General features: G+C 69.0%; 110 protein-coding genes and 2 pseudogenes (1 of these 112 only partly in view). 61 read left to right on the top strand and 51 right to left on the bottom strand.

Annotated features, from left to right (window positions below; all coding sequences use genetic code 11):
- The 14 genes from V8201_RS14710 to V8201_RS14645 all read left to right on the top strand — a co-directional run.
- Nucleotides 1-593, top strand: the 3' portion of a protein-coding gene (locus tag V8201_RS14710; RefSeq protein WP_336545741.1) for a 3-oxoacid CoA-transferase subunit B. The gene continues 55 nt to the left of window position 1, outside the view; the window shows 593 of its 648 coding nt (coding positions 56-648); its start codon lies off the left edge, out of view; the stop codon is at nucleotides 591-593.
- The gene (gene pcaH, locus V8201_RS14705) at nucleotides 590-1,303 is read left to right on the top strand and encodes a protocatechuate 3,4-dioxygenase subunit beta (protein WP_336545740.1); all 714 of its coding nucleotides are present in this window, start codon (nucleotides 590-592) and stop codon (nucleotides 1,301-1,303) included. Before V8201_RS14710 ends, pcaH begins: the two co-directional genes overlap by 4 nt.
- Nucleotides 1,296-1,988: a protocatechuate 3,4-dioxygenase subunit alpha gene (gene pcaG, locus V8201_RS14700; protein ID WP_336545739.1), complete on the top strand. Its 693-nt coding sequence runs from the start codon at nucleotides 1,296-1,298 to the stop codon at nucleotides 1,986-1,988. Before pcaH ends, pcaG begins: the two co-directional genes overlap by 8 nt.
- A complete protein-coding gene (locus V8201_RS14695) occupies nucleotides 1,985-3,124 on the top strand; it encodes a lyase family protein (protein ID WP_336545738.1) in 1,140 nt (379 codons plus the stop codon). Before pcaG ends, V8201_RS14695 begins: the two co-directional genes overlap by 4 nt.
- Nucleotide 3,125: 1 nt before the next feature.
- Complete coding sequence (gene pcaDC / locus V8201_RS14690) at nucleotides 3,126-4,310, top strand: bifunctional 3-oxoadipate enol-lactonase/4-carboxymuconolactone decarboxylase PcaDC (RefSeq protein WP_336545737.1); 1,185 nt, start codon at nucleotides 3,126-3,128, stop codon at nucleotides 4,308-4,310.
- Nucleotides 4,307-5,509, top strand: coding sequence for a 3-oxoadipyl-CoA thiolase (pcaF, locus tag V8201_RS14685; RefSeq protein ID WP_336545736.1), 1,203 nt, complete (start codon nucleotides 4,307-4,309; stop codon nucleotides 5,507-5,509). The genes pcaDC and pcaF overlap by 4 nt, the downstream gene beginning before the upstream one ends.
- A gap of 132 nt (nucleotides 5,510-5,641) precedes the next feature.
- On the top strand, nucleotides 5,642-6,112 hold the full coding sequence (locus V8201_RS14680) for a MarR family winged helix-turn-helix transcriptional regulator (RefSeq protein WP_051583734.1): 471 nt from the start codon (nucleotides 5,642-5,644) through the stop codon (nucleotides 6,110-6,112).
- A gap of 72 nt (nucleotides 6,113-6,184) precedes the next feature.
- Nucleotides 6,185-7,606: an aldehyde dehydrogenase gene (locus V8201_RS14675; protein ID WP_336545735.1), complete on the top strand. Its 1,422-nt coding sequence runs from the start codon at nucleotides 6,185-6,187 to the stop codon at nucleotides 7,604-7,606.
- A gap of 65 nt (nucleotides 7,607-7,671) precedes the next feature.
- Complete coding sequence (locus tag V8201_RS14670) at nucleotides 7,672-8,511, top strand: p-hydroxycinnamoyl CoA hydratase/lyase (RefSeq protein WP_336545734.1); 840 nt, start codon at nucleotides 7,672-7,674, stop codon at nucleotides 8,509-8,511.
- An 11-nt stretch (nucleotides 8,512-8,522) separates the two neighbouring features.
- Nucleotides 8,523-10,661, top strand: a complete 2,139-nt coding sequence (locus tag V8201_RS14665) for an acetate--CoA ligase family protein (protein ID WP_336545733.1) — start codon at nucleotides 8,523-8,525, stop codon at nucleotides 10,659-10,661.
- Nucleotides 10,662-10,732: 71 nt separating this feature from the next.
- Nucleotides 10,733-11,995, top strand: a complete 1,263-nt coding sequence (locus V8201_RS14660) for an MFS transporter (protein WP_336545759.1) — start codon at nucleotides 10,733-10,735, stop codon at nucleotides 11,993-11,995.
- Nucleotides 11,996-12,035: 40 nt separating this feature from the next.
- Entirely contained in the window at nucleotides 12,036-12,485 is a 450-nt protein-coding gene (locus V8201_RS14655; protein ID WP_037536937.1) for a MarR family winged helix-turn-helix transcriptional regulator, read from the top strand.
- Nucleotides 12,486-12,550: 65 nt separating this feature from the next.
- A complete protein-coding gene (locus tag V8201_RS14650) occupies nucleotides 12,551-13,624 on the top strand; it encodes an aromatic ring-hydroxylating dioxygenase subunit alpha (protein WP_336545732.1) in 1,074 nt (357 codons plus the stop codon).
- Nucleotides 13,625-13,720: 96 nt separating this feature from the next.
- On the top strand, nucleotides 13,721-13,918 hold the full coding sequence (locus V8201_RS14645; RefSeq protein ID WP_336545731.1) for a ComEA family DNA-binding protein: 198 nt from the start codon (nucleotides 13,721-13,723) through the stop codon (nucleotides 13,916-13,918).
- Here V8201_RS14645 and V8201_RS14640 read toward each other — a convergent pair.
- From V8201_RS14640 to V8201_RS14620, 5 genes are all read right to left on the bottom strand, one after another.
- Nucleotides 13,915-14,268 (bottom strand): response regulator, encoded by a 354-nt coding sequence (locus V8201_RS14640; protein ID WP_037536932.1) that lies wholly within the window; start codon nucleotides 14,266-14,268, stop codon nucleotides 13,915-13,917. The two genes, V8201_RS14645 and V8201_RS14640, sit on opposite strands and share 4 nt — an antisense overlap.
- Nucleotides 14,269-14,362: 94 nt before the next feature.
- Nucleotides 14,363-15,853, bottom strand: a complete 1,491-nt coding sequence (locus V8201_RS14635) for a PAS domain-containing protein (RefSeq protein ID WP_037536930.1) — start codon at nucleotides 15,851-15,853, stop codon at nucleotides 14,363-14,365.
- A 47-nt stretch (nucleotides 15,854-15,900) separates the two neighbouring features.
- Nucleotides 15,901-16,062, bottom strand: a complete 162-nt coding sequence (locus V8201_RS14630; RefSeq protein ID WP_200870479.1) for a hypothetical protein — start codon at nucleotides 16,060-16,062, stop codon at nucleotides 15,901-15,903.
- Between the two features lie 2 nt (nucleotides 16,063-16,064).
- Nucleotides 16,065-17,705, bottom strand: coding sequence for a histidine kinase famiy protein (locus V8201_RS14625; protein WP_336545730.1), 1,641 nt, complete (start codon nucleotides 17,703-17,705; stop codon nucleotides 16,065-16,067).
- 83 nt (nucleotides 17,706-17,788) lie between these two features.
- Nucleotides 17,789-20,362: a GAF domain-containing hybrid sensor histidine kinase/response regulator gene (locus V8201_RS14620; RefSeq protein ID WP_051583733.1), complete on the bottom strand. Its 2,574-nt coding sequence runs from the start codon at nucleotides 20,360-20,362 to the stop codon at nucleotides 17,789-17,791.
- Nucleotides 20,363-20,695: 333 nt separating this feature from the next.
- Between V8201_RS14620 and V8201_RS14615 the strand changes: the two genes are divergently transcribed.
- Genes V8201_RS14615 through V8201_RS14595 form a run of 5 tightly spaced genes read left to right on the top strand, consistent with a single transcriptional unit; the run spans nucleotide 20,696 to nucleotide 26,850 of the window.
- On the top strand, nucleotides 20,696-21,139 hold the full coding sequence (locus V8201_RS14615) for a DUF2721 domain-containing protein (protein WP_037537019.1): 444 nt from the start codon (nucleotides 20,696-20,698) through the stop codon (nucleotides 21,137-21,139).
- The gene (locus V8201_RS14610; protein WP_336545729.1) at nucleotides 21,136-21,696 is read left to right on the top strand and encodes a DUF4337 domain-containing protein; all 561 of its coding nucleotides are present in this window, start codon (nucleotides 21,136-21,138) and stop codon (nucleotides 21,694-21,696) included. The genes V8201_RS14615 and V8201_RS14610 overlap by 4 nt, the downstream gene beginning before the upstream one ends.
- Before the next feature lie 50 nt (nucleotides 21,697-21,746).
- Entirely contained in the window at nucleotides 21,747-25,754 is a 4,008-nt protein-coding gene (locus V8201_RS14605; RefSeq protein ID WP_336545728.1) for a Pls/PosA family non-ribosomal peptide synthetase, read from the top strand.
- Nucleotides 25,754-26,320 carry a 4'-phosphopantetheinyl transferase family protein gene (locus V8201_RS14600; RefSeq protein ID WP_336545727.1) on the top strand — a complete coding sequence of 189 codons (567 nt, stop codon included), beginning with the start codon at nucleotides 25,754-25,756 and terminating at the stop codon, nucleotides 26,318-26,320. The genes V8201_RS14605 and V8201_RS14600 overlap by 1 nt, the downstream gene beginning before the upstream one ends.
- Nucleotides 26,317-26,850, top strand: a complete 534-nt coding sequence (locus V8201_RS14595; protein ID WP_271300166.1) for a GNAT family N-acetyltransferase — start codon at nucleotides 26,317-26,319, stop codon at nucleotides 26,848-26,850. Before V8201_RS14600 ends, V8201_RS14595 begins: the two co-directional genes overlap by 4 nt.
- 6 nt (nucleotides 26,851-26,856) lie before the next feature.
- Here V8201_RS14595 and V8201_RS14590 read toward each other — a convergent pair whose 3' ends face one another.
- A complete protein-coding gene (locus V8201_RS14590) occupies nucleotides 26,857-27,588 on the bottom strand; it encodes a potassium channel family protein (RefSeq protein WP_051583732.1) in 732 nt (243 codons plus the stop codon).
- 150 nt (nucleotides 27,589-27,738) lie between these two features.
- Between V8201_RS14590 and V8201_RS14585 the strand changes: the two genes are divergently transcribed.
- Nucleotides 27,739-28,926 (top strand): helix-turn-helix domain-containing protein, encoded by a 1,188-nt coding sequence (locus tag V8201_RS14585; protein WP_037536922.1) that lies wholly within the window; start codon nucleotides 27,739-27,741, stop codon nucleotides 28,924-28,926.
- A gap of 42 nt (nucleotides 28,927-28,968) precedes the next feature.
- Here the strand turns inward: V8201_RS14585 and V8201_RS14580 are convergent, their stop codons facing one another.
- From V8201_RS14580 to V8201_RS14570, 3 genes and pseudogenes are all read right to left on the bottom strand, one after another.
- The gene (locus V8201_RS14580; RefSeq protein WP_037536919.1) at nucleotides 28,969-29,391 is read right to left on the bottom strand and encodes a flagellar biosynthesis protein FlgN; all 423 of its coding nucleotides are present in this window, start codon (nucleotides 29,389-29,391) and stop codon (nucleotides 28,969-28,971) included.
- Nucleotides 29,388-29,711, bottom strand: a complete 324-nt coding sequence (locus tag V8201_RS14575) for a rod-binding protein (protein ID WP_336545726.1) — start codon at nucleotides 29,709-29,711, stop codon at nucleotides 29,388-29,390. The genes V8201_RS14580 and V8201_RS14575 overlap by 4 nt, the downstream gene beginning before the upstream one ends.
- A gap of 8 nt (nucleotides 29,712-29,719) precedes the next feature.
- Nucleotides 29,720-30,580, bottom strand: a pseudogene (locus tag V8201_RS14570) (flagellar basal body P-ring protein FlgI); the annotation flags it as partial.
- Between V8201_RS14570 and V8201_RS14565 the strand changes: the two are divergent.
- Both V8201_RS14565 and V8201_RS14560 read left to right on the top strand, forming a co-directional pair.
- Nucleotides 30,563-31,195: pseudogene (locus V8201_RS14565) on the top strand (aldo/keto reductase); the annotation flags it as partial. The pseudogenes V8201_RS14570 and V8201_RS14565 sit on opposite strands and share 18 nt — an antisense overlap.
- 122 nt (nucleotides 31,196-31,317) lie before the next feature.
- Nucleotides 31,318-32,052, top strand: a complete 735-nt coding sequence (locus V8201_RS14560) for a Crp/Fnr family transcriptional regulator (RefSeq protein ID WP_336545725.1) — start codon at nucleotides 31,318-31,320, stop codon at nucleotides 32,050-32,052.
- A 3-nt stretch (nucleotides 32,053-32,055) separates the two neighbouring features.
- Here V8201_RS14560 and V8201_RS14555 read toward each other — a convergent pair whose 3' ends face one another.
- On the bottom strand, nucleotides 32,056-34,467 hold the full coding sequence (locus tag V8201_RS14555; RefSeq protein WP_373276487.1) for a TonB-dependent receptor: 2,412 nt from the start codon (nucleotides 34,465-34,467) through the stop codon (nucleotides 32,056-32,058).
- Between the two features lie 294 nt (nucleotides 34,468-34,761).
- Here V8201_RS14555 and V8201_RS14550 point away from each other — a divergent pair, with 294 nt between their 5' ends.
- The 11 genes from V8201_RS14550 to V8201_RS14500 all read left to right on the top strand — a co-directional run bounded on the left by V8201_RS14550 (nucleotide 34,762) and on the right by V8201_RS14500 (nucleotide 45,102).
- Entirely contained in the window at nucleotides 34,762-36,216 is a 1,455-nt protein-coding gene (locus V8201_RS14550) for a methyl-accepting chemotaxis protein (protein ID WP_336545723.1), read from the top strand.
- 238 nt (nucleotides 36,217-36,454) lie between these two features.
- On the top strand, nucleotides 36,455-37,888 hold the full coding sequence (locus V8201_RS14545; RefSeq protein ID WP_037536821.1) for a methyl-accepting chemotaxis protein: 1,434 nt from the start codon (nucleotides 36,455-36,457) through the stop codon (nucleotides 37,886-37,888).
- A 30-nt stretch (nucleotides 37,889-37,918) separates the two neighbouring features.
- Nucleotides 37,919-38,224: an STAS domain-containing protein gene (locus tag V8201_RS14540; protein ID WP_051583722.1), complete on the top strand. Its 306-nt coding sequence runs from the start codon at nucleotides 37,919-37,921 to the stop codon at nucleotides 38,222-38,224.
- Between the two features lie 11 nt (nucleotides 38,225-38,235).
- A complete protein-coding gene (locus V8201_RS14535) occupies nucleotides 38,236-40,365 on the top strand; it encodes a chemotaxis protein CheA (protein WP_336545722.1) in 2,130 nt (709 codons plus the stop codon).
- Entirely contained in the window at nucleotides 40,362-41,222 is an 861-nt protein-coding gene (locus tag V8201_RS14530) for a CheR family methyltransferase (protein WP_037536819.1), read from the top strand. Before V8201_RS14535 ends, V8201_RS14530 begins: the two co-directional genes overlap by 4 nt.
- Nucleotides 41,219-42,259: a protein-glutamate methylesterase/protein-glutamine glutaminase gene (locus V8201_RS14525; RefSeq protein WP_037536817.1), complete on the top strand. Its 1,041-nt coding sequence runs from the start codon at nucleotides 41,219-41,221 to the stop codon at nucleotides 42,257-42,259. The genes V8201_RS14530 and V8201_RS14525 overlap by 4 nt, the downstream gene beginning before the upstream one ends.
- Entirely contained in the window at nucleotides 42,256-42,813 is a 558-nt protein-coding gene (locus V8201_RS14520) for a chemotaxis protein CheD (protein WP_051583721.1), read from the top strand. Before V8201_RS14525 ends, V8201_RS14520 begins: the two co-directional genes overlap by 4 nt.
- 31 nt (nucleotides 42,814-42,844) lie before the next feature.
- Nucleotides 42,845-43,210, top strand: a complete 366-nt coding sequence (locus tag V8201_RS14515; RefSeq protein WP_037536814.1) for a response regulator — start codon at nucleotides 42,845-42,847, stop codon at nucleotides 43,208-43,210.
- 22 nt (nucleotides 43,211-43,232) lie between these two features.
- Entirely contained in the window at nucleotides 43,233-43,676 is a 444-nt protein-coding gene (locus tag V8201_RS14510) for a chemotaxis protein CheW (protein WP_037536812.1), read from the top strand.
- A 92-nt stretch (nucleotides 43,677-43,768) separates the two neighbouring features.
- A complete protein-coding gene (locus tag V8201_RS14505; RefSeq protein ID WP_336545721.1) occupies nucleotides 43,769-44,779 on the top strand; it encodes a chemotaxis protein CheB in 1,011 nt (336 codons plus the stop codon).
- On the top strand, nucleotides 44,776-45,102 hold the full coding sequence (locus tag V8201_RS14500; protein WP_037536809.1) for a hypothetical protein: 327 nt from the start codon (nucleotides 44,776-44,778) through the stop codon (nucleotides 45,100-45,102). Before V8201_RS14505 ends, V8201_RS14500 begins: the two co-directional genes overlap by 4 nt.
- Before the next feature lie 66 nt (nucleotides 45,103-45,168).
- On the opposite strand, the gene V8201_RS14495 is transcribed toward V8201_RS14500, so the two are convergent.
- Both V8201_RS14495 and V8201_RS14490 read right to left on the bottom strand, forming a co-directional pair.
- Nucleotides 45,169-45,549: a hypothetical protein gene (locus V8201_RS14495; protein ID WP_200870478.1), complete on the bottom strand. Its 381-nt coding sequence runs from the start codon at nucleotides 45,547-45,549 to the stop codon at nucleotides 45,169-45,171.
- 108 nt (nucleotides 45,550-45,657) lie between these two features.
- Nucleotides 45,658-46,326: an MBL fold metallo-hydrolase gene (locus tag V8201_RS14490; RefSeq protein ID WP_037536806.1), complete on the bottom strand. Its 669-nt coding sequence runs from the start codon at nucleotides 46,324-46,326 to the stop codon at nucleotides 45,658-45,660.
- A gap of 80 nt (nucleotides 46,327-46,406) precedes the next feature.
- On the opposite strand from V8201_RS14490, the gene pabB reads away from it, so the two are divergent.
- The 4 genes from pabB (at nucleotide 46,407) to msrA (ending at nucleotide 50,429) form a co-directional block, all read left to right on the top strand.
- Nucleotides 46,407-48,185 carry an aminodeoxychorismate synthase component I gene (pabB, locus tag V8201_RS14485; RefSeq protein WP_336545720.1) on the top strand — a complete coding sequence of 593 codons (1,779 nt, stop codon included), beginning with the start codon at nucleotides 46,407-46,409 and terminating at the stop codon, nucleotides 48,183-48,185.
- Nucleotides 48,186-48,219: 34 nt separating this feature from the next.
- Entirely contained in the window at nucleotides 48,220-49,419 is a 1,200-nt protein-coding gene (locus tag V8201_RS14480) for a pyridoxal phosphate-dependent aminotransferase (RefSeq protein ID WP_037536802.1), read from the top strand.
- Between the two features lie 155 nt (nucleotides 49,420-49,574).
- Entirely contained in the window at nucleotides 49,575-49,721 is a 147-nt protein-coding gene (locus tag V8201_RS14475) for a hypothetical protein (protein ID WP_200870477.1), read from the top strand.
- 54 nt (nucleotides 49,722-49,775) lie between these two features.
- Complete coding sequence (gene msrA, locus V8201_RS14470) at nucleotides 49,776-50,429, top strand: peptide-methionine (S)-S-oxide reductase MsrA (RefSeq protein WP_037536800.1); 654 nt, start codon at nucleotides 49,776-49,778, stop codon at nucleotides 50,427-50,429.
- Between the two features lie 340 nt (nucleotides 50,430-50,769).
- Here msrA and pdeM read toward each other — a convergent pair whose 3' ends face one another.
- The gene (pdeM, locus tag V8201_RS14465; protein ID WP_037536798.1) at nucleotides 50,770-51,432 is read right to left on the bottom strand and encodes a ligase-associated DNA damage response endonuclease PdeM; all 663 of its coding nucleotides are present in this window, start codon (nucleotides 51,430-51,432) and stop codon (nucleotides 50,770-50,772) included.
- A gap of 137 nt (nucleotides 51,433-51,569) precedes the next feature.
- Here pdeM and V8201_RS14460 point away from each other — a divergent pair, with 137 nt between their 5' ends.
- Complete coding sequence (locus V8201_RS14460; RefSeq protein WP_037536795.1) at nucleotides 51,570-53,504, top strand: potassium transporter Kup; 1,935 nt, start codon at nucleotides 51,570-51,572, stop codon at nucleotides 53,502-53,504.
- 163 nt (nucleotides 53,505-53,667) lie between these two features.
- On the opposite strand, the gene V8201_RS14455 is transcribed toward V8201_RS14460, so the two are convergent.
- Nucleotides 53,668-56,073, bottom strand: a complete 2,406-nt coding sequence (locus V8201_RS14455; protein WP_336545719.1) for a ligase-associated DNA damage response DEXH box helicase — start codon at nucleotides 56,071-56,073, stop codon at nucleotides 53,668-53,670.
- Between the two features lie 126 nt (nucleotides 56,074-56,199).
- Here V8201_RS14455 and V8201_RS14450 point away from each other — a divergent pair, with 126 nt between their 5' ends.
- On the top strand, nucleotides 56,200-57,198 hold the full coding sequence (locus tag V8201_RS14450; protein WP_336545718.1) for a ligase-associated DNA damage response exonuclease: 999 nt from the start codon (nucleotides 56,200-56,202) through the stop codon (nucleotides 57,196-57,198).
- Between the two features lie 31 nt (nucleotides 57,199-57,229).
- Here the strand turns inward: V8201_RS14450 and rpoN are convergent, their stop codons facing one another.
- The 5 genes from rpoN to V8201_RS14425 all read right to left on the bottom strand — a co-directional run bounded on the left by rpoN (nucleotide 57,230) and on the right by V8201_RS14425 (nucleotide 61,652).
- On the bottom strand, nucleotides 57,230-58,708 hold the full coding sequence (rpoN, locus tag V8201_RS14445) for an RNA polymerase factor sigma-54 (RefSeq protein WP_336545717.1): 1,479 nt from the start codon (nucleotides 58,706-58,708) through the stop codon (nucleotides 57,230-57,232).
- 160 nt (nucleotides 58,709-58,868) lie between these two features.
- Nucleotides 58,869-59,648 (bottom strand): LPS export ABC transporter ATP-binding protein, encoded by a 780-nt coding sequence (gene lptB, locus V8201_RS14440; RefSeq protein ID WP_271300831.1) that lies wholly within the window; start codon nucleotides 59,646-59,648, stop codon nucleotides 58,869-58,871.
- Between the two features lie 171 nt (nucleotides 59,649-59,819).
- Nucleotides 59,820-60,377 (bottom strand): LptA/OstA family protein, encoded by a 558-nt coding sequence (locus V8201_RS14435; RefSeq protein ID WP_037536790.1) that lies wholly within the window; start codon nucleotides 60,375-60,377, stop codon nucleotides 59,820-59,822.
- 6 nt (nucleotides 60,378-60,383) lie between these two features.
- Nucleotides 60,384-61,022: an LPS export ABC transporter periplasmic protein LptC gene (gene lptC / locus V8201_RS14430; protein ID WP_037536787.1), complete on the bottom strand. Its 639-nt coding sequence runs from the start codon at nucleotides 61,020-61,022 to the stop codon at nucleotides 60,384-60,386.
- 9 nt (nucleotides 61,023-61,031) lie between these two features.
- Nucleotides 61,032-61,652, bottom strand: a complete 621-nt coding sequence (locus tag V8201_RS14425) for a ribonuclease D (protein ID WP_336545716.1) — start codon at nucleotides 61,650-61,652, stop codon at nucleotides 61,032-61,034.
- 284 nt (nucleotides 61,653-61,936) lie between these two features.
- On the opposite strand from V8201_RS14425, the gene V8201_RS14420 reads away from it, so the two are divergent.
- Nucleotides 61,937-62,773, top strand: coding sequence for a cold-shock protein (locus tag V8201_RS14420; RefSeq protein ID WP_336545715.1), 837 nt, complete (start codon nucleotides 61,937-61,939; stop codon nucleotides 62,771-62,773).
- Nucleotides 62,774-62,895: 122 nt separating this feature from the next.
- Complete coding sequence (locus V8201_RS14415) at nucleotides 62,896-63,738, top strand: glutaminyl-peptide cyclotransferase (RefSeq protein ID WP_327195597.1); 843 nt, start codon at nucleotides 62,896-62,898, stop codon at nucleotides 63,736-63,738.
- A gap of 127 nt (nucleotides 63,739-63,865) precedes the next feature.
- On the opposite strand, the gene V8201_RS14410 is transcribed toward V8201_RS14415, so the two are convergent.
- The 3 genes from V8201_RS14410 to V8201_RS14400 all read right to left on the bottom strand — a co-directional run bounded on the left by V8201_RS14410 (nucleotide 63,866) and on the right by V8201_RS14400 (nucleotide 66,689).
- A complete protein-coding gene (locus tag V8201_RS14410; RefSeq protein ID WP_336545714.1) occupies nucleotides 63,866-65,461 on the bottom strand; it encodes a cisplatin damage response ATP-dependent DNA ligase in 1,596 nt (531 codons plus the stop codon).
- A 74-nt stretch (nucleotides 65,462-65,535) separates the two neighbouring features.
- The gene (locus V8201_RS14405) at nucleotides 65,536-66,027 is read right to left on the bottom strand and encodes a Dps family protein (protein WP_271300183.1); all 492 of its coding nucleotides are present in this window, start codon (nucleotides 66,025-66,027) and stop codon (nucleotides 65,536-65,538) included.
- A 95-nt stretch (nucleotides 66,028-66,122) separates the two neighbouring features.
- Nucleotides 66,123-66,689 (bottom strand): TMEM165/GDT1 family protein, encoded by a 567-nt coding sequence (locus tag V8201_RS14400; protein WP_336545713.1) that lies wholly within the window; start codon nucleotides 66,687-66,689, stop codon nucleotides 66,123-66,125.
- A 207-nt stretch (nucleotides 66,690-66,896) separates the two neighbouring features.
- Here V8201_RS14400 and rpmG point away from each other — a divergent pair, with 207 nt between their 5' ends.
- Nucleotides 66,897-67,064: a 50S ribosomal protein L33 gene (gene rpmG / locus V8201_RS14395; RefSeq protein ID WP_017977469.1), complete on the top strand. Its 168-nt coding sequence runs from the start codon at nucleotides 66,897-66,899 to the stop codon at nucleotides 67,062-67,064.
- Between the two features lie 413 nt (nucleotides 67,065-67,477).
- Here the strand turns inward: rpmG and V8201_RS14390 are convergent, their stop codons facing one another.
- A complete protein-coding gene (locus tag V8201_RS14390; RefSeq protein ID WP_336545712.1) occupies nucleotides 67,478-67,840 on the bottom strand; it encodes a response regulator in 363 nt (120 codons plus the stop codon).
- A 36-nt stretch (nucleotides 67,841-67,876) separates the two neighbouring features.
- Here V8201_RS14390 and V8201_RS14385 point away from each other — a divergent pair, with 36 nt between their 5' ends.
- The 4 genes from V8201_RS14385 to V8201_RS14370 all read left to right on the top strand — a co-directional run bounded on the left by V8201_RS14385 (nucleotide 67,877) and on the right by V8201_RS14370 (nucleotide 70,689).
- Complete coding sequence (locus tag V8201_RS14385; RefSeq protein ID WP_037534922.1) at nucleotides 67,877-68,152, top strand: DUF3572 domain-containing protein; 276 nt, start codon at nucleotides 67,877-67,879, stop codon at nucleotides 68,150-68,152.
- Nucleotides 68,149-68,775: a hypothetical protein gene (locus V8201_RS14380; RefSeq protein WP_037534923.1), complete on the top strand. Its 627-nt coding sequence runs from the start codon at nucleotides 68,149-68,151 to the stop codon at nucleotides 68,773-68,775. The genes V8201_RS14385 and V8201_RS14380 overlap by 4 nt, the downstream gene beginning before the upstream one ends.
- Nucleotides 68,776-69,024: 249 nt before the next feature.
- Nucleotides 69,025-69,489: a RidA family protein gene (locus V8201_RS14375; protein WP_336545711.1), complete on the top strand. Its 465-nt coding sequence runs from the start codon at nucleotides 69,025-69,027 to the stop codon at nucleotides 69,487-69,489.
- A gap of 63 nt (nucleotides 69,490-69,552) precedes the next feature.
- Nucleotides 69,553-70,689: a GNAT family N-acetyltransferase gene (locus V8201_RS14370; protein WP_336545710.1), complete on the top strand. Its 1,137-nt coding sequence runs from the start codon at nucleotides 69,553-69,555 to the stop codon at nucleotides 70,687-70,689.
- Here V8201_RS14370 and V8201_RS14365 read toward each other — a convergent pair.
- The 3 genes from V8201_RS14365 to V8201_RS14355 all read right to left on the bottom strand — a co-directional run bounded on the left by V8201_RS14365 (nucleotide 70,670) and on the right by V8201_RS14355 (nucleotide 75,434).
- Nucleotides 70,670-72,298, bottom strand: a complete 1,629-nt coding sequence (locus tag V8201_RS14365; protein WP_336545709.1) for a hypothetical protein — start codon at nucleotides 72,296-72,298, stop codon at nucleotides 70,670-70,672. The two genes, V8201_RS14370 and V8201_RS14365, sit on opposite strands and share 20 nt — an antisense overlap.
- Nucleotides 72,299-72,307: 9 nt before the next feature.
- Complete coding sequence (locus V8201_RS14360; protein ID WP_336545708.1) at nucleotides 72,308-74,071, bottom strand: hypothetical protein; 1,764 nt, start codon at nucleotides 74,069-74,071, stop codon at nucleotides 72,308-72,310.
- Between the two features lie 145 nt (nucleotides 74,072-74,216).
- Nucleotides 74,217-75,434 carry an argininosuccinate synthase gene (locus V8201_RS14355; RefSeq protein WP_037534927.1) on the bottom strand — a complete coding sequence of 406 codons (1,218 nt, stop codon included), beginning with the start codon at nucleotides 75,432-75,434 and terminating at the stop codon, nucleotides 74,217-74,219.
- Between the two features lie 133 nt (nucleotides 75,435-75,567).
- On the opposite strand from V8201_RS14355, the gene V8201_RS14350 reads away from it, so the two are divergent.
- Nucleotides 75,568-75,960: an EF-hand domain-containing protein gene (locus V8201_RS14350; protein ID WP_235199758.1), complete on the top strand. Its 393-nt coding sequence runs from the start codon at nucleotides 75,568-75,570 to the stop codon at nucleotides 75,958-75,960.
- 132 nt (nucleotides 75,961-76,092) lie between these two features.
- On the opposite strand, the gene V8201_RS14345 is transcribed toward V8201_RS14350, so the two are convergent.
- Nucleotides 76,093-76,260, bottom strand: coding sequence for a hypothetical protein (locus tag V8201_RS14345; protein WP_153810804.1), 168 nt, complete (start codon nucleotides 76,258-76,260; stop codon nucleotides 76,093-76,095).
- A gap of 174 nt (nucleotides 76,261-76,434) precedes the next feature.
- Complete coding sequence (locus tag V8201_RS14340; RefSeq protein ID WP_336545707.1) at nucleotides 76,435-76,935, bottom strand: GreA/GreB family elongation factor; 501 nt, start codon at nucleotides 76,933-76,935, stop codon at nucleotides 76,435-76,437.
- A gap of 98 nt (nucleotides 76,936-77,033) precedes the next feature.
- Between V8201_RS14340 and V8201_RS14335 the strand changes: the two genes are divergently transcribed.
- Nucleotides 77,034-77,201, top strand: a complete 168-nt coding sequence (locus V8201_RS14335; protein WP_200870430.1) for a hypothetical protein — start codon at nucleotides 77,034-77,036, stop codon at nucleotides 77,199-77,201.
- 12 nt (nucleotides 77,202-77,213) lie between these two features.
- Here the strand turns inward: V8201_RS14335 and V8201_RS14330 are convergent, their stop codons facing one another.
- Both V8201_RS14330 and V8201_RS14325 read right to left on the bottom strand, forming a co-directional pair.
- Complete coding sequence (locus V8201_RS14330; RefSeq protein ID WP_037534930.1) at nucleotides 77,214-78,503, bottom strand: MFS transporter; 1,290 nt, start codon at nucleotides 78,501-78,503, stop codon at nucleotides 77,214-77,216.
- A gap of 100 nt (nucleotides 78,504-78,603) precedes the next feature.
- Nucleotides 78,604-79,221 carry a flavin reductase family protein gene (locus tag V8201_RS14325; protein ID WP_336545706.1) on the bottom strand — a complete coding sequence of 206 codons (618 nt, stop codon included), beginning with the start codon at nucleotides 79,219-79,221 and terminating at the stop codon, nucleotides 78,604-78,606.
- A 26-nt stretch (nucleotides 79,222-79,247) separates the two neighbouring features.
- Here V8201_RS14325 and V8201_RS14320 point away from each other — a divergent pair, with 26 nt between their 5' ends.
- From V8201_RS14320 to V8201_RS14310, 3 genes are read left to right on the top strand one after another with little or no spacing between them, the layout of a single operon-like run.
- Nucleotides 79,248-79,955: a cytochrome b/b6 domain-containing protein gene (locus tag V8201_RS14320; protein WP_336545705.1), complete on the top strand. Its 708-nt coding sequence runs from the start codon at nucleotides 79,248-79,250 to the stop codon at nucleotides 79,953-79,955.
- Nucleotides 79,952-80,698: a molybdopterin-dependent oxidoreductase gene (locus V8201_RS14315; protein ID WP_336545704.1), complete on the top strand. Its 747-nt coding sequence runs from the start codon at nucleotides 79,952-79,954 to the stop codon at nucleotides 80,696-80,698. The genes V8201_RS14320 and V8201_RS14315 overlap by 4 nt, the downstream gene beginning before the upstream one ends.
- 18 nt (nucleotides 80,699-80,716) lie before the next feature.
- A complete protein-coding gene (locus V8201_RS14310; protein WP_336545703.1) occupies nucleotides 80,717-81,946 on the top strand; it encodes a class I SAM-dependent methyltransferase in 1,230 nt (409 codons plus the stop codon).
- A gap of 45 nt (nucleotides 81,947-81,991) precedes the next feature.
- On the opposite strand, the gene V8201_RS14305 is transcribed toward V8201_RS14310, so the two are convergent.
- Both V8201_RS14305 and V8201_RS14300 read right to left on the bottom strand, forming a co-directional pair.
- Entirely contained in the window at nucleotides 81,992-83,335 is a 1,344-nt protein-coding gene (locus V8201_RS14305; protein WP_336545702.1) for a HAMP domain-containing sensor histidine kinase, read from the bottom strand.
- Nucleotides 83,332-84,063 carry a response regulator gene (locus V8201_RS14300; protein ID WP_373276486.1) on the bottom strand — a complete coding sequence of 244 codons (732 nt, stop codon included), beginning with the start codon at nucleotides 84,061-84,063 and terminating at the stop codon, nucleotides 83,332-83,334. The genes V8201_RS14305 and V8201_RS14300 overlap by 4 nt, the downstream gene beginning before the upstream one ends.
- 126 nt (nucleotides 84,064-84,189) lie before the next feature.
- Here V8201_RS14300 and V8201_RS14295 point away from each other — a divergent pair, with 126 nt between their 5' ends.
- Entirely contained in the window at nucleotides 84,190-84,933 is a 744-nt protein-coding gene (locus V8201_RS14295; RefSeq protein ID WP_336545701.1) for an EF-hand domain-containing protein, read from the top strand.
- Nucleotides 84,934-85,337: 404 nt separating this feature from the next.
- Here the strand turns inward: V8201_RS14295 and V8201_RS14290 are convergent, their stop codons facing one another.
- Nucleotides 85,338-86,666, bottom strand: coding sequence for an MFS transporter (locus V8201_RS14290; protein WP_037534936.1), 1,329 nt, complete (start codon nucleotides 86,664-86,666; stop codon nucleotides 85,338-85,340).
- A 222-nt stretch (nucleotides 86,667-86,888) separates the two neighbouring features.
- Here V8201_RS14290 and cyoA point away from each other — a divergent pair, with 222 nt between their 5' ends.
- From cyoA to V8201_RS14265, 5 genes are read left to right on the top strand one after another with little or no spacing between them, the layout of a single operon-like run.
- Entirely contained in the window at nucleotides 86,889-88,031 is a 1,143-nt protein-coding gene (gene cyoA, locus V8201_RS14285; protein ID WP_271300833.1) for a ubiquinol oxidase subunit II, read from the top strand.
- Between the two features lie 7 nt (nucleotides 88,032-88,038).
- A complete protein-coding gene (cyoB, locus tag V8201_RS14280) occupies nucleotides 88,039-90,054 on the top strand; it encodes a cytochrome o ubiquinol oxidase subunit I (protein ID WP_037534937.1) in 2,016 nt (671 codons plus the stop codon).
- Nucleotides 90,055-90,059: 5 nt separating this feature from the next.
- Nucleotides 90,060-90,689 carry a cytochrome o ubiquinol oxidase subunit III gene (cyoC, locus tag V8201_RS14275; protein ID WP_336545700.1) on the top strand — a complete coding sequence of 210 codons (630 nt, stop codon included), beginning with the start codon at nucleotides 90,060-90,062 and terminating at the stop codon, nucleotides 90,687-90,689.
- Nucleotides 90,686-91,111 carry a cytochrome o ubiquinol oxidase subunit IV gene (cyoD, locus tag V8201_RS14270; protein WP_037534939.1) on the top strand — a complete coding sequence of 142 codons (426 nt, stop codon included), beginning with the start codon at nucleotides 90,686-90,688 and terminating at the stop codon, nucleotides 91,109-91,111. The genes cyoC and cyoD overlap by 4 nt, the downstream gene beginning before the upstream one ends.
- The gene (locus V8201_RS14265) at nucleotides 91,108-91,809 is read left to right on the top strand and encodes an SURF1 family protein (RefSeq protein ID WP_336545699.1); all 702 of its coding nucleotides are present in this window, start codon (nucleotides 91,108-91,110) and stop codon (nucleotides 91,807-91,809) included. Before cyoD ends, V8201_RS14265 begins: the two co-directional genes overlap by 4 nt.
- A gap of 126 nt (nucleotides 91,810-91,935) precedes the next feature.
- Here V8201_RS14265 and V8201_RS14260 read toward each other — a convergent pair whose 3' ends face one another.
- From V8201_RS14260 to V8201_RS14250, 3 genes are read right to left on the bottom strand one after another with little or no spacing between them, the layout of a single operon-like run.
- Nucleotides 91,936-92,112: a DUF4169 family protein gene (locus V8201_RS14260; RefSeq protein WP_336545698.1), complete on the bottom strand. Its 177-nt coding sequence runs from the start codon at nucleotides 92,110-92,112 to the stop codon at nucleotides 91,936-91,938.
- A gap of 40 nt (nucleotides 92,113-92,152) precedes the next feature.
- Nucleotides 92,153-92,692 carry a 3'-5' exonuclease gene (locus V8201_RS14255; RefSeq protein WP_336545697.1) on the bottom strand — a complete coding sequence of 180 codons (540 nt, stop codon included), beginning with the start codon at nucleotides 92,690-92,692 and terminating at the stop codon, nucleotides 92,153-92,155.
- 31 nt (nucleotides 92,693-92,723) lie between these two features.
- Complete coding sequence (locus tag V8201_RS14250; protein ID WP_336545696.1) at nucleotides 92,724-93,773, bottom strand: GNAT family N-acetyltransferase; 1,050 nt, start codon at nucleotides 93,771-93,773, stop codon at nucleotides 92,724-92,726.
- Between the two features lie 84 nt (nucleotides 93,774-93,857).
- Here V8201_RS14250 and V8201_RS14245 point away from each other — a divergent pair, with 84 nt between their 5' ends.
- Nucleotides 93,858-94,310, top strand: a complete 453-nt coding sequence (locus V8201_RS14245; RefSeq protein WP_037534943.1) for a DUF2721 domain-containing protein — start codon at nucleotides 93,858-93,860, stop codon at nucleotides 94,308-94,310.
- Complete coding sequence (locus tag V8201_RS14240) at nucleotides 94,307-94,723, top strand: DUF4345 domain-containing protein (protein ID WP_037534944.1); 417 nt, start codon at nucleotides 94,307-94,309, stop codon at nucleotides 94,721-94,723. Before V8201_RS14245 ends, V8201_RS14240 begins: the two co-directional genes overlap by 4 nt.
- A gap of 16 nt (nucleotides 94,724-94,739) precedes the next feature.
- Here V8201_RS14240 and V8201_RS14235 read toward each other — a convergent pair whose 3' ends face one another.
- From V8201_RS14235 to V8201_RS14215, 5 genes are all read right to left on the bottom strand, one after another.
- Entirely contained in the window at nucleotides 94,740-95,348 is a 609-nt protein-coding gene (locus V8201_RS14235; protein WP_336545695.1) for a fasciclin domain-containing protein, read from the bottom strand.
- Nucleotides 95,349-95,385: 37 nt separating this feature from the next.
- Nucleotides 95,386-96,288, bottom strand: coding sequence for a hydrogen peroxide-inducible genes activator (locus V8201_RS14230; protein ID WP_037534946.1), 903 nt, complete (start codon nucleotides 96,286-96,288; stop codon nucleotides 95,386-95,388).
- A gap of 172 nt (nucleotides 96,289-96,460) precedes the next feature.
- Nucleotides 96,461-98,047, bottom strand: coding sequence for an alkyl hydroperoxide reductase subunit F (gene ahpF / locus V8201_RS14225; protein ID WP_271300199.1), 1,587 nt, complete (start codon nucleotides 98,045-98,047; stop codon nucleotides 96,461-96,463).
- 101 nt (nucleotides 98,048-98,148) lie between these two features.
- Nucleotides 98,149-98,712, bottom strand: coding sequence for an alkyl hydroperoxide reductase subunit C (gene ahpC / locus V8201_RS14220; protein ID WP_037534948.1), 564 nt, complete (start codon nucleotides 98,710-98,712; stop codon nucleotides 98,149-98,151).
- Nucleotides 98,713-98,862: 150 nt separating this feature from the next.
- Nucleotides 98,863-99,639, bottom strand: coding sequence for a sulfite exporter TauE/SafE family protein (locus V8201_RS14215; RefSeq protein ID WP_271300200.1), 777 nt, complete (start codon nucleotides 99,637-99,639; stop codon nucleotides 98,863-98,865).
- Nucleotides 99,640-99,819: 180 nt separating this feature from the next.
- On the opposite strand from V8201_RS14215, the gene epsC reads away from it, so the two are divergent.
- Both epsC and V8201_RS14205 read left to right on the top strand, forming a co-directional pair.
- A complete protein-coding gene (gene epsC / locus V8201_RS14210) occupies nucleotides 99,820-100,509 on the top strand; it encodes a serine O-acetyltransferase EpsC (RefSeq protein WP_336545694.1) in 690 nt (229 codons plus the stop codon).
- Nucleotides 100,509-100,847 (top strand): DUF2794 domain-containing protein, encoded by a 339-nt coding sequence (locus V8201_RS14205; protein WP_037534951.1) that lies wholly within the window; start codon nucleotides 100,509-100,511, stop codon nucleotides 100,845-100,847. Before epsC ends, V8201_RS14205 begins: the two co-directional genes overlap by 1 nt.
- 20 nt (nucleotides 100,848-100,867) lie before the next feature.
- Here the strand turns inward: V8201_RS14205 and V8201_RS14200 are convergent, their stop codons facing one another.
- The 10 genes from V8201_RS14200 to V8201_RS14155 all read right to left on the bottom strand — a co-directional run bounded on the left by V8201_RS14200 (nucleotide 100,868) and on the right by V8201_RS14155 (nucleotide 111,034).
- Nucleotides 100,868-101,887 carry a hypothetical protein gene (locus tag V8201_RS14200; RefSeq protein WP_271300201.1) on the bottom strand — a complete coding sequence of 340 codons (1,020 nt, stop codon included), beginning with the start codon at nucleotides 101,885-101,887 and terminating at the stop codon, nucleotides 100,868-100,870.
- Between the two features lie 58 nt (nucleotides 101,888-101,945).
- Nucleotides 101,946-102,845 carry an SDR family NAD(P)-dependent oxidoreductase gene (locus V8201_RS14195; protein ID WP_336545693.1) on the bottom strand — a complete coding sequence of 300 codons (900 nt, stop codon included), beginning with the start codon at nucleotides 102,843-102,845 and terminating at the stop codon, nucleotides 101,946-101,948.
- Between the two features lie 87 nt (nucleotides 102,846-102,932).
- Nucleotides 102,933-103,334 carry a hypothetical protein gene (locus V8201_RS14190; RefSeq protein ID WP_271300203.1) on the bottom strand — a complete coding sequence of 134 codons (402 nt, stop codon included), beginning with the start codon at nucleotides 103,332-103,334 and terminating at the stop codon, nucleotides 102,933-102,935.
- A 195-nt stretch (nucleotides 103,335-103,529) separates the two neighbouring features.
- The gene (phoB, locus tag V8201_RS14185; protein WP_037534719.1) at nucleotides 103,530-104,222 is read right to left on the bottom strand and encodes a phosphate regulon transcriptional regulator PhoB; all 693 of its coding nucleotides are present in this window, start codon (nucleotides 104,220-104,222) and stop codon (nucleotides 103,530-103,532) included.
- 6 nt (nucleotides 104,223-104,228) lie between these two features.
- A complete protein-coding gene (gene phoU, locus V8201_RS14180) occupies nucleotides 104,229-104,918 on the bottom strand; it encodes a phosphate signaling complex protein PhoU (RefSeq protein ID WP_037534717.1) in 690 nt (229 codons plus the stop codon).
- Between the two features lie 10 nt (nucleotides 104,919-104,928).
- Nucleotides 104,929-105,690 (bottom strand): phosphate ABC transporter ATP-binding protein PstB, encoded by a 762-nt coding sequence (pstB, locus tag V8201_RS14175; protein WP_443026779.1) that lies wholly within the window; start codon nucleotides 105,688-105,690, stop codon nucleotides 104,929-104,931.
- On the bottom strand, nucleotides 105,684-106,940 hold the full coding sequence (gene pstA, locus V8201_RS14170; protein WP_336545692.1) for a phosphate ABC transporter permease PstA: 1,257 nt from the start codon (nucleotides 106,938-106,940) through the stop codon (nucleotides 105,684-105,686). The genes pstB and pstA overlap by 7 nt, the downstream gene beginning before the upstream one ends.
- Nucleotides 106,933-108,309, bottom strand: a complete 1,377-nt coding sequence (gene pstC, locus V8201_RS14165) for a phosphate ABC transporter permease subunit PstC (RefSeq protein WP_336545691.1) — start codon at nucleotides 108,307-108,309, stop codon at nucleotides 106,933-106,935. Before pstC ends, pstA begins: the two co-directional genes overlap by 8 nt.
- A 391-nt stretch (nucleotides 108,310-108,700) precedes the next feature.
- Nucleotides 108,701-109,756 carry a substrate-binding domain-containing protein gene (locus tag V8201_RS14160; RefSeq protein ID WP_336545690.1) on the bottom strand — a complete coding sequence of 352 codons (1,056 nt, stop codon included), beginning with the start codon at nucleotides 109,754-109,756 and terminating at the stop codon, nucleotides 108,701-108,703.
- Nucleotides 109,757-109,810: 54 nt separating this feature from the next.
- Entirely contained in the window at nucleotides 109,811-111,034 is a 1,224-nt protein-coding gene (locus tag V8201_RS14155) for an ATP-binding protein (RefSeq protein ID WP_037534708.1), read from the bottom strand.
- Between the last annotated feature and the right edge of the window lie 266 nt (nucleotides 111,035-111,300).

The raw sequence follows: 111,300 nt of genomic DNA, 5'->3' as shown, positions 1-111,300 counted from the left end.
GCTTCTACGTCAACCTCGGCATCGGCATTCCGACCCTGGTGGCGAATTACGTGCCCGAGGGGCTCGACGTGACGTTGCAGTCGGAGAACGGCATGCTCGGCATCGGCCCCTTCCCGACGCGCGACGCGGTCGACCCCGACCTGATCAACGCCGGCAAGCAGACGATCACCGCGCTGCCGACCTCGAGCTTCTTTTCCTCCGCCGACAGTTTCGCGATGATCCGCGGCGGCCATATCGACATGGCGGTGCTCGGCGCGATGGAGGTGAGCGCGGCCGGCGACATCGCCAATTGGACGATTCCCGGCAAGATGGTGAAGGGGATGGGCGGCGCGATGGATCTCGTCGCCGGGGTCAAGCGCGTCGTCGTGGTGATGGATCACGCCAACAAGGCGGGCGAGGCGAAGATCCTGCCCGCCTGCACGCTGCCGCTGACCGGGCGGGCGTGCGTCGACCTGATCATCACCGATCTGTGCGTGATCGCCTGCGACAAGCCGGGGCTGTGGCTGGTCGAGCTCGCGCCCGGCGTGACGGTGGACGAGGTGCTCGCCCGGACCGCGGCGCCGGTCGAGGTGGCGGAAGGGCTGGCGGCATGATCGAGGTCCGCCCCTATGCGCGCGACGATGCCGGCGCGCCGCCGTCGCTCTTCCCCGACTATCGCTCGACCGTGCTGCGCGCCCCGGCGCTGCCGCCGGTCCGCGCGCCGCAGACGCTGACCGAGACGACCGGGCCGGGTGGCAGCTGGGAGCGGCTGATGGGGCCGGCGCTCGCCGATCTCACCAGCCAGCATAGCGGCACGCCGATCGGCCAGCGGATCGTCGTGTCGGGCCGGGTGCTCGACGAGGCCGGGCGGCCGGTGCCCGACACGGTGGTGGAGATCTGGCAGGCCAATGCCGCCGGGCGCTACGTCCATGTGCGCGATCAATGGGATGCGCCGCTCGATCCCAATTTCACCGGCGCCGGCCGGGTCGTCACCGATGCCGAGGGTCGCTATCGCTTCGTGACGGTGCGGCCGGGGGCCTATCCGTGGGGCAATCACAACAATGCCTGGCGGCCGGCGCATATCCATCTGTCGCTGCTCGGCCCGGCGTTCGCGACGCGCCTGGTGACGCAGCTCTATTTTCCCGATGACCCGCTGATCGAGATCGATCCGATCGCCAATGCGGTGCCGATGCCCTATCGCCAGCGGCTGGTCAGCCGCTTCGACATCGCGACGACCATGCCCAATTGGGCGCTCGGTTACCTGTTCGACATCGTGCTCAAGGGGCGCGCGCAGACGCCGTTCGAGGAGGATCATCATGACTGACCTCGAAACCCGCGAGCCCGCGCCGCGCCAGGACAATCGCGACCCGGCGCTGTTCGGCCAGACGCCGAGCCAGACGGTGGGGCCGTTCTTCCACTATGGCCTGCCGTGGAAGGGTGGCGCCGACCTCGTCGGCCAGTCGGAGATGGGCGCGCGGCCCGACCTGTTCGCCGAGGAGCATTGGCTGCTCAACCTGTCGGCGCCGACCGGTACGCCGCAGGGCGCGGTGATCGAGATCGCCGGCCGCGTGCTCGATGCCGAAGGTGCGCCGGTGGTCGATGCGATGATCGAGATCTGGCAGGCCAATGCCGCCGGCCGCTACCATGCGCTCGACGACGATCGCGACGACGTGCCGATCGACCCGCATTTCATCGGCTTCGGTCGCGCCGCGGTCGATGCCGAGGGCGTGTACCGCTTCCGCACCATCCTGCCGGGGCGCGTGCCGGGGCCGGGCAACAGCCTGCAGGCGCCGCATGTCGCGGTGTCGGTATTCGGGCGCGGGCTGATCAAGCGGCTGGCGACGCGGCTCTATTTCGAGGGGGCGGCGGGCAATGACGAGGATCCGGTGCTCGCCTGCGTTCCCGCCGAACGGCGCGGCACGCTGATCGCGCAGCAGCGCGGCGAGGGGCTCTGGTGGCTCGACCTGCGGCTTGCCGGCGCGGACGAGACGGTGTTCTTCGACCTGTGAGCCTGCTCCGCACCCGACCGGTCGCCACCGCGGCGATGATCGCGACGTTCGACGATGAGGCGACGATCGCCGCGGCGCTCGCCTTCGAAACCGCATTGGCGGCGGCGCAGGCGGCGGTGGGGGTGATCCCGGCGGAGGCCGCCGCGGCGATCGCGGCGGCGGCGTCGGCGCTGCGCCTCGATCCTGCGGCGCTCGCCGAACGGGCGGCGCTGGCGGGGACGCTGGCGATCCCGCTCGTCGCGACGCTGCGGGCGCAGCTCGATGGCGAGGCGGCGACGGCGCTGCATCGCGGCGCGACCAGCCAGGATGTCGCAGACAGCGCGCTGATGATGCAGGTGCGCCGCGCCGGCACGCTGCTGCTCGTCGATACCGACCGCGTCACCACCGCGCTGGCGCCGCTCGCCCACGCGCATGCCGCGACGCCGGCGATCGGACGGACGTTGCTGCAGGATGCGCAGCCGATCGGCTTCGGGCTGCGGCTCGCGCAATGGCATGCCGGGATCGCCGCGGCGGCGGCGCGGTTGTCGCGCGAGGTCGCGGCGAAGGCGGCGCTGCAATGGGGCGGCGCGGCGGGCAGCCGGCCCGATCAGGCGGGGCAGGCCGATGCGGTCGCCGCCCGGCTCGCAGCGGCGCTCGGGCTTGCCGAGGCGCCGCCGTGGCATGCGCGGCGCGAGGGGGTGGCGGGTATCGCGGCGGCGCTCGGCATCCTGATCGGTGCGCTCGGCAAGATGGCGCGCGACCTTGCGCTGCTCGCGCAGAATGGCGTCGGCGAGGCGCGCGAGCCTGCGGTCGCCGGGCGTGGCGGATCGTCGGCGATGGCGCACAAGCGCAATCCGACCGGCTGTCAGATCGCGCTGTCCGCCGCGACGCGCGCGCCCGGACTGGTCGCCGGCATCCTCGCCGCGCTGCCGGCGGAGGAGGAGCGCGGGCTCGGCGGCTGGCAGGCCGAGGGGCCGATGCTGGTCGACCTGTTCCTGCTCGCCTCGGGCGCGGCGGAGGCGATGGCGGGCGTCGCCGAGGGGCTGGAGATCGACGGCGATGCGATCGCCCGCAACCTCGCCGCGGCGGGGCAGGGCACCGGCATCGGCGACAGCGTGGCATTGGTCGATGCGCTGCTCGACATAGGGAAGGACTGACATGCCGTTTGCGACGCGGGACGGGGTGCGGCTCTACTGGCGGCTCGACGGCGACGATGCCGCGCCGCCGCTGGTGCTGCTCAATTCGATCGGGACCGACATGGCCTTGTGGGCCGGCTGCGTGCCCGCGCTGGCCGGGCGATACCGCGTGCTGCGGATCGACACGCGCGGCCATGGCGCCTCCGACGCGCCCGACGGCGACTATGACCTGCCGATGCTCGCCGCGGATGTGATCGCGGTGATGGATGCCGCCGGCGTCGATCGCGCCGCGGTCGCCGGCGTCTCGCTCGGCGGGATGATCGCGATGCAGCTCGCGCTCGACCATGGCGAGCGGATCACGGCGCTGGCGCTGATCTGCACGTCGGCGACGATGGATGCGGCGGCGTGGGACGATCGCATCGCCACCGTGCGGCGCGACGGCACCGCGGGAATCGCCGATCTGGCGATGGACCGCTTCCTGTCGACAGGCTTTGCCGCGACGCATCCGGCGGAGGCGGCGTCGCTGCGCCGCGGGCTGATCGCGATGGCGGATGCGGGCTATGCCGGCGCGGGCGCGGCGATCCGCGACATGGCGGTGATCGACCGGCTGCCCGGCCTGGCGCTGCCGGTGCTGGTGGTGGCGGGCGACGGCGACCGCTCGACGCCCTTCGCCGGCCATGGCGAGCGGATCGCGGCGGCGATCCCGCACAGCGAGACGGTGCATCTCGCCGTCGGCCACCTCGCCCCCGTCGAGGCGCCGCAGGCGCTGGCGGGCGCGCTGATCGCCTTCCTCACGCGCGACGCGGCGACGGACGCGGCGGCGGCGACGCTGTTCGAGGCCGGGCTGGTCAACCGCCGCCGCATCCTCGGCGACGCCTGGGTCGATGCCTCGCTCGCCAGGCGGACCGACTTCACCGCCGATTTCCAGGCGATGATCACCCGGATCGCCTGGGGCGAGATCTGGGGCCGGCCGGGGCTGGACGAGGCGACGCGGCGGCTGCTGGTGGTGGCGATCACCGCCAGCCTCGGCCGTTGGGAGGAATTCGGCCTCCACGTCCGCGCCGGCCTGTCGCGCGGCGGCTTCACCCGTGACGCGCTGAAGGAGGTGCTGATGCAGACCGCCATCTATGCCGGCGTGCCCGCCGCCAATACCGCCTTTGCCGAAGCGGGCCGCATCATCGCCGAACTGGAAGGGACTGGCTCGTGACCGATGCCTTTATCTGCGACGCCATCCGCACGCCGGTCGGTCGCCTCAACGGCGCGCTGTCGACCATCCGCGCCGACGATCTCGCCGCGCTGCCGATCAAGGCGCTGATCGAGCGCAACCCCGGGGTCGACTGGGCGGCGGTGGACGATTGCCTGCTCGGCTGCGCCAATCAGGCGGGCGAGGACAATCGCAACGTCGCGCGGATGGCGGCGTTGCTCGCCGGGCTGCCGCCGGAGGTGCCCGGCGCGACCATCAACCGCCTGTGCGGATCGGGGCTCAACGCGATCGGCATCGCCGCGCAGGCGATCCGCAGCGACGATGCCGCGCTGATCGTCGCCGGCGGCGTCGAGCAGATGACGCGCGCGCCCTATGTGCTCGGCAAGGCGGCGACCCCGTTCGACCGTGCGCAGAAAATCGAGGACACGACGCTCGGCTGGCGCTTCATCAACCCGGCGATGCGCCATGCCTATGGCGTCGATTCGATGCCGGAGACCGCCGAGAACGTTGCCACCGACTGGCAGGTCAGCCGCGAGGATCAGGACGCCTTCGCGCTCGCCAGCCAGACCAAGGCCGCGGCGGCGCAGGCGAGCGGCCGCTTCGCCGCGGAGATCGTCCCGGTGCTGGTGCCGCAGCGCAAGGGCGATCCGGTCGCCTTCGCGGTCGACGAGCATCCGCGCGCGACCAGTGCCGAAGCGCTGGCGAAGCTCAAGCCGGTCGTCCATGCCGACGGTACCGTCACCGCCGGCAATGCCTCCGGCCTCAACGACGGCGCGGCGGCGCTGCTCGTCGCCTCGGCGGCTGCGGCGCAGGCGCACGGCCTCGTGCCGCGGGCGCGGGTGATCGCCATGGCCTCCTCCGGCGTCGCGCCGCGGGTGATGGGGATCGGGCCGGTCGAGGCGGTGCGCAAGGTGCTGCGCCGTGGCGGCGTGACGCTCGATCAGATCGACGTGATCGAGCTCAACGAGGCCTTCGCGGCGCAGGCGATCGCCGTGCTGCGCGACCTCGACGTCGATCCCGCCGATCCGCGCGTCAACCCGAACGGCGGCGCCATCGCGCTCGGCCATCCGCTCGGCATGTCGGGGGCGCGGATCACGATGACCGCGGTCGAGCAACTGCAGCGCGAGGGTGGCCGCTATGGACTCGCCTGCATGTGCGTCGGCGTCGGCCAGGGCGTCGCCTTGCTGTTCGAGCGGGTCTAACGGGACCGGGGGCGCGGCCGGTCGGGGGCCCGTGGCCGTGGCGATCCGGTATCCCGTCCCCCCCCGAGCCGGTGACGGGCTGCCCGCCCGCGCCGTTGTCAGGTGCCGGGCTTGATCCTATCACCTTCGCCAATGGAAACAGGCACAACCGATCAGGCGACCGATGCGGCAGCGGTCAGGCTGAACGTCCTCGATACGCTGGTCGGCTATCATCTCCGCCGCACCTCGTCGCTGTTCGCCGCCGATTTCGCCGATGCGCTCGGCGATCTCGGCATGCGGCAGGTGCTGTTCGGCATCCTGTCGACGATCCGCGACAATCCCGGCATCAACCAGGGCGCGGCGGGCAAGGTGCTCGGCATCCAGCGGCCCAATATGGTCAGCCTGGTCAACGATCTGGTCGATCGGGGGCTGATCGAGCGGCGGGTCGCGCGCGACGACCGCCGCGCCTTCGAACTCCAGCTGACCCAGGCCGGCGCGGCGCATATCGAGACCGCGCTCGAACGGATCCGCGAGCATGAAGACCTGCTGTTGCGCGACCTTACCGCGGACGAACGGCAGACGCTGATCGCGCTGCTGACGCGGATCGAGCGGGCCGGCGGATGATCGCGTAAAATCCCGCTTGCCCCGGCCATCGGTTTAGGTATGCTCCATAACAAATAAGACTCAGGAGCGGACATGTCGACGGCAGCGACTTTGGAACGGCCCACCTTCACGCGCCACAATCCGGTGACCGGCGCGGTCGCGACCACCGCGCCCGCGCAATCCCCCGCCGATGCCGTCGCCGCCTGCGACGCCGCCGCCGCCGCCTTCGACAGCTGGAGCCAGACCGGCCCGACCGCGCGTCGCGCCGCGCTGACCCGCGCCGCGGCGGCGCTCGAGGCGCGCGCCGACGATTTCGTCGCGGCGATGATGGGGGAGATCGGCGCGACCGAAGGCTGGGCGCGGTTCAACCTGATGCTCGCCGCCGGCATGATCCGCGAGGCGGCGGCGCTGACCACGCAGATCGGCGGTGAGGTCATCCCGTCCGACAAGCCCGGCTGCATCGCCATGGCGCTGCGCGAGCCCGCCGGCGTGGTGCTCGGCATCGCGCCGTGGAACGCGCCGATCATCCTCGGCGTGCGCGCGCTGGCGGTGCCGCTCGCCTGCGGCAATACCGCGGTTCTCAAGGCATCGGAACAATGCCCGCGCACGCATCAGCTGATCGTCGAGGCCTTCGCCGAGGCGCTGCCCGACAATGTGGTCCAGATCGTCAGCAACGCGCCGGCGGATGCGGGCGAGGTGGTCGGCGCGATGATCGATCACCCCGCGGTGCGACGGATCAATTTCACCGGGTCGACGCATGTCGGCCGGATCATCGCCAAACGCTGCGCCGAACAGCTCAAGCCGGTGCTGCTCGAACTCGGCGGCAAGGCGCCGCTGCTGGTGCTCGAGGATGCCGACCTCGACGAGGCGGTGAAGGCGGCGGCGTTCGGCGCCTTCATGAACCAGGGCCAGATCTGCATGTCGACCGAGCGGATCATCGTCGTCGAAGCCGTCGCCGATGCCTTCGCCGAGAAGTTCGCCGCCAAGGTCAAGACGATGCCGGTCGGCGATCCGCGAGCCGGACAGGCCCCGCTGGGCGCGGTGGTCGATCGCAAGACGGTCGACGGCGTCCGCGCGCTGATCGACGACGCGCTGGCGGGCGGCGCACGGCAGTTGGTCGGCGGCGAGGCGGACGGTGTGCTGATGCCGGCGCATGTCATCGATCACGTCACGCCGGCGATGCGGCTGTTCCGCGACGAAAGCTTCGGCCCGGTCGTCGGCATCATCCGCGCCGCCGACGAGGCGGAGGCGATCCGGCTCGCCAACGACAGCGAATATGGCCTGTCCGCGGCGGTGTTCACCCGCGACACCGCGCGCGGCCTGCGCGTCGCCCGCGCGATCAAATCCGGCATCTGCCACGTCAATGGCCCGACCGTGCACGACGAGGCGCAGATGCCGTTCGGCGGCACCAAGGGTTCGGGCTACGGCCGGTTCGGCGGCCGCGCCGGCATCGACTCCTTCACCGAATTGCGTTGGGTGACGATCGAGACGCAGCCCGGCCACTTCCCTATCTGATCCTACAATAACCCTATCCCTAGCCACCGTCGCGTCGCGCTTCGCGGCGCCTGGAGACCTGTGTCATGAGCATCGAACGTACCGAAGAGGAAACCGTCGCCTTCACCGTCGAGGACGGCATCGCCTGGGTCCGCTTCAACCGCCCCGAGAAGCGCAACAGCATGAGTCCCAAGCTCAACCGCCAGATGATGCGGGTGCTGGACGCGCTCGAATTCCGCGACGACGTCGCGGTGCTGGTGCTGACCGGCGAGGGCACCGCCTGGTCGGCGGGCATGGACCTTCAGGAATATTTCCGCGACACCGAGGCGCTCGGCCTCGCCGGCACGCGCGGGGCGCAGCGCGAGAGCTACGGCTGGTGGCGGCGGCTGCGCTGGTATCAGAAGCCGACGATCGCGATGGTCAACGGCTGGTGCTTCGGCGGCGGCTACGGCCCGCTGTTCGCCTGCGACCTCGCCTTCGCCGCCGACGAGGCGCAGTTCGGGCTCAGCGAGATCAACTGGGGCATCCTGCCCGGCGGCGGTGCCACCAAGGTCGCGGTCGAGCTGCTGTCGTTCCGCCGCGCCATGTATCACGCGATGATGGGCGAGACGATCGACGGGCGCACCGCGGCGGAATGGGGGCTGGTCAACGAATCGCTGCCGCTCGCCGATCTCAAGGCGCGCGTCACCGCGGTGGCGCAGGTGCTCGCCAAGAAGAACCCGGTCGCGCTCAAGGCGACCAAGGACGCGGTGCGCCGCGTCGGCGTGATGACCTATGACGAGGCGGAGGATTATCTGATCCGCGCGCAGGAGGCGGCGAACAGCTACGACAACGAGGGGCGAAAGGAGGGCATCCGGCAATTTATCGACGACAAGAGCTACAAGCCGGGCCTGGGCGCCTATGATAAGACCAAGACGCGCGGCTGAGGAGCGAGACGATGTCGATCGATGCCCCGGCACCGTCCCTTACTCCGTCGCCGTCGATCGCCCGGCTGCTGCGCCCGCGGTCGGTGGCGATCGTCGGTGCGTCGGACAAGCCGGGCGCACTCGGCGCGGCGGTGCTCGCCAACCTCGATCGCCATCGCTTCGACGGCGCGATCCACCTCATCAACCCGCGCCGGGAGGAAATCGGCGGACGGCGCTGCCTGCCGTCGATCGCGGCGCTGCCCGAAGGCGTCGACGTCGCGGTGCTGGCGATCCCGCGCGCCGGCGTGCTCGATGCGGTGCGCGAACTGGCGGCGCGCGGCGTCGGCGCGGCGGTGATCTTCTCCGCCGGCTTCGCCGAGGGCGGCGCGGCGGGACTCGCCGAGCAGGCGGAGATCGGCCGCATCGCCCGCGAGGCGGGGATGGTGGTCGAGGGGCCGAACTGCCTCGGCATGGTCAATCATCCCGACGGCGTGCCGCTGACCTTCGTCGAGACGGTGGCGACCCCGCCCGCGCCGGGACAGGCGGGGATCGGCGTCGTCTCGCAATCGGGCGCGATGGCGGCGGTGCTCGGCACCGTCTTCGCGTCGCGCGGGCTCGGCCTGACCTTCTCGGTGTCGACCGGCAATGAGGCGGCGAGCGGTGTCGAGGATTATGTCGACTATCTGGTCGACGAACCCGGCACGCGCGTGATCGCGATGATCGTCGAGCAGTTCCGCGCGCCGAAACGCTTCCTCGCCGCGGCACGCGCGGCGCGGGCGGCGGGCAAGACGATCGTGCTGCTCCATCCCGGTACGTCGAGCGCCGCGCGCGAGAGCGCGGCGACGCATACCGGTGCGATGGCGGGCGATCATGCGGTGATGCGGCTGCTCGTCCGCCAGGCGGGCGTCGTCCTCGCCGAGACGCTGGAGGAATTGAGCGACGTCGCCGAGATCGCGCTGCGCTGTCCGCGCCTGCCGGCGGGCGGCACCGCGGTGCTGGGTGAATCGGGGGCGTTCAAGGCGCTGATGCTTGACCTTGCCGAAGCGCTCGACCTGCCGCTCGCCGCGCTCGGCGACGATACGGCGCCGGCGTTGCGCGCGGCGCTGCCCGAGTTCGTCGGAGTGAGCAATCCGCTCGACCTGACCGCGCAGGGGCTGGTCGATCCCGATCTCTATACCCGCACGCTCGCCGCGCTGTTCGCCGACGACCGCGTCGATACGATCCTGATCGGGCTGATCCAGACCGATCCGGTGACGATGGCGATCAAGCTGCCGCCGATCCTCGCCGCGCTCGGCGAGGGCGCCGACAAGCCGGTGATCTATGCCGGGCTCGACGAGGGCGCGCCGATCGGGGAGGAGGCCGTCACCGCCTTGCGCGCACGCGGCGTGCCGTGCTTCCCGTCGAGCGAGCGCGCGCTGCGGGCGATCGCCCGGCTGGTCGATGCCACCGCCCCGGCGGCGCGCGTGCCCGCGGCGGCGCCGCCGCTCGCGCTGCCCGAGGCGGGCGGCGTCATCCCCGAACATGCCGCCAAGGCGCTGCTCGCCCCCTGCGGCTTCACCTTTCCGGCCTCGCGCCTGGCGACGAGCCGCGATGCCGCCTGCGCCGCGGCGGAGGCGCTCGGCTATCCCGTCGTGCTCAAGGCGCAATCGGCGGCGCTCAGCCACAAGAGCGATGCCGGTGGCGTCATCCTCCATCTCACCGATGGCGCGGCGGTCGCCGCCGGCTGGGACCGGATGATCGCCGATGTCGCGCGCCACCTGCCCGGCGTGACGCTCGACGGTATTCTGGTCGAGGCGATGGGCGCGCGCGGCACCGAGATGATCGTCGGTGCGCGCAACGATCCCGATTGGGGGCCCGTCATCCTCGCCGGCTTCGGCGGTGTGCAGACGGAGGTGCTCAAGGACGTGCAGCTGTTCGCGCCGACGATGACGCACGCGCAGGTTGTCGCCGGACTGCGCCGGCTGCAGGCCGCCGCGCTGCTCGACGGCTGGCGCGGCGCGCCGGCGCTCGACGTCGCGGCGCTCGCCGATCTGGTGCTAAGGCTCGCCGACGTGATGGTGGCGCATCCGCGCATCCGGGAGGTCGATCTCAATCCGGTGATCCTCCACCCGGCCGGCGCCGGCCCCAGTGTCGTGGCGCTCGACGCCTTGATGGCGGTGGAGCCCAGCTAACAGGAGACAGCGCGGTGACGGCGACGGGCAGTGGCGGGGTCGATCCCCGCCAGAGGATCGAGACGGGGGCGATGCACTGGCGACAGATGGTCGCGGTCGCCTTGTGCGTGCTGCTCAACGCGCTCGACGGGTTCGACGTGCTGGCGATCAGCTTCGCCGCGCCGGGCATCGCCGCCGAATGGCAGGTCGATCGCGCCGCGCTCGGCGTCGTGCTGTCGATGGAGCTGTTCGGCATGGCGGCGGGATCGGTCCTGCTCGGCCGCGTCGCCGACCGGATCGGAAGGCGGCCGGTGATCCTCGCCTGCCTCGCGATCATGGCGGCGGGGATGGCGCTGGCGCCGCTGGTCGGCGGTATCGTCACGCTGTCGCTGGTCCGGCTCGTCACCGGCCTCGGCATCGGCGGGATGCTCGCCACCACCAATGCGATGGTCGCCGAACAGGCGAATGCGCGCAGCCGTTCGCTCGCGGTGACGATCATGGCGGCGGGCTATCCGCTCGGGGCGATCGTCGGCGGGACGATCGCCTCGGCACTGCTGGCGGGCGGCGGCTGGCGCGACGTCTTCGTCTTCGGCGCGATCGTCAGCGCCGCCTTCCTGCCGCTGGCGTGGTGGCTGCTGCCCGAAACGATCGGCTATCTGGTCGAGCGGCAGCCGCGCGACGCGTTGGCGCGGGTCAATGCGCTGCTCGCGCAACGCGGCGAGCCGGTGCTGGCGACGCTCCCCGACCCGGCGGCGGCCCAGGCGCGCGGCGGCTGGCGGGCGCTGTTCGGGCCGGGGCTGGCGGGCACGACGCTGCTGCTGACGCTCGCCTATCTCGCGCACATCATGACCTTCTACTTCACGCTCAAGTGGATCCCGAAGATCGTCGTCGATCTGGGCCATCCGGCGGCGGTGGCGGGCGGCGTGCTGGTCTGGGCGAATGTCGGCGGGCTGACCGGCGCGGTGCTGCTCGGCCTGCTGTCGAAGCGCTGGCCGGTGCGGCCGCTGGTGCTGGCGGCGCTGGTCGGTGCGGTCGCGAGCGTCATCGTCTTCGGCCGGGCGGCGGGCGATCTCGGCACGCTCAAACAGGCGGCGGCGCTGGTCGGCGTCTTCACCAATGCGGCGGTGGTCGGCCTCTATGCGCTGGTCGCGGACTCCTTCCCGGTCGCCGCGCGCGGCAGCGGCACCGGCTTCGTCATCGGCGTCGGACGCGCCGGGGCCGCGCTCGGGCCGATCGTCGCCGGATTGCTGTTCGCCGCGGGCGGCGATCTCGCGCTGGTCGCCGACTGTATGGCGGGGGGATCGGCGATCGCCGCACTGGCCTTGCTCGCGCTGCCGCGGCGGCGCGCGGCGTAGCGCGCTTGTCGGCGCGGGGAGGAGTCGTCATGCCGGTGCGATGCCCCAGCTCGACCTCGACCGTTACGTCCCCTTCTTCCTGTCGTCGATCGGCAACAAGCTGTCGCGCGGTGCCTCACGCATCTATCTCGCGCGCTTCGGCATCGGCGTGAACGAATGGCGACTGCTCGCCAATCTCAAGGTGCGCGGCACCGCCAGCGCCGGCGCGATCTGCGAGGCGAGCGGCATCGACAAGGCCGCCGCCAGCCGGGCCACGGGCCGCCTGCAGGCGCTCGGCCTCGTCCAGGCCGTGCCCGACCGCGCCGACGCCCGCAGCCGCGCGCTGTCGCTGACCCCGGCGGGGGAGGCGATGCACGACGCCATCATCCGCATCGCACTCGACCGCGAGCGGGCGCTGCTCGCCGGGCTCGATGCCGCGGAGCGCGACCAGCTGATCGCGCTGCTCGGCAAATTATACGCCAACGTCGATCGTCTCGATCGGGATAGTTGACATCGCAACTATATCGGCAGACGATCGCTGGGCTTCCGCCAGAGGAGCGGACAATGGAGAGCGTGATGTTTCTGCAAGACCGCTGGTATGTCGCCGCCTGGGATCATGAGGTCGACCGTCAGCCGATGGCGCGGGTGATCTGCGGCGAGCCGGTGGTGCTGTACCGCAAATTCGACCGGTCGATCGCCGCGCTGCACGATGCCTGCCCGCACCGCATGCTGCCGCTGTCGATGGGCCTCAAGGAAGGCGACAATCTGCGCTGCCGCTATCACGGCATGCTGTTCGATCCCGACGGCGCGGTGCTCGAAATGCCGATCAAGGGCGAACGCCCCAATCAGGCGCTGTGCGTGCGCCGCTATCCGGTGGTCGAGCGGCATCGCCTGATCTGGGTGTGGATCGGCGATCCGGCGCGCGCCGACGACACGCTGGTGCCCGACTTCTGGCCCTGTTCGCACCCCGACTGGACGTTCGACGGCGGCTATTATCCGATCGCCTGCGATTACCGGCTGGTGATCGACAATCTGATGGACCTGACGCACGAGACCTACACGCATCAGGGATCGATCGGCCAGCCCGAGCTGATGGAGGCGGCGATCGAGACCGAGGTGCGCGGGGAAGAGGTGTTCGTCACCCGCTGGATGCCCGGGGTCAATGCGCCGCCCTTCTGGCGCGACGCGCTCAAGCAGGACGGCCCGGTCGACCGCTGGCAGATCTGCCGCTTCATCGCGCCCTCGTCGATCCTGATCGACGTCGGCGTCGCGCCGGTCGGGGCGGGGGCGACGATCGAGGATCACGACCAGGGCGTGCGCGGCATGGTGATCGACGCGCTGACTCCCGAGAGCGAGACGACCACGCATTATTTCTGGGGCATGGCGCGCAATTTCGACATTCGCGATCAGGGCTTCACCGAACGGTTCAAGGCGCAGCAGGGCCGCGTCTTCGCCGAGGATGTCGAGGTGCTCGAGGCGCAGCAGCGCTCGATCGAGCGCAATCCGGGGATGAAGCTGCGCGGCTTCTCGATCGATGCCGGCGGCGTCCGCTCGCGTCAGGTGCTGGCACGGCTGATCCGCGCGCAGCAGGAGGAGGCGCAACCGGTGCCGCCGACGCCCGAGCCCGTGCCGTCGCCCGCCCACTTCTGATCTGCCGCCCCGGCGGCTGCCGCGAGGCCGCCGGGACCAGGCAGGATGGCGCGGCACGGGCTTGACCCCGGCGGCGGCAGGGCGGATCACGGTGGCATGAGCGATAGCGTCAACGTCAATACCGCCACCGCCGAGCAGCTCGATGCGGTGCCGGGCCTGCACGGCCATGGCTTCGAAATCGTCCGCTATCGCGGCGAGCGCGGGCGGTTCACCGATCTGCGGCAGCTCGAGGAGGTGCCGGGGCTCGCCGGCAAGATCGACGACAGTCGCGCCGCGCTGACCGTCGCCGATTAGGCGGGCGGGGCGATCGCGCGGAAGGTGGCGATGAGCAGGCGGTCGTCGACCGGTTTGTGCAGCACGCGCATCGACGTCGCCCGCGGCCGGAACGCGCGCGGTTCGCCGGTGACGAAGAGCACCGGTATCTCGCCCGCCTGCGCGGTGATCCGGTCGACCGCGGCGGGGCCGGTGCCGGCGGCGAGCGTGACGTCGGCGATGATCACCGCGGGTCGACGGGCAAGCGCCTGCGCCACCGCATCCTCCTCGCAATCGGCCATGTCGATCGTCACCGCGCCGGCGCTCTCGACCAGCTGGGCGATATGATCGGCGATAAACCAATCATCCTCGATGATGAGCACATGACACATGGTCCTGTCTCAATGATCGCGGGGGGCGATATGTTCGGTAGCGTACCGATTTGTCAGCAACTGTGACACATCGGCCGCAGCGCCGGCCGTGCGGCTAGACCGCCGCCTCGATCTCGAAGCGGACGCCGGTCGGCGGGTAATGGATCGCCGCGCCGCCGCGGACATGCCGGCGCAGCACGCGTTCGATCATCCGCGTGCCGAAGCCGGTGCGGCTCGGCGGCGTCACCGGCGGCCCGTCATGTTCCGCCCAGCAGAAGAACAGCCGCCGCTCGCCGTCTTCGTGACGGATCGACCATTCGATCGCGACGCGCCCCTCGGGCACCGACAGCGCGCCATATTTGATCGCATTGGTGGCAAGCTCGTGCAGCGCCATCGCCAGCGCCAGCGTGATCTCCGGCGTCAGCCGCACCGACGGGCCATGCGCCGCGAAGCGTGCACCGTCACGGTCCTTGAACGGCAGCAGCGCGCGATCGACGATGTCGCCGATCGATGCGCCCTCGACCTCGTCCTGGATCAGCAGCTCCTGCGCGGCGCCGAGGCTGGCGATCCGGCCGGTCACCGCCGCTGCGGCATCCTCCAGCGACACGGCGTCGCGCAGCGTCTGGCTGACCACCGCATTGACGGTGGCGAGCGTGTTCTTGACGCGATGGGTCAGCTCGCGCGCGAGCACGGCGCGATGCTCCTCGGCGAATTTGCGCGTCGAGATATCGGTCGAGAAACCGGTCATCGCCAGCGGCGTGCCGTCGGCGCGATGCTGCAGGTCGCCCTGGATCGACACCCAGCGCTGATCGCCCGCCGCGGTGAGGATGCGATATTCGATGTGATAGGGTTCGCCATGCGTGATCGTCCGCTCGACTGCGGCGCGCATCATCGGCAGATCGTCGGGATGGATGGCGGCGAGCAATTGTTCGTAGGTGAAGGGCTCACCGAGCGGCCGGCCGAAGATGCGCTTGCATCCCGACGAGGCGGTCAGCACCATCTCGGGCAGGTCGAGCGTCCAGGTGCCGAGCCCGCCCGCCTTGAGCGCGAGCCGCAGCCGCGCATTATGCGCGGCGAGATCGGCGTCCCGCTGCGCCACCTCGGCAGCGAGCGCCTCGCGGTCCTGTTCGAGCATCAGCACGCGATGCCGCTCGACGGTGACGTCGATCTGCGTCGCGACATAATAGCGCAGCGAGCCGTCGTCGCAGAAGACCGGGGCGACCATCAGCCGGTTCCAGAACGGCGTCCCGTCACGGCGATGGTTGAGCAGGTCGAGCTCGATCGGCACGCGCTGCGCGATCGCTTCGCGCAGGCGGACGATGTCATCGGCGTCGGTCAGCGGCCCCTGCATGAAGCGGCAGTTGCGGCCGAGGATCTCCTCCGCCGGAAACCCGGTCAGCCGCTCGAATGCCGGATTGACGTAGATGAGCGGGCAATCGGGCAAGGTCGGATCGCTGACCACCATCGCCACCGGCGTCATGGCGAAGCCGACCTGCATCGGATCGCAGGCGTCCAGCCCGCGCGCATAGGCGTCGATCGCCGCCTGCACGGCAGGCGTCGGCTGATACGGCTGGATCGGGGCAAGGGGAAGCGGTTGACGGTCCAAAACGAGAACGTTCTAGCCTGGGATTACCTTGGCCGCAAACGCCGGCATCATGCCTTTGCCGCCTTGATCTCGGTATGACGGGCGGCGCGGTCCGCCATCGCCAGCCATGCCGCCTCCGACCGGCGCAGCCGGGCGATGACGTTGGGCAGACTAGTGGCCGACGCCTGTTCGGCGCAGATCGTCGCCTGGTCGCGGTAATAGCTTTCCATCTTTATCCCCCGTGGCTGCCGATCCCGGTCGGCCCTTCGATCACCTGACGTACCTTGGTCGCCAGTTCGCTGCGCTTGTACGGCTTCTGGATTAGCTCGAATTCGGCACCGCGCGCGTCGACGCGCTCGATCGAGGATTCGGCATAGCCGGTGGTGAGCAGCACGCGCATCTTCGGCCGCCGCCGCTTGATCTCGCGCGCCAGCATCACGCCGTTCATCCCGCCCGGCATGATCAGATCGCTGAACAGCAGGTCGATATGGCCGGCCCCGTCGAGCAGGGCCAGCGCCTCATTGGCATTTTCCGCGCGCAGCACGGTATAGCCGAATTCGGAGAGCACGGTTTCGGCATAGTCGCCGACATCGACCTGATCCTCGACGACGAGCACCGTCTCGCTGCCGCGCTTGTCGGCGAGCGAGCGCGACGCCGGCGCGGTGATCGGGTCGGCCTTGCCATATTCGCACGGGAACAACATCCGCACCGTGGTGCCGTGGCCCTCCTCCGAATAGAGGCGCAGCGAGCCGCCCGACTGCTTCATGAAGCCATAGACCATCGACAGGCCGAGCCCGGTGCCCTTGCCCTGATCCTTGGTGGTGAAGAAGGGTTCGGTGACGCGCTTGAGCACCTCGGGCGACATGCCGGTACCCTCGTCGGTGATCGTCACCGCGACGTAATTGCCGCTTTCGAGCTCGCCGAACCCCTTGTCGCCCGCTTCGATCGACCGGTTGCGCACCTCGATGGTGATCGTGCCGCCATCGGGCATCGCGTCGCGGGCGTTGAGCAGGATGTTGATGATCGCCAGTTCGGCCTGGGTCGGGTCGATCCGTGCGTTGCAGGTGGTTTCCTGATGCTGGATGCGGACCTTGACCAGCCCGCCCGCGGTACGCTCGATCAGCGGCTGGAGCTCGTCGATCAGGTCGACGAGATTGACGACGCGACCCTGCAGTTTCTGCCGGCGCGAGAAGGCGAGCAACTGCTGCGTCAGCGTCGCGCCGCGCTCCGCCGCCTGCATCACCGCGTTGATCGAGCGCGAGGCCTTGGCGCGGTCGAACTCGCCCTCGCCGTCGATCTGGCTGCGCAGCACATCGCTGAACCCCTGGATGACGGTGAGCAGATTGTTGAAATCGTGCGCGACGCCGCCGGTAAGCTGGCCGACCGCCTCCATCTTCTGCGCCTGGCGCAGCCCTTCCTCGGCATCGCGGCGGCGCGTCACGTCGAGCTGCGAGGCGAAGAAATAGATCAGCTTGTTGTCGGCATCGAACACTGGCGAGATGAACAGCGCGTTCCAGAAGGCGGCGCCGTTCTTCTTGTAATTGAGCAGCTCGACCGAGGTTTCCTGCCGCCGCTCGATCGCCCGGCGGATCTCGGCGACCGTCTCGCGATCGGTGTCCGGCCCTTGCAGCAACCGGCAGTTGGTGCCGACCAGCTCGTGCCACTCATACCCCGTCATGTTGATAAAGGCGGGATTGGCGAAGACGATCGGATTGTCCGGCTGATTGGGATCGGTGACGATCATCGGCATCCGCGTCGTCTTGACCGCGGCGAAGAAGATGCTGTTGCTGTCGTCGCCCATGTCGTGATTGGCGGCGCCCGAAAGGTGGGGCGGCGGGCCGCCGGGGGGCGTTTCGGTCGTTTCGTCTACCATGAGCGTCCGGGACAAGAGGGAGGGCATGCTCCGAAGTGCCGGCCACCGGGCCGAAACAACCGAGATTGACCTTTGTTCCCAATCTATGTGTTTATCGCGCCATCGCCACGGTTGGGCGCGCCAGACTCCGGCGGCATCGCAATGATCGCGGCGAGGCAGGCGGAAAGCTCGGCGATGCGGAACGGCTTGGTCAGGCGCGGGATATCGGCATCGACGCCGTCTTCCTCGGCATAGCCCGAGACGATCAGCACCGGCAGGCCGGGGCGGCTCGATCGCAGCCGCCGCGCCAGTTCGGTGCCGCTCATCCCCGGCATCAGATGGTCGGTGACGAGGATGTCGGGGGCGAGGCCGCCGTCGAGCAGGCGCAGCGCCTCTTCCGCCGACCCCGCCTCGACCACCTCATATTGCATGTCGGTGAGCATGTCGGCGGTGCTGAGCCGGACGAGTTCCTCATCGTCGACGAGCAAAGCGGTGCCGATGCGGCGCGGCGCGGCGAGCGGTTCGGCGTTCGCCGCGTCGTCCCGGATGGCGGCGGCGCTGATCGGCAGCCACAGGTTCATCGTCGTGCCATGACCCGGCGCGCTCGCGATCGTCAGCCCGCCGCCGAGCTGCGCGGCGAGGCCGTGGACCATCGACAGGCCGAGACCGGTGCCCTTGCCGATCCCCTTGGTCGAGAAGAACGGCTCGATTGCGCGGCGCTGCGTCTCCTCGTCCATGCCGACACCGGTATCGCGCACGCTGAGCCGGACGTACTCGCCGGCGGCAAGGCCGTGGCCGTTGCGCGATTCGACGCTCTCGGCGCGTGCGGCGATGGTCAGCTCGCCGCCGCCCGGCATCGCGTCGCGCGCGTTGACCGCGAGATTGAGCAGCGCCATTTCGAGCTGGTTGAGATCAGCCCGCGCCGGCGGCAGGTCGACGAGGTCGACGCGCACGTCGATCATCGGCCCGAGCGTCGCGCCGATCAGCCCGGCCATGTTTTGCACGATGCGGACGACGTCGACCGCGGTGGGTTGCAGCGGCTGGCGGCGTGCGAAGGCGAGCAGGCGCTGCACCAGCGTCTTGGCGCGCTCGGCGGATTGCAGCGCGCCCTCGATCAGCCGCCGCTCGCGGGCCGAGCCGATGCCCTTGCGCACCAGCATGTCGAGCGAACCGATGATCGGCGTGAGCAAATTGTTGAAATCATGCGCGACACCGCCGGTGAGGCTGCCCATCGCCTCCATCTTCTGGCTCTGGCGCAGCGCCTCGCGCGCTTCCTCCAGATCCGCCTCGCGCGCCTTGGTGACGCTGAGATCGCGACCGACCGCGACGAAATGGACGCCGTCCTCCTCGGGCGCGACGGTCCATTCGATGTCCTTCCAGCCGCCGTCGCGCGTCGCGATGCGGTTCTCGAACCGGGTCGGCCGCCGTGTCTCCGCCATCCGCGCGATCGCCGCCAGCGTCTGCGGCCCGTCTTCCGGGTGGATGAAGCTCGCATAGCCGCGGGTGAGCAGATCCGCCTCGCTCCAGCCGAGCACGCGCGACCAGGCCGGGCTGACCGCGGACATCATCCCGGCGTAATCGGCGCGCGCCAGCATGTCCTGCGACAGGTTCCACAGCCGGTCCCGCTCTGCCGAGCGGACGGCGATCTGCTCCTCGAGCGTCTCATTGAGGCGGCGCAGGCCATCGGCGGCGCGGGCGCGCTCGACCGCGGTCTTGACCCGCTCGGCGACCTCCTGGACGAGGCTCTCCTCCGCCTCCGTCCAGACGCGCGGCGTCGCCGACTGGACCGCGAGCAGGCCGACGCCTGCTTCCTCCTCGAACAGGATGACGTCGATGAACGCGCCGACCTCGCGCTGGGTGAGGCCGTCGCGCGCCTCCTGATTGAGCCGGGGATCGGCGCCGACGTCGCGGACCACGACCGGGGTGCCGAGCCGATAGGCGCCGAGCAGATCGGGACCGAAGGCGTCGAGCGAATGCGTGCCGACGATCGAGCCGACGCCGCGGGCGAAGTCGCACGTCACCGTCATCTGCCCGCCGGCGATCTCCGCATAGAAGACGCGGCTGGCGTCGAGCCGTTCGCCGAGCCGTTCGGCAGCGAGGTCCATGATCGCATCGGCATGGTCGAGCGGGCGCAGCGCATCCGCCAGCGACAGCAGGAAGGCGGTGCGGCGCTCGCTGGCGACGCGGCGCGTCGTCTCGGCCAGCACGCAGATGACGCCGCCGGGCCTGCCGCTCTCGTCGAGCACCGGCGAATAATCGAGGTCCATCCAGACCTGCTCGGGCCGGCCGTGGCGGTGGAGCGTCAGCTCCTGGTCATGATAATGGAGCGTGCCGCCGGCGAGGCCGACGGTCATGACGTGATCGTTGAACTCGGCGACCTCGGGCCAGCCGAGCCGCACCTCGCTGCCGAGCAGATCGGGATGACGGCCGCCGGCGAAGACCGAATAGCCGTCATTGTACAGCATCACCCCCGCCGGGCCCCACAGCAGCACGATCGGCACCGGCGAGCGCAGCAGGATCGCGACCGTGGTGCGCAGGCTCGCCGGCCAATAGTCGATCGGTCCCAGCGCCGTCGCCGACCAGTCGCGCTCACGGATCAGCTCTCCGCACGCGCCGCCGCCGTTGAGGAAGTCGAAGGTGGCGACAGGACGGATGGAGAGAGCGGAATGGGCCGGCATGAGGGCAGCGTGATCCTGCAGACGGGGGCGTGCCGCACGATCATCCACGCCGCGCCCACGCCAGAGACGCGTCGTTGTAGACGCACGGCGGCACGACGAAAAGCCTGATTACCCGCGATTTGCGGGACATAATCCGCAGCCCGTCGCGTCCCGTTCAGCAATTTGGCAAGAAAGAGGGAATATGTCCGGTTTCGATCTTTGCCGACGACGCGACTAATATAAAGCATGGCCGTTATGGACGGGCCAATAGGAGTGGGATGCGATGACGGGCAGGGCGGGGCGGCGCGACGGGTCTCTTTGGTGCGCCGCCGCATCCATGGCGGCGCCGCGCCGATGACGCCGGCGCCCCTCAACAGCGCGGCGCATGTCATCCAGCTCGCGCTGACGCCGATCTTCCTGCTCACCGCCGTCGGTTCGCTGCTCAACGTGTTTTCGACGCGGCTCGCGCGCGTGCTCGATCGCGTCCATGCGCTGAAGGCGGCGGGTCATGGCACGCGCTATGAGCTGGATCGGCTGCGGCTGCGGTCGAAGGTGCTCGACGCGGCGGTGCTGAGCGCGGCGGCGGCCGGCGGGCTGACCTGCTGCGCGGCGGCGACGATCTTCTTCGGCGTGCTGCGCGATACCGGCACCGCCACCGTGTTGTTCGGGCTGTTCGGCGCCGCGCTGGTCGCCGCGATCGTCGCGCTCGCCTGTTTCGCGACCGAGGTCTTTCTGTCGGGCCGGGCGATCCGCGAACATCTCGACGAGGCGGAGATGCCCGGACAGGGTGGGGCATGACGCAGGAGGAATTCGAGGTCCGCGGGACGCATGACGAGGCGGTCGAGCATCACGCCCGCCACGAACCGCTCGCGCAGAAGATCGCGCTGTTCTCGGCGATCCTCGCGACGCTCGGCGCGATCGTCAGCTTCCTCGGCGGGCACGAGCAGAACGATGCGCTCTATTACAAGAACGAGGCGGTGCTGATGAAGGCGCGCGCCTCGGATGCCTGGGCCTATTATCAGGCGGAGGATCTCAAGCGTCACCTCGCCGAGACCAGCGCCGCGCTCGCCCCCGCGTCGACGCACGATTATGCCGCGGACGCGGCGCGGTACGCCAAACGCGGGCAGGCGCTGCGCGCGACCGCGGAGGGCTATGACCGCCGCTCCGAAGAGGCGGATGCCGAGGCGCGGCGGGCGCTGCGGCCGCATACCAAGCTCGCGATCGCGATGACCTTCCTCCAGATCGGCATCGCGCTCGCCTCGATCAGCGCGCTGACCCGGCGGCGCTGGCTGCTCGCCGGCGCGTCGGCGTTCGCACTGATCGGCGTCGCGCTCAGCATCGCCGCCTGGTTCTGACCGGCGATGACATTCCCAAGGACCGATATGTTGGACGGCAAGCCTTTCGCATGAGCACCCTCGATCTCGCCCTGCCCGATCACACCATCGAGGCGCCGATTACGCCCGCGCCGGCGCTGCGCCCCGACGAACCCTATGCGCGCGACGAACTGCTCCACGAGCTGTTCGACGCGACCTGCCGGACCAGCGGCGGCGCCTGCGCATTGCACCTGCTCGGCGCGAGCGAGGAATATGGCCGCAGCACGCGCTGGACCTACGACACGCTCGCCCGGCGCAGCATCGCGCTGGCGCAGCGGCTGCGCGCGATGGGGATCGGCCGCGGCGACCGCGTCGTGCTGTGCCTGCCGCGCGGGCTCGATCAATATATGGCGATCCTCGGCGTGCTGCGCGCCGGTGCCGCCTATGTGCCGGTCGACTGGGGCTATCCGCAGGACCGGATCGACTACATCGTCGAGGACAGCGGCGCCGCGCTGACGCTGACCATGATCGCACGGGCCGACGCCTTCGGCGGCGCGACACTGGCGATCGATGCCGAACTGGGCGAGCTCGCCGCCGAGCCGATCGTGCCGCTGGGGCGCGAGCAGACCGGCGCCGAGCCCGACGACCTCGCCTATATCATCTATACCTCGGGAACGACCGGCCGGCCCAAGGGGGTGATGATCACCCATGCCAATGCCTGCCATCTCGTCCGTTCGGAAAGCGCGATCCTCGCACTAGACCCCGATGACGTGGTGTTCGGCGGGTTCAGCCTCGCCTTCGACATGTCGGTCGAGACGATGTGGAGCGCCTTCTTCGTCGGCGCGCGGCTGCTCGTCGCCACCGAGGCGCTGGCGAGCAGCGGCCCCGATGTCGCGATCGCGCTCGCCGAGGCGCAGGCGACGGTCTGGCACGTCGTGCCGTCGCTGATCGCGCTGGTCGAGCATCCGGTGCCGACGCTGCGGCTGATCAACATGGGCGGCGAGGCCTGCCCGCCCGATCTGCCGCGGCGTCTGGCCCGGCCGGGGCTGCGGCTGCTCAACACCTATGGCCCGACCGAAACCTCGGTCACTGCGACCTGGACCGAGGTGCAGCCGGGCCAGCGCATCACCATCGGCAAGCCGCTGCCCGGCTATACCGCCTGGATCGTCGACGCGGCGTTGCAGCCGGTGCCGGCGGGGCAGGAGGGCGAGCTGGTGATCGGCGGCCCCGGCGTCGGCGTCGGCTACGTCAACCGGCCGGACCTCACCGCCGAGAAGTTCACGATGACGCCGTTCGACGGCGTGTCGGGGGCGCCGGAGCGCATCTATCGCTCGGGCGATCTGGTGCGGCTCGATGCGGCGGGCGACATCGATTTCGTCGGGCGGATCGACACGCAGGTCAAGATCCGCGGCTTCCGCGTCGAGCTCGCCGAGATCGAGGCGGTGATCGGCGAATGGCCCGGCGTCGCGCAGGCGGTGGTGCATCTGTTCAAGGACGACGACGGCGCCGAATTCCTCGCCGCCTTCCTCGTCGCGCGCGGCGGCGAGGCGATCGACATCGCCGGGCTGCGCGCGCTCGTCGCGGAGCGATTGCCCAATTACATGCGGCCCGCCGCTTATCAGATCCTCGCCGCGCTGCCGACGCTGCCCGCCTCGGGCAAGGTCGACCGCAAGGCGCTGGTCAAGCCGGAGGTCACCGTCACCACCGGCCGCGCGCTGGTCGCGCCGGCGACGCCGATGGAGGAAATGCTTCACCGCGTCTGGACCGAGGCGTTCGCGCCGCAGCCGGTCTCGGTGCTCGATGATCTGTTCGAGGATCTCGGCGGCCATTCGCTGAAGGCGGCGCGGCTGGTCTCCGCCGCGCGCAAGGTGCCGGGGCTGCAGGGGCTGTCGCTCGAGGACGTCTATGCCGCGCCGACGATCCGCGCCCTGGCGCAGCGCATCGGCGGCACCGCACCGGTCGCGGTGCAGGCGGCGGACAGCTTCCATCATATCGCGCCGTGGAAGCGCTGGCTGTGCGTCGCGGCGCAGACGGTGGCGCTGCTGCCGATCTACACGCTCGCCGGGCTGCAATGGTTCTCGCCCTATATCGCCTACACCCATCTCGCCGGCCGGCTCGACCGGATCAGCGCGCTGATCCTCTCCGGCCTGTTCTTCACGATCGTGCCGATCGCGTCGATGTTCCTGTCGATCGCGCTCAAATGGCTGATCGTCGGGCGCTTCAAGGCGGGGGATTATCCCCTGTGGGGCGGCTATTATTTCCGCTGGTGGCTGATCCGGCGGATCATCGGCGTCACCGCGACGCCCTATCTGGCGGGCACGCCGATGATCCGCGGCTATTACCGGCTGCTCGGCGCGAAGATCGGCGCGCGTGTCCATATCGGCACCGGGGTGATCGACACCGCCGACCTGCTCGAGGTCGGCGACGATGCGATCATCAGCGATCAGGCGGTGCTCGCCACCAGCTCGGTCGAGCGCGGGCTGCTGCGGCTCGGGCGGGTGACGCTGGCGCCGGGCGCCTTCGTCGGCTCGCAGGCGGTGGTCGGCCGCAACGCGACCGTCGGAGAGGATGCGGTGCTCGACGATATGTCGGCGTTGCAGGCCGATACCGTCATCCCTGCGCGCCAGCGCTGGACCGGATCGCCCGCCGCGCATGCCGGCGACGCCCTGCCGCGGCCACCGCGGGTGGGGCGCGAGCCGGTCGGGCCGTTGCTCGGGCTGCTGGTCGGCGCCTTCCTGCTGCCGATCATCGCCATCCTGCCGATCGCGCCGGGCCTGATCGCGCTGATAGAGCTCGACTGGGCGACGACCGGCTATACCTATATGCTCGTCTCGCCATTCCTCGCGACCACCTATGTCGTGATGATGTGCGTGCTGACCGTCGCCGCCAAGCGGCTGATCCTCGGCAAGGTCGCGCCGGCGACCTACCGGCTCGATAGCTGGTTCTACGTCCGCTACTGGCTGGTCAAGCAGATCAACGACCTTGCGTTGCGGCTGCTCCATCCGATCTTCGCGACGCTCTACGTCATTCCCTGGTATCGCGCGCTCGGCGTCAAGGTCGGGCGGCGCGCGGAGATTTCGACCGCGAGCGCGATCGTCCCCGATCTCGTCGAGATCGGCGCGGAAAGCTTCATCGCCGATTCCGTCATCTTCGGCGCGGCGCGGATCGGCCATGGCACGATCGAGCTGGCGCATACCCGCATCGGCCGGCGCAGCTTCATCGGCAATTCGGCGCTGCTGCCGAGTGGCGCGCAGATCGGCGACGAGGTGCTGATCGGCGTCCTCTCCAAACCGCCCGAGGACCCCGCGCAGGCGACCGAGAGCGGCAGCACCTGGTTCGGTTCGCCGGCGATCAAGCTGCCGGTGCGGCAGGTCGCGACGATGTTCGACGAGGGCGCGCGCTTCAATCCGTCGCGCGGGCTGATCGCCACCCGCCTGTCGATCGAGGCGGTGCGCACGACTTTGTCGCTGACCGCCTTTCTCGTCTTCTTCAGCCTGTTGCTGTCGGTGGTCGGCGACCTCGACGATCTCGAACGCGGCGGGCTGGTGATCGGGCTGGCCTTCCCCTTCCTCTACGTCGGCTTCTGTCTGGCCTGCGGGGCGTTCGTGCTGGCACTCAAATGGCTGGTGGTCGGCCGCTACAAGGCGACGACCGCGCCGCTGTGGAGCACCTTCGTCTGGCGCACCGAACTCGTCACCGCGACCTATGAGAATCTCGCCGTCGCCAATCTGCTCGAGCCGTTGCGCGGGACGCCGTGGATCGGCCTCTACCTGCGGCTGATGGGCGCGAAGGTCGGCAAGCGTTGCTATATCGACACCACCGACCTGACCGAGCACGATCTGGTGACGATCGGCGACGATGTCGCGCTCAACGATTTCGCCGGGCTCCAGACGCATCTGTTCGAGGATCGGGTGATGAAGGTCGGCCCGATCCGCGTCGGTGACCGCGCGACGATCGGCTCGCTCGCGATCGTGCTCTACGATGCCGAGGTCGGCGCCGATGCCCAATTGGGCGACCTGTCGGTGGTGATGAAGGGCGAGACCCTGCCCGACGGCACCAATTGGGAGGGCAGCCCCGCCCGGATCGCGACCGGCGCATGATGCCGCTCTGGCACGACGGGCCGCTCGCGGCGCTCCACTGGGACGGGCAGGCGCCGGTGGCGTGGCGGACGCACGCGACGGCCGGCGAGCGGGCGGGCCGGATGCAGGCGCTGGTCGCGCGTCTTGCCGGGTGCGCGGCGGAGGACGTGCGGCTGGCGCGGACCGCCGCGGGCGCGCCGCGGGTCACCAGTCCCGGCGGCTGGCACGTCAGCCTGTCGCATCGCGGCGAGGTCTGCCTGATCGGCGCGGCGTTGCAGCCGATCGCGGTCGATCACGAGCCGGTCGACGCCACGCCGCCGCTGTGGGACATGCTCACCGACGAGGAGGCGGCGGAGTTGCGCGCGGTGCCGCCCGCGGCGCAATCGCGCGCCTGGCTGCGCCGCTGGACGATCAAGGAGGCGCACGCCAAGCTGATCGGCACGCCGCGCCGCATCGCGCCCGAGGCGATCCGCACCCGCCTGCACGACGCAAGCCGCGCGACCGCGCGGTTCGAGGGCATCTCGCGCTGCTGGACGCGCGACGACGGCGGCGCGATCGAGACGATCGCTCTATGGGCGGCGGCATGAGCCGGGTCGCGGTACGGCGCTATACGGCGGCGGATCGTGCGGCGGTCCTCGCGATCTTCGACAGCAATCTGCCCGAATATTTCGGTGCCGGCGACCGCGCCTGGCTCGAGGAGACGCTCGACGAACCCGACGGGCCCGCGTTCGTCGTCACCGTCGACGGCGATCCCGCGGCCTTCGGGGGCTATGAGCTGTGGGACCATTATAACAAGGCGTTGCTCTATTGGGGCATGGCAGGGCGGGCATGGCATGGCGCCGGGCTCGGGCGGCTGCTGCTGTTCGCGCGGCTGTTCGACATCGCCTGCCACGCCGCGCCGCCGACCCGCTATGTCACGGTCGATACCTCCGATCTGGTGGCACCCTTCTTCCGCCGCCACGGCTTTGCGATCACCCGGGTGTGGCCGGAGGGTTATCGGAGCGGCATGACGATGCACGAGCTGCATTACGACCTCGCCGCGACGACACCGGCCGCGCTCGCCGAGGAACGCGATGCGGCGCTGGCTGCGGCGGAGGCGGCGGTGGCGCGCCGCTGATCGCGCTCAGTCGCGCTCCTCGTGTGCGAGGTGGAGCGCGACGAGGCGGGCGAGCAGCGTCGCCGGGAAGAGCTGGCCGATCACCGATTCGAGATTGGCGAGGCTGCGCGCGAGCGGCGCGACGGGGACGATGTCGCCGAAGCCGGTGGTGGTGATCGTCGCAAGGCTGAAATAGGTGAAGGCGGCGGTCGAGCTGCTGGCGCCATGCGGTTCGAAACCGCTGCCGGCAAACGCCCCCGGCGCGTGCATCGCAATCGCACTATAGAGAATCGCGAACAATGCCGAGACGTTGAGGTAGAGCAACACCGCGCCGCGGACGCGATGCGCGGTCACCCGCCCGGCGGCGAAGACGTGCGGCGCGACCACGGCGGTGACCGCGGCGTTGAACAGCAGCGCGGCAAAGGCGATCGCCTCATGCTGTTCGGTGGTGCTGAGCGGCAGGGTCGCCGAGATGGCGCGGCTCAGCACCGGCCAGCCGGTCAGCAGCGCGATCGAGACGAGCAGCACGATCCGCCACAGCCGCCGGCGGGTGAGCACGGTGATGCAGATCAGCGCGAAGCCGAGGTGACAGACATCGAGCAGCGTCCGCCCGAACGCCAGGCTCTGTGCGAGCGGGACGACGATGAACAGCGTCAGCCCTTGCAGGACGAGCAAGGCGGACAGGCTGTGATCGACGCGGCGTTCATAGTCGGACAGCGGCGGCGTGATCGGCGGCGTCGGCATCTTCGGCTCGGGCATCGCATCGTCTCCAGCAGCGGGCCGTCCGGTAGAGCGGCGTGGCTGAACCGCGTCTTGCTCAGCCGGCACCGTCGCAAGCCTCCGATTTGCCGGCAAAATGGATTCCAGATTGATCGACATCGCCGCGTTTCTGCGGCACAAGCTGCGACAATGACCCGCACCAGCATCGCCGGACCGGAAGAAGAGGTTGCCGCTCAACAGGTTGCGGCAGATGACGGGGCCATCGACCGCTACCGCTCGATCGTATTTCCCAATGCGATCCGCGAATTACGCAAGCAACATGGCTTCGCCCGCCTGCTCGGCCTGTCGGCGGCGCTGCCCGACATCCCCTATGTCCGGCTGTCCAAGATCGAACGCGGCGAAGTCTTCGCCAAACCGGCGGAATTGCAACGGATCGCCACCGCGCTGCGGGTGCCGGCCGAGGATCTGCTGCTCGACATCGACGCACCCGGCTTCGACGTCGCCGATTGGGCGACCGAATTGCAGGGGTGGACCGAGGAGGAGATCGCCGAGGATCGGTTCGCGGTGCTGCTCGCCGCGGCGATCCGCGCGCGGCGCGACGCCGACCGCTCGCTGTCGATCCCGCAGGTCGAGCGCCAGTTCGGCATCGCCCCGGTGATTCTGTCGCGGCTCGAAAATGGCTATAAGCCACTGTCGCGGTGGAATGCGCAGACGGTGCGGGCGATCTGCGGCCTGCTCGGCGTCGCCGATGCCGCGGCGCTGCGCCGCATGGTCGAAGAGGCGGACGCCGCCGGCCAGTTGCGGGACTGGTTGCCGGTCGCGGCGAGCCGGGCCGCGCGGATCGAGAAGACACGCGCGCGCATCGCACTGCTCCGCACCGAATTGCGCGATGCGCCGCCGCCCGGCCCGCGCGCCAAGGCCGCGCATCCGTTCCGCATCGTCCCGCGCGAGCCGCAGCCGCGCGATGGCGATGCGGCGGTGCTCGCCGCGATCGAGCGCGATGATGTCGCGACGGTGCGACTGGTGCCGGTGTTCGGCGCGCCGCGCGGCGACGGGTTGATCGAGCGGGTCACCGCCGGACGCAGCGTCGAGGCACCGCGTCACGCCGGCGAGAAGGCCTATGGCCTGCGTGTCTGTCGCGCGACACTGGGACCGGCGCTGCCGGCGCATGCGGTCGTCGTCGTCGATCCCGATCGCTTCCCCTCGTCGGGCGGCCTTGCCTGCGTGCGGGAGGCGGACGGGTTGCGGCTGCTCGTCGTCACCTTCGACCGGCAGGGGCGGATGATCGGCTATAGCCTCAACCCCGAGCGCGAGATCGAACTCGACCGGCTCGATCCTGCCGATATCGGCAGCGTCGTCGCGGTGCTGCTCGACTGAGCCGGTCGCCCGCGGTGATGACGCGCCCCCGGTCATCGCGGCTCAATAACTGGAGTTGATCGCGATCGGCATGGTCGGGTCGAACCGCGACAGATGACCCTGCGCACCATAGGTCGAGGTGGCGCGACCGGCGAGCCGCTTCGCCTCGGCGGTGATCGCGCCGATCATCTCGACCGACAGATCGATCTGTCGTTCGAGCGCGGCGGCATTGGCGCCGGAAATCGCCTCCAGCTCGGCGAGCAGCGCGATCAGCCGGTCGCGCGGTTCACCGCTGAGCATCGGCTGCCATTCGTCGGGATTGCGCTGATAGGCGGCGGTCATCTGTTCGAGCTGACCGACCAGCCGGACCTTGGTGGCGGCGATCTCCGGCAGCGAGCGGCCGAACGGTTGGCCCTCGAGCAACTGCGTCTCCTCGCTCATCAGCATGACCAGCGATTCGAGGATGTCGATCAGTCGCGCGATCATGCCGTGGCACCCTGCATGCGGAGAATCTGCGTCATCACCGCGGGCGCGAGGCCGAAGCCACCGCGCGCCGCGATCGCATCGCCCATCTTCTCGGCGAGCACGCCGCGGAACATCTCCTCGCCATGGCCGCCGGTGAACGGGCCGTCGGCGGGCGCGGTGTCCATCATGATGCGGATCATCTGGCCGACGAACACCGCCTCGAACGACTGGGCGGTCGCGGCGGCATCGCCGGCCTTGGCGGTGGAACGCGGCAGCCGCGGAGCGGACGGCGCCATATAGGCGGCGGGTGCGACGGCGGCGGCCGGCGGCGTGGCGGTCATGCTGGACATCATTGGACCTCGATTTCGGCCTGGAGCGCGCCGGCGGTGCGCAATGCCTGCAACACGCTGATCAGATCGCGGGGGGTGACGCCGAAGGCGTTGAGGCCGGCGACCAGCGACACGAGCGACGTGGCATTGTGCAACACGCCGAGCCCGCGCCCGTTGCCGTCGGTCACCCCGATCTGGGTGCGTGGCAGCACCTCGGTCGTGCCGTTGGAAAATGGCCCCGGTTGCGACGCGATCGGGGTTTCGGCGATGCTGATCGTCAAGCCGCCCTGCGCGATCGCCACCGGGCTGATCCGGACATCGGCCCCCATCACCACCGTGCCCGATGCCTCGTTGATCACGACGCGCGCAGGCAGGTCGACCTCGACCGGCAGTTCCTCGACGCCCGCCACCAGATCGATGACGTGGTCCGCCGAGCCGGCGGGCGGAGTCAGTTCGACCGTGCCGGGATCGAGCACGCGCGCGGCACGATCGTAGCGGCGGTTGATCACCTCGGCGACGCGGAAGGCGGTGGTGAAATCCGGGTTCTTCAGCGCGAGCTTGAGTGTGGTCGCCGACCGCAGCGTGAAGGGAACCTCGCGCTCGACGATCGCCCCGCCGGCGATCCGCGCCGCGGTGGTGACGCCGCGGCTGATCGAGGCGGCGGCGCCCTGTGCGCGGAAGCCCGAAACCGACAGCGGCCCTTGCGCGACGGCGTAGATCTCGCCGTCCAGTCCGCGCAGCGAGGTGACGAGCAGCAATCCCCCTTGCAGGCTGCTGGCGTCACCCATCGCGCCGACCTGCACGTCGATCTTGCTGCCGGCGCGGGCGAAGGCGGGCAAGGTCGCGGTGACGGACACTGCGGCGATATTTTGCGTCCGCACCGCGTCGATCCCGACGTGCCGATCGAGGAGGTCGCCGGCACGGTGCGCGAGCTGATCGCCGCCGGCAAGGTGCGTCACTTCGGCCTGTCGGAAGCCGCGCCCGAGGCGATCCGCCGCGCGCATGCAGTGCAGCCGGTGACCGCGCTGCAAAGCGAATATTCCCTGTGGTGGCGCGAACCCGAGGCGGAGATCCTGCCGCTGCTCGACGAACTCGGCATCGGCTTCGTACCCTTCTCGCCGCTCGGCCGCGGCTTCCTGTCGGGGGCGATCGATGCAAGCACGACCTTTGCCGCGGACGATTTCCGCAACCAGCTGCCCCGTTTCTCCGCCGCGGCGCGGCAGGCCAATCAGGCGCTGGTCGACCTGATCGCGACCCTGGCCAAGGAGCGTGATGCGACGCCGGCGCAGGTCGCGCTCGCCTGGCTGCTCGCGCAGCGGCCGTGGATTGTGCCGATCCCGGGCACGACCAAATTGCACCGGCTCGAGGAGAATCTTGCGGCGGTGGACGTGGTGCTCGACGGCGACGCGCTGGCGCGGATCGATGCGGCGCTGGCGGGGATCGCGATCGAGGGGGATCGCTACTCGCCCGCGCAGCAGCAGTTCGTCCGCCGCTGAGCGGAGGCGACGCCTCGCCCCCCGACGTCACGCCGGGTCAGGAACAACCCGGACCGATCTATGTTGCTGTCCGGGATCGGGCCGGCTGACGTCCCGCTGCTAAGGGGGGCGCAGAGTCGGCGATGGTAACGGCGTGGAAGGCGGTCGGGCCGCAGGATCGGGGCACCAGCAACCGGCTGCTCCGGCATATGGCGGCGGCGGACTGGGCGATGCTGGCGCCGCATGCCGAGCGGGTGTCGTTCGCAGTATGGGACGATATCGCCCGCGCCGGCGAGCGGATCGCCAGCGTCTGCTTTCTAGATGAGGGGATCGCCGGCATCCTCGATTCGCTCGACGGCGACCGCCGCTATGCGGTGGCGCTGGTCGGCGCAGAGGGGTTCATCGGCTGGCCGGTGCTGCTCGGCGACGATCGTTCGCCCTATGACGTGACGATGCGCGCCGAACATGGCAGCGCGCTGCGCATCCCCGCCGCGGTGCTAGGCGCGGCGGTCGCGCAAAGCGCGGGGCTACGCAGCCTGTTGCTGCGCTTCGTCCAGACGCTGATGGTGCAGATGGGGCGGACGATCGTCTCGTCGCTGGCGCATCCGATCGAGCGGCGGATGGCGCGCTGGATCCTCCTCTATCACGACCGCGTGCGCGAGGACGATATTTGCATGACGCACGAGGAATTCCGGTTGATGCTCGGCGTCCGGCGCAGCAGCGTCACCGAGGCGCTGCACCGGCTGGAAGAGGATCAGGCGATCCGCGCGTTTCGCGGCCGCGTCGTGGTGCGCGACCGCGCCAGGCTGATCGAACTCGCCGGCGACACCTATGGCCATGCCGAGCAGGAATATCGACGCCTGCTCGGCATGGGATAAGCGTCAGAACCCCCGCCGCAGCGTCACGAACCACTGGCGCGGCGCACCGGCGAGCAGGGTCTGGTTGTCGCCGCTGGCGGTATAGCCGTTCGAGCCGATCGTCGAGATATAGCGTTTGTCGGTCAGGTTGGTGACGCTGCCCTCGATCGCCAGTCCTTCCAGCACGCCGCCGACGCCGCGCAGGCGATAGCCGAGGCTGGCGTCGACCAGCAGCCGCGCCCCGACCGACTGGTCGTTGAGATAGGTGAAATAGCGCTTGGTCATATAGTCGCCGCCGACCCGCGCGAAAAAGCGGTCGTCGTCATAGACGATCTCGCCCTTGGCCATATGTTCGGGCGTGTCGACCACGGTCTTGCCCTTGGTCGGGGAGAGCAGGGTGCCGTCGGCGGCGACGACGTTATCCTGATAGGTCGATCTGTTGTAGGAATAGCTGGCGAACAGCGTCAGCGGCCGGGCGACGCGATAGCTGGCGGCGAGTTCGGCGCCATAGCTTTCGACGTTGCCGGCGTTGTTGAGCGTCGGCGGATTGCCCTGGATGCCCGATCCGTTGCTGAACGACAGCAGGCGGTTGGCGAAGTGGATGTAATAGCCCGCCGCCGACAGCTGCAACCCGCCGCGGCGCAGGCGCACGCCGCCTTCGCCGGTCTTCGACGTTTCCGGCTTGAGCGTATTGCGGATCGCATTGAAGCCGGCCTGCGTCGTCGCGAACGGTCCCGAGGTCGCCGACGAGACGAAGGCGCGCATATTCTCGGTATAGCTGGCGAATAGCTCGGCGCCGCTGCCGAGATCGAAGACCGCGCCGACCTGCGGCAGGAACCAGTCCTCCGCCTTGATCTTGCCGTTGACCAGCGATCCGGTGAGCAGGTTCGCCTGATTGCGGACGCGCATCCCCTTCCAGCCGCCGTTGAGCGTCAGCGCGCCGAGGCGGAGCGTGTCGGCGAGATAATATTGCAGCGTCTCGGTATCGTACTTGCCGTTCCACTGCGTGAAATAGGGGTTGGACTGGAAGTCGCGGGCGCTGCGGTCGGAGGCGGTGTTGCTCATCCCGTAGAAGCGGCGCGCCTGGGTGAAGCTGTTGCTCTCATACCAGCCGCCGAGTTCGAACCGGTTGGCGCCGGTGTCGAGCGTCAGCCGGGTGAGGTTGCCGGCGCGGTCGATGCCATATTCGGTGGTGCGGAAGCCGAGCGGCGAGGCATAGCCATAGGCCGCGGCCGATGCGATCGGCAAAGTCTCGCCATTGCCGCCGAGCGCGCCCGCCGGCGTCGGCGAATAGGGCGTGATCCACGAGCCCTGGCCGCGGTTGTGATGATAATAAGCGGTCGACACGATCGACAGCTGATCGGTCAGCCGCCCGTCGAAGGTGACGCCGCCCAGCCAGTCGCGACGCAGGCCGGCGGCATCGTAATAGGCATCGTCGACGCTGCCGAAACCGGTCGGGAAGGTCAGCCCCGCCCCCGACCAGGGCGCGACGAAGCCGGCGGTCGCACCGTTGTTCGCCGTCCGATAGGCGGCGAGCGCCGCCTGGTTCTGGTAGACGCGTGCTAGTTGCAGCGCGAGCGCATAGTCGTTGCTGATATTGTCGTCGTTGAGCCCGCGCCGGCGGATGATGTCGAGGCTCAGATCCTGATAGTCGTTCTCGCGCCGGTCGGAATAATTGACGAAGGCGGTGATGCTGCCGCGCGCGCCAAGGTCTTCGACCAGCTTGGCGTTGACCTGATGCTGGCGCTGCGTGCCATAGCCCTTCCACTTGTCGGTGGTGAGATAGCCGTAGCTTAGATAGCCCTTGAGCCCGCCGCCGAGATCGCCGCTGTCGAGCCGCGCGAAGCCGCGCCAGGTGTCGTCGCTGCCGTAGGTGCCCGAGGCGACGAGGTCGAAGGTATCGGACGGCTTGCGGCTGGTGAATTGCAACGTGCCGCCGAGATTGCTGGTCGAGGCGGTGCCGAGCGCGCCGGCACCCTGCGCCACCGTCGTCGCGGCGAGATTTTCGGAAAGGATCGCGCGGCTGATGTGCAGGCCGTTGACGTTGCCGTAGCTCATGTCGCCGAGCGGCACGCCGTCGAGCGTGAAGCCGAGCTGATTCTGGTTGAAGCCGCGCAGCGAGATGCGCGTCGACCATTCATAGGCGCCGAACGCGTCGGCCGATTGGAAGTTGACGCCGGGCAGTTTGGCGACCGCCTTGAGCGGCGAGGTGCCCGGCGTGAGCCGCGCCATGTCGATCGCGCTCACCGTCTGCACCTGCCGGCTCTGGCCGAAGCCCATCACGACGATGTCGGACTCGGTGCCGCCCGCGGCCGTGGTCTGATCCTGACCGTCGGTGATCGTCGCACCCGCGGTCGCGGTCGCATCCTGTGCCCAGGCGGGCGCCGCCGCGAGCAGCGCCGCCGGCGCGACACTGACCAACCAAAGCCGTGACATCATGATGCTTTTCCCCTTCGCCTGCGCTGGCGTTGGGACCGCTCTGGCCATGGTTAATTACGCTTTAACGACGCCTCGGCGACGCCATGGTTACAATCGCCACTTCCTATCGGCACCGGCGACCCGATCGCCGGCGGATCAGTCTATATTTGTAAAAGGCCCGTGCGCAGCTTGCGTATTTAACGGGGTCTTTACAGATTCGGTCCAATTTGAACGTGAGTGGCTGATTCGAGCAGAGATGATGCCAGGACAAATGCTTCGCGGGCTCATCCGCACTCATCGAAGGACCTGAAGATGTTGACGTGGTTCGCTAATCATGCCCCGATACGCAGCAAGTTCCGGGTGCTGCTGGGCGTGCACGGGGCGGTCGCCGCGACCGGCGTGCTGACGACCTATCTCGCCGCGGAGGCGACGCCGGCCGAGGCGACGGTCTATGTCGGCATCGCCGCGACGCTGTTCCTCGTCACCATCGCGGTGGTGCTGTTCAGCGGCAAGGTGATCAGCGATCCCTATGTCGGCTCGGTGACGCGGATGGAGGGGCTCGCCGCGGGCGATCTCACCTCGCCGATCCCGTTCGGCGATCACCGCGACTGTATCGGCCGGATGGCGCGGGCGGTCACCGTCTTCAAGCAGAATGCCGAGGCGGTACAGGCTGCGGCGGCGGCGCAGCAGATCGTCGTCGGCGCGCTCGGCGAGGGGCTGACCCGACTCGCGTCGAGCGATCTCGCCTATCGCATCGACCAGAAGTTTCCCCCCGACTATGAGCGGCTGCGCACCGACTACAATCGCGCGCTCGATGCGGTCGCCGAGACGATCCGCGCAGTGACCGATGCGACCAACGGCATCAACAGCGGCGCGATCGACATCCGCCAAGCCTCCGACGACCTGTCGCAGCGGACCGAGCAGCAGGCAGCGAGCCTGGAGGAGACGGCGGCGGCGATGGACGAGATCACCGCGACGGTGCGGCAGACCGCCGCCGGTGCGGTGCGCGCCAGCGGCGTCGTCGAGGAGGCGCGCGTCGAGGCCGAGCAATCGGGTGCGGTGGTGCGCCGCGCGGTCGACGCGATGAGCGGAATCGAGCGGGCCTCGAACGAAATCTCCGACATCATCTCGGTGATCGACGGCATCGCCTTCCAGACCAATCTGCTCGCGCTCAACGCGGGCGTCGAGGCGGCGCGCGCCGGTGACGCGGGGCGCGGCTTCGCGGTGGTCGCGTCCGAAGTCCGCGCGCTGGCGCAGCGTTCGGCGGAAGCGGCCAAGGACGTCAAGACGCGGATCACCGCCTCTTCCGAGCAGGTCGAATCCGGCGTCGAGCTGGTCAGCGAGACGGGCAAGGCGCTCGACCGGATCATCGTTCGCATCGCCGAGATCAACGCGCTGGTGGCGGAGATCGCCTCGGCCGCGGAACAGCAGGCGACCGGCTTGCAGCAGGTCAACACCGCGGTGAGCGAGATGGACGGCGTGACGCAGCAGAATGCCGCGATGGTCGAGCAAGCCACCGCCGCGGCGCGCAGCCTGTCCGCCGAAGCCGACGAGCTCGCCCGTCAGGTGGCGCGCTTCAAGCTCGCCGGCGTCGGCCATTCGGGTGGCGAGGCGGTGCTCCGCGCGGTGCCGGTGGTGCACCAGCTGCAGGATCGCGCCGCGGATGCCGGGCGGCGGATCGCACGGGCGGCCCGTCGCACCGCGCCGATGTCGTCGAGCGGCGGCACCGCGCTCGCCGTCTCGTCGGAGGATTGGTCGGAATTCTGACGCGGCCGCTTGGATCGACCCGCAGACCGGAAAGGGGGGGAACAGCATGTACCATCGTGACGAACATCGCCGTCATCGCCACGCCCCCGCCGGCCGCGGCCATCGCCGGGCCGCCGCGCCAAGCCGGCGTCGCTTTACACCCAGAATGAGTGTTCAACGCCCTGTTAAGTCAATTGGGACAGCGTCTTGCGACACATGCCCGGCGGTGGTCCGCCGGCTGTCGAGGGGGACGTCATCGATGTTGAACTGGTTTGCCAAGCGGGCGCCGATCCGTGTCAAATTTCGGGTCGCGGCGACGGTGCAGGCGCTGCTCGGTCTGATCCCGATCGGGATCGCCGGCGCGGCGGCGGCGGGGATGATCCACACCAGCCCGGCGGTCGACGTCACGCTGTCGGGGCTGACCGTCGCGACGATGTGCGCGATCACGCTCTACGCCGGACGGCTGATCTGCCGGCCCTATGTCGAGACGGTGGTGCGGATGGAAGCGCTCGCCGCGGGCGACCTCAGTTCGCCGATCGACCATACCGACAACACCGATTGCGTCGGCCGGATGACGCGGGCGATGGCGATCTTCCGCCGCAACACCGAGGAAGCGAATACCGCCGGCGCGCAGCGCGCGATGGCGGCGGCGCTCGCCGAGGGGCTGGCGGCGCTGGCGCAGGGCGATCTCGCCTTCCGCATCACCGCCGACTTTCCGGCCGAATTCGAGTCGCTGCGCGCCGATTTCAACGCCGCGATGGAGGCGATGATGGCGGCGGTCAGCGCGGTCAACCTTGCGGCGGCGAGCATCGACAGCGGATCGGGCGATATCCTGCGCGCCTCGGACGACCTGTCGCAGCGCACCGAGCAGCAGGCGGCGAGCCTGGAGGAAACCGCGGCGGCGATGCAGCAGATCACCGTGACGGTGCGCGATACCGCGGCCCGCGCCGAACGGGCGAGCGCCGTCGTCGGCAGCGCGCGCGGCGAGGCGGAGGAATCGGGCGGCATCGTCGCCCGCGCCGTCACCGCGATGGGCGGGATCGAGCGGGCGTCGCATGAAATCTCCGACATCATCTCGGTGATCGACGGCATCGCCTTCCAGACCAATCTGCTCGCGCTCAATGCGGGCGTCGAGGCGGCACGCGCCGGTGATGCCGGCCGCGGCTTCGCGGTGGTCGCGTCGGAAGTGCGCGCGCTGGCGCAGCGCTCGGCGGAAGCGGCCAAGGACGTCAAGACGCGGATCACCGCCTCGTCCGAACAGGTCGGGGCAGGGGTGGCGCTGGTCAGCGCGACCGGCACCGCTTTGCAGCAGATCATCGCGCGCTTCGGCGAGATCAGCGGTTTGGTCACACAGATCGCCACCGCCGCCGAACAGCAGGCGACCGCGCTGCAGCAGGTCAACACCGCGGTCGGCGAGATGGACAATGTGACGCAGCAGAATGCCGCTATGGTCGAGGAAGCCACCGCCGCCGCCCGCAACCTCGCCAGCGAGGCGAACGAGCTGGTCGGCCAGATGGCGCGCTTCCGCGCCGAGCCGCGCGTCGCGCCCGTCCGCCGGCCGGTCGCCGTCGGCAATCCGGTCCATCACCTTCAGCAGCGCGCCGCCGTCGAAGGTCGCCGCCTTGCCCAGCATGCCCGCCGTTCCGCCACCGCCGCCGTTGCCGTCGCCGGTGACGATTGGTCCGAATTCTAGCTCTTCAGCCCCTTGGAAAGTCGAAGCCGAATGTCTCCGCCCGCCACGTCCCTGCTTCCCGCGACGCTCGATACCACGGCGGCCAGCCCGCTGCGCGTCGCGCTGCTCGACCAGATCGAGCGTGGCGAGCCGGTCCATCTCGACGGCAGCGAGGTCAGCCGCGTCGGCCTCGCCTGCCTCCAGGTGCTGGCGAGCGCCCGCGCCACCGCGGCGGACCGCGACCTCGACTTCACGCTCGAGCGGCCCAGCGAGGCGCTGGCGCGGATGATCGGCGTCGCCGGATTGAACGAGGCGCTCGACGTCGCGGCCGATGCCGGCACGGCCCGCGACGCCTGAAAGGACGGATGATGAACCTCGACGAGATCCAGCTGATCTTCTTTCAGGAATGCGACGAAGGCCTGGCTTCGATGGAGGCGAGCTTCGGCGCCGTCCGTCAGGGTCACTATGACAATGAGACGATCAACACGATCTTCCGCGCGGTCCATTCGATCAAGGGCGGCGCGGGGGCGTTCGGGCATGAGCGGCTCCAGGCCTTCGCCCATGAATATGAGACGTTGCTCGATCTGGTGCGCAACGGCGCGCTGACGCTGACCCCCGATCTGCTCGGCACGATCGTCAGCGCCTTCGACATGCTCGCCGATCACGTGACCGCGGCGCGCGATGGCGGCGAACCGCCGGCCGATGCGGCGATGCTCGCGCGGCTGGTCGACGCCGCCACGCCCGACAGCGCCGGTGGCGCACCCGCGCCCGCCGCCGAGGCGGAGCCGGAGTTCGCGCCCGTCGCCTTCGGTGGCGACGATTTCGACGATCTGTTCGCGATGTGCGAGGCACCGGCGCCGGCACCGGCAGGCGGCGACTGGCAGGTGACGTTCATCCCCGGATCGGACGCGCTGGAGAATGGCGGCGACCCGCTGCTGCTGCTGCGCGAGCTGGCGATGCTCGACGCGACGGTGACCAGCGTCGATCTGTCGGCGCTGCCGCTGCTCAACCAATTGCATCCCGAGCGCTGCTATCTCGGCTGGACCGCCACCGTTCCCGCCGCGGTCGCCGAGGAGGATATCCGCGCGATCTTCGAATTCATGGGGACGTGCGACCTCAGAATCGAGAAGGCGGGCGGCGCGCCGGCGAACGACGATCTGCCGTTCGACCTGCCGCTGCCGGTGCTCGACGCCGAGCTCGGCGCACCCACGCCGATTCCGCCGGTCGCCGCGCCCGCGCCGCCGCCCGTGCCTGCCGCGCCGCCGGTCGCCGCCGAAGCCGCCGCGCCGCGCGCCGCGGTGACGCCGCCGGCGCAGACGATCCGCGTCGATCTCGACAAGCTCGACCGGCTGGTCAATCTCGTCGGCGAGCTGGTCATCACCCAGGCGATGCTCGCGCAGCGCCTGTCGGAACATGCGATGGCGGGGATTTCGGAGCTCACCGACCTCGACCACCTGACCCGCGAGCTGCAGGAATCGACGATGGCGATCCGCGCGCAGCCGATGAAGACGGTGTTCAGCCGCGTGCCGCGCATCATCCGCGAGCTGGAGGTGGAGACCGGCAAGCGCGTCCGCCTCGACATCGTCGGCGAGATGACCGAGGTCGACAAGACCGTCGTCGAACGGATCGGCGAGCCGCTCACGCACCTCATCCGCAACGCGGTCGACCATGGCCTCGAAACCCCGGCCGAGCGGCTCGCCGCCGGCAAGCCGGAGGAGGGCGTCGTCACGCTGTCGGCGGCGCATCATTCGGGGCGGATCGTCATCACCGTCGCCGACGACGGCCGCGGCATCGATCGCAAGCGCGTCCGCGCCAAGGCGATCGAACGCGGCATCATCGCGCCCGACGCGCTGCTCAGCGACGAGGAGACCGACAATCTGATCTTCGCGCCCGGCTTCTCGACCGCGGCGACGGTGTCGAACATCTCGGGGCGCGGCGTCGGCATGGACGTGGTGCGCAAGAACGTCCAGGCGCTCGGCGGCCGCATCGGCATCACCTCGCATCTCGGGTCGGGGTCGAGCTTCGCGCTGTCGCTGCCGCTGACGCTGGCGGTGCTCGACGGCATGATCGTCACCGTCGGCGACCAGACCTTCGTCATCCCGCTCGGCCATATCGTCGAAAGCCTCCGGCCCGATCAGGACGGGGTCAAGGTGCTCGGTCCCAATGCGGCGCTGCTCGACGTGCGCGGGTCCTACGTCCCGGTCCATTACGTCGCCGACCAGCTCGGCATCGAGGGCGCCGAAACCGATCCGAGCCAGGCGGTGCTGATCGTCGTCGAATCGGACGTCGGCCAGGCGATCCTGATGGTCGATACGATCCAGGACCAGCGCCAGGTGGTGGTGAAGAGCCTCGAGGCGAATTACGCCGCCATCCCCGGCCTCGCCGGCGCGACGATCCTCGGCGACGGGCGCGTCGCGCTGATCCTCGATGTCGATGCGCTGATCTCGCGCTGGCGGCGCGACCGCGTCACCGCCGCGCCGCTCGGTATCGCCGCATGAGTGCGGTGATGCTGCCGGCGAACCGGCCGACCGAATTCCGCTTCGAGCCCGCCGATCACGCCGCGATCAGCGCCTTCGCCTATGACGCGGCGGGCATCCTGCTGCCGCCCGGCAAGATGCAGTTGGTCTATGGTCGGCTCGCGCCGCGGGTGCGCGCGCGCGGTCTGACCCGCTTCGCCGATTATGTCGCGCTGATCGACCAGGACGATGCCGAGCGGACGCGCGCACTCGACGCGCTGACCACCAACCACACCAGCTTCTTCCGCGAGGCGCATCATTACGATCACTTCATCGACCAGGCGTGGCCGGCGCTCGACCAGCGGCTGGCGACGCGCGGCAAGGTGCGGATCTGGTCGGCGGCCTGTTCGAGCGGCGAGGAACCCTATTCGCTGCTGATGGCGATGTTCGGCAACGAGCGCGGCAACGGCCAGCGGCTGGCGCGCACCGATCTGCGCGTGCTCGGCACCGATCTGTCGACCGAGATCCTCGATGCCGCCCGCGCCGGCCGCTATTCGCTGGAGACGGCGGCGAGCATCCCGCCGATGCTGCGCGGTCTGTGGACGACGCGCGTCGGCGATTCCGTCGAGGTCCATCCCCTGGTCCGCGAGCGCGTCGCCTTCCGCAAGCTCAACCTGCTCGAAGCCTGGCCGATGCGCGGCCTGTTCGACGCGATCTTCTGCCGCAACGTCATGATCTATTTCGACGAGGCGACCAAGGAGCGATTGCAGACCCGGCTCGCCGATCATCTCGTCCCCGGCGGATTCCTCTACATCGGCCATTCCGAGCGGCTCGCCGCGACGGTGGCGCCCCGTTTCACCTGCGTCGGACGGACGACGTTCCAGAAGGTAGCGTCATGATCGCTTCGCATGCCCGAGCCGCGCCGACGCGCGTGCTGATCGTCGATGATTCGCCGACGATGCGCGCCATGGTCGCGCACAGCCTGTCGCGCTACGACGATATCGAGGTGATCGGCTGCGCCGACGGCCCGCATACCGCGCGCGAGATGATCAAGGCGCTCAACCCCGACGTGATCACGCTCGACATCGAGATGCCGGATATGAACGGCCTCGAATTCCTCGAGAAGATCATGCGGCTGCGGCCGATGCCGGTGGTGATGCTGTCGACGCTGACCGGGCGCGGGGCCGAGGCGACGATCCGCGCGCTCGAACTGGGCGCCTTCGACTGCTGCGAGAAACCCAAACAGGCGTTCGGCGAGGATCTCGGCGACGATCTCGCCGAACTGTTGCGCACCGCCGCCCGCAGCCCGCGCCGGCCGCGCTTCGTCAGCACGCCGGCCCGACCGGTCGTCGATTACGAGCCGCGGCCCGACTCGCTGATCGCGATCGGCTCGTCGACCGGCGGGGTCGAGACGCTGATCGAGCTGCTGTCGGCCTTTCCGGTCCGCTGCCCGCCGACGGTGATCGTCCAGCATATGCCCGAAACCTATGTGCCGACCTTCGCCGCGCGGCTCGACCGGCTGTCGGCGCCGCAGGTCAGCGTCGCCCGCTCGGGCGCGCCGCTCGAAATCGGCCAGGTCTATGTCGCGCCGGGCGGCACGCACCATCTCGAGGTCACCGGCGGCAAGCTGCGCCGATGCCGGCTCGTCGCCGACGAGAAGATGAGCGGCCATCGTCCCTCGGTCGATCGGCTGTTCCTGTCGGCGGCGCGCTGGGCCGGGCCGTCGGCGGTTGGCGCGATCCTCACCGGCATGGGCGCCGATGGCGCGCAGGGGCTCAAGAAGATGAAGGAGGCCGGCGCGATGACGATCGGCCAGGATCAGGACAGCTGTGTCGTCTACGGCATGCCCGCTGCCGCGCAGCAGATCGGCGCGGTGACGGTGCAGCTGCCGCTGTCGCGGATCGCGGCGCGCCTGCTGTCCGAGTGCAAGGCATGAGGGGCGCGGCACGCACCGTCGACGGACTGCGGCGCATCACGATCATGCAGGGCGAGACCAAGGTGTCCGACGATCCCGACGCGGTGCTGACCACCGTGCTGGGCAGCTGCATCTCCGCCTGCCTGTTCGATCCGGTCGCCAAGATCGGCGGCCTGAACCATTTCCTGCTCGCCGAACCGGGCAGCGGCGATACCGACGTCACCTCGCTCCAGCGCTATGGCGTCTATGCGATGGAGGTGCTGATCAATGCGATGATGGCGATGGGCGCGATGCGCCACAACCTCAAGGCGCGGATCTACGGCGGCGCCTCGCTGCGCGACGGCTTCCGTGACATCGGCACCGCCAACGCGCTGTTCGCCCGCCGCTTCCTGCGCGACGAGCGGATCGCCTTGGTCGGCGAGGATGTCGGCGGCTATGGCGCGCGCCGCGTCGAGTTCCGCCCGACCCTGGGCCTCGCGCGCTGCCGCATCGCCAATGTCCGCCCGGTCGAACAATTGCGCGCCGTCCCGGTGCCGGTGCCCGCCGCCGCGATCGGCGACGTGGAGTTCTTCTGATGCGCCCTCCCAACCGAACAAAGGAATATCCGTGTCTACAACCATCATGACCGTTGACGATTCACCGAGCATGCGGATGCTGTTGCGGGCGGCGCTCACCGACCTCGGCTATACGGTGCTCGAGGCGGAAGATGGCGTGCAGGCGCTGGAGCGGCTCGATGGTGCCGAGCCGGCTTTGCTGATCACCGACATCAACATGCCGCGGCTCGACGGGTTCGGCCTGATCGAGCGGGTGCGCGAGCAGGACCGGCATCGCAACCTGCCGATCCTGGTGCTGACCACCGAAAGCTCGGAAGAAAAGAAGCAGCGGGCCAAGGAGGCCGGCGCGACCGGCTGGATCGTCAAGCCCTTCCACCCCGAAAAGCTGGCCGCGGCGATCCGCCGCGTGCTGCACTGACCCGTTGCGAGGAGACCCTATCATGTCCCGCCAGCTCATCACCTTCCAGATCGGCGAACAGGTCCTCGGCGTCGATATCATGGCGATCCGTGAAATCCGCGCCTGGTCGCCGGCGACGCCCTTGCCCAACGTGCCGCCGCATGTCCGCGGCGTCGTCAACCTGCGCGGCGTCGTGCTGCCGGTGCTCGACCTCAGCCACCGGCTCGGCTGGGGGATGACCGATCCCTCGGCGCGGCACGTCATCATCGTCGTGCGGATCGGCGAGCAGTTGCAGGGGCTGATCGTCGATGCGGTCAACGATATCGTCACCGTGCCCGACGACGGCATGCAGCCCTTGCCCGATATCGGCGATACGCCCGCGGCGCAGTTCCTCGAAGGGCTGGCGACGATCGATCAGCGGCTGATCCTCGTGCTGGCGCTCGAACGACTGGTCGACGGCACGATCGCGCTGCCCGACGCCGCCTGATCGTTCGGTTGGTCGCAACCTGGTAAAGCTGACGGGTCCACGGACGTTTCCGCTTCTTTAATCCTCTTCATTTCGCTCAAGGAAGCCTGGTTATGGCCGCTGCGGTCAAGGTTCTCGTCGTCGATGATTCGCTCACCATGCGCGCGCTGCTGTCGGGCGCGCTCGAGCGGATACCGGGTGTCGTCGTCGTCGGATCGGCGGATGGCGCCGACGATGCGCGCGCGATGCGCCAGCAATTCCATCCCGACGTGATGACGCTCGACGTCGAGATGCCCGGGATGAGCGGCATCGAATATCTCGCCGAACTGATGGACGAGCGGCCGATGCCGGTCATCATGTTCTCGACCCGGACCGAGGCGGGGGCGGCGGCCTCGATCGAGGCGCTGCGGCTCGGCGCGATCGACTGTTTCCCCAAGCCCAAGGTCGCGGTCGCGGCGGAGTTCGACAAGATCCTCGCCAAGCTCGGCAAGCGGATCAAGGCCGCCAAGGGGGCGGTGGTGAAGAGCGGCACGATGGGCAAGGCGGTGGCGGCGGAGCCGATCGACTGGAACGGCCGGCTGCTGGCGATCGGCGGCGAGGCGGCGGCGACGCAGACGCTGTTCGACCTGTTCGGCAGCTTCGCGAAGAATTGCCCGCCGACCATCGTCGTCCAGCATCTCGGCGCGGGCCTCGCCGGCACGATGATCGACCAGCTCGCCGCGGAGATCGCGCCGCGCATCGTCCTCGCCGAGGACGGCATGGCGATCGAGCAGGGCACCATCTATCTCGCGCCGCCGGGCGACCACCATGTCGTGGTCGACCGCTGGCCCGAGGGACGGCTGCGGATGCTGCCGCGTGATCCGGTCGCGGGCGAGCGGCCGTCGATCTCGATCCTGTTCGCCGCGGTCGCCAAGGCCGCGGGGGCGGAGGCGGTCGGCGTGCTGCTCGGCGCCGACGGCGAGGATGGCGATGCCGGCGTGCGCGCGCTGCAAGCCGGTGGCGGCTATTGCATCGCCCCGGCCGAGCCGCGGACCGACGGCTATGTGATGACGCGGCGGATGGCGTCGCAGGCCGTGCCGCCCGACCAATTGTCGCGCCAGATCATGCGGCTGTGTTCCAAATGAGCGGCCGAACCGGCACCGGCTCCGGGATCGAGCCCGCGCTGTCGCAGGCGCTGGCGGACGAGCTGACGACGCTCACCGGCGTGCTCGGCGATCTTGCCTATGATCTCGCCGCCAATGCCGATACGTTGCGGGCGCATATGCACAGCCTGCAGGCGATCGATCGCATCACCCAGGCGCAACTGGCGATGGCGGACGTGCTGCGGTCCTCGGCCTCGTCGGAGGATCGGGTCGCGGCGATCACGCTCGAATCGCTGGCGACGAGTCTGCTCGCGGCGCTGCATCATTATCGCGGGCTGGAGATCGACGCGCGCAACGTGGCGTGACGGTCCGGCTTTTTGAAAATCGACCCCGTCATCCGGATCGTGTCCGGATGACGGGGCCTGCGGGTCTTACGCCTTCTTGCGCGCGCGCTTGGGAGCGGCGGCGGCGGCGGTGTCTTCTTCCTCGTCGGGCTGGTCTTCACCCGCCTCGGTCAGCGCCTCGCCGAGCGACTTGAGCTTGTCCTGCGACTTGTCCGCCTTGTCGGCGATCTTGGTGGTCGCGGCGCCGAGCCGGTGGAGCAGGGCATGGATGCGATCCGCATCCGGCGTATCCTTTTCGAGCTGTTTGCGCAGCGAGCCGAGGTCGCGCAGGATGCCCTTCGCGCCGGGGGTGTCGAGATCGGCCAGCGCGGCTTCCCAATCCTCGACCATGTCGGCGCCCTTATTGGCCTTGGTGCTGTCCAGTCCGCGATTGATCGCGTTCATCGTTCCGGCGAATTTAACGGCCATGCGGCGCATCCTTTATGGGGAAATCCCACGCCGCCAACGAGATATTGCCAATATGTTTCCTCGCCGCGGCCAACTTATGATGTTACCGCGGCAAGTCTTGATCTCGCTCTATTCGGCGAGCGCGCGGTCGCTGACGAACATGTTGTTGGCGCGCTCATGTGCGAAGGTGCTGGGATTGCCGTGACCGGGGATGAAGGCCGTATCGTCGCCGAGCGGCCAAAGCTTGGTGACGATCGTCTCGATCAGTTGCTTGTGGTTGCCGCCGGGCATGTCCGACCGGCCGACCGAACCCTGGAACAGCACGTCGCCGACCTGTGCGAACTTCGACGGCGCATGGTGGAAGATGACATGGCCGAGCGTATGCCCCGGCGTCTCATAGACATCGAGCGTCAGGTCGCCGACCGTCACCGTATCGCCCTCGACCAGCCAGCGATCGGGTTCGAAGACGACGCCGGTCATGCCGTAATTGCGGCCGTCGTCGTCGAGCCGCGCCAGCCAGAAACGGTCCGCCTCATGCGGCCCCTCGATCGGCACGCCGAGGTCGTCGGCGAGCGGCTTGGCCTCGCCGGCGTGATCGATATGGCCGTGGGTGAGCAGGATCTTCTCGACGGTGACGCCGGTCTGCGCGATCGCCGCCTTGATCCGCGGCAGGTCGCCGCCGGGATCGATCACCGCCGCCTTCATCGTCGCGGTGCACCAGATCAGCGTGCAATTCTGCTGGAACGGCGTCACCTGGACGATGACGGCCTTGAGCGGCGTGGACTGTGTGTCGGTCATGTCGCGGGGGATAAGCATCTGGCGGCAGGGGAGCAATCGCCGCTTGCGCCGACCGGGGCGGGCCGTGCATTTGTGAGCGGATGCTGAACGCCCCCTTTGTGTTGCTGGACGATGCCCGTGCGGGCGGGGCGGGGGCGCGGCTCTACGAGGACCCGGTCGAGATCGTCCGAGCCGACAGCCCGGCGGCGGTGCTGACGGCGCTCGACCGGATTCGTGCGGCGGGCGGGCGCGGGCTGCACGCCGCGGGCTATCTCACCTATGAGGCGGGCGCGGCGCTGATGCCGCGCGCCGTGCCGATGCCGGCCGGCGATGGGTCGCTGCTCTGGTTCGGCCTGTTCGAGACGTATCGCGCGCTCGATGCGGCGGCGGTGGCGGACATGCTTCCCGATCCCGAGGCGGCGTGGGCGGCGGCGCCCGTGCCGCGCATCGATCGCGCCATGTACGACGCGACATTGGCCGAGGTGCTGGCGCTGATCCATGCCGGCGACCTCTATCAGGCCAATGTCACGCTGCGCGCGGACGTCAGGATCGCCGGCGACCCGCTCGCGCTTTATGCCGGGCTGCGGCGCGGCGCGGCGGCGGGTTATGGCGCACTGATCGCGACCGGGGACCGGCATATGCTGTCGCTGTCGCCCGAACTCTTCTTCACGCTCGCGGGCGACAGGCTGACCTGCCGACCGATGAAGGGGACCGCGACACGCGGCGATACGCCTGCCGACGATGCGGCGCGGATCGCGACGCTGCACGGCGACGCCAAGCAACGCGCCGAAAACCTGATGATCGTCGACCTGATGCGCAACGATCTGTCGCGCGTCGCCGTCGCGGGCAGCGTCGCGGTGCCGGCGCTGTTCACCGTCGAAAGCTATCCGACGGTGCATCAGATGACCTCGACCGTCACCGCGCAGCTTGCCGGGGGGCTCGATGCGGTCGACGTGCTCACCGCGCTGTTCCCGTGCGGCTCGATCACCGGCGCGCCCAAGCTGCGCAGCATGGAGGTGATCGCCACCACCGAGACTGCGCTGCGCGGCATCTATACCGGGTCGATCGGGCGAATCGATGCCGATGGCGATGCGGCGTTCAACGTGGCGATCCGCACCTTGAGCATCGCCGAGGAGGCGGAGGTCGCCGAACTCGGGCTCGGATCGGGGATCGTCGCCGACAGCCGCGCCGACGAGGAATGGGCGGAGGTGCTGGCCAAGGGCGCGTTCGTCACCGCCGGCCGCCGGCCGCTCGACCTGATCGAGACGATGGCCTTCGATCCCGACGAGGGCGTCGTCCTGCTCGAAGCGCATCTGGCGCGGCTCGGCGCGAGTGCCGCGGCGCTCGGCTTCCGCTTCAATCGGCACAGCGCGCGCAACGACTTGCAGGCGGCGACCTTCCGGCTGCGCACCGCGGCGCGGATCCGGCTGGTGCTGGCGCAGGGCGGCGCGACCGCGATCGAGATCGCGCCGGCGCCCTTGCCGCCGCCCGCGCCGTGGCGGGTTGCGCTGGTGCCGCTGCCGGTCGCGGTCGAGGATTACCGGCTGCGCCACAAGACCAGCGACCGCGGCTTCTACGATGCCGCGCGGGCCGCGGCGGGAACCGACGAGGTGGTGTTCGTCCGCCCCGACGGGCTGCTGACCGAGGGCAGCATCACCTCGCTGTTCGTCCCCGCGGCGGACGGGCAATTGGTCACCCCGGCGCTCAACCTCGGACTGCTGCCGGGCGTGCTGCGGGCCGATCTGATCGCCAAGGGGCGTGCCAGGGAGGGATATCTGTCGCCGGAAGCGCTCACCGCGCCATTTTTTGTCGGGAATGCGGTGCGCGGGCTGATCCCGGCGGTTGTTGCGATTGCGAAAGGGGCGGCGCTGTCGCTATAGGCCGCGCGTCCTTTCCGCCATCAAGGCCCGACTCATGAAGCCCTCCGCCGCCCTCGGCCGCATCAGCCCGTCCCCGACGCTCGCCATCACCAGCCGCGTGCTCGAGCTGAAGCGGGCCGGCGTCGACGTGATCGGCCTCGGCGCGGGCGAGCCGGACTTCGACACGCCCGATTTCGTCAAAGAGGCGGCGATCGCCGCGATCCGTGACGGCAAGACCAAATATACCAATGTCGACGGCACGATCGAGCTCAAGCAGGCTATCGTCGCCAAGTTCGCGCGCGACAACCATCTCACCTACACGACCGATCAGGTGACGGTGAACGTCGGCGGCAAGCATACGCTGTTCAACGCCATCGTCGCGACGGTCGATGCCGGCGACGAGGTCGTCATCCCGGCGCCCTATTGGGTGAGCTATCCCGACGTCGTCCAGTTCGCCGGCGGCACGCCGGTGTTCGCGGTGGCGGGCCCCGAACAGGATTACAAGCTGTCGCCGGAGGCGCTCGAGGCGGCGATCACCGAGCGGACCAAGTGGGTGATCCTCAACTCGCCGTCCAACCCGACCGGGGCCGCATACAGCGTCGACGAACTGAAGGCGCTCGGCGCGGTGCTGGCGCGCCACCCGCACGTCTGGATCTTCGCCGACGATATGTACGAGCATATCGTCTATGACGATTTCCGCTTCGCGACGATCGCCGAGGTCTGCCCCGACCTTTACGAGCGGACGCTGACGGTGAACGGCTGTTCCAAGGCCTATGCGATGACCGGCTGGCGGATCGGCTTCGCCGCCGGCGCCCCGTGGCTGATCAAGGCGATCGCCAAGCTCCAGTCGCAGTCGACCAGCAACCCCTGTTCGATCGCGCAGGCGGCGGCGGTGGCGGCGCTGACCGGACCGCAGGACTTCCTGCGCGAGCGGGCGCAGGCGTTCCAGCGGCGGCGCGACCTGGTGGTCGACATGCTCAACGCCATCCCCGGCATGCACTGCCCGCGGCCCGAGGGGGCGTTCTACGTCTATCCGTCGTTCGCAGAGCTGATCGGCAAGACGACGCCGAACGGCCGCCGGATCGACAGCGACGAGGATTTCGTCGGCTATCTGCTCGACGACGCCAAGGTGGCGGCGGTGCAGGGCGCGGCGTTCGGCCTGTCGCCGGCGATGCGGATCAGCTACGCGACCTCGGACACGCTGCTGCGCACCGCCTGCGAGCGGATCCAGCAGGCCTGCGCCGATCTGCGCTGAGCGCTGACCCTGCTCTGCGCTGAACGGACCGGCCACGGCGGGTTAATCCAGCGTTTCTATAAACGACATTGCGAACGGCGCGCAGAACCACGATCTGCGCGTCTATGATTGGGCAGGGTTCATGACCCGCCTGCACGACAACGAAGGCATGCGTGATGCAGAAGGTAATCAAGAGCCGGTTCTTCTGGCAGTTCATCGGCGGTTTCGCGATCGGTGCGGTCGGCGTCGTCACGCTCCACCCGGCGAGCGCGCAGCCGGTCGCGCCGGTCGCCGCGGCGTCGCCGATCGTCCAGGCGCACTGAGCCATGCCGCGCCCCGCCCTTGGCGCGCGGCGGGCGGCTCCCCATTTAGCTGACATGCTCAAGATCCTGTTGCCGGTCGCCGGCGCCGCCGCCGCCGTTCTCGCCTCCACCGGCTTTGCCGAGGCCGAGCGCGTCGTGCCGATTCCAGCTGCGGCGCGCGACGTGCCCGCGGGCGCCGGGGCGCAGACCGCGGTCTTCGCCGGCGGCTGCTTCTGGGGCATGGAAGCGGTGTTCGAACATGTGAAGGGCGTGCGCTCGGTCACCGCAGGCTATGCCGGCGGCAGCGCGGGTACCGCGACCTACGACCAGGTGTCGACCGAACGCACCGGCCACGCCGAGGCGATCAAGGTCAGCTACGACCCGCGCGTCGTCAGCTATGCGACGCTGCTGCGCGTCTATTTCGCCATCGCGCACGATCCGACCGAGCTCAACCGGCAGGGGCCGGACAGCGGGCCGAGCTATCGGTCGGCGATCTTCCCGCAGAGCCCGCAGCAGGCGGCGGTCGCGCGCGCCTATATCACGCAGCTCTCCGCGGCGAAGAGCTTCCGCGCACCGATCGTGACGCGGATCGAACAGGGCAGCTTCTATCCGGCCGAGGCCTATCACCAGAATTTCTACGACCGCAATCCGACCCACCCCTATATCGTCCATTGGGACAAGCCGAAGGTGGCGGCCTTCAAGGCGGGGCTGCCGGCGCTGTATCGTTAAGGGCGGCGCATCGATCTTTCGCTTGCGCCAGGTGGGTTCGCGCAGAGGCGCTGAAGACGCAGAAGTGTTGCGTTCGCGGTGCCGGCGTCATCCGATGGCACTGAGCTAATAAGGTCGCGCCAACTGTGCGCCTTTACTCTGCGCCTCTGCGCCAACATGTTTCATAATAGCCGCAACTGAATGACCAGTGCTCCCGCGGAGGCGGGAGCCCAGTGTTCTTCCTGCCGCAAGCGCGGTTCTGCTTGGTCACCGAATTCCCGCCTGCTCGGGAATGCTGGTACTTCTAAGTCGCCCCGAACGATCCCACGGTTGACTTCAGCCGATGGCGCGACCGGCGTGGTCAGGCGGCGATCGGAAACCGCAGCAGGCGCTGCTCGACCGGCACCAGCGCTTCGGCGCCGCGCCCGACCGCCTTGGTCAGCGCCGGATGGTCGACGTCGAGGCCGCCGGTCAGCGCGCCGAAGGCGGGCAGGACAATCTTGCGCTCGGTGGCGACGAAGCAGCGACGGGCGATCGTCTTGCCGCGCACCGCGAGCCGCAGCTTGGGGTGGAAATGGCCCGACACTTCGGGGCGCAGCTCGCGCGGATCGGCCTCGTGACGCAGGACGAGGCCGTCGACCTCCACCTCGTCGGCGGTCTCGCCGCCGCAGCGGTCCTTGATGTCGGGATCGTGGTTGCCGGTGATCCAGGTCCAGCGCAGCGTGCCGGTCAGCGTGCGCAGCCGCAGCTGCGCCTCGCGCGGCAGGCGCTCGCAGCCGTCGCTGTCGTGGAAACTGTCGCCGAGGCACCACAATTCCCGCGCCCCCGTCGCCTGCACCAGCCGGCCGAGATCGGCGAGCGTCGCCAGCGAATCATAGGGCGGCAGCATCTGTCCGCGCGCCGCATACCAGCTCGCCTTTTCGAAATGCAGGTCGGCGACGAGCAGCGCCTGCCGCGCCGGCCACAGCAAGGCGCCCTCGGGCAGGGCGTAAAGCGCGTGACCACCGAACGAAAAGGGAACCATCGCCGCGCCTTGCCCGTAATGGGACAGGGGATCAAGGCCTTGTATCAGCCGATGCAAATCCGCTTGCGTGTCCCTCCAATCGGCGTAAAGCGCGCCGTCCTTCCGCCGGAAGGGGATTGAAGGGGGTAGTCGCGCGCATGTCGCACGCTGTCGAAGCACCCGTGGCCGAGCGTTCTTCGCATCCTGCGCTGCTCGGGCTGACCATCGGGGCGATCGGCGTCGTCTTCGGCGACATCGGGACCAGTCCGCTCTACGCGTTCCGCGAGGCGTTGCAGCAATCCGCCGCCGACGGCATCGACCCGAGCGAGATCCTCGGCGTGCTGAGCCTCGCGCTGTGGACGCTGACGCTGATCGTCACCGTCAAATACGTCCTGTTCCTGATGCGCGCCGACAATCACGGCGAAGGCGGCGTGCTCGCGCTGGCGGCGCTGGCGCGGCGTTCGCTCGGCCTGCGCAGCCGGATCGCGCTGGTGCTCGGTGCGGCGGGCGCGGCGCTCTTCTACGGCGATGCGATCATCACGCCGTCGCTGTCGGTGCTGTCGGCGATGGAGGGGCTGCGCACCATCCCGAGCGCCGCCAAATTCTTCGACGAGGCGACGATCCGCGCGCTGACGATCGCGATCCTCGTCGCGCTCTTCGTTATCCAGCGGCGCGGCACCGCGATCGTCGCGCGGCTGTTCGGGCCGGTGTGTATCCTGTGGTTCCTGACGATCGGCGGGCTCGGCCTGTGGCATATCGCCGACGAGCCCTCGATCTTCCGCGTGCTGCTGCCGCAATATGGCATCCGCTTCCTCGCCAGTCACGGCACGGTCGGGCTGTTCGTGCTCGGCGCGGTGTTCCTCACCGTCACCGGGGCGGAGGCGCTGACCGCCGACATGGGCCATTTCGGTAAGAAGCCGATCCGCATCGCCTGGCTGTTCCTCGTCTTCCCGGCCTTGATGCTCAACTATCTGGGGCAGGGGGCGTTCGCGCTGTCGCATCTCGAGGCGGCGCAGCAGGCGGGCACGCCGTTCCAGAACCAGGACTGGTTCTTCCTGATGGCGCCCGAATCGATGCGCGGCGCGCTGATCGTGCTCGCCGGCTTCGCCACCGTCATCGCCAGCCAGGCGGTGATCACCGGCGCCTTCTCGCTCACCCAGCAGGCGGTGCAGCTCGGGCTGCTGCCGCGGATGAAGCTGCGCCAGACCTCGGCCGATTTCGTCGGGCAGATCTATCTGCCGACGATCAACTGGCTGCTGCTGGTGGGCGTGCTGGTGCTGATCATCCAGTTCAAGACCTCGTCGGCGATGGCGGCGGCCTATGGCATCGCGGTGACCGGCACGATGGTGGTGACGACGTTGCTCGGCTATCTCGTCGCGCGCCACGTCTGGCATTGGCAGCGGGCCTGGGCGCTGGCGGCGATCCTGCCGTTCCTGTGCCTCGACCTGGTCTTCTTCGGCGCCAACATCCTGCGCGTGATCGAGGGCGGCTGGGTGCCGCTGGTGATCGCGGCGGCGATCGGCCTGCTGATCTACACCTGGGTGCGCGGCAAGGGCATCGTGCGCGCGTTCGAGGCGCGGCAGAGCATCCCGCTCGCCGACCTCGCCGCCGCGCTCGCCAAGCGGCCGCCCGAGCGCGTGCCGGGCACCGCGGTGTTCCTCACCGCCAATCCGCGCTCGGCGCCGGGCGCGCTGCTCCACAATCTCAAGCACAACAAGGTGCTGCACGAGCGCAATCTGGTGGTGAGCATCCGCACCACCGACCGGCCGGTGGTCGATGCCGAGCATCGCCGGACGAGCGAACGGCTCGACGACAATTTCGAGATCGTCGTGCTCAATTACGGCTTCATGGAATCGCCCAACGTCCCCGCCGACCTCGGCGTCGGCGGCAAGACCGAGATGCGCAGCCTGGAGGCGATGAAGACCAGCTTCTTCATCGGACGCAACACGCTGAAGCCGGAGGCGGATGTCGGCATGCCGCTGTGGCAGGACCGAATCTTCATGTTCATGCAGCGCAATGCCGCGGACCCGACCGAATTCCTCAAGATCCCGCCGGGCAAGGTACTCGAACTGGGCGAACAGGTGACGGTGTAGGCCCATTACCGCTCCGTCGGTGCCGAGCGCGGCGAGGGCGTGAGTCTCAGGCCCTTCGACAGGCTCAGGGTGAGCGGGGTGGGGGGTATGCCTCCTCTTTCCCCTTCCCGTCAGTTCTGGAGCTGGCCGAAGGACGGGAGCGACCCGCAACCTCCGCCCCGTCTCAGTCGATCCGCATCGCGTCCGCCACCAGCGCTTCCGCCTCGATCAGCAGCGCGTCGTCGGCCGATCCGGTCGATACCTTCTCGCGCCCGATCAGCGTCAGCACCGGCACCGCGAGCGGCGTCACCCGGTCGAGATCGACGTGCAGCATCGTCTCCGCGGCGCGGTCGAGCAGGCCGGCGAGGCGGCCGACGTCGGTCATCCGCGCCCGCGCATCGTCCCAGGCGGCCTGGAGCAGCAGGTGCGTCGGTTCGTATTTGCGCAGCACGTCGTAGATCAGGTCGGTCGAGAAGGTGACCTGCCGCCCGGTCTTGCGCTTGCCGGGATGCTGGCGTTCGACGAGGCCGCCGATCACCGCGACTTCGCGGAAGGCACGCTTGAGCAGATGCGACTGCTGCACCCAGTCGACGAATTCGTGTTCGAGGATATCGGGGCTGAACAGGGCGGCGGGATCGGTGATCTTGTCGATGCCATAGACCGCGAGCGCATAATCGTTGGCGACGAAGCCCAAGGGCTTGAGCCCCTGCGCCTCCATCCGCCGGGTGATCAGCATGCCGAGCGACTGGTGCGCGTTCCAGCCCTCGAAGCTGTAGGCGACCATGTAATGGCGCCCCTCGCGCGGGAAGGTCTCGACCAGCAGCTGGCCGGGGCGGGGCAGTGCCGAGCGCTTCGCCTGGAACTCCAGCCAGTCGCTGACGTCCTTGGGAAAGCGCGGCCATTCGGACGGGTCGGCGAGGAAGCGGCGCACCCGGTCGGCGAGGTTGGTCGACAGCGGCATGCGGCTGCCGCCATAGGTCGGGATACGCGCGGGCTTGGACGAGGCGCGGACGATCAGATCCTCGGTATCGATCTTCTGCACCTCGCAGCTCAGGCCGGCGAAGAAGAAGGTGTCGCCGGGGCTGAGCTGCGCGGCGAAGCCTTCCTCGACCTTGCCGAGGTTGCGGCCATTCTTGAAGCGGACGTTGAGCATCGTCGCCTCGACGATGATCCCGGCGTTGAGCCGGTGCTGCGTGATGAAGCGCGGATGGCTGACCCGCCACAGCCCGTCCGCCTCCTGCGTCAGCCGCTTGAACCGGTCATAGGCCTTGAGGCTATAGCCACCGTCGCGGATGAAGCCGAGCACGCGCTCGAACGTCTCCTCGGTCAGCGCCGAATAGGGCAGCGCCGAACGCACCTCGTCGAGCAGCGCCGCCGCCTCGAACGGCGCGGCGCAGGCCATCGCCATGACATGCTGGGCGAGCACGTCGAGCGCACCGGGGCGGAACAGGTCGGGGTCGAGCTCGCCCGCCTCGACCGCATCGAGCGCGGCGCGCGCTTCGAGATATTCGAAGCGGTTGCCGGGGACGAGGATCGCCTCCGACGATTCGTCGAGCCGGTGGTTGGCGCGGCCGATCCGCTGGAGCAGCCGCGACGATCCCTTGGGCGCGCCCATCTGGATGACGCAGTCGACATCGCCCCAGTCGACGCCGAGATCGAGGCTGGCGGTCGCGACCAGCGCCCGCAGCCGGCCCGACGCCATCGCGCCTTCCACCTTGCGCCGCGCCTCCAGCGCGAGGCTGCCGTGATGGACGCCGATCGGCAGGCTCATCGTGTTGACCTTCCACAGATCCTGGAAGATCAGCTCAGCGAGGCTGCGCGTGTTGCAGAAGATGATCGAGGTCTTGTGCGTCTCGATCTCCGCCATCACCTGTTCGGCGGCGTAGCGGCCGGAATGGCCGGTCCACGGCACCCGATCCTCGGGCAGCAGGATGGCGATATCCGGGTCGGCGCCGGCCTCGCCCTGGACCATCGCGACCTGATCGATATCGCCGTCCGGTGCCAGCCAGGCGCGATAGCCGTCGGTATCGGCGACCGTCGCGGAGAGGGCGACGCGGCGCAGCCCGGGGCTGATCCGCTGCAGCCGCGCCATGCACAGCGACAGCAGGTCGCCGCGCTTGCCGGTGGCAAAGGCATGGACCTCGTCGACGACGATCGTCCGCAACCCTTCGAACATCGTGACGCTGTCGGGATAGCTGAGCAGCAGCGACAGCGATTCGGGCGTGGTCAGCAGGATCTGCGGCGGCTTGACGCGCTGGCGCGCCTTGCGGTCGCTCGGCGTGTCGCCGGTGCGCGTCTCGACGCGCAGCGACAGGCCCATCTCGTCGATCGGGGCGACGAGATTGCGCTGGATATCGACCGCCAGCGCCTTGAGCGGCGAGACGTAGAGCGTGTGCAGCCCCTCGCCGGGCGCCTCGATCAGCTCGGCGAGCGTCGGCAGGAAGCCGGCGAGCGTCTTGCCCGCGCCGGTGGTGGCGACGAGCAGCGCATGCCGTCCGGCACGCCCCTCGCGCAGCATGTCGAGCTGATGCCGGCGCGGCCGCCAGCCGCGGGCGGCAAACCATTGGGCGAGCGGCTGGGGAAGATCCATCGCCGCCTATGTAGGGAGCGCGGCGGGGCGGGGGAATGCCGGGTGGTGATCGGGCGATCGTCGCCCGACAGCAGCGTCAGGCCGTGCGCGACGGCACCCGGTGCCATGCTGGCGCGTAATAGCCGGATGGCACGATTGGGCGACTGGCTGGAACCGCATCCGCACGGCATCTACGTGCGCCCCGCCGATGCGTGGATCGACCCGTCCGAGCCGGAGGCGCGGGCGCTGGTGACGCATGGCCATACCGACCATGCGCGCGGCGGCCATGGCGCGGTATGGGCGACGCCCGAGACGCTGGCGATCATGGATGCGCGCTACGGCGAACAGGCAGGCCACCCCGTCGCTTATGGCGAAAGCCTGACGATGGGCGAGGTCGAGGTCGGTTTCGTCCCCGCGGGGCATGTGCTCGGCTCGGCGCAGATCGTGCTCGACTATCGCGGCGAGCGCGTCGTCGTCTCGGGCGATTACAAGCGCCGCGCCGACCCGACGTGCACGCCGTTCGAGCCGGTCGCTTGCGACGTCTTCGTCACCGAGGCGACCTTCGCACTCCCGGTGTTCCGCCACCCCGATACCGGCGACGAGATCGACAAGCTGATCGTGCGGCTGCACGCCAATCCCGACCGCTGCGTGCTGGTCGGCGCCTATGCGCTGGGCAAGGCGCAGCGGGTAATCGCCGAATTGCGCGCACGCGGGCATGAGGCGCCGATCTATCTGCACGGCGCGTTGCAGCGATTGTGCGACCTGTATGTCGAACATGGCGTCCGGCTCGGCGAATTGCGCGCCGTCGCGGGGGCGAGCAAGGCGGAGATGGCCGGGCATGTCGTGATGTGCCCGCCCGGCGCGCTCAACGATCGCTGGTCGCGGCGACTGCCCGACCCGATCACCGCGATGGCGAGCGGCTGGATGCGCGTGCGCCAGCGCGCGCGCCAGAAGAATGTCGAGCTGCCGCTGATCCTGTCCGATCACGCCGACTGGGACGAACTGACCGAGACGCTTGCCGAGATCGCGCCGCGCGAGGTGTGGGTGACGCACGGCCGCGAGGAGGCGCTGGTCCATTGGTGCCAGCAACGTCAGATCAAGGCGCGGGCCCTCGCGCTGGTGGGGTTCGAAGATGAGGATGACTGAGGGGGCGATCGTCGCGCCTGCGCGATGACCGTCAATCCGATCCCTGAAGCGCCTTCGCCCGCCGGCGCTGCACCGAGCTGCCGATCCCCATCGCCTCGCGATATTTGGCGACGGTGCGGCGCGCGATGTCGAAACCCTTGGCCTGAAGCAGCTCGACCAACGTATCGTCGGACAGGATCTTCGCGCCCTCGCCGGCGATCAGCGCGCGGATCGCGCTCTTCACCGCCTCCGCCGACACCGCATCGCCGCCGTCCGCGGCCTGGATCGCCGAGGTGAAGAAATATTTGAGCTCGAACACGCCGCGCGCGCAACTCAGATATTTGTTGCTGGTGACGCGGCTGACCGTCGATTCGTGCATCTCGATCGCCTCGGCGACGCGGGCGAGGGTCATCGGGCGCAGGTGGGAGACGCCGTGGAGGAAGAAGGCCTCCTGCTGTTTGACGATCTCGGTGGCGACCTTGACGATCGTGCGCTGACGCTGGTCGAGCGCCTTGATCAGCCAATTGGCCGAGGCGAGCGCCTCGGACAGCCACGCCTTGCCCGCCTTGTCCTGCGCGCCATGGCTGAGCTCGTGATAATAGCGGCGGTTGACCAGCACGCGCGGCAGCGTCGCGGCGTTGAGTTCGATCCCCCAGCCGGCCTTGGTGCGCATCACGAACAGGTCGGGGACAACGCCGAGCGCGGGCTCGCCGCCGTAGCGGCAGCCGGGCTTGGGATCATAGCCGCGCAGCTCGCGGATCATGTCCGCCATATCCTCGTCGTCGACGCCGCAGATCCGCTTGAGCCGGGCGAGATCGCCGCGCGCGAGCAGGTCGAGATGGTCGAGCAGCCGCGCCATGCACGGATCGTAGCGATCCGCCTCGCGCGCCTGGAGCGCGAGACATTCGGCGAGGTTGCGCGCGCCGACGCCGGTCGGGTCGAGCGTCTGGATCTGCGCCAGCACCTGCTCGACGCGCGCCAGCGGGGCGCCGAGCCGCGTCGCGATGTCGAGCAGCGGCACGGTGAGATAGCCCGCCTCGTCGAGCTGGTCGATGAGATGCTGGGCGATGAACCAGTCGGCGGCGTCGACCACCGCGCCCGCCTGTGCGAGCAGATGGTCGGCAAGCGTCGCATCCTTCTGCGCGAAGGAATCGAAGTCGGGCGCGTCCTCGCCGCCCGCCCCGCCGCTGCCGCCGGTCGCCGACAGCGCGCCGTCGAAGCCGCCGCCACCATCGGCGACGCTGTCCTGCTGATGGCTTTCGGTGGCGTAATCGACGTCGAGCGGATCGGCGGTAACCGTGCCACCGACCAGCTCGTCGGCGCCGGCGGGTTCGTCGCGCTCGACGCGTTCGGGGCGGACGACCTCATCGGTCTGCGCCGCCTCGAGCAGCGGATTCTTCTCGACCTCCTCGGCGATGAACCCCTCGATCTCGAGGTTGGAGAGCGCGAGCAGCTTGATCGCCTGCTGCAATTGCGGCGTCATCACCAGCGACTGCGACTGGCGGAGGTCGAGACGCGGGGCAAGGCTCATACTGCCCTCTCCCTATGACAGGGGGAGGGAGCCGCCGGAGGTGGCGCAAGGGTGAGCGCAGACGTCGCTCGTGTTCCGCACCGGCCCTCACCCCGCGCCGCTTCGTGGCTTGCCCCTCTCCCGCCGGGAGAGGGGATGGGGGCGTACCGCTCCCACATCGTTACAGCGAAAAGCCCTCGCCGAGGTACAGGCGGCGGACGTTGGCGTCGGCGACGAGTTCCTCGGGGCTGCCGGCGAACAGCACGCGGCCGTCGTAGATGATATAGGCGCGATCGACGATATCGAGCGTTTCGCGCACGTTGTGGTCGGTGATCAGCACGCCGATGTCGCGCCGCTTGAGGTCCTTCACCAGATCGCGGATGTCGGCGATCGAGATCGGATCGATGCCGGCGAACGGTTCGTCGAGCAGCATGATCGACGGATCGGCGGCGAGCGCGCGAGCGATCTCGGCGCGGCGGCGCTCGCCGCCCGACAGCGCCATGGCGGGGCTGGCGCGCAGCCGGGTGAGGCCGAATTCGTCGAGCAATTTGTCGAGCTTGGCGGTGCGCGCCGCGGGATCGGGCTCGGACAGTTCGAGCACCGCGCCGATATTCTTCTCGATCGACAGGCCGCGGAAGATGCTCGTCTCCTGCGGCAGATAGCCGAGGCCGAGGATCGCGCGGCGGTACATCGGCAGGCGGGTGATATCCTCGCCGTCGAGCATGATGCGGCCCGAATCGGGTTTGACGAGGCCCATCACCGAATAGAAGCAGGTCGTCTTGCCGGCCCCGTTGGGACCGAGCAGCCCGACCACCTCGCCGCGATCGACCGAGACCGACACGTCGGTGAGGACGACGCGCTTGTCATAGGATTTGGCGATCGAGATCGCCTGCAGGCCGCGATTGGCAGGCGGCTCGTGGATCGCTTCGGCGCTGTGCAGGTCGGTAACGGCGGCGTCCATGTCCATCGACTCGATGCCTCGCATCAAAGAGTTAGCAAAGCCTTGGCAGGCTTCGTGCATAGCCGCCGCGTCATGGCGCGCCGCGACGCGCGAGGGAAGACCCTTTAGGTCGCGGCCGGCGCACCCGGCGCGGGTGCGTGCCCCGCGCGCGCCGGACGGAAAGGCTTGCGATCAGTTGCGCTTAGGGACCGAGAAGGTGCCGGTGACGCGGCCGCTCGGCGCGGTGGTGGTGGTCGCGCCGGGAGCGGCGCCGCCCGCGCCGCGGACCGAATTGCCGTCGATCACCGCGCGGCCGGTATCGAGATTGATCGTCAGGCGGCCGCCGTTCACCGTATTGCCGCCCTGCGTCAGCGTCACCGCGCCGAGCATGGTGATGACGCGACGGTTGAGGTCGTAGATCGCATATTGGCTCTTGCCCGTCTGATCGGGGCGACGGACGACGACGCCGCCCGAGGCGTCGATCCGCGACACCTGCGGGCTGCCGCCGATGATCGCGCCGGTCGTCGCCACCGTCATCCGGGCGGCGTTGAGCGTCATTTCCGCCTGCTTGACCGCGACGTTGCCGGTCAGGATGGTGCGGTGCTGCTTGTCCTGCAACTCGATCGTATCGGCGCCGAAATCGATCGGCGCGTTCGAATTGTGCGCGCTCTGCGCCGCCAGCGGCGTGGCGAACGACGCCGCGACCAGGGACAAGGCGACGACCGGAGCGGCGGGGAAGGGCTTGCGCATGGCCGGCTATTTCGTCTTTCGCGGCACGATCCGCAAGCGGGCATTGCCGCTCAGGCGGACGGTGCGGCCGTCGAGATCGGCGCTCAGCCGATCGGCGCTGAACGTGCCCTGCGGCACGGTGCCGGTGACCTTGCCGTCGCTGCGCATCGTCTTGGCCTTGAGATCGACCGTCGCATCGCTGGTGTCGATGCGATAGCCGTTGGCGGCGCGCACCGCGATCGGGCCGTCGACCTTCATCTGTTCGGTGTTGAGGTCGTAGCGACCCTGATCGGCGCGCAGCGTCGCCGGCCCGTCGGCGAGCGCGAGATCGGCGGTCATGCCCTTGATCTGGACGATCGGCACGCTGCTGCTCTGCTGCACGGCGCTGCCGGCGTTGAGCGCGAAGGCCTGGCCCTTGTCGTCCTGCCCGCGATAGGTCGCCGCCTGCAGCTTCAGCCGCTCCTTGGCGACCTCGACCTTGTTCTTGTCGAGTACGAACGAGACTTCGTTGGCGGCGGTGAGCGGAGCGAGCACCAGAAAGGCGGCGAGCACGCCGATGCCGATCGGCAGTCCGGTGTTGAGCAACGTGACGATCCGGTCCTGCCGGCCGCCGGGCGCGGCCCAACGCTGCCGCGCCGAGCGGATCGGGCGCGCCGTCGCGCTCACCGGACGCGCCTACGCATGGGCGAAGATGTCGATTTCCGGCCAACCCGCGAGGTCGAGCGCGGCGCGGGTCGGCAGGAAGTCGAAACAGGCCTGCGCCATCGCCATCCGCCCCTCGCGCTCCAGCCGCCGGTTGAGCTCGGCCTGGAGGCGGTGGAGGTAGCGCACGTCGCTCGCCGCATATTCCTTCTGCGCGTCGGACAGGTCGGGCGAGCCCCAGTCGGACGATTGCTGCTGCTTGCTGAGCTCCTGGCCGAGCAGCTCACGCACCAGCTCCTTGAGGCCGTGGCGATCGGTATAGGTGCGGATCAGGCGCGACGCGATCTTGGTGTCATAGGCGGGCGCGGCGACGATGCCGAGGTAATGCTGCAGCGCGGCGATGTCGAACCGGCCGTAATGATAGAGTTTGACGCGCGCCGGATCGGCGAGCAGCGCCTTGAGGTTGGGCGCGGCATAGTCGCTGTCGGGGCCGAAGCGGACGAGATGCTCGTCCGACCCGCCATCGGACAATTGCACGACGCAGAGACGGTCGCGCGGCGTGATCAGCCCCATCGTCTCGGTATCGACGGCGATCGACGCGCCGTGGGCGAAGACATCGGCGGGGAGGTCTTCCTCGTGGAAGTGAACGGTCATGCGCCCGCCCTACGCTGCAACGTCGCGATGCTCAACGGTTAAGCGTCGACGCGCGGCAGGCCGGCCCGGGTGCGGCACGGCGTGCCGGATCGGCGACGATGCGGCAATATTCGCGCAGCCATGGGACAATAACGCGACGATTTCATTCGCGGGGACTTGTTTTCTGCGCTATGGCGATTCCCAAGGCGCAATAGGTTTCGCGCCCGAGGGCTCGCGTTCGTCGTCCGGCGCACGGGTTCTTGTCACGGATTGGATGCGGGCGAACCGGGAAGACGAATAGGGTTATGGGTTACGACAAAGGTGGCCGCGGCAATCGTGGCGGACGTGGTCGCGACAAGCGCGACGATTTCGGTGGCGGCAGCAGCGATTTCGGTGGCGGCTTCGGCGGCGGCGGTTTCGGCGGTGGCGGCTTCGGTGGCGGTGACCGCGGCGGCTTCGGTGGTGGCGGCTTCGGCGGCGGCGATCGCGGCGGCTTCGGCGGCGGCGGCGGCGGCGGGTACCGTGGCGGCGGCGGTGGCGGCGGCTTCGGCGGCGGCGGTGGCGGCGGGTTCAGCGGCGGTGGCCGCGGCATGCCCCCGCAGGTTGTCGGCGAAGGCACGGGCGTCGTAAAGTTCTTCAACGCGCAGAAGGGCTTCGGCTTCGTCGTCCGTGATGACGGCGGCGAGGACGTGTTCGTGCACATCTCGGCGGTCGAGCAGGCGGGCATGAGCTCGCTCGCCGAAGGCCAGCCGCTCGGCTTCACCCTCGTCGATCGCGGCGGCCGCATCTCGGCGACCGAGCTGAAGATCGACGGCGAGCCGATGGCGGTGACCGAGCGTGCGCCGCGCGAGCCGCGCGAAGGCGGCTTCGGTGATCGTGGCCCGCGGGCCGGCGGTGCCGGTGGCGCGCCGCAGCGTCAGCTGACCGGCGAGAAGGCGACGGGCGTCGTCAAGTTCTTCAACGCGATGAAGGGCTTCGGCTTCATTCAGCGCGACGATGGCCAGCCCGATGCGTTCGTTCACATCTCGGCGGTCGAGCGTGCCGGCATGGCGACGCTCAACGAGGGCGATCGTCTCCAGTTCGAACTCGAAGTCGATCGTCGCGGCAAATATGCTGCGGTGAACCTGTCGGCCGCGTCGTAACGGTCCCGACCCGATCAGTGAAAGGCCCGGCTCCGCAGATCGCGGCGCCGGGCCTTTTGCGTTTCGGCATAGGACAGGCGATAGGCGCGGCGTGACGGACGTGCGGATGTGAGGATATGCGGGTGGTCAAGCTGACGCTGGTGGTGGGGCTGATCGGGGCGCTCGGCGCGTCCGCGTGGCATGTCGCGGCGCCGACGCCGCAGGCGAGCGTTCCGCCGCCGTCTGCCGCCGCGCCGCCACCGGAAACCGGCACCCCGGTCTATGCCGCCAACGTCGTCGCGCGCTTCCCGCACGATCGCGATGCCTTCACCGAGGGGCTGCTGTTCTGCAACGGCACGCTCTACGAAAGCACCGGCAAGGAAGGCGCGTCGGACATCCGCCGCGTCGATCTCGCCACCGGCAAGGTGCTCGCGCGGGCGCGGCTGACGCCCGATCTGTTCGGCGAGGGGATCGGCTGCTGGAAGAACAGCCTGCTCAGCCTGACGTGGAAGACCGGGATCGGCTTCCGCTGGACGCTGCCGACGCTCAAGCGGGTCGGCGCGCCGTTCCACTATACGGGTGAGGGGTGGGGGATGACGAGCGACGGCGGTTCGCTGCTGCTCTCCGACGGCACGCCGACGCTGCGCCGCATCGACCCCGCCGGCTTTACCGAGCGCGGCCGGATCGCGGTGACGCTCAACGGACGGCCGCTCGCCAAGCTCAACGAGCTCGAATTTGTCGGCGGCCGTATCCTCGCCAACGTGTGGATGACCGGCTTCATCGCGCGGATCGACCCGGCGAGCGGACGGGTCGACGGCCTGATCGACCTGCGCCCACTGATCGCCGAGGTACAGGCGAGCGACCCGGACGCGGTGCCGAACGGCATCGCCTATGACGCCGCGCACGACCGGTTGTTCGTGACGGGCAAATACTGGCCGACGCTGTTCGAGATCAAGATTGGCGAAGAGGTCGGCCGGGCGAACTGAGGGCGATCCGATCGGGCCGAATGGCTCGCTCGGGCATGGCGCGGGCAGAGCCTGCGGCCAGTACGCCGGGGCGGCGCGCGCGCTGTGTGTGCGGGGGCGGGCCTGATGCGATCCGCCACCCGTGCGTTCACGTCACCAGCTTGCGCAAGGTCTCGATCCGGTCGGCTTCCGCCGCCGGTTTGTCGGTGCGGATGCGGGCGATGCGCGGGAAGCGCATCGCGACGCCCGATTTGTGGCGGGTCGAGCCGTGGATCGAATCGAACGCGATCTCCAGCACCAGCGACTTCTCCACCTCGCGCACCGGGCCGAAGCGGGCGAGCGTGTGGCGGCGCACGAAACTGTCGAGCATGCGCAATTCCTCGTCGGTGATCCCCGAATAGGCCTTGCCGACCGGCAGCAATTCGCCCTCCTCGGTCCAGCAGCCGAACGTATAGTCGCTGTAATAGGAGGAGCGACGCCCGTTGCCGCGCTGCGCATACATGATGACGCAATCGGCGGTGAGCGGATCGCGCTTCCATTTGTACCACAGGCCGGCACGACGACCACCGACATAGGGCGAGTCGCGGCGCTTGAGCATCACGCCCTCGATCGCGGCATCGCGCGCACCGGCACGGATCGCCTCCAGCTCGGTGAAGCTCGCCGCGGTGATGACCTGGCTGATGTCGAAGCGATCGGGGTTGAGCCGCGGCACGAAGGCTTCGAGCCGGGCCCGCCGCTCGGTCCACGGCAGCGCGCGCAGATCCTCGTCGCCGTCGAGCAGGATATCGTAGAGGCGGACGAAGGCGGGATATTCGGCGAGCATCTTCGCCGACACCTGCTTGCGGCCGAGTCGCTGCTGGAGCGCATTGAAGCTCGCCGCGCCGCCGCCATCCTCGAGCGTGCCGCCCTGCACCTCGCCCTTGACGAGCAACTCGCCGTCGACCGTGCCGGGGGTGGTGAAGGCGGCGGCGACGTCGGGGAAGCTGGCGGTGACGTCGTCGCCGGTGCGGCTGTACAGGCGGGTCTGGCCGGCGACATGGACGATCTGGACGCGGATCCCGTCCCATTTCCATTCGGCGGCGTAATCGGCGAGATCGACCTGCGCATCCTCCAGCCCGTGCGCGAGCATGAAGGGGCGGAAGACCGGGACGTTGGCGGCGGTCGGCTGTTCGCCCTTGCCCTCCGCCCAGGCGAACAGGCGGGCATAGGGCGGGGCGAGACCATGCCACACCTCCTCGACCACATCGACGTCGAGTCCGAAGGCCTGCGCCAGCGCCGTCTTGGCGAGTCGCGCCGAGACACCGATGCGCAGGCCGCCGGTCGCCATCTTGAGCAGTGCGAACCGTTCCTCGGCATCGAGCCGGTCGAGCATCGCGGCAAGGACGCCGGGCGCATCCGAGCGCGACAGGTGGCGGAGCGCGTCGATCGCCGCGCTGATCGACAGCGGTGGCGCCGGGGCCGGGGGCACCACGGGGGCCGGCCAGAGCAGCGCCACCGTCTCGGCGGTGTCGCCGACGTAGTCGCGGCTCATCCGGAACAGCACCGGGTCGACGCGCGCCTCGATCAACGCGCGGATCTGTGCCGGCTTGACGCCGGGCAGGTCGAGATCGCCGGTCAGTGCCGCCATCGCCCAGCCGCGGTCGGGATCGGGCGTGGCGTGGAGATAGTCGACGATCAGCTTGAGCTTGGCGTTGCGCCCGCGCGTGTAGATGAGCGAATCGAGGAGCGCGGCGAAAGCGTGCATGACCGGGAAACGCGCAGGGAGGGCGTTCCGCTCCGTCGACGGCGGGTGGATGATACACCCGCCGTCGCGACGCCTCAGCCCTTGCGGCTGGCCTCGAACAGGAACCAGGCGCGCTCTTCGGCCTCGTCGGTCCAATCGTCGACGATGCCGCTAGTGGCATTGTCGCGTGCCGCGTCCGCGGCATCCTTGACGACGCGGAAGCCCTCGACGAGCTTCAGATTGTCCTCGCGCAGTTCGGCGAGCATCGACGCGGCGTCGACGAAGTCGAGGTCGTTGTCGACGATCGACTGGCGGCGGCTGATGTCGCCGATCGAGCGCAGCGTCGTATTGCCGGTCTTGCGGACGCGTTCGGCGATCGCATCGGTGACGCCGAGGATCTGCGCCGCCTGATCGTCGAGCAGCAGGTGATAGTCGCGGAAATGCGGGCCCGAGACGTGCCAGTGGAAGTTCTTGGTCTTGAGGTACAGCGCATAGCAATCGGCGAGCGACGCGTTGAGCGCGTCCGCCACCGAGCGGGTGTTGCTGAGATCGGTCGGCGTGCTCAACGCCGGGTTGATGTCGGCCATGTCAGTCTCCGTGGATGGGATCGTTGCGGCAACGATCCGATAGCGCAAACGCTCCGCACGGTGGGGCCATTTTGGTGATGTCGATGATCGACGGCTCAGATCAGCCGCAGCGCGCCGAGCCCGAGCCAGAGGGCGACGAGGACGAACAGGATCCCGACGATGCGACGGGCGGGAGCGAGCGGCAGGCGCCGCCAGTCGCGCTCGCCGAGGATCGCGGCAGGGGCGATCACCGCCAGCGATCCCAGCATCGCGCCGACCGCGGCGAGCCAGGGGAGGGCGGCACGCGCGGCGAGCGCGACGACGATGAACTGGATGCCGTCCCCGAAGGCGAGGATGAACAATCCGGCGGCGCTGGTGGCGAAGCCGCCGATCCGCCAGCCGGCGAGCCGTTCGGGCGCTTTCGCCGGCAACAGCGCACCGCCACCCTGCAACAGCAGCGCGAGCGCGAGGAACAGCTGTTTCGCCTCGGGTATCAGATGCGGCGCGAGCCACGCGCCCGCCGCGGCAGCGATCAGCCCGGCGGCAAGCAGCGCCAGCGCGGCCGCGAGGATGACGCGCAGCGGCATGCGGTAACGATCGGCGAGGATCACAGCGAGCGCCGCCGGACGATCGCCGATCTGGGCGAGCGCCGCCGCGACCAGCGCCGCCATCAGCGCGTCCAACGATCGTCCCCTATGCTATGCCGATCCGTCTGCATGTCCCGCCCCCTGTGACCGCGCGACCATGGGCGCGGACGGTAAGCGGCTGGTTAAGGGGACAGGATCGTGCCGTCGACGGTTGACTTTGCCGCGCCTATCCGCCATGCGCCGCGACTGATCGAGCGGCGGCGTTGGTGCTGCCGCTCTCCTTGTTTTCAGGATTTGGGGCTCATGGCCAAGCCGACTACCGTCAAGATCAAGCTCGTCAGCACCGCCGACACTGGCTTCTTCTACGTCACCAAGAAGAACCCGCGGACGAAGACCGAGAAGCTGAGCTTCAGCAAGTATGATCCCGTCGTGCGCAAGCACGTCGAGTTCAAGGAAGCCAAGATCAAGTAATCCCACGCGGCGGCGTTCTGCCGTCTGCGGGTGATGATCGCAATGCCGCCGGCGCCACGGGTGCCGGCGGCATTGCGCATGTCCGCGGGATGCTTGCACCAGCGCCTTGATTCGGGCGTGCTTCGGACACCTTGCGTTCATCTTCTTACGGCATAGCGGCGTCTGGCACCGGATCGTCCGGTTGCCCTGTATCGCGTCACTACGGGCTAAGGGCGGTGGTCTCCACGGGAGGGCGCCGCCCTTGGTTTTTGGGTCGCGGAACCGCAGCGGCGTCGGGTAGTTTTCTACCCTGCTCGCAGCATCTGGCCCTTTTCGGGGGCAAGGGCTACGAAGCGCGCGACGCCCTGTCGATGCCCCGCCGGCTCGGCAGGGCGTCTTTATATCTGCGCCCGCGCAGCCGGGCCGGTGCCGCATCACAGCAGCGCATTCACCGCTTCCATGAAGCGGGCGAGGCTGATCGGCTTGGAGACGTAGGAGCGCGCTCCGGCGGCGCGGATGCGATCCTCGTCGTCGCGGCCGGCATAAGCGGTCACCGCCATCACCGGAATCACGCGCAGCTGCTCGTCCGCCATCAGTTCGAGGATCAGCTCATAGCCGGTGACGTGCGGCATCTGGATGTCCATGATGATGAGGTCGGGAACCAGCTCGCGCGCGCGGGCCACCGCCTCGCGGCCGTCGCGCACCGGCTCGGCCGCGATGCCGTGGGCCCGCAGCAGGTCGCAGAACAGTTTGAGGTTGAGTTCGTTGTCCTCGACAACGAGTACCCGTTTCGCCACGTGCGTCACCACCCTTCCAAGATCGGACGATAGGCAATGCGCGCACGCGATACAAATCTCCCGGATGCCGACGTGCTCGGCCTGCAGGCGCTGGTCTGGACGATCGGCGAGCCGGACCGCGCCGACCGGCTGATCGCGGTCACCGGCCTCTTCCCCGACGATCTGCGCGCACGTGCCGGCGAGCCGGCGGTGCTGGCGGCGGTGATCGCCTATCTCGAATCCTACGAACCCGATCTGATCGCCTGCGCGGAGGCGCTCGGCGTCTCGCCCGAGGCGCTGGTCGCCGCCCATGCGATGCTGGAGGCCCGATGAGACCGCTGCTGATCACCGATTGCGACGAAGTGCTGCTGCACATGGTCAAGCATTTCGGCGCTTGGGTGGGCGAGGCGCATGATATCGACTTCACCCCCGACGGCGAGGATTTCGCCAACAGCCTGCGCCGCCGCGACGGCGGTCCGGCGCCGACCCGCGACGAGATGTGGGCGCTGCTCGGCGGCTTCTTCCCGGCGGAGATGGACCGGCAGACGCTGGTGCCGCACGCCGCCGAGGCGCTGGCGCAGCTCGCGACGCAGGCGGATATCGTCGTGCTCACCAACATCACCGATGCGTGCAAGCCGGCGCGGATCGCGCAGCTCGCCCGCTTCGGCATCGCGCATCGCGTCGAGTGTAACCAGGGCGGCAAGGGTGAGCCGGTGGCGCGGCTGCGGGCGGAATATGGCGACCCGGTGACGGTGTTCGTCGACGATCTCGCCACGCATCACCAGTCGGTCGCGGACCATGCGCCGGCGGTCCACCGGCTGCACATGGTGTCCGAACCGACGCTCGCGCCGCGGGTGCCGCCGGCGCCGTTCGCGCATGCGCGGATCGACGACTGGCGCGAGGCGGGCGCTTGGATCGCCGCGCGCTTCGCGGCGGGGGTGGGGGCGGACGCGTAGGCGGGGGCGATCCTCCCTCAGCTTCGTCATCCCTGCGCAAGCCGGGATCCATGGACACGGCGCCATCGCCGTCGCGCGCCGTCGCCAGCCACCCGCCTCCATGGATCCCGGCCTGCGCCGGGATGACGAAGGGGGTGGGACAGGCCGCCGCATGAGGAGCGAACGGCTCCCATCGCCGCCCAACGCACCCGTTCCACCCGCGCGGCAAATCGGCTAGACGCACCCGCCATCTTCCCGAAAGGACTTCGCATGACCACGCACGTCGATCGCAAGCTTGAGGAGCTCGGCCTGTCGCTGCCCGAGGCGGCGGCACCGGTCGCGGCCTATGTGCCGGTGGTCGAGGCGGGCGGGATGCTCCACCTGTCGGGGCAGTTGCCGTTCAAGGCGGGACAGCTCGTCACCGGCCGGCTCGGCGACGGCGTGTCGCTCGAGGACGGACAGGAGGCGGCGCGGCTGTGCGGGCTGATGATCGTCGCGCAGATCAAGACGCATCTCGGCGGCGACCTGTCGCGGGTCAAGCGGATCGTCAAGCTCGGCGTATTCGTCAATTCGGCCGCCGATTTCACCGATCAGCCCAAGGTCGCCAACGGCGCGTCGGAGCTGATGGTCGCGCTGTTCGGCGAATCCGGCAAGCATGCGCGCAGTGCGGTCGGCGTGCCGGTGCTGCCGCTCGGCGCCGCGGTCGAGGTGGATGCGATCATCGAACTGGCCTGACCCCTGCCCAAGCGCGGTTCATGACCTATATCGGCGGGCGATGACCCTATCGTCCTTCGCCGCATGAGCCCGCTCGCCGCCCGCCTTGTCGACGGGGTCCGCGCGATCCCGGCCGAGCAATGGAATGCCTGCGCCGGCACCGCCAACCCCTTCGTCCGCCACGCCTTCCTCGCCGCGCTCGAGGAATCGGGCAGCACCGGCGGACGATCGGGGTGGCAGCCGATCCCGATCGTCGTCGACGATGCCGCCGGCGTGCCGGTGGCGATCGCCCCGGCCTATGCCAAGAGCCACAGCCAGGGCGAATATGTCTTCGACCATGCCTGGGCCGACGCCTGGGAGCGGGCCGGCGGCCAATATTATCCCAAGCTGCAGGTCGCCGCGCCGTTCAGCCCGGTGCCGGGGCCACGGCTGCTGCTGCGCGATCCCGGTGCCGCGCCGGCGCTGATCGCCGCGCTGGAGGCGGTGACCGACCAGCATGACCTGTCGTCGGCGCATGCCACCTTCGTCAGTCCCGATCAGGTCCCGGCGTTTGAACAGGCCGGCTGGCTGATCCGCGAGGGGACGCAATTCCACTGGGCGAACCACGGCTATGCCACGTTCGACGATTTCCTCGGCGCGCTCGCCAGCCGCAAGCGCAAGGCGATCCGCAAGGAACGCGCCGCTGCGGTGGAGGGGCTGACCATCCGCCACCTCAGCGGCGCCGAGATCCGGCCGGAGCATTGGGACGCCTTCTGGACCTTCTATCAGGATACCGGCAGCCGCAAATGGGGGCGGCCGTATCTGACCCGCAGCTTCTTCCCGCTGCTCGGCGATGCGATGGGCGACGACGTGCTGCTGATCCTCGCCGAGCGCGACGGCCGGCCGATCGCCGGGGCGCTCAACCTGATCGGCGAGGAGACGCTCTACGGCCGCTATTGGGGCTGTACCGAGGAGGTGCCGTTCCTCCATTTCGAGCTCTGCTATTATCAGGCGATCGACGCGGCGATCGCGCGCGGGCTCAGGACGGTCGAGGCAGGGGCGCAGGGCGAGCATAAGTTGGCGCGCGGCTATGTGCCGGTGCCGACCTGGTCGGCGCATTATATTCCCGACGCGGGCTTCCGTCGCGCGATCAGCGACTTCCTGGTGCGCGAGCGTGCCGCCGTCAGCGACGAGCAAAGCTATCTCGCCGAACTTGCGCCGTTCAGGAAGGGCGGGGGATAAGCCGCCGCCGCGGCGGCAGCAGATCGGGATCGAGCGTCACCTTGGGCCGGCTGCGATCGTCGATCCGGTAGAGCACGTCGCGGCCGCTCCGCCAGATCGGGGTCAGGCCGGTGAGGTATTCGGGCTCGACCGGTGCCGGATTGATCAGCCAGATATAGTCGAAGGCGTCGCGCGGCAGATAGGCGAGCGAGACGCGCAGCGGCCGCCACCATTCGCCGCGACAGCGCCGGTCGGTGACGAGCTGCGAGGGATCGTGCGCGAAGGCGCCGGCCGGCGTGTAGCGGACGGTGAGCAGCTGCCCGCCCGCCATCGACCATTGGTCGTTGGCATAAGCGATGCGGCGTTCGAGCGCGATGCCGGCGGCATGTTCGAGCCGCGAATAGAGCCATTCGTCCCGGCAGGTGCGCCCGACCATGGTGAGCAGCCGCGCGCCCTTGGGCACGCGGTCGAGCGCGGCGAGCGTGCGGTCGTATTCCGCATCGAACATCCCATAGCTCACCGTCGTCGCGACGAGCCGCGCGCCGAAGAAGGCGAGGCCGAGCGCGGCAAGCGTCGCGGCGCCGCGGAACGACAGGCCGCGCCGCGGACGCAGCGCGATCAGCGCGATCGCGATGACGAACGGCGCCAGCCGCATGTCGGCATAGGCCGAGCCGAAGACGATGCGCGGCAGCAGCACGAAGATCGCGCTGAGGAACAGCGCCGAGAGCAGCAGGTTGCGCGAATATTCGATGCGGTCGTCGCGCATCCCCTTGAACAGGATGACGAACAGGATGGTCGCCGAAGCGAGGTCGAACGCCATCCAGCGATCGCGCAGCACCATGATGATCCAGTTGACCTTGGCGCGCCAGTTGAACCAGTCCATCGTCTTGCCGGTGACGTGATCGCCCGACCGCCACAGCACCATCATCAGGAAGGGCAAGGCAAGCGGCAGGCAGCCGATCGCGGCGCGCGCCCAGCTCTCCGCCCAATGCCCGCCCCCTCCCGGCACATCAGGCCCGTCCTTGCGCAGGTCGTGCTGGCGGATCATCTCGGCGGAGAAGGCGAGGATGCCGAGCACGCCCCAGCCGAAGGTATGGCAGACCCATAAGGCGCAGGACAGCGGCACGAACAGGATCGCACGCAACCGCAGGCTGCCGAGCCGCCCCATCCGCAGCCACAAAGCGAACAGGTTGAGCGCCAGCGCCATCGACAGCGCGAAATTGACGAAGCCGAACTGGAACGGATAGCTGTAGGCGAGCGGCAGCGCGAACAAGGCGGTGGCGGGGATCCGGCCGTGCACCTCGCGCGCGATCCACAACAGGCCCGAGACGGTCAGCGCCGGGATTGCCATGACGATCAGCTTGACCGCCAGCTCGAGCCCGAAGATCGGCGTCAGCGGCTCGATCAGCAGGTCGACGCCGAGATTGCCGATCAGCGCCCAGCGGAAATCATACCAGTCGGCGAGCCAGGGATAGGCCGCGCCGTCGAGCTGGACGCGATAGCGCCCCATATGGCCGGGCAAGTCGACCAGCGGCGGGATGTCCGGCCACCATAAGGGAATCGTCGTCGCGATCACCATCGCCACGACGAACCAGCGCGTTTGCCACCAGTGCAGCTTATGCCCCTGCATCCGACCGCCTTACGCGGGCGGAGCGCCCCCCGACAAGCGGTTCCGCGCGATGATGCGGGCGCCGTCCGGCAAAACGGCGACGGTGGCGAAGCCGGGCAGGGTGCCGCGGGCGAGCGCGGCGGCAGCGCTGCCGCGGCGGTGCGCGCCGGGAAGGGCCGCGCAGGCGAGCAGATAGTGCGCGCCGAGCCGGTCGGCGGTGGCGGCGGCAACGCCTGCCGGCGCGGCGTAGAAGGCGTAGACCGCGCGCAGTCCGGCGCCGTCGCGATGATAGGGGGCGGCCAGCACCGTATCCGCAGTGCCGCCGATAATCCACGCCCCGGCATCGACCGGCGCGATCACGCGCCCCGGCGGCAGGCGGTTGAGCGTCGCGATCATCGCCGGCGCACCGCAATCGCCGCGACCGACGCTCGCCTCGCCGGTCTTCGAGGGCAGCGCTCGGGCGGCGAGCGGGTAGAGGATGCCGGCGGCGGCGAGCCAGCTCGCGACCAGCGCCGCCGGACCGCGGTCACGCGCCGCGGCGACCATCGCGGCGAGGGCGGGTGCGGCGAGCAGGGCGGCGGGATAGGCGCCCCGCAGCTGCACCGCGGTGATCGCGAGCGCGCCGGCGAGCAGCAAGGCGATCAGCTCCCAGCCGGGACGTGTCTCTGCCGCCATGCCGCTCGCGGTGTCTCCGGGCGTTCCCCTGTGCGACGCGAGGCCGCGGCGGCGGGCCATCTGCCATAGGGTCGCCGCGAAGCCGACGAGCGGCAGCCCGGCATAGCCGAAGCTCGTCGCGACGGGCGCCGACCGGATCGACTGCGCCTCGCCGACCTGATTCAGCCAGAGCGCGGCGATCCGTGGATCGACCGCGCCATAGGGATGCAGGCATTGCGGCGACAGGGCGAGCCCCAACGCGACGGCGCCGCCGCCGAGCGCGACCACCGCGATCCAGCGGAGCCGGTGACCGGTCAAGAGCCGGTCGAGCAGCGCCAGCAGCAGCACCGCGCCGGCGGGCGCCAGGAACGCGCGCCAGGCGATGCGGGTTAAGCCGTCGCAGGCCGGATAGGCAAAGTCATCGCTCGCGAACAGCGCGCGGCCGACGATCAGGGTGAGGAGCAGGCCGAGCGCGAAGGCGGCCAGCGTCGCGCCGGCGACGCGGTGCCGTGCCCATCCCGCGACGAGCCAGAGGCCGGCGAGCGCGAGCAGCGGCGCGGTCTCCAGCCCGACGATCAGGCTCGCCGCCGTACAGCCGCCGGCGAGCGCCGCGCCGCGCGCATCGCGGGCGAGCAGCCCCGCGACGCCGGCGAGCAACAGCACGAGCTGCAAGCCGTGATGATCGATCCGCCCCGGCAGGAAGACCGTCGTCGCCGGATAGGCGAGCGCGGCGATCACTCCGGCGGTGGCCGCGACCCGCTCCCCGCCCAGTCGCCGGGCGATACGGATGACGAGCCGCAGCGCGACGGCGAACAGTACGATCGGCCAGACGGTGACCGCGATCACCTCGGCGGCGTGGCTGCCGAGCAGCGGCCGCAACGCAACGATGATCGCCGCGAGGCCGAGATCGGCGAGCCGCGTCCAGTGCATCGGCAAGCCGCCCGCGAGGCGATGCTGACTCAGATCGCCGAACGGCTGACCGGCCAGCCAGTCGCGAATCTGCGCGAGCCGCATCACGTCGTCGGTATCGGGCAGGCGGAGCTGCCCGAGATCGGAGCTGGCGCGGATCGTCCAGACGAGGCCGAGCAGCAGCGCCAGCACGGCTGCGATCAGCGTATCGGATCGGAGCCGCCGGGCCATGGCCGCGATTCTGCGGGGAGGGTGGTTAAGGCGGGTTTAAGGGTGGTGACGAGGCGCCAGGCGGCGGTCACGCCACGTTACCCCTTTGGGGCCGCCGCCTGGGACAGGCTGGCTATCGCCGCTTGCCGCCTCGTCGCGCTATCCTTTACCGATCGCGCCGCCCGAGCAGGCGCAGCCTGAGCGCGTTGAGCTTGATGAAGCCCGCCGCGTCGCGCTGGTCATAGGCGCCCTGATCGTCCTCGAAGGTGACGACCTTTTCCGAATAGAGCGAATTGGGCGACTTGCGGCCGACGATATAGACGCCGCCCTTGTAGAGCTTGAGCCGCACCGTGCCCGACACCTTGGCCTGGCTGTGGTCGATCGCGGCCTGCAGCATCTCGCGCTCCGGCGAGAACCAGAAGCCGTTGTAGATCAGCTCGGCGTAGCGCGGCGCCAGTTCGTCCTTGAGGTGCGCGGCGCCGCGGTCGAGCGTGATCTGCTCGATGCCGCGATGGGCGAGATGATAGATGGTGCCGCCCGGCGTTTCGTACATGCCGCGGCTCTTCATGCCGACGAAGCGATTCTCGACCAGATCGAGCCGGCCGATGCCGTGACGGCGGCCGAGCTCGTTGAGCTTGGCCAGCAGCGTCGCCGGGCTGGTCGCCTCGCCGTTGAGCGCGACGCCGTCGCCGCGCTCGAAGTCGATCGTGATATATTCGGGCGCGTCGGGCGCATCCTCCGGGTTGACGGTGCGCGAATAGACATAGTCCGGCACCTCCTCCCACGGATCCTCGAGCACCTTACCCTCGGACGAGGTGTGCAGCAGATTGGCGTCGGTCGAGAAGGGCGATTCGCCGCGCTTGTCCTTGCTGACCGGAATCTGATGCTGTTCGGCGAATTCGATCAGCCGGGTGCGGCTGGTCAGGTCCCATTCGCGCCACGGCGCGATCACCTTGATGTCGGGCGCGAGCGCATAATAGCCGAGTTCGAAGCGGACCTGATCGTTGCCCTTGCCGGTCGCGCCGTGGCTGACCGCATCGGCGCCGACCTGCCGCGCGATCTCGATCTGGCGCTTGGCGATCAGCGGCCGCGCAATCGACGTGCCGAGCAGGTACAGCCCCTCGTACAGGGCATTGGAGCGCATCATCGGGAAGACGTAGTCGCGGACGAACTCCTCGCGCAGATCGTCGATGAAGATATGCTCGGGCTTGACGCCGGCCATCTGCGCCTTCTGACGCGCCGGCTCCAGCTCCTCGCCCTGGCCGAGGTCTGCGGTGAAGGTCACCACCTCGCAATTGTACGTCTGTTGGAGCCATTTCAGGATCACGCTCGTATCCAGCCCACCCGAATAGGCGAGAACGACGCGGTTGATCTGATCGGTCACGGCAGCATCCTTGGATAGGGCAAGTCGCCGCGCCACTAAGCGTCCGGGCGCGGTGGCGCAACGGTTGCGTTCACGATGGGTTTAAACGCCCGCGCCTAAGCGGGCGCCATCCTTTCGTTCGACCGGAGATATCATGCGTCCGTTGCTCGTCATCCTGCCGCTGCTGCTCGCCACCCCGGCGCTGGCGGCGGAGAAGATCGATCCCAAATTGCAGGCGGAGTTCGACCGCACCGACGCCAATCACGACGGCGTGCTGACCCGCGCCGAGATCGACGCGCGCGTCGCGAGGATGGATGTCGGCAAGAACAAGATGCCGCCGGGCAAGGCCAAGGCGATCAGCGCCGCCTGGTTCAACACCGCCGATGCCAATCACGACGGCAAGGTGACGCCGACCGAGATGCAGGGCCTGTTCCGCGCCCTGGCCTATCGCTACGACACCAACCACGACGGCGTCGTCAGCGTCGAGGAACGCAACGCCGCGCGCTCGGCGATCATCGCGCCGGCACCGGTACCCAAGGGGCGCTAGCACGATCTGCCGCGACCAGGCGCCGGACGGGCATGCCCCGCTGCGCCCGGCATCATGATGCCCGGACCGGCGGTGTGATGGCCGTCGGTCCGGGCGCGACGATCGATCACGGCCGACTCCCCGGCCCGGCCGCTACCCCAGCCGATCCGCGATGATCCATCGCCGGCTGATCGCGGTCCGCATCAGCAGCAGGCCGCAGCACAGGCAGCGGGCGCGGCGGATGCCGTCGGTCTCGCTGCGGCTGCGGCCGGGGCGGTGGCGGGTCGCAAGGCAGGTGGCGATCGGCGGCGGTGCCGGCATGGCGAGGCTCCTTCGCCGCAGGCCATCGCGCCGGCGGATTGCAGGCAGATGTCCGGTTCGGTCGATCCCAGACATATCGGAGCAACATGCCGCCCGTATCGCAGCCGCTGTCGGCGGCGTTCTCTCCCACTCACCCGTCGACGTCCGGGCGCTCCCCGGTGCCCGACCGTCGAGCTACGAAGCCCCCCCGGCTTCGTAGCTCGGCCCCTCGGCGGCATCGATCGGCGCGACCGCCAGCACCTCGATCGTCTCGTCACGGCCGTTGAACGCCAGCTGGTCGCCGACCTCCGCCCCGAACAGCGCCTGCGCCAGCGGCGCGCCATAGCCCAGCCGGTCGGCGGCGGGGTCCGCCTCGTCGTCGCCGACGATGTCGATCGTCCGCTCCCGTCCGCCGAGCCGGATCGTCACCCGCGTGCCGAAGCCGGCGCTGCCATCCTCGGGCGCGGCGGTCGGGATCGCGGTGGTGCGGCGCGTCTGCCAATAGCGCAGGTCGCGGCGCAGCGCGTCGACCGCATCGGGCGCCGCCGTCGCCAGCGCGGCCTCCAGTTCGGCGATCCGCGTCGCGATCAGCCGCTGGCCCGCGGCGGTGACGCGATTGGGCGCACGCGGGATCGGCAATTCGAATTTGGGTTCGAGATGTTCCTCGTCGCTCTCGCGGCGGAAGGCGACGCTCATCGATCTACTCCTACAATTGCGTCCCACAGTCGGACAGCCGGATATTAACCACCTTAGCCACTGGTCCAATTCGTAAACAATTCGTTAACCCGGTCGCCATGACCAGACGCCTCGTCCTCACCAATGAAGCCGCCCGCCATCCCTTCCGGCAGACTCTGCCGCCGCCGGTGGCACCCGACGCCCGGCGCGGCGACGATTCGGACTGGAAGCTGTTCCTGCTCAGCTTCGCCGCCTTCTTCACCTGCTTCTACACGTTCCTGTTCTAGCGGCGGCGCCGCTCAGTCGCAGGCGCGATGCAGTCGCTGTGCGATCCAGGCGGAGATCAGGCACATGGCGGCGACGAGGAACAGCATGTCGACCGGCTGCACGCCGGCGAGGTTGATCCCGATCGCCGCGATCGAACCCAGCGTCATCGCCCCCGAATTGACGACGTTGTTCGCCGCGACGGTGCGCGCGGTCTGGTCCTTCTCCACCGTGGTGGTCAGGAAGGCATAGAGCGGCACGACGAACATGCCGCCGGTGGTGGCGATCGCGAGCAGCGACAGCATGATCGGGATGCTGCGCGGCTGCGCGACGAATTGCGTCCAGTCGTAGAATTGCCCCGGCGGCGCCGGCACCCAGGTGCGGCAGAGCAAGGAGAAGACGACGACGAATCCGCCCATCGCGATCACCGACAGCGGCGAATAGCGCGCGCTGATCCGCCCGCGCAGCATCGTGTTGATGACCACCGATCCGATCGCGACGCCGACCGAGAAGACCGCGATCGCGCCGCTCGCCACCATCTTGTCGGCGGTGAGCACGTTCTTGACCAGCGGCGGGAAGATAATGATCAGCACCGCGCCGATCGTCCAGAAGAAGCTGATCGCGCAGATCGCCAGGAACAGCCGCGGAATGTGCATCGTCGTGCGGATCAGCCGCCACGAGGCGGAGAAGGGATTGTAGTTGAGCGTCAGCCGCGGCCCCTCGCGCGGCGCCGGCGGCACGAAGCGCGCCGCGAACCAGCCGATCGCCGCGACGACCAGCACGAGGATCGCCGCGCCCTCGATCGGCACATAGCCGGCCACGATCGTGCCGAGCAGGATGGCGAGATAGGTCCCCGCCTCGACCAGCCCGGTGCCGCCGAGCACGTCGTGCGGTTTGAGGTGCTGCGGCAGGATCGCATATTTGATCGGGCCGAAGAAGGTCGAGTGGACGCCGAGGAACAGCACCGCGCCGAGCATCAGTCCGACGCCGAGCGTCGGCAGGCCGGCGCGCGCCACCATCAGCCCCGCCGCGCCGAGCAGCATGATGCCGATTTCCGCGGTCTTGACGATGCGGATGATCCGCGCCTTGTCGTGGCTGTCGGCGAGCTGCCCGGCGAGCGCCGAGAACAGGAAGAACGGCAGGATGGCGATCCCCGTCGCCAGGGCGTTGAAGTTCGTTTCCATATGCGGATCGTTGAAGATCGCATAGGTCGCGAACAGCACCATCGACGTCTTGAACAGATTGTCGTTGAAGGCGCCGAGGAACTGGGTGGTGAAGAGGGGCAGGAAGCGGCGCTGCTTCAGCAACCCCATGGCATTCAACATGCGATCAACGGCCTTCAATCGTGGCGCTATTGTGATCGGCATAGCGGACGGAGCGGGGCACGCCAACGGGGAAGGCGCATCCGCGCCCCCGCCCGCGCCCTCAGCCCGGCCGGCGCATCGTGAAGCGCGTCTCGGGCGTCACCTCGAAATAATCGGCCGGACCGCCGCCGCGCAGGATCGGGCGGGGGCGGGCGGTCTGGTAGACGCCGTCGTCGAGCATCGCACTGTCGATATGGATGCCGACCGCCTCGCCGATCACCAGATATTGGTCGAGGTCGGCGCCCTGCCGGTCCTTGAGGCGGATCAGCTGGGTCAGCCGGCATTCGAACGCCACCGGGCTCGCCGCGACCCGTGCCGGCGCGACCAGCCGCGACGGCAGCGTCTCCAGCCCGGCGAGGTCGAATTCGTCGACCTCCGCCGCCACCGCCGCCGCGGTCGCGTTCATCGCCTCGGCGAGATCGCGCGTCGCGAGGTTCCAGACGAATTCGCCGGTCGCCGCGATATTGGCGACGCTGTCCTTCCAGCCCATCGAGGAGAAGGCGATCAGCGGCGGCGTATAATTGATCAGGTTGAAGAAGCTGTACGGCGCGACGTTGCGCACGCCGTCCGCCGAGACGCTGCTGATCCAGCCGATCGGACGCGGCGCGACCATCGCGTTGACGGGATCATGCGGCAGCCGGTGGCCGTCGCGCGGTTCGTAGAAATGCCAGTCGATCATCGCTGCTTAACTGCTATGATGCGGGAATGGACGCAAACACTCCCGGAACGTCGATCGTCCGCCACGCGCTGGCGACGCGGCTGTGGCATTGGGTCAACGCCGTATCGGTCGTCATCCTGCTCGGCAGCGGCCTTGGCATCTCCAACGCGCATCCGCGGCTCTACTGGGGGCGTTACGGGGCGAATTTCGACCATGCCTGGGCGCAGCTGCCGCGCTTTCCGGCGTGGATAACGATTCCCGCCAACTACAATCTCGCCATCTCGCGCCGCTGGCACCTGCTGTTCGCGCTCGTCTTCGCCTTCGGCCTGCTCGGCTATATGATCGTCAGCCTGATCAACCGCCATTTCGCGCGCAAGCTCGCTTTGCGCCGCGCCGATGTCAGCCCCGCGCATCTGGCCGCGGACGTGCGCGATCATTTCAACCTGCGCTTTCACGACGCCGACGATCCTGCCGCCTACAACAGCCTCCAGAAGTGGAGCTACATCCTCGTCCTCTTCGTCGCGCTGCCGATGATGATCGCCACCGGGCTGGCGCTGTCGCCGGGGATGGACGCGGCCTGGCCCTGGTTGCTCGATCTGTTCGGCGGCCGCCAGTCGGCGCGCTCGCTGCATTTCGTCACCGCCACGCTGCTCGGCGGGTTCATCGTCGTCCATGTGGCGCTCGTCATCCTCGCCGGCGCAGGCAACGAACTGCGCTCGATGATCACCGGCAAGTGGAAGGTCCCCGAGGCATGATCCTCCCCCGTCGTTCGCTCCTGACGGCAGGCGCCGGGCTGCTGCTCGCCGGCTGCGACAAGGTCGCCGCGATCCCGCAGGCGCGGAAGATCCTGTTCGCGGGCGAGGACATGCATCGCGGCCTGCAACGTGCGTTGCTCGATCGCGGCGCGCTCGCGCCGGAATTCACCCGCGAGCAGATGTCGCCGATCTTCCGCGCCAACGGCACGCGCGATCCCGGTACGCCGGCTTATGCCGCGATGGTCGCCGACCAGTTCAGCAGCTACCGGCTCGCCGTCGACGGGCTGGTCGACCGGCCGCTGTCGCTATCGCTCAATCAGCTCGCCGCGATGCCCGCGCGCAGCCAGATCACCCGCCACGATTGCGTCGAGGGGTGGAGCGCGATCGGCCAGTGGCAAGGGCCGATGCTCGGCACGGTGCTTAAGGCCGCGGGGATGCGCCGCTCGGCGCGCTACGTCGTCTTTACCTGCGCCGACCTCTACAACGGCCAGCCCTATTACGAATCGATCGACACCGTCGACGCCTTCCACCCGCAGACGATCCTCGCGCTCAAGATGAACGGCGCGCGGCTCACCGTCCCGCACGGCGCCCCGGTGCGGCTGCGCGTCGAGCGCCAGCTCGGCTACAAGCACGCCAAATACGTCACCGGGATCACCGCGGTGGCCAGCCTCGCCGCGATCGGCAAGGGCAAGGGCGGCTATTGGGAGGACAATGTCGATTACGATTGGTATGCTGGCATATAGGCGATTATGGCGGCGCGCATGGCGCTGATCGACATGTTCCTCAGCCGCGCCGTCAAGCGTGGCCAACTCACCCTCCACCGTCCCGGCAAACCCCCCGCCACCTTCGGCACGCCCGATCCCGACCTCGGTCATATCCAGCTGCGGTTCCAGGACAATGGCGTTGCCGGTCGCATCGTCCGCAACCCCGCGCTCGCCGCGGGCGAGATGTATATGGACGGGCGGATGACCGTCGACGGCGACGACATCATGGGCCTCGTCCGGCTGATGAAGCACAACAGCGCCTATGAGCATGGCCAGAACGCGCTCCAGCCCTCGGCGGTGGTGCGCGGCGTCGGCGCGGTCAAGCACCGGCTCGACCGGATCAACATGGAGCGCCGCTCCAAGCAGAATGTCGCGCATCATTACGATCTGTCGGCGCGGCTCTACGATCTCTTTCTCGATGCCGACAAGCAATATAGCTGCGCCTATTATACCGATCCCGACAACAGCCTCGAACAGGCGCAGTCGGACAAGCTCGCGCATATCGCCGCCAAGCTGGCGCTGAAGCCGGGCATGACGGTGCTCGACATCGGCTGTGGCTGGGGCGGCATGGCGCTGTATCTCAACAAGCATTTCGGCGTCGAGGTGCTTGGCGTGACCCTGTCGGAAGAACAGCTCAAGATCGCGCGCGAACGCGCCGCGGCGGCGGGCGTCGCCGACAAGGTGCGGTTCGAGCTGATCGACTATCGCCGCGTCGAGGGCCAGTTCGACCGCATCGTCTCGGTGGGCATGTTCGAACATGTCGGCCCGCCGCAATACCGGGCCTACTTCCGCAAATGCCGCGACCTCCTCGCACCGGAGGGTGTCGCGCTGATCCACACGATCGGCCGGCTCGGGCCGCCCAGCGTCACCGACGACTGGACGACCAAATATATCTTCCCGGGCGGCTACAACCCCGCCTTGTCAGAGACGATCGCGGCGTTCGAGGGGCTGAAGATGTTCCTCACCGACGTCGAGATCCTGCGGCTGCACTATGCCTATACGCTGCACGAATGGTATCGCCGCACGGTGGCGGCGCGCGACGCGATCGTCGCCTTGTACGACGAGCGCTTCTACCGGATGTGGACCTTCTATCTCGCCGGCGCGGCCAATGCCTTCGAGAATGGCGGGCTGGTCAATTTCCAGATCCAGTTCAGCCGCAGCCGCACCGCGCTGCCGATCACGCGGGATTATATGTTCGAGGGTGAGCGCGCGTTGCGAGGGCGATAGCCGCAACGTTGCGCTCCGGCGGCACCGGCTTACAGCCGGCCGCTCTCACACCGGCAAGGTCACCCGCGCCACCGCGCCCGCTTGCGGGTGGTTGGCGATCGTCGCGTCGCCGCCATGCGCGCGGGCGACGCCGCGGACGCTGCTGAGGCCGAGGCCGATGCCGCCGGTGTCGCGGTTGCGCGACCGTTCGCCGCGGAAGAACGGCTCGAACAGGCGGTGGACGTCCTCGGGCGGAATGCCGGGGCCGTGATCGCGCACCTCGATCAGCGCATGGCCGTCGATCCGCGCCAGCGTCACCTCGGCGTCGCCGGCATATTTGAGCGCATTGCCGACCAGATTGGCGACCAGCGATTTCAGCGCGGCGGCATCGCCCTCGATCACCAGCGGATCGCCGTCGTGGAGCACCACCGGCTCGCCATGATCGGCGAGGTCGTCGGTGACGCTCTCGACCAGCGAGCGCAGGTCGAGCCGGCGGCGTTCGACCGCCTGCGTGCCGTCGCGGAAGAAGGCGAGCGCGGCCTGGATCATCGCCTGCATGTCGCGGATGTCCGCCTCGCTCGCGCTGCGCAGCGGTTCCGGCGCGCGTTCGAGCCGCAGGCCGAGCCGCATCAGGGGCGTACGCAGATCGTGCGCGATCGCGGCGATCATCATCGTGCGGTCCTCGACATAGCGGTTGAGCCGCGCCTGCATCCGGTTGAACGCCGCCGCCGCCTCGGCGATCTCCGCCGGCCCGCCGAGCGGCAGCGGCGCGGCGCGCGGATCACGGCCGAGCCGCTCCGCCGCGGCGCCGAAGGCGGCGATCGGCTTGGTCAGCCGCCGTGCGAGCAGCCAGGCGAAGGGGGCGACCGCGAGCAGCGCGGCGAGCAGCCACTGAAAGGCGCGCCACCGCCAGCTTTCGAAGCCGGTATGCGCCGCGCGCGCCACCCGCCAGCTGCCGTCGCGCTGCTTCACCGCGACGGTGAAATGGCCGAACAGGATCTGATTGCGCGCGTCGGGCGGCGGCCGGTCGCCGAACCCGCCGCGCGGCGGCAGCGGCCCGAAGACGAGCGGCGGCGGCCCGCCGAACTGGACGTGGACGCGCGCCGGCGGCAGATCGAGCTGCATCGCGATCAGCCGGCTGATCCGCGTGCCGCGCGGATCGGCGGGGGCGGGGTTGCTCGCCTCGCGCGTCACCAGCACCTCGCCGGTCGCATCCTGCCCGGAGCGCAGCGCATTGGCGACCTGCGGCACCGAGAAGATGCGCGGCGTCGGCGGGGTGAGGAACACGACCAGCGCCACGTTGAGCGCCTGCACCGCCGCGACGCTCAGCAGCATCACGAGGAAGACGCGCCAGAACAGCGACTTGCTTACCCAACGCACCGCCGGCCGGACCGGCCGGTTGGCGGTCATGCGCGCGCCACCGCCGGCACGAACAGATAGCCTTCGTTGCGGATGGTGCGGATGATGTCGTCGCCGCCGCTGCGCAGCTTGCGCCGCAGCCGGCTGATCTGGACATCGATCGCCCGATCGAAGGCGTCGGAATTGGGGCCGCGCGCCGCCTCGAGCAGCAATTCGCGCGACAGCACGCGCCGCGGCCGTTCGGCGAAGACGCGCAGCAGCGCGAATTCCCCGTCGGTGAGGCCGACCAGCACGCCCTGAGCATCGAACAATTCGTGCGCCATCAGGTCCATCGTCCAGCCATCGAAGGTCAGTCGCGACCGGTCGGCGGGCTCCGCCTGATGACGGCTGCGCAAGGCGGCGCGGACGGTGGCGATCACCTCGCGGGCGCTGCACGGCTTGGTGAGATAGTGGCTCGCGCCGATCTCCAGCCCGACGATCCGGTCGCGCTCCTCGCCAAGCGCGCTCAGCATGATCACGGTCGGGCCGCCGTCGCGGGTGATCCGGCGACAGGCGGAGATGCCGTCCTCGCCCGGCATCATCACGTCGAGCAGTACCGCGTCGATCCGCTCGCGTTCGAGCACGCTGTCCATCTCGCGGGTGTTGGCGGCGGCCTGCACGCGATAGCCGCGCGCGCCGAGGCTTTCGGTCAGCAGCGAGCGGATCTCACGATCGTCGTCGACCACCAGGATCGCCGCCGCTTCGTCCCCCGCCGCCGTCGCATTATGCTGTTGGCTCATCATGCTCCCCTTCTGGCGGCAAAATGTTTCTCCCGAATAACCGGATCATAGTCTCTTCCGGCGGCGTGGACATCCAGCCGCAACATTGGGCTGGTTGACCGCACTGAACTACAGGGGACACCGATCATGAGTCGCATCGCCTTCGCCGCATTGCTCGCCTGCTCCGCCAGCGTCGCGGCGCAGCAGCCGCCGGCACCGCCGCCGCCCGCGCACGGCAACCACCGCACCTTCATCAGCCCGATGGGCCAGCCGTTCCACGGCACCGACGCCGCGCCCGACCCGGAGCGTGCCTGGTTCGACGCGGCCGACGCCGATCGCGACGGCTTCGTCAGCCGCGCCGAATTCCAGGCGGATGCCAGCCACTTCTTCGCGCAGCTCGACCGCAAGCACGATGGCGAGATCGACCCCGACGATATCGATTATTATGAAAGCACCGTCGCGCCGGAGGTCCGATCGGGTGGCGGCGGCGGCTATGTGATGAGCAATCCGGATGGCGAGGGCGGCGGCAAGGCGCCGAGCTATGACGCGGGCAAGCTCGGCGCGGCGCGGTTCAGCTATTTCGAGCTGCCCGAGCCGGTGACCGCCGCCGATCGCAACTTCAACCGCGGTGTCGATGCCCGCGAATTCGCCGAGGCCGCAGCCAAGCGGTTCGGATCGCTCGACACGAACCACGACGGCAAGCTGGCGTGGGACGAATTGCCGCACGTCTCGGGCCGCGTCTCGGCGCAGGACCGCCGACGTGGCGGCGGCGGTGGCGGGCGCGGCGGCCGGGGCGGCCATGGTGGGCGCGGCGGCATGGGCGGCATGGGCAGCGGCGGCTTCGGCAGCCCCGGCGGCGACATGACGGGCATGGGCCGCGGCGAGGAATAAGCCCGTCGCAGCCGGAAGGGCACAGCGATCGGCCGAGTCGCACGATCGTGCTGCTGAGACGAGGCCTGACCGCTCTGACCTTACCCCGAGCGTTCCGTCATTCCGGACATGTTCGAAATCGCTGCCGATATCTCATCATGCTCCCGCGAAGGCGGAAGCCCAGTGGCGCTTTGCCATAAGCCGTCGTTTTGACTGGCTATTGAGGTTCGGCTCGCGCGGGAACACTGGTGCTGCCGCCGAGTGGAGCGACCCGTCATAGGGTTCGGCTTATGGCGAGCCATCGGTCCGCCGCACAGACACTGACTGACCTGCGGCATTGCAACAGATCGGAGCCGGATCGCGATACGCAATCCGCGTCGCCGGCGATCCGGGGCGGCGGCACGCGCCGGCCGCCCTGTCGCCAATCAGTCGAGCCGGCGGGCCAATTCCTTGTTGAGCCCCAGCGCGACCAGCGTCGCGAACGCACCCGACAGCAGATAGCCGCCCGCCGCGAGCAGACCGAACTGGCTCGCCAGCACCAGCGCGGCGAGCGGCGCGAAGCCGGCGCCGAACAGCCAGGCGAGGTCCGAGGTCAGCGCCGCGCCGGTGTAGCGGGCGCGCTTGGGGAAATTGTTGGTCACCGCGCCCGACGACTGGCCGAACGACAGGCCGAGCAGCACGAAGCCGCCGATCATGAAGGCGAGCTCGCCCGCATCGCCACCGGCGAGTAGCTGCGGCGCGAAGCCGCTGAACGCCGCGATCGCGGCGGCGGTATAGCCGAGCACCGAGCGGCGGCCGATGCGATCGGCGAGCAGGCCCGAGATCACCACCGCGCCAAGGCCGAAGAAGGCGCCGATGATCTCGATGCCGAGGAAGCGCGCGATATCCTCGCGCGTGAACAATGCGACCCACGACAGCGGGAATACCGTCACCATGTGGAACAGCGCGAAGCTGGCGAGCGGGGCGAAGGCGCCGATGACGATGTTGCGCCACTGCGCCTTGACCGTCGCGGTGACGCGCGACGGCGTCAGCTCGCGCGATTCGAACAGCCGGCTGTATTCGGGCGTGACGACGATGCGCAGCCGCGCGAACAGCGCGACGACGTTGAGCGCGAAGGCGACGAAGAACGGGTAACGCCAGCCCCATGACAGGAAGTCGATGCCCTCCATATTGGCGAGGAGGAAGGCGAACAGCGCGCTCGCCACGATCAGGCCGAGCGGCGCGCCGAGCTGCGGCACCATCGCATACCAGCCGCGCTTCTCCGGCGGCGCGTTGAGCGCGAGCAGCGAGGCGAGGCCGTCCCAGGCGCCGCCGAGCGCGAGACCCTGGCCGATGCGGAAGGCGGCGAGCAGGATCGCCGACCAGATGCCGACCTCGGCATAGCCGGGCAGGAAGGCGAGCGACACGGTCGAGGTGCCGAGCAGGAACAAGGCGATGGTCAGCTTGGTGCCGCGGCCGTGCTCGCGGTCGACCCACATGAAGATCTGCGTGCCGATCGGCCGCGCGATGAACGCGAGCGGGAAGAGCGCGAACGAATAGAGCGTGCCGGTCAGCCGGTCGACATAGGGGAAGACCAAAGCCGGGAAGACGATGACCGAGGCGATCGCATAGCAGAAGAAGTCGAAGAATTCCGACGTCCGGCCGATGACCACGCCGATCGCGATCTCACCGGGACGGACCTCATGGTCGCCATTGGTGTTGATTGCACGGGCATCGCGTTCGAGCGCCCCGGAATGGGCAGAAGCCACTGACATGTATCACGATCCTGTCGTCTCACAGCCCGAGGGCCAGCCGTCATCAACGCGCCTTGCCCGCAAACGGACGCAACGCCAGCGTCCTTGTGTAGCGCAGCCGGCGCGCGGGCGGGATAGGACAAAATGTCCTATTTTGCGGTGCAGCACGCAGGAGTACCGGCGATGGTGATGCGAACCCCGTCTCTTCTCGCGTGCGCCCCGCGCACCGCCGCACCGCGGGTGATGCGCGCCCTGCGCACCACCGCCGTCCTCGCTGCGCCCGCCCTGCTCGGCGGCTGCGACTGGGTGGTGATGAACCCGTCGGGCGACGTCGCCCGCCAGCAGGCCAATCTGATCCTGTGGTCGACCGGGCTGATGCTGCTCATCATCGTGCCGGTGATCGTGCTGACCCTGCTGTTCGCGTGGAAGTTCCGCCACACCAACGAGGACGCCGAATACCAGCCCGACTGGGACCATTCGACCGGGCTCGAGCTGATCATCTGGTCGGCGCCGCTGATGATCGTCATCGCCTTGGGCGCGATGACCTGGATCAGCACGCATGCGCTCGACCCCTACCGCCCGCTCGGCCGGATCGCACCGGGGCAGCGGGTGGCGAAGAACGAGAAGCCGCTCGAGATCCAGGTCGTCTCGCTCGACTGGAAGTGGCTGTTCATCTACCCCGAACAGGGCGTCGCGACGGTCAACGAACTGGTGCTGCCGACCAACCGGCAGGTGCAGTTCCGCATCACCTCGTCGTCGGTGATGAACACCTTCTACGTGCCCGCGATGGCCGGCATGATCTATTCGATGCCGGGTATGGAGACGCGGCTGCACGCCGTGCTCAACAAGCCGGGCCGGTTCGAGGGCCAGTCCGCCAATTACAGCGGCGCCGGCTTCTCCTACATGCACTTCACCGTCGACAGCGTCGACGATGCGGCCTTCGCCAAATGGGCGTCGGAGGCGCGATCGGCGCAGCAGCGGCTCGACATGCCGACCTATGCCCAGCTCGAGAAGCCGAGCGAGAAGGTGCCGGCGATCCGTTACGCCGCGGTCCAGCCGCAATTGTTCGACCGCATCGTCGGCATGTGCACCAAGCCGGGTGAGACCTGCATGCAGGCGACGATGATGAAGGACGGTGCGATGGATCCGCATCGTGACAGCGGCCACGGCATGACCGTCAACGACAGCGGCCACATGCGTGGCAGCGAGTCGAAGGGCGCCTTGCAGAAGGAGCCCGAGGAAAAGGGCAGCAGCCCGCACCGCAACGCCCCGCGCGCTCCCGCGCCCGGCAGCAGCAAACCCGGCAACGCCGACAATCGTTCGATGACCGCCGCCGATCCGCTGCCCGCCACCATCACCGGCCTCACCGCCGCTGACCGTTCGTAGGACCCAGATGATGTCCGATGCCTTGCTCAAGACGATATTCGGGCGCCTGACGCTCGACAGTTTCCCGATCCACGAACCGATCCTGATCGGCACCTTCGCGGTGGTCGCGATGGGCGGCGCCGCGATGCTTGCCGCGCTGACCTATTTCAAGGTCTGGGGCTATCTGTGGAAGGAATGGTTCACCTCGGTCGACCATAAGAAGATCGGGATCATGTATATGATCCTCGGCATCGTCATGCTGCTGCGTGGCTTTTCCGATGCGATCATGATGCGTGCGCAACAGGCGATGGCGTTCGGCCCGAACGAAGGCTTCCTGCCCGCGCACCATTACGACCAGGTGTTCACCGCGCACGGCGTCATCATGATCTTCTTCGTGGCGATGCCGTTCGTCACCGGGTTGATGAACTATGTCGTGCCGCTGCAGATCGGCGCGCGCGACGTCAGCTTCCCGTTCCTCAACAACTTCAGCTTCTGGATGACCACCGCGGGCGCGGTGATCGTGATGGCGAGCCTGTTCGTCGGCGAGTTCGCGCGGACCGGCTGGCTGGCGATGGCGCCGCTGTCGGGGCTCGACTATTCGCCCGACGTCGGCGTCGACTATTACATATGGTCGTTGCAAATCGCCGGCGTCGGTACGCTGCTGTCCGGCGTCAACCTGCTCGCGACGATCATCAAGATGCGCGCACCGGGCATGAGCCTGATGAAGATGCCGGTCTTCACCTGGACCGCGCTTGCCACCAACGTGCTGATCGTCGCCGCCTTCCCGGTGCTGACCGCGGTGCTGGCGATGCTCAGCCTCGACCGGTACGTCGGCACGCACTTCTTCACCAACACCATGGGCGGCAACCCCATGATGTACGTCAACATGATCTGGATTTGGGGTCACCCGGAAGTGTACATCCTGATCCTGCCCGCGTTCGGCGTGTTCAGCGAGGTCACCTCGACCTTCTGCAGCAAGCGGATCTTCGGCTATACCTCGATGGTCTACGCGATCCTGGTCATCACCATCCTCGCCTACCTCGTCTGGCTGCACCACTTCTTCACCATGGGGTCGGGGGCGAGCGTCAATTCGTTCTTCGGCATCACCACGATGATCATCTCGATCCCGACGGGCGCGAAGATCTTCAACTGGCTGTTCACCATGTACAAGGGGCGGATCCGCTTCGAACTGCCGATGATGTGGACGATCGCATTCATGATCACCTTCGTGATCGGCGGCATGACCGGCGTGCTGCTCGCGGTGCCGCCCGCCGACTTCGTGCTGCACAATTCGCTGTTCCTGATCGCGCATTTCCACAACGTGATCATCGGCGGCGTGCTGTTCGGCATGTTCGCGGGGATCAACTACTGGTTCCCGAAGGCGTTCGGCTTCAAGCTCGACAAGAAGTGGGGGACGATCAGCTTCTGGTTCTGGGTGATCGGCTTCTACGTCGCGTTCATGCCGCTCTACGTGCTCGGCCTGATGGGCGTGACGCGGCGCCTGCGCCACTTCGACGATCCGTCGCTGCAGATCTGGTTCATCATCGCCGCGATCGGGGCCGCGATGATCGCGGTCGGCATCGCCGCCTTCCTGATCCAGTTCTACGTCAGCTTCCGCAACCGCGAGGCGCTGCGCGACTGGACGGGCGATCCGTGGAATGCGCGCACGCTGGAATGGGCGACCTCGTCGCCGCCGCCGGCCTATAATTTCGCCTTCACCCCGGTCGTCCACGATCTCGACGCCTGGTATGACATGAAGTCGAACAATGCCGCGCGGCCGGTCAACGGCTTCCGCGACATCCATATGCCGCGCAACACCGGCGCCGGCGTCATCCTCGCCGGTCTGTCGACGGTGATCGGGCTGGCGATGATCTGGTACATCTGGTGGCTCGCCGCGCTGGCGTTCGTCGGATTGCTGGCGGTCGCGGTCGGCCACACCTTCAACTATGACCGCGATTTCTACATCACCGCCGCCGAGGTCACCACGGCGGAGGACGAACATACCCGGCAGCTGACCGGACACGCTGCGGTCGCGGGGGCCTGAGGATCATGAGCGAAGCAACCATTCCACCGGGCACCCAGGCCCCGGTCTTTTACGAGACCGACGAACATCATCACGACGCCGGCGGCAGCACGATGCTGGGCTTCTGGCTGTACCTGATGAGCGACTGTCTGATCTTCGCGATGCTGTTCGCCGCTTATGGCGTCTACGGCGGCAGCTATGCCGGCGGACCGCAGCCGCACGAGATTTTCGAGCTGCCGCTGGTCGCGCTCAACACGTCGATGCTGCTGCTGTCGTCGATCACCTACGGCTTTGCGATGCTGGCGATGAACGACGGCAAGGTGCGCGCCGTGCAGGGCTGGCTGGCGATCACCGGCCTGTTCGGCCTCGCCTTCCTCAGCATCGAGCTGTACGAATTCTCGACGCTGATCCACGAAGGCGCGGGGCCGCAGCGCAGCGCCTTCCTGTCGTCCTTCTTCACCCTCGTCGGCACGCACGGGCTGCACGTCACCTTCGGCATCATCTGGCTGGTGACGCTGATGGTCCAGGTCGGCCGCAAGGGGCTGATCGCCGCCAACCAGCGTCGCCTGCAATGCCTGTCGCTGTTCTGGCACTTCCTCGATGTGATCTGGATCGGCGTCTTCACCTTCGTCTATTTGCTGGGAGTGCTGCGATGAGCGCGGACACGCATCACGATCATGGCCATGCGCCGGGCGCGCACGGTCATGACCCCCACGACAATGCGCATGGCCACGGCCATTCGTCGGAAGGCGCGCATGGCAGCCGCAAAGATTATCTGATCGGCTTCGTGCTGTCGGTGATCCTCACCGCCATCCCGTTCGGGCTGGTGATGAGCGGCGTGATCGCCGATCCGCGCATCACCGCCGGCATCATCATGGTGTTCGCGCTGGTGCAGATCGTCGTCCACATGATCTACTTCCTGCACATGAACGCCAAGTCGGAACAGGGCTGGACGCTGATGGCGCTGATCTTCACGATCATCGTCCTCACCATCTGTCTCGCCGGGTCGATGTGGGTGATGTACCACATGAACCTCAACATGATGCCGAACATGGGCGGAGACGCGAGCGCGATGTGAGCGGGCGGGCGTCCCGTTCCGCGCTGGCGACCGGCCTGACGCTGGTCGCGATCGCGCTGCTGATCGGCCTCGGCATCTGGCAGCTCGAGCGGCGGACGTGGAAGCTCGCGCTGATCGCGCATACCGAACGCCAGCTCCGCCAGCCGCCGGTCGCAGCGCCGGGGCCGGCGGCCTGGCCAGCGGTCGGCAGCGACGACGTCTACCGGCCCGTGCGGGTCACCGGCCGTTATCGCGCCGGCGCCGACACCTATGTGCAGGCGGTGACCGAACTCGGCGGCGGTTTCTGGCTGCTCACCCCCTTCGAGACGCGCGGCTTCACCGTCCTGATCAACCGCGGCTTCGTGCCGGCGGAGCGACGCGGCCGGATCGCCGTGCCCGCCGCCCCGCAGACGGTGGTGGGCCTGCTGCGGCTCAGCGAGCCGGGTGGCGGCTTCCTGCGGCACAATGATCCGGCTGCGGATCGCTGGTATTCGCGTGATGTCACGGCGATCGCCGCGACGCGGCGGCTGGGGACGGTGGCGCCCTATTTCATCGACGCGCGCGAGCCGCACGTGGGTTTTCCACGCGGCGGGCTGACGGTGGTGACCTTCCGCAACAGCCATCTCGTTTATGCGCTGACCTGGTTCGGGCTCGCGGCGCTGGTTGCATTGATGGCATGGCGGGTGCGGCGGCCGTCGACCGGTTCATCAGACCGGTAAGGGTTCGCGCGGAGGCGCGGAGGCGCGGAGACTGTTTGGAGGCTCGCGTCGGTTTCGCCTCACCGGCAGACAGGAAGAGCTGCGCTCGCGGCGCCTAGCTACCTCCGCGCCTCCGCGTGAATTCTATCAATCCTCGAGCTTCGCCCCGTCGACGATCCGGTCGACGCGCGCCCGATCGGCATCATCGGCAGCGCGCTCGGACTTGGTGCGGCCGAACCTGGCGCGGTTGGCGGCGGCGGTGCGGTCGGCAGCGGCGCGGGCGGCGGCCTTGCGCGCGGTGCGGAGGTTGATGATCTCGGCCATGCCGCCGCCTAGCAGAGCGCGGCCGGGCGGGGGAGGGGCGTCACGCGCGCGCCTGCGCCGCGTCACGGACGAGGCACCAGCGCCGCCATTCGTCGCGTGCGTCGGCGAGCGCGCGATGCGCGGGCACGTCGCGGTCGCGCACCTCGGCGAGCGCGACGACATCCGCGACGGTCCGGCCGAGCATATCCACCGGCACGATGTCGCGCAGCAAAGCGGTGGCGGTCGCCCGCTGCGCCTCCTCGGTGTCGCGCAACCGCAGGGCGTGGCGCGGCAGCTTGGCGGCGCGGAGCAGCGCGCTCAGCCATTTGCCGTCCCACGACGGCGCGCTCGCGAAAAGGTCATGCCCGGTGAGCGTCTCGACCATCCGCCGCGCGACGACGTCATGCGCGACGCCGTCTGCCGCCAGCGTCGCGCGCGGGATATGGTGGATCGCCTCGGCGGCATCGTCCCAGTCGGTCCATTGCGCCGCGGGGCGGATCAGGTGGCTTTCCTCGCGCCCGTCCTCGAACACCCAGGCGACCTCGATCGGATAGCTGCGCTTGGCGAGGGAGGAGGCTTCGAAGTCGAGGAAGACGTACATGGCTGTGCAACGCGCAGCGGCGCGAAAGGGATCAGTCGCGCGCCGATCGCCGCCACGCCAGCGCGAGCAGCGGCCGGACCCATCGCGCCGCGCCCGGGCGGAGCAGCAGCCAGTCGCGGATCGCCGGTCCCTGCTCGGCACCGATCACCCGCTTATAACCGCTGTCTCCGGCGCCCCAGTCGACGCGCGTCACGCCGCGGCCGAGCGCTGCGACCAGATTGCGGTAGGAGAGCAGCTTGCCGGGCGAATGTCTCGCATAGGCCGGGTCATAGCTGTTCGCGATGGCATATCGCAGGGCGCCGGCGTCGAGGTCGAAGGAGAAAGCCACCGGCCTGCCGTCGATCGTCAGCAGTGCCGCGCGGAACATCGCCGCGAGCGCCGGGTCGGCGGCGGCGGCGCGCCAGAAGGCGCCATGGCCGGTCGCGGTGAACTTGGCGTCCGACCCGTCGGTGCGCGCGGCGATCCAGCTCGCCTGTTCGACGTCCGCGAGCAGGTCGAACCCCGCCGGCCAGTCGGCGCCATCGAGGAAGCGCCAGGCGAGCGTACCGTGTTCGGCGAGATGCTTTTCGTGGAAGCGGTTCTTGCGCAGCGTCGAATTGCGTGGCCAGCCCTGGGCCTGCGCTGCCGCCATGTCGAGCAGCCAGCTGTCGGCGACGAACCGGTCGAGCACGCTCCAGCCACGCGCGCGGGCCAGTGCGATCAGCCGCGCGGCGGCGGCGTCGCCGTCATACACCGGGCCGATGCGCAAAGCGCGGACGGTCTGCGCCAGTATCACGAGCAACGCGTCGAGCACGGCATCGTCCGAATCGGCGACGAGCGGGAAGCTTCGGAACGGCCAATAGCTTCCCGGTATCGTGGCAAGGCGCGCAGGCCGTGGGCCGAGCGGGACGATCGGCAGCGCGGCGACCGGTATTCCGCCCGCGGTGACGAGCATCGTCCGCGCCGTACCGCCATAAGCGGCGATCGCCGCGCGATACCAGCCGCGCCGCAGAAAGCGATGTGTCGGTGCCGCCGCTGCGGCGACCGTATCGATCGCGGCGGGCAGCCCGTCGACGAGCGTGGCGATGGGGGCGGGGGGCATCACGTCGCCACGCATAGGCTGCGGCGTCTTACCATGCGGTGCACCAGCCCTTCCCCGATCGCGGATGCAGCTTATGATAGCATCATGCCCGTGCTGTTCCAGGTTTCGACGATCGCCCAGACGATCCAATTGTCGCTCGCGCCGGTGTTCATGCTCGCGGCGATCGGCCAGATCCTCAACGTTCTCGCCGGCCGGCTGGCGCGGGTGATCGATCGCGCGCGGATCCTCGAAGAGCGCGTGGTGGAGATCGATGTGCCCGCCGACCGCACGCGCTACATCTGGGAGCTCAAGCTGCTCGACGAGCGCATGTCGATCATCAACGCGGCGCTGTTCCTCGCGGTGTCGAGCGCGGTGATGGCCTGCCTCGTCATCGCCTTGCTGTTCATCGCCAATATCGCGAAATTCCACATCGGGACGTGGATCGCTCTGGTGTTCATCGTCGCGGTGTCGTTGCTGATCTGCTGCCTCACCGCCTTCATGTGGGAGGTGCGCGTGTCGCTGCGCGCCATCCACGTGCGCAAGGAGATCCTGTCGTGAGCCCCGCGATCGAGCGGCGCGCCCTGCAGGGGGTGGTGGCGATCGCCTGCCTCGTGCCGCTGATCGTCGGCGGGCAGAGCGTGCTGCACGGGCCGGGGTTCCTAGGCCATCCGCCGGTGATCCCGACCGATCTCGACAGCCATTTCCGCTATGTCTCGGGCATCTTCTTCGCGGTCGGCGTCGCCTTCGCGAGCTGCGTGCCGCAGATTGAGGCGCGCGGCGCGCGGTTCCGATTGCTCGGCGCGCTGATCGTCGCGGGCGGACTGGCGCGGGTGGTGTCGCTCGTCGCGGTCGGCGTGCCGTCGTCGGGGCATCTGTTCGGTTTCGCGATGGAATTGGGCGCGGTGCCGCTGCTGATGCTGTGGCAGGCGCGGGTCGCGCGGCGATGGTCCGGATCGCCGCTCCGGCCCTGACCGGCCGAGGGCACGCTTATTGCGGCAGCGTCGGCACCAGCACGCCGTTGACGACGTGGATCACGCCATTCACCTGCGCGATATCGGCGGCCTCGACATAGCTGCGATTGCCGGTGGCGCTGGTCAGCGTGATCACGTCGCCGGTCAGCGTCGCGGTGATCGGCTGGCCGCCGAGCGTCACCAGCGTCGCGCGACCGCCACCGGCGCGGATCCGCTGCGTCAGCTGTTCGGTGGTCAGCGTGCCGGCGACGATATGATAGCGCAGCAGTGTCACCAGCGCGGCGCGGTTGGCGGGGGCGAGCAGATCGCCGGCGATCCCCGGCGCAAGGCGGGTGAAGGCGGTGTCGGTCGGTGCGAACAGCGTATAGGGGCCGGTGCCGGAGAGTAAGGCGTCGAGTTCGGCGGTGCGCAGTTCGCTGGCGAGCGTGCCGAGCCCCGGCGTCGCCGCGATCGAGGCGGCGATCGTCGCCTCCGATTCGATCCGCGACGGATCGACCGCGACCGGCGCGGCGGCGGCGGCGGGCGGCGGCGGCGCGGCGACCGGCGCGGTGGCGGGGGGCACGCAGCCGGCAAGCAGCGCGAGGGCGACGACGGCAAGCGGCCGGGCGTACGAAAAACGGTTCATGCGCAGGCCTCTACGCCCGAGCCGCGTCGCGGTTGCGTCACCGCGCCTCGGCGAGCGCCGCGGCGAGCAGCTGAAAGTCCTTCTCGCGCGGGCTCGCCCGCCGCCACACCAGCGCGATGCGCCGCACCGCATTGTCGGCATCGAGCGGTCGCGCGACGATATTGGTATGGTCGAGGATGCCGGCCTTGAGCGCCATCTCCGGCAGCATCGTCATGCCGAGGCCGTTGTCGACCATCTGCACGATCGTATGCAGCGAGGTGCCGAGCATCGTCGCCTCGGCGCGCAGCTCCGGCCGGTTGCAGGCCGACAGCGCGTGATCCTTGAGGCAATGCCCGTCTTCGAGCAGCAGCAGCCGCGTCTCGTCGATCAGCGCGGCGGGAATCGACGGCGGGTCGCTCGGCATGTCCTGCGGCTGGTAGGCGACGAACAGGCGATCGTCGAACAGCGGCTCCGACGCGACGTCGCCGCAGGCGAAGGGCAGGGCGAGCAGCACGCAATCGGTACGGCCGTTGTGCAGCCCCTCGCAGGCCGCGCCCGAAGGCTCCTCGCGTAGGAACAGCTTGAGGTCGGGATAGTCGCGCCGCAGCCGCGGCAGGATATGCGGCAGCATGAACGGTGCGATCGTCGGGATCACGCTCATCCGCATCTCGCCCGACAGCGGCCGTCCGGCGGCGCGGGCGATGTCCCCCAATTCCTCCGCCTCGCGCAGCACCCGCCGCGCCTTGTCGGCGATCCGGTCGCCGAGCGGCGTGAAGCGGACGACGCGGCGGGTGCGCTCGACCAGGGTCACGCCGATCAGCGTCTCGAGTTCGCGCAGACCCGCCGACAGCGTCGACTGGGTGACGAAACAGGCATCGGCCGCACGGCCGAAATGGCCCGCATCCTTGAGCGCGACGAGATATTGCAGCTGCTTGAGCGTGGGAAGGTAGGTCGCCGCCATGGCCCGCGAGATAGGCGGGCGGGGCGGAGGGCGCTACCCCTTATCCTGCCCGGTGCGGGGAAGGGATCGTTCGCGAAGCGAATGGGGGGCTTCTGCAAAGGTTGCAGTTGCGGAAGCCCCTTCGTCACCGCATCCCGGCTACCTCCCCGCGCTGGGGAACTAACTTTAACGGCTATTCCGCCGCTTCTTCCCAGTCGTGCGTCTCCTCCGCGGGCAGGCGGATGAGGTGGTCGAAGGCGGCGAGCGCTGCGGTCGAGCCGGCGCCCATCGCGATGACGATCTGCTTGAACGGCACCGTCGTCGCGTCGCCGGCGGCGAAGATGCCGGGCTGCGAGGTGTGGCCGCGATCGTCGATCTCGATCTCGCCGCGCGGGCTGAGCGCCACCGTGCCGGCGAGCCACTCGGTGTTGGGCACCAGCCCGATCTGCACGAAGATGCCGGCGAGCTCGACGCGGTGCATCGTGCCGTGGGTGCGGTCGCGATAGGAGAGCGCGGTGACCTTGTCGCCGTCGCCATGTACTTCGGTGGTCAGCGCCGAGGTGATGACGGTGACGTTGGGCAGGCTGGCGAGCTTGCGCTGGAGCACGGCATCGGCGCGGAGCAGGCTGTCATATTCGATCAGCGTGACGTGCGCGACGATCCCGGCGAGGTCGATCGCCGCCTCGACGCCGGAATTGCCGCCGCCGATCACCGCGACCCGCTTGCCCTTGAACAGCGGTCCGTCGCAATGCGGGCAATAAGCGACGCCCTTATTCTTATACGCATCCTCGCCCGGCACGTTCATCTGCCGCCAGCGCGCGCCGGTCGACAGGATGATCGTGCGCGCCTTGAGCGAGGCGCCATTGTCGAGCGTCAGCTCGTGCAGTCCGCCGGCCGAGGCGGGGACGAGCTTGCTCGCGCGCTGCAGGTTGATGATGTCGACATCATATTCGCGGACGTGGCGTTCGAGGTCGGCGACCAGCTTGGGACCTTCGGTATGCGGTACCGAGACGAGATTCTCGATCGCCATCGTGTCGGCGACCTGCCCGCCGAACCGTTCGGCGAGGATGCCGGTGCGGATGCCCTTGCGCGCGGTGTAGATCGCCGCCGCCGCGCCGGCCGGGCCGCCACCGACGACAAGCACGTCGAACGGCTCCTTGGCGGCGATCGTCTCGGCGGCGCGCGCCGAGGCGCCGGTGTCGAGCTTGGCGACGATCTGCTCGAGCTCCATGCGGCCCTGACCGAAGACCTCGCCGTTGAGGAAGACGGTGGGCACCGCCATCACCTTGCGGGTGGCGACCTCGTCCTGGAACAGCGCGCCGTCGATCGCGGTATGCGTGACGCGCGGGTTGAGCACCGCCATCAGGTTGAGCGCCTGCACCACGTCAGGGCAATTGGCGCAGGACAGCGAGAAATAGGTCTCGAAGTGATAGTCGCCGTCGAGCGCGCGCACCTGATCGAGTAGCGCGGGCGCCGCCTTGGACGGATGACCGCCGACCTGGAGCAGCGCGAGCACCAGCGAGGTGAACTCATGCCCCATTGGCAGGCCCGCGAAGCGCACGCCGATATCGGTGCCGGTGCGGCGGATCAGGAAGCTCGGGCGGCGCGCATCGTCGCCCTCGGCGGTGGTGATCTGGTCGGAGAGCGCGGCGATCTCGTCGATCAGCTCGCGCATCTGCCGCGACTTGGCGTCGTCGCCCAGGCTGGCGACCAGTTCGATGGGCTCGCGGATGTTGACCAGATAGGCCTTCAGCTGCTGCGTCAGATTGGCGTCGAGCATGGGGGACTCCGAAACAATGGGTCTTCAGAAACAAGCGGCCCAGGGCGGAGGGAACCACCCCGGGCCGCGATCACCTGCCACGGGGAGAGGCAGGGATAGGTTTAGATCTTGCCGACGAGGTCGAGGCTGGGGGCGAGCGTCTCTTCACCCTCTTCCCACTTCGCCGGGCAGACCTCGCCCGGATGCGCGGCGATGTACTGCGCGGCCTTGATCTTGCGGAGCAGCTCGGCGGCGTTGCGGCCGACGCCTTCCGACGTGACCTCAATCAGCTGGATCACGCCCTCGGGATCGATCACGAAGGTGCCGCGGTCGGCCAGACCCTGGCCTTCGCGCAGGATCTCGAAATTGTTGCTGATCGTGTGGTTCTGATCGCCCAGCATGTAATAGTTGATCTTGCCGATCGCCGGCGAGCTGTCATGCCAAGCCTTGTGGCTGAAGTGCGTGTCGGTCGAAACGCTGAACACTTCGACGCCCATCTTCTGCAACGTCGGATAGACGTCGGCGAGGTCTTCGAGCTCGGTCGGGCAGACGAAGGTGAAGTCGGCCGGATAGAAGAAGAAGACCGCCCACTTGCCGAGCACGTCGGCGTCGCTGACGCTGACGAACTTGCCTTCCTTATAGGCCTGGGTGGTGAACGGCTTCAGTTTGCTGCCGATAAGGGCCATGTCGGGTCTCCGGTGTGAATGACGTGAACCGGATATAGGGCGGCTTGCCGCAGTGCAAAATCAATCTGTTCGCTCGTGCTGATCGAACTGGACGATCAGTGGCGGAAAGCCGTGCTTTTTGCGCGTTCTAATGGTGCTGCACCTGCGCCGTCATCCCTTCGCAACTGCGGCGTAAATCGACCAGGCGCTGGTCAAGGTCAGCAGCACGCCGACCAGCGCCATCAGCCCGCGGGTCGGCACGCGCTTGGCGAGGACGCCGCCGATCGGCGCAGCGACGAGGCCGCCGATCAGGATGCCGAGCGTATGCAGCGTGAACGCCGACCAGCCGAGCGCGATGAAGAAGGTGACCGAGGCGGTCGCGGTGAGGAAGAATTCGGCGGTATTGACGGTGCCGATCGTATGCCGCGGCGTCGCGCCCTGGATCAGCAGGTTGGAGGTGACGACCGGCCCCCAGCCGCCGCCGCCCGCCGCGTCGAGGAAGCCGCCGACCAGGCCGAGCGGCGCGATGACGCGGGGCTTGCGCGGCTCGATCCGGCCCCGGATCGCGCGGAACAGCAGATAGAGGCCGATACAGGCGAGATAGGCCATGACGAACGGCTTGGCGACGGAGGCGTCGATCGTGCTGAGCAAAGTCGCGCCGAGGATCGCGCCGATCACGCCGGGGATGACGAGCTTGCGGAACAGCTTCCAGTCGACGTTGCGATGCGCGACGTGGCTGATCCCCGACGCGGCGGTGGTGAAGGTCTCGACCGCATGGACGCTGGCGGAGGCGACCGCGGGCGGCACGCCCATCACCGTGACGAGCAGGGTCGAATTGATCACGCCGAACGCCATGCCGAGCGCCCCGTCGACGACCTGCGCCGCAAAGCCGATCGCGACGAACGGCAGGATCTGCGACCAGTCGAGGGTGCTGACATAATCGAGCATCGGCAAACATCTTTCCGGTGGATCGGGGGACGGGACGGCGGGACAATATGCTGTCCTGCACGCGGAGGCGATTGCCTACAAGAAAGCTAGGCTTTGTCGCCCCCCAAAGCGCTGCGTGCGCTTATGGCAATTCGGCGATGGACCGATTACATCAACGCGTCTGCAAGGAGACGTTGGCGCATGTTGCGACGCTTGGCCGCCTATCTGGATTCGATCAAGGCGCGCGATCCCGCCCCCCATTCGCGTGCCGAAATCCTGCTTTACCCTGGCGTCTGGGCGCTCGGGCTGCACCGGATCGCGCATGCGCTGTACCGGCAACGGCTGTTCTTCTTCGCGCGGCTGGTCAACCATATCGCCCGCGCCTGGACCGCGATCGACATCCATCCCGGCGCGACGATCGGGCGTAACTTCTTCATCGACCACGGCTTCGTCGTCATCGGCGAGACCGCGCACATCGGCGACGACGTCACCATCTACCAATGCGTCACACTCGGCGGGACGAGCCCCGACAATGGTGTCGCGGGCAAGCGGCATCCGACGCTGTCGGACGGCGTCATCATCGGGTCCGGCGCGCAGGTGCTCGGGCCGATCCTGGTCGGCGAGCGCGCGCGGGTCGGCGCCAATGCGGTGGTGACGCGCGACGTGCCCGAGGGCGCGGTGATGGTCGGCATCCCGGCGCGGGCGACGATGGTCGACGGCGGCGCCGCGCAGCCGCCGCGCTTCGTCCCGTACGGCACGCCGTGCAGCGAAGTGTTCGACCCGGCGACGCAGAAGATGGAGATGATGCGGTGCGAGCTGGAGGCGATGCGCAAGCGGCTCGATGCACTGCTCGGCGAATCCGTGCCCGAAGCGGAGCGTGATCGCGCCTGATGGGTATCGTCACCCCGTTCCCGCATGCCGGCAAACCGTCGCAGGTCGGCTTCGATCGCATCGAATTGTCACGCATCCTCGACCTCTACGGACGGATGGTCGCGGCGGGGCATTGGAAGGATTATGCGATGGAGCTGGGCAAGGACGCCGCGGTCTTCGCCGCCTTCCGCCGCGCCGCCGAACGTCCCGAATTCCGCATCGAGAAGCGCCCCGCCTTGCGCCAGCGGCAGGGGATGTGGGCGTTGATCGGCGAGCAGGGCAATGTGCTCAAGCGTGGCCACGAACTGGGTCCGGTGCTCGCGCCGGTCGAGCGGCGGCTGATGAAGCTGGTCGAATAGCCGGGACGGCGCGACGCCGGTCACGCGACCGGCGGCAGGCGGCGGCGTGTCCCGTCCGGCAGGCGGGTGACGACCGCGCGGCGCATCGTCTGCCAGAAGGCGGAGAGGCTGAGCAGCGCCGAGCCGATCACGAAGGCGGTGAGCGCCGCGCTGAGCTCGATCGCGCCGGCGGTCCGGAACAGCGCGTAGAGCGCCGCCAGCACATAGGCGAGACCCGACACGAGCAGGGCGCGCCGGTCGACCGCCAGCGCGATCACCGCAAAGCCGATGTAGAGCGCCAGCACGACCACCGCCATGCCGACGCCGATGTCGCCGCGGAACACGCCGAGCAGCTGGAACACCGAATGCGCGATCATCGGCGCGGCGGTGAGATGCAGCCAGAAGGCGACGTCGGAGCGGCGGGTCTTGCGTTCGGTATCGCTCATGTCCCAGCGCATCGCGACCGCGAAGACGATCAGCCCGCCGATCAGCAGCAGCGGCCAGCGTGCCCGATCGATACCGGGGACGGCGGCGAGAAGCAGTGCGATCGCGGTGCCGACCAGCGCCGCCGCCCCCGCCGCGACGGTGATCGGCACCATGAAGCGCCGCCAGTGCAGCCAGGCTGCCGCCGCCATCGCCAGGCTCGCCGCCGCCATGCCTAGCGCCCCGGCGCGATCGGTCAGGTTCGGCAGCACGGCGCTGAGCAGGCCAAGGATCGTCCAGCCGATTCCACCGACGAAGCTGCCGAGCAGCAGGATGCTCGGTAAGGCCATCCGCCGCTGCCGGGTGAAATATTCGGCCAGCCCCCAGGACGCGGCGGCGAGCAGGACGCCGCCGCCGAACGCCGCGACCGTCTGGCCGATCTGGCCGAGCGCGACGAGCAGCAGCACCAAGGCGATGGTGACGAAGATGTCGTTGAAGCCGGTCAGCAGCCGGAAATGCTCTTCGTCCACCGCCGGGCTGGCCTGACGCGCGGCGACATAGTCGCGCAGCGCCGCGGCTGCCTGCGGGGTGATCGCGCCTGCCCCGACCGCGCCGTCGATATCGCTTTCGCTGTACATGCCGTTCCCCCGTTATCCGCGCGAGGGTAGCGGACGTGTATTGCAGATTCAATACACCTCAGGATGGCAGCAGCGCGGCGATCGACATCGCCTGTTCGGCGCCGGATCGGGGGACGATCTCGCCGCTGCGGTCGACGATCGCGTCCCAATGCGCGGCGACGCCCTCGGGGCTGAGATCGTCGCCGCTGAGCAGCATGCCCGGCGTCAGCGTGATATAGGCGGCCTGGAACGCGCCGGCGCCGGCGCCGAGGATGACGTTGGTCGGCGCGTCCTCGCTGACCAGATAAAGCGCGCCGGGCGCGACCTTTTCGGGAGCGAAGGCGGCGAAGGCGGCCTCCGGGAACAGATCCTCGGTCATCCGCGTGCCCGCGGTCGGCGCGATCGTGTTGACGCGGATATCGTGACGCGCGCCCTCGATGGCGAGCGTCCGGGTCAGTCCGGCGATGCCGAGCTTGGCCGCGCCGTAATTCGCCTGACCGAAATTGCCGAACAGGCCGCTCGACGAACTGGTCATCAGCACCCGGCCGTAATTCTGCTCGCGGAACGTATCCCAGCACGCCTTGGTGGTGAGCGCGGTGCCGAGCAGGTGGACGCGGACGACGAAGGCGAAATCCTCCGGCGTCATCTTGGCGAAGGTCTTGTCGCGCAGCACGCCGGCATTGTTGATGAGGATATGGACGCCGCCCCACCGCGCCTTGGCCTCGGCGACCATCGCCGCCATCTGCTCGTAATCGGCGACGTCGCCGCCATTGGCGATCGCCTCGCCGCCCGCGGCGCGGATCTCCTCGACCACAGCCAGCGCCGCATCCGACTGGCCGGTGCCGTCACGCGCGCCGCCGAGGTCGTTGACCACGACCTTCGCGCCGCGCGCGGCCAGGTCGAGCGCATAATGACGGCCGAGGCCGCCGCCGGCACCGGTGACGATGGCGACGCGGCCGTCGAAGCGGATCGAAGACATGGAAAAGGCGCTCCCGCACGAAGGTTGGAGCGCCTTGTCCTAAAGATCAGGTTTCAGATGGCAAACGGTCGATCCGGCTGCCGTGGCTTACTTGCCGCCGCGCTGCATGCACTGGTCGTACTGACCCTTCTTGCAGATCGGATATTTGGCGAGCGGCGCCGGGGCCGGGAAGGCCTGATCGGGGGTCGGCGCGGGGCGGAACACCGGGGTGACGCCGGCGCCCGGCGTGCCGCCGCTGATCGCCGAGCCGCTCGGGGCATAGCCGCCCGCCGGGGTCGATCCGCCGGTGGTGGCGGGGGCGGGCATGCTCGCCTGCGGGGTCGGTGCCGGCGCTGCGGCGGGATCGGCCGGCGCCGGGGCGGCGGCGGGGTCGGCGGGCGCGGTGGCCGGATCGGCGGGCATGGTCTGGCCGTCGGTCGGCGCGGGCGTCGTTTGCGCCATGACCGGGGCGGCGAGCAACGCCGTGGCGGCCAGCAGGATGAACTTCATCGCAAGATCTCCTCTTCGAATCTCATGCGTCACTATCTGTCAACGCCTGCGCTGAACGTCCCAATGCGGCCTTTTCTCCATCGTTTCGCGGGCGATTCTATCCGGTCGGCGGATCGGTCGCGTGCCCGAGCCGTCATGACGTCGCATCCGCTCCGAACCCGGGCTCCGGAGCGGACGCGGCGGGAGGCCTTTGCCTTAGGCTCCTGAATCGAGCGAATAGCCCGCCGAGCGGACGGTGCGGATCAGGTCGGGGCGGTTGCCGATGTTGATCGCCTTGCGCAGCCGGCGGATATGGACGTCGACGGTGCGGCTCTCGATGTCGCTGTCATGGCCCCAGACCGCGTCGAGCAGCCGTTCGCGGCTGAACACCCAGCCGGGATGTTCGAGGAAATGCTTGAGCAGCCGGAATTCGGTCGGCCCGAGCGGCACCACCTCACCCGAACGGCGCACCTTGTGGCCGACCGTATCCATCTCGATGTCGTCATAGGTCAGTGCCTCGCCGGCGAGCGCCGGGCGGACGCGGCGCAGCACCGCGCTGACGCGGGCGACGAGCTCGCGCGGGGAAAAGGGCTTGGTGACGTAATCGTCCGCGCCGGTTTCCAGCCCGCGGATCCGGTCCTCCTCCTCGCCGCGCGCGGTGAGCATGATGATCGGCACGTTCTGCGTCTCGGTCATCCGGCGCAGGCGGCGGCAGACCTCGATCCCCGAGAGGCCCTCGACCATCCAGTCGAGCAGCACGATATCGGGCGCCTTCTCCTTGGCGAGCAGCAAGGCCTCCTCACCGTCGGCGGTGTGCGCGACGTCGAAATCCTCGCGCTTGAAATGATAGATCAGGAGTTCGGCGAGGGCGGCATCGTCCTCGACCAGCAACATGGAAGCGCGGGCCATCTGGGTTCAGTCCTTGTCCGGGCCGCCGCGGTCGCGGTCGGCCATCTGGGTGCCGGTTGCAGCGAAATAGACCATTTCGGCGACGTTGGTCGCGTGGTCGCCGATCCTCTCCAGGTTCTTGGCGACGAACAGCAGGTGGGCGACCTGGCTGATCGTGCGCGGATTCTCGACCATGTAGGTGACGAGGGTGCGGAAGATGCTGTCGTAGAAATCGTCCAGCGCGGCGTCGCTCTGCACGACGCGCACCGCCGCCTCGGCATCGCGTGCGGCGAAGGCGTCGAGCGCGTGGCGCACCATGTCGCTCGCCATCCGCGCCATCGACGGCAGCAGCGAGATCGGCTCGATGCGATGCTCGCCTTCGATTAACGGCACGCGCTTGGCGATGTTCTTGGCGTAGTCGCCGATCCGTTCGACCACCGCGGCGATCTTGAGCGCGGCGACGACCTCGCGCAGGTCGACCGCCATCGGTGCGCGCAGCGCGATGATGCGGACCGCAAGCCGTTCGACCTCCGCCTCGATCGCGTCGATCGCCTTGTCGTCGGCGCGCACCCGTGCGGCGAGCGCGGGATCGGGGCGGGCGAGCGCCTGCATCGCCTGTGCAATCGCATCCTCGGCGAGACCGCCCATCTGCGAGATCATGCCCCGCAGCTGGCCGATGTCGGCGTCGAACGCCTTGACGGTATGGTCCAATGGCATGTCCGTGTCCTCAGCCGTAGCGACCGGTGATGTAATCGCGGGTGCGCTCCTCCCGCGGATTGGTGAAGATGTCGCTGGTCGCCCCGAATTCGACCAGCCGGCCGAGATGGAAGAAGGCGGTGTTCTGCGAGACGCGCGCCGCCTGCTGCATGTTGTGCGTAACGATGACGATCGCGTAGCGGCCCTTGAGCTCGTGGATCAGCTCCTCGATCCGTGCGGTGGCGATCGGATCGAGCGCGCTGCACGGTTCGTCCATCAGGATCACCTCGGGGTCGACGGCGATCGCGCGGGCGATGCACAGCCGCTGCTGCTGGCCGCCCGACAGTGCGGTGCCGCTGTCCGACAGCCGGTCCTTGACCTCGTCCCACAGGCCGGCGCGCAGCAGCGACTGTTCGACCAGCGCGTCGAGATCGGCGCGCGCGGTGGCGAGGCCGTGGATGCGCGGGCCGTAGGCGACGTTCTCGTAGATCGACTTGGGGAAGGGATTGGGCTTCTGGAACACCATGCCGACGCGCGCGCGCAGCTGCACCACGTCCATGCCGCTCGCATAGATGTCCTCGCCGTCGAGCAGGATCTCGCCGGTGACACGGGCGGAGGCGACGGTGTCGTTCATCCGGTTGAGCGTGCGCAGGAAGGTCGACTTGCCGCAGCCCGACGGGCCGATGAAGGCGAGCACGGTATCGCGGTCGACGTCGATCGAGACGTGATCGATCGCCTGTTTGGCGCCGTAGAAGACGCTGACGTCGCGGGCGGAAATCTTGGGGGTCACCAGCGGGTCTCGAACCGGTTGCGGAGATAGATGGCGATGCCGTTCATCGCCAGCAGCACGACGAGCAGCACGATGATCGCGGCGCTGGTCTTTTCGATGAAGCCACGATCGATATCGTCGGACCACAGGAAGATCTGCACCGGCAGCACCGTCGCCGGATCGGTCAGCCGGCCCGGCGGCGAGGCGATGAAGGCGCGCATGCCGATCATCAGCAGCGGCGCGGTTTCGCCGAGCGCGCGCGCCATGCCGATGATCGTGCCGGTGAGGATGCCGGGCAGCGCCAGCGGCAGGACGTGATCGAACACCACCTGCACCGGCGACGCGCCGACCGCGAGCGCGGCGTCGCGGATCGACGGCGGCACCGCCTTGATCGCGTTGCGCCCGGTGATGACGATCACCGGCATCGTCATCAGCGCGAGGGTCAGGCCGCCGACCAGGGGCGCCGAGCGCGGCAGGTGGAAGGTGCCGAGGAAAACAGCGAGGCCGAGCAGGCCGAAGATGATCGACGGCACCGCGGCGAGATTGTTGATCGACACCTCGATCAGGTCGGTCCAGCGGTTGCGCGGCGCATATTCCTCCAGATAGAGCGCGGCGAGCACGCCGATCGGGAAGGCGAGCGCCAGCGTCACCGCCATCGTCAGCAGCGATCCCTTGAGCGCCCCCCAGATGCCAACCCGCGTCGGATCGGTCGAATCGGCGGCGGTGAGGAAACCGCCGCTCCAGCCGATGCCGAGCAGCCCGCGTGCGTCGAGCGTTGCCACCATCGCCTCCGCCGCCGGCGTGCCGTCGTGCTTGGCGGCGACGTCGATCGCGCTGGCGGCAGGGACGGCGATGGTGAAGCGGCGGTGGAGCAGGGCGGGATCGCGCTTGATCGCGTCGCGCACCACCAGCCACGCACCATCCGAGATCAGCGCATCGCCGCCCGGCCCGAGCGTCCGCACCGCGGCGCGATCGACCAGCGCGTCGAGCCCCGCGCCGGCGAGCGCGAGATCGGCGCCGCGGCCGCGCAGCTGCGCGGGCGTCACCGGCAGCGGTGCGGCGGCGAGATCGATCGGCAGCGTGATGCGCGTCTGGCGGAATCCGCTCGTCCCCTGCCACACCATGCTGGCGAGCAGCCAGGCGAGGAACGCGGCCGACAGCCATACGGCAGCGAGCCCGGCGAGGCGGAAGCGCCGCTCGGCGGCATAGCGCCGCCGCGTCCGGCGGGCGACCGCCGCCGCGGTCCAGTCGGTGGGCTGGCGCGGGTTATTCATACGCCTCCCGATAGCGTTTGACGACGCTGAGCGCGACGACGTTGAGCGCCAGCGTGATGACGAACAGCGTCAGGCCCAGCGCGAAGGCGGCGAGCGTCTTGGCGCTGTCGAACTCCGCCTCGCCGGTGAGCAGGTCGACGATCTGCTTGGTGACGGTGGTGGTGCTGGCGAAGGGATTGGCGGTCAGCGTCGCTACACCGCTCGCCGCCATCACGACGATCATCGTCTCGCCGATCGCGCGGCTGACCGCGAGCAGGATGCCGCCGACGACGCCCGGCAGCGCCGCGGGCAGGATGACGCGGCGGATCGTCTCCGACGGGGTCGCGCCCATCGCCAGGCTGCCGTCGCGCATCGCGGCCGGCACCGCGGCGATCGAATCATCGGCCATCGACGACACGAAGGGGATGATCATGATCCCCATCACCGCGCCCGCGGCGAGCGCGCTTTCCGACGAGGCATTGGCGATGCCGAGCGCGACGCCGACCTCGCGCACCGCCGGCGCGACGGTGAGCGCGGCGAAATAGCCGTAGACGACGGTCGGCACGCCGGCGAGCATCTCGATCACCGGCTTGAGCCAGGCGCGCGTCGCGGCATGGGCATATTGGGTCAGGTAGATGGCGCTCATCAGCCCGAACGGGATCGCCACCGCCATCGCGATCACCGCACCGATGAAGAAGGTGCCCCAGAACAGCGGCACCGCGCCGAGGCTCGCGCCCGGATCGCGCGGGTCGATCACCTGCGGGCTCCAGTGCGTGCCGAACAGGAAATCGCCGATCGGCACGATGCGGAAGAAGCGGCTCGATTCGTAGAGCAGGGAGGCGACGATGCCGACGGTGGTGAGGATCGCGATCAGCGACGCGGCGAGCAGCAGCAGCATGACGACGCGCTCGACCTGCGTGCGCGCGGCGAAATCGGGGCGGACGCGGGTGAAGGCGAGGCCGCCGCCGGCGAAGGCGAGCAGCAGCGCCACCGCGGTGGCGATCCAGTCGTAGCGGGTCTGCGCCGCGGCATAAGCGGGGGCAAGCTGCCCGGCGAGATCGTGGAACGCGCCATGGCTGCGCCCGGCGCCGAGCGCGCGCGCCTCCGACAGGATCGACGCGCGCTCGAAGCCGGGCGGCGGCAGCGCGGCGGCGGCGGGGGTGGCGAGCACCGTGTCGGTGACCAGCGCCGGTGCGGTCAGGCTCCACACCGCGAGGAAGACGAGCGGCGGCACCAGTGCGCAGATTGCGACGAAATAGCCGTAATGGACGGGCAATGCGGTGAAGCGCGCATGGCCCGGCGGCCGGAACGTCGCCGCGCGCATCCGCGCCGCCAGCCAGCCGATCAGCGCGAGCCCGAAGACGATGATCGCGAGCGCGAGCGGGGTCATCGCGCGGCCCCCGACGCAAGCGCGTCCATGCCCGCGCTTGCGCACGATGGCGGACTCACCCAAAGCACCGCCCCGGCGGAGGCCGGGGGCCAGTTGGGCAACCGTCGTTGTCTTCCAAGAAGCTCCGCCCCGCTGGACCCCGGCCTCCGCCGGGGTGGTGTAACGGGAGGAAGGTCGACGATCCTTCCAAGGAATACGCTAAGGCAGGCGGTCGATCGCCACACGATCCGCCGGCCTGCCTGGCCCTGGATTCCCGCCTGCGCGGGAATACGGGTGCTCGCGACAGCATCGCTCCGCCCCCCCCGGTGCTCCCGCGGAAGCGGCAGCCCAGGGCCGAACAGCGCAACGCCTGCCCCTTCCCATCCGAAAAAGCCCGAGAACACCGCGCCCCTCACTGCGGCAGCTCCGCCGGATCGAGCGGGATCGTCTGCGCGATCACCGCGGCGGCGCGCGCGCGTACCGCGGGCGGGGCGGCGATCAGGCCGCGGCGGACGAGCGGGCCGTCCGGTCCCCAGGCGGCGGCATAAGCGGCAAGGAAGTCGCGCAGGCCGGGGATGGCACGCAGGTGCGCGACCTTGACGTAGAGATAGAGCGGCCGCGAGCCCGGATAGGCGCCGGCGGCGATCGTCGCATAGCTCGGCGACACGCCGTTGATCGCGACGCCGTTCACCGTGCCGGCATTCTGTTCGAGATAGCTGTAGCCGAACACGCCGATCGCCTGCGGATTGGCGGACAGTTTCTGGACGATCAGATTGTCGTTCTCGCCGGCGTCGACATAGGCGCCGTCCTCGCGTACCCGCGTGCACAGAGCGGCGTGCGCGGCGGGATCGCGCTGCGCGAGCCGGCGCGCGCGCGGATCGATCGCCTCGCAGCCGCGGGTCAGGATCAGTTCGGCGAGCGCGTCGCGCGTCCCGCTGGTCGCGGGCGGGCCATAGACCTGGATCGGCGTCGCCGGCAGCGCCGGATTGACGTCGCGCCAGACGCGGGCGCGATTGGGCTGGCCGAGCGGCGTCGCGGCGAGCGCGCGATACAGGTCGGAGGGGGTCAGCTGCATTCCCGGCCCGGTCTTCGCCTCGGCGAAGGCGATGCCGTCGATGCCGATCTGCACCTCCATCAGCGCGCCGACGCCATGCGCGGCGCAGGCGGCATATTCGCTGCGCTTCATCCGCCGCGAAGCGTCCTCGATATCGGGATGCGCGGCGCCGAGGCCGGCGCAGAACAGCCGCATGCCCGCGCCGGTACCAGTCGATTCGATCACCGGCGCCTTTGCGTCGGGATGGTTGGCGACATAGGTTTCGGCGACGAGCGTGGTGAAGGGATAGACGGTCGACGATCCGACCGCGGTGATCTGGTCGCGGGCGCCGCCGCCGCCGCCGTTCGCCTGATCCTGGCAGCCGCCGAGGACGAGCGCCCCGGCAAGCAGCGGACCAAGAAAGAAACTGCGCATCGATTCCCCGCGAACGGCCCCCGTGCCGCTACATCCGCCTGTGTGACGGTTTCGTTACCCTTTGATGACAGCGCCCGCGTCGGCCGCCGCCGGCGGCAACATGACGGTGACGCTGGTGCCGACGCCGACCTTGCTGACGATGTCGAGCCGCCCGCGGTGCCGCTCGACGATATGCTTGACGATGGCGAGGCCGAGCCCGGTGCCGCCGACGCTGCGACTGCGACCCGGATCGACGCGGTAGAAGCGTTCGGTGAGCCGCGGGATATGCTGCGGCGCGATCCCTTCGCCCTCGTCGGTGACGGCGAGGCGCAGCAATCCCGATGGATCGCGGCCGAGCGTCGCGGTCACCGGCGTGCCGGCGCGGCCGTATTTCATCGCATTGCCGATCAGATTGTGGATCAGCTGCGACAATTGCGCCTCGTCGCCGACCACCTCGGGCAGGTCGACGTCGATCGTGACATGGACGTCCTGCGCCCGCGGACTATGCGCGGCGGCGATCTCCGCGGCGACGTCCTCGAGCAATTCGCTGAGCGAGACGCGCTCGTCGGGCATGCGGTATTTCTCCGCCTCGATCCGGCTGAGCGAGATGAGATCCTCGACCAGCCGCTGCATCCGCCGCGCCTCGGAAAACATCACGTCGAGGAAGCGGCGGCGCAGGCCGGGATCCTCGCCCGCCTCCTCGTTGAGCGTCTCGATGAAGCCGAGGATCGAGGCGAGCGGAGTGCGCAATTCGTGGCTGGCGTTGGCGACGAAGTCGACGCGCATCTTCTCCGCGGCGTAATTGCCCGACTGGTCGACGAGATGGACGATGCGCGCGCCGTCCGCGGTCTCGCCGGTGCGCATCTCCCAGCGCTGGTCGGGGCTGCCGAGCCCGACCAGCTCGACCGGGCGGCCGGGCAGCGGCGCGGTCGAGCTCAGCCGGTCGGCGGCGGCGGGATGGCGGATCGCGACGCGCACGTCCTCGCCGACGATATGCCGCCCGAGCAGCCCGCGGGCGGTGGTGTTGGCGCAGGTGACGACGCCGCCGCGGACGAGCAGCACCGGCTCGGCGATGACGTCGAGCACTTCGCCGAGCAGCAGATTGGCGTCCGGCCCGGCGGTGCGCGTCGTCGCGATCCCCTGGTCGCCGCGCCCCATCGCCGCGAGCGCGGCGGCGATCGCGCCGACCAGCGCGATGCCGGCGCCGTCGGGCCGCCCGTCGACCAGCAACACCCCCGCCGCGGTGCCGCAGGCGATGCCGAACGCACCGCTGAACCGTTGGACGAATCGGGAAGCCATGAGCGACTCGCTAGCCGAGCTTGGCGGCGGCGGGGAGGGGGTGTGTGCGGCGCTTCTGCGGGGCGCCCTTTCGCGCCCGATCCGAGCTCGCCTTGCCGACTGCGTCACCCCGGACGGGGTCCGGGGTCCACCGTGCCGCAAAACCAACGCCTTGTACTTCTGCGAGACCACGCCAGCGCTCCTGCGCAGGTGTACAGTTTCGGGAGACTGGTTGGACCGGGAAGGTGTAGAACGGGGCATCGTCTGGCTGAGGAGTCGAGGATGCT

This window comes from Sphingomonas kyungheensis, assembly GCF_037120395.1.
Taxonomy (GTDB): Bacteria; Pseudomonadota; Alphaproteobacteria; order Sphingomonadales; family Sphingomonadaceae; genus Sphingomonas; species Sphingomonas kyungheensis.
This window is presented reverse-complemented; position numbering and strand designations above follow the sequence as displayed.

Coding starts and splice junctions, on each gene's coding strand:
- pcaH (WP_336545740.1), top strand. CDS start 590: ATGATCGAGGTCCGCCCCTATGCGCGCGACGATGCCGGCGCGCCGCCG.
- pcaG (WP_336545739.1), top strand. CDS start 1,296: ATGACTGACCTCGAAACCCGCGAGCCCGCGCCGCGCCAGGACAATCGC.
- pcaDC (WP_336545737.1), top strand. CDS start 3,126: ATGCCGTTTGCGACGCGGGACGGGGTGCGGCTCTACTGGCGGCTCGAC.
- V8201_RS14680 (WP_051583734.1), top strand. CDS start 5,642: ATGGAAACAGGCACAACCGATCAGGCGACCGATGCGGCAGCGGTCAGG.
- V8201_RS14675 (WP_336545735.1), top strand. CDS start 6,185: ATGTCGACGGCAGCGACTTTGGAACGGCCCACCTTCACGCGCCACAAT.
- V8201_RS14670 (WP_336545734.1), top strand. CDS start 7,672: ATGAGCATCGAACGTACCGAAGAGGAAACCGTCGCCTTCACCGTCGAG.
- V8201_RS14665 (WP_336545733.1), top strand. CDS start 8,523: ATGTCGATCGATGCCCCGGCACCGTCCCTTACTCCGTCGCCGTCGATC.
- V8201_RS14660 (WP_336545759.1), top strand. CDS start 10,733: ATGCACTGGCGACAGATGGTCGCGGTCGCCTTGTGCGTGCTGCTCAAC.
- V8201_RS14655 (WP_037536937.1), top strand. CDS start 12,036: ATGCCCCAGCTCGACCTCGACCGTTACGTCCCCTTCTTCCTGTCGTCG.
- V8201_RS14650 (WP_336545732.1), top strand. CDS start 12,551: ATGTTTCTGCAAGACCGCTGGTATGTCGCCGCCTGGGATCATGAGGTC.
- V8201_RS14645 (WP_336545731.1), top strand. CDS start 13,721: ATGAGCGATAGCGTCAACGTCAATACCGCCACCGCCGAGCAGCTCGAT.
- V8201_RS14640 (WP_037536932.1), bottom strand. CDS start 14,268: ATGTGTCATGTGCTCATCATCGAGGATGATTGGTTTATCGCCGATCAT.
- V8201_RS14630 (WP_200870479.1), bottom strand. CDS start 16,062: ATGGAAAGCTATTACCGCGACCAGGCGACGATCTGCGCCGAACAGGCG.
- V8201_RS14625 (WP_336545730.1), bottom strand. CDS start 17,705: ATGGTAGACGAAACGACCGAAACGCCCCCCGGCGGCCCGCCGCCCCAC.
- V8201_RS14620 (WP_051583733.1), bottom strand. CDS start 20,362: ATGCCGGCCCATTCCGCTCTCTCCATCCGTCCTGTCGCCACCTTCGAC.
- V8201_RS14615 (WP_037537019.1), top strand. CDS start 20,696: ATGACGCCGGCGCCCCTCAACAGCGCGGCGCATGTCATCCAGCTCGCG.
- V8201_RS14610 (WP_336545729.1), top strand. CDS start 21,136: ATGACGCAGGAGGAATTCGAGGTCCGCGGGACGCATGACGAGGCGGTC.
- V8201_RS14605 (WP_336545728.1), top strand. CDS start 21,747: ATGAGCACCCTCGATCTCGCCCTGCCCGATCACACCATCGAGGCGCCG.
- V8201_RS14600 (WP_336545727.1), top strand. CDS start 25,754: ATGCCGCTCTGGCACGACGGGCCGCTCGCGGCGCTCCACTGGGACGGG.
- V8201_RS14595 (WP_271300166.1), top strand. CDS start 26,317: ATGAGCCGGGTCGCGGTACGGCGCTATACGGCGGCGGATCGTGCGGCG.
- V8201_RS14590 (WP_051583732.1), bottom strand. CDS start 27,588: ATGCCCGAGCCGAAGATGCCGACGCCGCCGATCACGCCGCCGCTGTCC.
- V8201_RS14585 (WP_037536922.1), top strand. CDS start 27,739: ATGACCCGCACCAGCATCGCCGGACCGGAAGAAGAGGTTGCCGCTCAA.
- V8201_RS14580 (WP_037536919.1), bottom strand. CDS start 29,391: ATGATCGCGCGACTGATCGACATCCTCGAATCGCTGGTCATGCTGATG.
- V8201_RS14575 (WP_336545726.1), bottom strand. CDS start 29,711: ATGACCGCCACGCCGCCGGCCGCCGCCGTCGCACCCGCCGCCTATATG.
- V8201_RS14560 (WP_336545725.1), top strand. CDS start 31,318: ATGGTAACGGCGTGGAAGGCGGTCGGGCCGCAGGATCGGGGCACCAGC.
- V8201_RS14555 (WP_373276487.1), bottom strand. CDS start 34,467: ATGTCACGGCTTTGGTTGGTCAGTGTCGCGCCGGCGGCGCTGCTCGCG.
- V8201_RS14550 (WP_336545723.1), top strand. CDS start 34,762: ATGTTGACGTGGTTCGCTAATCATGCCCCGATACGCAGCAAGTTCCGG.
- V8201_RS14545 (WP_037536821.1), top strand. CDS start 36,455: ATGTTGAACTGGTTTGCCAAGCGGGCGCCGATCCGTGTCAAATTTCGG.
- V8201_RS14540 (WP_051583722.1), top strand. CDS start 37,919: ATGTCTCCGCCCGCCACGTCCCTGCTTCCCGCGACGCTCGATACCACG.
- V8201_RS14535 (WP_336545722.1), top strand. CDS start 38,236: ATGAACCTCGACGAGATCCAGCTGATCTTCTTTCAGGAATGCGACGAA.
- V8201_RS14530 (WP_037536819.1), top strand. CDS start 40,362: ATGAGTGCGGTGATGCTGCCGGCGAACCGGCCGACCGAATTCCGCTTC.
- V8201_RS14525 (WP_037536817.1), top strand. CDS start 41,219: ATGATCGCTTCGCATGCCCGAGCCGCGCCGACGCGCGTGCTGATCGTC.
- V8201_RS14520 (WP_051583721.1), top strand. CDS start 42,256: ATGAGGGGCGCGGCACGCACCGTCGACGGACTGCGGCGCATCACGATC.
- V8201_RS14510 (WP_037536812.1), top strand. CDS start 43,233: ATGTCCCGCCAGCTCATCACCTTCCAGATCGGCGAACAGGTCCTCGGC.
- V8201_RS14505 (WP_336545721.1), top strand. CDS start 43,769: ATGGCCGCTGCGGTCAAGGTTCTCGTCGTCGATGATTCGCTCACCATG.
- V8201_RS14500 (WP_037536809.1), top strand. CDS start 44,776: ATGAGCGGCCGAACCGGCACCGGCTCCGGGATCGAGCCCGCGCTGTCG.
- V8201_RS14495 (WP_200870478.1), bottom strand. CDS start 45,549: ATGGCCGTTAAATTCGCCGGAACGATGAACGCGATCAATCGCGGACTG.
- V8201_RS14490 (WP_037536806.1), bottom strand. CDS start 46,326: ATGACCGACACACAGTCCACGCCGCTCAAGGCCGTCATCGTCCAGGTG.
- pabB (WP_336545720.1), top strand. CDS start 46,407: ATGCTGAACGCCCCCTTTGTGTTGCTGGACGATGCCCGTGCGGGCGGG.
- V8201_RS14480 (WP_037536802.1), top strand. CDS start 48,220: ATGAAGCCCTCCGCCGCCCTCGGCCGCATCAGCCCGTCCCCGACGCTC.
- V8201_RS14475 (WP_200870477.1), top strand. CDS start 49,575: ATGCAGAAGGTAATCAAGAGCCGGTTCTTCTGGCAGTTCATCGGCGGT.
- msrA (WP_037536800.1), top strand. CDS start 49,776: ATGCTCAAGATCCTGTTGCCGGTCGCCGGCGCCGCCGCCGCCGTTCTC.
- pdeM (WP_037536798.1), bottom strand. CDS start 51,432: ATGGTTCCCTTTTCGTTCGGTGGTCACGCGCTTTACGCCCTGCCCGAG.
- V8201_RS14460 (WP_037536795.1), top strand. CDS start 51,570: ATGTCGCACGCTGTCGAAGCACCCGTGGCCGAGCGTTCTTCGCATCCT.
- V8201_RS14455 (WP_336545719.1), bottom strand. CDS start 56,073: ATGGATCTTCCCCAGCCGCTCGCCCAATGGTTTGCCGCCCGCGGCTGG.
- V8201_RS14450 (WP_336545718.1), top strand. CDS start 56,200: ATGGCACGATTGGGCGACTGGCTGGAACCGCATCCGCACGGCATCTAC.
- rpoN (WP_336545717.1), bottom strand. CDS start 58,708: ATGAGCCTTGCCCCGCGTCTCGACCTCCGCCAGTCGCAGTCGCTGGTG.
- lptB (WP_271300831.1), bottom strand. CDS start 59,648: ATGGACGCCGCCGTTACCGACCTGCACAGCGCCGAAGCGATCCACGAG.
- V8201_RS14435 (WP_037536790.1), bottom strand. CDS start 60,377: ATGCGCAAGCCCTTCCCCGCCGCTCCGGTCGTCGCCTTGTCCCTGGTC.
- V8201_RS14425 (WP_336545716.1), bottom strand. CDS start 61,652: ATGACCGTTCACTTCCACGAGGAAGACCTCCCCGCCGATGTCTTCGCC.
- V8201_RS14420 (WP_336545715.1), top strand. CDS start 61,937: ATGGGTTACGACAAAGGTGGCCGCGGCAATCGTGGCGGACGTGGTCGC.
- V8201_RS14410 (WP_336545714.1), bottom strand. CDS start 65,461: ATGCACGCTTTCGCCGCGCTCCTCGATTCGCTCATCTACACGCGCGGG.
- V8201_RS14405 (WP_271300183.1), bottom strand. CDS start 66,027: ATGGCCGACATCAACCCGGCGTTGAGCACGCCGACCGATCTCAGCAAC.
- rpmG (WP_017977469.1), top strand. CDS start 66,897: ATGGCCAAGCCGACTACCGTCAAGATCAAGCTCGTCAGCACCGCCGAC.
- V8201_RS14385 (WP_037534922.1), top strand. CDS start 67,877: ATGCGCGCACGCGATACAAATCTCCCGGATGCCGACGTGCTCGGCCTG.
- V8201_RS14380 (WP_037534923.1), top strand. CDS start 68,149: ATGAGACCGCTGCTGATCACCGATTGCGACGAAGTGCTGCTGCACATG.
- V8201_RS14375 (WP_336545711.1), top strand. CDS start 69,025: ATGACCACGCACGTCGATCGCAAGCTTGAGGAGCTCGGCCTGTCGCTG.
- V8201_RS14370 (WP_336545710.1), top strand. CDS start 69,553: ATGAGCCCGCTCGCCGCCCGCCTTGTCGACGGGGTCCGCGCGATCCCG.
- V8201_RS14365 (WP_336545709.1), bottom strand. CDS start 72,298: ATGCAGGGGCATAAGCTGCACTGGTGGCAAACGCGCTGGTTCGTCGTG.
- V8201_RS14360 (WP_336545708.1), bottom strand. CDS start 74,071: ATGGCCCGGCGGCTCCGATCCGATACGCTGATCGCAGCCGTGCTGGCG.
- V8201_RS14350 (WP_235199758.1), top strand. CDS start 75,568: ATGCGTCCGTTGCTCGTCATCCTGCCGCTGCTGCTCGCCACCCCGGCG.
- V8201_RS14345 (WP_153810804.1), bottom strand. CDS start 76,260: ATGCCGGCACCGCCGCCGATCGCCACCTGCCTTGCGACCCGCCACCGC.
- V8201_RS14340 (WP_336545707.1), bottom strand. CDS start 76,935: ATGAGCGTCGCCTTCCGCCGCGAGAGCGACGAGGAACATCTCGAACCC.
- V8201_RS14335 (WP_200870430.1), top strand. CDS start 77,034: ATGACCAGACGCCTCGTCCTCACCAATGAAGCCGCCCGCCATCCCTTC.
- V8201_RS14330 (WP_037534930.1), bottom strand. CDS start 78,503: ATGTTGAATGCCATGGGGTTGCTGAAGCAGCGCCGCTTCCTGCCCCTC.
- V8201_RS14325 (WP_336545706.1), bottom strand. CDS start 79,221: ATGATCGACTGGCATTTCTACGAACCGCGCGACGGCCACCGGCTGCCG.
- V8201_RS14320 (WP_336545705.1), top strand. CDS start 79,248: ATGGACGCAAACACTCCCGGAACGTCGATCGTCCGCCACGCGCTGGCG.
- V8201_RS14315 (WP_336545704.1), top strand. CDS start 79,952: ATGATCCTCCCCCGTCGTTCGCTCCTGACGGCAGGCGCCGGGCTGCTG.
- V8201_RS14310 (WP_336545703.1), top strand. CDS start 80,717: ATGGCGCTGATCGACATGTTCCTCAGCCGCGCCGTCAAGCGTGGCCAA.
- V8201_RS14305 (WP_336545702.1), bottom strand. CDS start 83,335: ATGACCGCCAACCGGCCGGTCCGGCCGGCGGTGCGTTGGGTAAGCAAG.
- V8201_RS14300 (WP_373276486.1), bottom strand. CDS start 84,063: ATGAGCCAACAGCATAATGCGACGGCGGCGGGGGACGAAGCGGCGGCG.
- V8201_RS14295 (WP_336545701.1), top strand. CDS start 84,190: ATGAGTCGCATCGCCTTCGCCGCATTGCTCGCCTGCTCCGCCAGCGTC.
- V8201_RS14290 (WP_037534936.1), bottom strand. CDS start 86,666: ATGTCAGTGGCTTCTGCCCATTCCGGGGCGCTCGAACGCGATGCCCGT.
- cyoA (WP_271300833.1), top strand. CDS start 86,889: ATGCGCGCCCTGCGCACCACCGCCGTCCTCGCTGCGCCCGCCCTGCTC.
- cyoB (WP_037534937.1), top strand. CDS start 88,039: ATGATGTCCGATGCCTTGCTCAAGACGATATTCGGGCGCCTGACGCTC.
- cyoC (WP_336545700.1), top strand. CDS start 90,060: ATGAGCGAAGCAACCATTCCACCGGGCACCCAGGCCCCGGTCTTTTAC.
- cyoD (WP_037534939.1), top strand. CDS start 90,686: ATGAGCGCGGACACGCATCACGATCATGGCCATGCGCCGGGCGCGCAC.
- V8201_RS14260 (WP_336545698.1), bottom strand. CDS start 92,112: ATGGCCGAGATCATCAACCTCCGCACCGCGCGCAAGGCCGCCGCCCGC.
- V8201_RS14255 (WP_336545697.1), bottom strand. CDS start 92,692: ATGTACGTCTTCCTCGACTTCGAAGCCTCCTCCCTCGCCAAGCGCAGC.
- V8201_RS14250 (WP_336545696.1), bottom strand. CDS start 93,773: ATGCCCCCCGCCCCCATCGCCACGCTCGTCGACGGGCTGCCCGCCGCG.
- V8201_RS14245 (WP_037534943.1), top strand. CDS start 93,858: ATGCCCGTGCTGTTCCAGGTTTCGACGATCGCCCAGACGATCCAATTG.
- V8201_RS14235 (WP_336545695.1), bottom strand. CDS start 95,348: ATGAACCGTTTTTCGTACGCCCGGCCGCTTGCCGTCGTCGCCCTCGCG.
- V8201_RS14230 (WP_037534946.1), bottom strand. CDS start 96,288: ATGGCGGCGACCTACCTTCCCACGCTCAAGCAGCTGCAATATCTCGTC.
- ahpF (WP_271300199.1), bottom strand. CDS start 98,047: ATGCTCGACGCCAATCTGACGCAGCAGCTGAAGGCCTATCTGGTCAAC.
- ahpC (WP_037534948.1), bottom strand. CDS start 98,712: ATGGCCCTTATCGGCAGCAAACTGAAGCCGTTCACCACCCAGGCCTAT.
- V8201_RS14215 (WP_271300200.1), bottom strand. CDS start 99,639: ATGCTCGATTATGTCAGCACCCTCGACTGGTCGCAGATCCTGCCGTTC.
- epsC (WP_336545694.1), top strand. CDS start 99,820: ATGTTGCGACGCTTGGCCGCCTATCTGGATTCGATCAAGGCGCGCGAT.
- V8201_RS14205 (WP_037534951.1), top strand. CDS start 100,509: ATGGGTATCGTCACCCCGTTCCCGCATGCCGGCAAACCGTCGCAGGTC.
- V8201_RS14200 (WP_271300201.1), bottom strand. CDS start 101,887: ATGTACAGCGAAAGCGATATCGACGGCGCGGTCGGGGCAGGCGCGATC.
- V8201_RS14195 (WP_336545693.1), bottom strand. CDS start 102,845: ATGTCTTCGATCCGCTTCGACGGCCGCGTCGCCATCGTCACCGGTGCC.
- V8201_RS14190 (WP_271300203.1), bottom strand. CDS start 103,334: ATGAAGTTCATCCTGCTGGCCGCCACGGCGTTGCTCGCCGCCCCGGTC.
- phoB (WP_037534719.1), bottom strand. CDS start 104,222: ATGGCCCGCGCTTCCATGTTGCTGGTCGAGGACGATGCCGCCCTCGCC.
- phoU (WP_037534717.1), bottom strand. CDS start 104,918: ATGCCATTGGACCATACCGTCAAGGCGTTCGACGCCGACATCGGCCAG.
- pstA (WP_336545692.1), bottom strand. CDS start 106,940: ATGAATAACCCGCGCCAGCCCACCGACTGGACCGCGGCGGCGGTCGCC.
- pstC (WP_336545691.1), bottom strand. CDS start 108,309: ATGACCCCGCTCGCGCTCGCGATCATCGTCTTCGGGCTCGCGCTGATC.
- V8201_RS14160 (WP_336545690.1), bottom strand. CDS start 109,756: ATGCGCAGTTTCTTTCTTGGTCCGCTGCTTGCCGGGGCGCTCGTCCTC.
- V8201_RS14155 (WP_037534708.1), bottom strand. CDS start 111,034: ATGGCTTCCCGATTCGTCCAACGGTTCAGCGGTGCGTTCGGCATCGCC.